The sequence below is a fragment of the Mesorhizobium sp. PUT5 genome (genome assembly GCF_052216645.1).
In the GTDB taxonomy this organism is placed as follows: Bacteria; Pseudomonadota; Alphaproteobacteria; order Rhizobiales; family Rhizobiaceae; genus Mesorhizobium.
This window is the reverse complement of record NZ_JBQOSO010000003.1, coordinates 1,906,932-2,015,339: the sequence shown is the minus strand read 5'-3', so window position 1 is coordinate 2,015,339 and position 108,408 is coordinate 1,906,932. Positions and strand designations below refer to the sequence as shown.

Below are 108,408 nucleotides of genomic sequence, written 5' to 3'. Positions count from 1 at the left end.
AGCGTGACATAGGCGGTTGCGCCGCGCGCCAGTTCGCCGGCCAGCCCCAGCGCTTCCGTTTCGGCATGCGGGCGGCCGCCGACAGCGGTGACGCCGGTGCCGACGATCATCGGCCCGCCGCCGTCGTTGCGCACGACGATGGTGCCGACGGACGGATTGGTGGCGGTGCGGCCGGCATTCCTGCGCGACAGGCGCAATGCGGCCGCCATGAACCGGCGGTCGAGCGCCTCCTGCGCGGCCCTGTCCCTTGCTGCCATCGTCAGGGCTGCTCCTCGTCGCCCTTCAGTTCTCCGAGCACGTCGTGGAAATCCTTGGCCTCGCGGAAATTGCGGTAGACCGAGGCGAAGCGCACATAGGCCACGTCATCGAGCGACTTCAGCGCCTCCATCACCAGCCGGCCGACCTCGGCGGAGGGGATCTCCGTCTCGCCGGAGCTTTCGAGTTGGCGCACGATGCCGGTGACGGCGCGATCGATGCGCTCGGGGTCGACGTTGCGCTTGCGCACAGCCGTCTCCATCGAACGCGCCAGCTTGTCGCGGTCGAAAGGCACCTTGCGCCCGGATTTCTTGACCACGACGAGATCGCGCAACTGCACCCGCTCGAAGGTGGTGAAGCGGCCGCCGCAATCGGGGCAAACCCGGCGCCTGCGGATCGCCGCGCCGTCCTCGGCGGGGCGCGAATCCTTCACCTGGGTGTCTTCGGACTGGCAATAAGGGCAGCGCATGGCCTAGTTCATCTTTGGAGTTATGAGTTCAACTGTGGGAAAATAGGTCCGGTAACGTCCGCCGTCCCGCGTCACGATGGGCAAACGCAGGACCGCCGCGTGAGCCCCGATGAAAAAATCGGGCAAGACGCCAGTCCTGACGCCTCCGGCACGCCGGTAGAGCGCATGAACCTTGGACGCCATGAAAAGTGCGGCACGCGGGATCGGCAGCATTTGCAGACCGGCATCCGTGACAAATCCATCGAGCGCCTCCACGGCTTCAAATCTCGTCGCCAATTCGGCGTAGACGATGTCATTGATGGCCAAGAAACCCGCCGCCTGAGCACCGGCGAGCGCTTGCACCGACCAATCCTCCCAAACAGGATCCCCGGTCAGCAGATCGAGCAGCACGTTCGAATCTACGAGCGCCAATCGTCACCGCGCGTAAGGGCCATGATCTCGTCCGTTGTCAGGCCCGGGCCGAGCATGCCCCGATATTTGTCAAACCGGCTGGTTATCTTCTTCCCGTCCACACGCTGTATAACCACCTCGTTGCGGTCGTTCAGCCGAAACTCGACTTCCCCGCCGGGTTCGACGCGCAACATCTCGCGCACCGTCTTGGGAATGGTGACCTGCCCTTTCGTCGTGACTTTCGTGCTCATGGCAGCCTCGGTAATACCTGTTTTCAGAAAGGTATTACCGAGGCCGGCTCAAATCAAGAGCAGCAAGATTCCCCCTCACCCCAGATAGGGATAGAGCGGGAAGCGGTCGGTCAGCGCCACCACCTTGGCCTTCACCGCCGCTTCCACGGCGGCGTTGCCCTCGTCGGAATTGGCAGCCTTCAGGCCGTCGAGCACCTCGGCGATGAGATGGCCGATCTCGCGGAACTCGGCCTGGCCGAAGCCGCGGGTGGTGCCGGCCGGCGTTCCCAGCCGCACGCCCGAGGTCACGAAGGGCTTTTCGGGGTCGAAGGGGATCCCGTTCTTGTTGCAGGTGATGTTGGCGCGACCGAGCGCGGCCTCCGCGCGCTTGCCGGTGGCGTTCTTCGGCCGCAGGTCGACCAGCATGAGATGATTGTCGGTGCCGCCCGAAACGATGTCCAGGCCGGTTTCCTTGAGGCTGGAGGCAAGCGCCTTGGCGTTGGCCACGACATTGGCCGCGTAGGTCTTGAACTCCGGCTTCAGCGCCTCGCCGAAGGCAACGGCCTTGGCGGCGATGACGTGCATCAGCGGGCCGCCCTGCAGCCCGGGGAACACGGCCGAATTGATCTTCTTGGCAATGTCCTCGTGATTGGTGAGGATCATGCCGCCGCGCGGGCCGCGCAGCGACTTGTGCGTGGTGGTGGTGACGACATGGGCGTGCGGCAGCGGCGACGGATGCTGGCCGCCGGCGACGAGGCCGGCGATGTGGGCCATGTCGACCATGAGGTAGGCGCCGATCGAATCGGCGATCTCGCGGAAACGCTTCCAGTCCCAGATGCGCGAATAGGCGGTGCCGCCGGCCAGGATCAGCTTCGGCCTGGTCTCGTGCGCCAGTTTCTCGACCGCGTCCATGTCGAGAAGGTGGTCGTCCTCGCGCACGCCGTAGGAAACGACCTTGAACCACTTGCCGCTCATGTTGACCGGCGAGCCGTGCGTCAGGTGGCCGCCCGAATTCAGATCGAGGCCCATGAAGGTGTCGCCGGGCTGCAGCAGCGCCAAGAACACGGCCTGGTTCATCTGGCTGCCCGAATTCGGCTGGACGTTGGCGAACTGGCAGTCGAAGAGCTTCTTGGCGCGCTCGATGGCCAGTTCCTCGGCCACGTCCACGAACTGGCAGCCGCCATAGTAGCGCTTGCCCGGATAGCCCTCGGCATATTTATTGGTCATGATCGAGCCCTGGGCCTCGAGCACCGCGCGGCTGACGATGTTTTCGGAGGCGATCAGTTCGATCTCGTGGCGCTGGCGGCCAAGCTCGTTGCGGATGGCGCCGAAGATTTCCGGATCGGCATCGGCAAGGGTGGTTTCGAAGAAGCTCTCGAACGAGTTCAAGGCGGCCGTTGCTGTTGCCATAGCGAGAAATCCCTGATGACCGGAGGAAACTGGTGGGGCCATTAACACAGATGCTCCCGCCCCGCCACGCTTGGGGCGCGAAATTTGCTGGCCCGAATGCGCCAGCCCTGCCCGACGAAAAAAGATCGGATGATTGGGGCGCCAGCCGCCTCCTTTGAAAGGGTGGCTGGTAGACCGTCTTCCGGGCAAGCTCCAACGGTTCAACCTGGAGGAGGCTTTTGCTATGGAATTGTTCGTTGGCCTTGATGTTTCGGTGCGCTCAACCAGCATCTGCGTGATGGATGCGCATGGCGATCTCATCCGTGAGTGCAAGGTCGAGACCGAGCCGACTGTGATCGGCACCGCACTTCACGCAGTTGGCGGTCCCTACAAGCGCGTCGGCCTAGAGGCCGGTCCACTCTCGCAATGGCTCTACAGCGGCCTCGCGGCCGCAGGCTATCCAGTGATCTGTGTTGAGACGCGGCACATGAAGGCCGCGCTCTCAGCTCAGATCAACAAGACCGATCGCAATGATGCCCGAGGCATCGCGCAGATGATGCGGGTCGGGCTCTACAAGCCGGTCCATGTCAAGACCGTTCGGAGCCAGGAGATTCGGATGCTGCTCACTGCGCGCAAGTTCGTGCAGGCGAAGATTGTCGATGCGGAGAACAACCTACGCGGCCTGCTGCGCAACTTCGGCCTCAAGGTTGGAGTCGTGACCAGGTTGCAGTTTGAGCGGCGCATTATCGAATTGCTCGAACAGTCCCCGCATCTTCACCTGGTGATCGATCCTCTCCTGGAAGTGCGCCGCGTGCTGAGAGAGCAGTTTCAGCGATTGCAAAAGGCGATGGAACGGCTGGCTGAGAACGACGACATCTGCAAACTCCTCATGACGGCACCGGGAGTTGGGCCGGTGGTTGCCCTAAGCTTTCGGGCTGGCGTCGACGAACCGGCGCGCTTCAGTCGATCTCGGTCCGTTCCAGCCCACTTCGGATTGACGCCTTCACGCTATCAATCCGGCGAGATCGACCGGGATAGAGGCATCTCCAAGTGCGGCGATGCAGGAATCCGCTGGGTAATGGTAGAAGCCGCCGGAATCTTGCTGCGGCTCACGAAGCGCAGCTCTCCGCTGAAGACGTGGGGACTATCCATTGCGCGTCGGCGAGGTATGGCAAAGGCTACCGTGGCGGTGGCTCGACGCCTGGCAGTCATCCTGCATCGGATGTGGATGGACAATACGCCATATCGCTGGGAGGCCAAGACCGCCTGAGTGATCGATCGAATAGAGAATTCCGCGACGCTGCGCGGATAGAGGTCCCGTTCAGGGACGAGTGGGTAGGCAATCTCGCGGGCGGGCTGGACGTCAGTTAAGACTGGCAGCTTCGGAAAAAAGAGTGGGATGCCTCTCCATCCGACCCGATCATGGAGCGGTCAAGCGCCGACTTCGAAGAGAAGCCAGACCCCTGGCGGGCAACCATCACGTCCTGCAGCTCAGATCCTTTGCGTGCCAGTGCTTCAGCACTACTTCGCCGGGCCTCACCTGGGGCCGGAGACAGTATCCTTTGCTTGACAAGCCCTGCCCCAAAAGAGAAGCCGCCCATGTGGGGCGGCCTTTTTTGGCGTCGAGGAAGAGACAGCCTACAGCGAAGAGGTGATCTGCAGGGAGTCCACGCCGTCCTCGCGGTAGATGTCGTCGCGGAACTGGACGACGCCCGGCCCGGTCGACCAAGCGGTGACGTAGAGGAAATGCACGGGCACCGGATTGGTGACGGCGACAGGACGGTTCTCGCCGGTCTTGATCGCGGCCTCGAAGCTCTGCCGGTCCCAGCCCGGCGTGTCGCGCAGGATCCAGGTGACGAGGTCGCGCACGTTCTGCACGCGCACGCAGCCCGACGAATCGAAGCGCATCAGCTTGTTGAACAGGCTCTGCTGCGGCGTGTCGTGCATGTAGACGCCGTCGGGGCTGGGAAAGTTGATCTTCACCGACGCCATGGCGTTGTTGCTGCCCGGATCCTGGCGGAAGCGATACTTCGTCGCCTCTTCCGTCGACCAGTTGACGTTGAGCGGGTCGACCTCGCTGCCGTCCGGCGCGAACAGGCGGATGTGGCTGTCCTTCAGGTAGTTGGGGTCCTTGCGCATCAAGGGGATGATGTCCTTGCGCACGATCGAGACCGGCGACGTCCAGTACGGATTGACGATGATCTCGTTGATCTTGGAATTGACGATCGGGGTCTGGCGGTCGATCTTCCCGACGATTGCCGTATGGCGCAGCACCACGCGCCCGTTCTCCACCGCCTCGATCTGGGCGGCGGGGATGTTGACCAGCACGTAGCGGTCGCCGAGCGTACCCACCTTTTCGTTCAGCCGGCCGAGATTGGTCTGCAACTGGCCGAGCCGAACCGGCGCCGGCACGTTCATGGCGGCGAAGGTGTATTTGCCGGTCGTGCCGTCGGCGGGCAGGCCGTGGCGAAGCTGGAAGCGCTTGAGCGCGGCATCGACATAGGAATCGAAGGCCTGCGAAATGCCGGCGCTCTGCGGCAGGTCGCCCGAAACCATCAGCCGCTGGCGCAACGGCATCACATCGGCATCGGAAACGCCGAGGCGCAGCTTCTTGGTATCCGGCACCTGCGGCCAGCCGCCGCGCGAAACGATATCCTGGTATTGCGCGATCGCCTGCTCGGTATAGTTCACCGTCTGCGGGCTGAAGATCGGCAGGGTGGAAGCCACCTTCGTGCTCTCGCCCCCGCGCGCGTCGAACGTGTCGTTCCAGTTGCCGGCCGTTTTGAAGATATCGCCCAGGACGTCCTGTGCGTTCGCCCGGCCGGCCACAAGGCTGGCGGCAAGCGCAGTCGCTCCGGAAAGAAAAAAGCGGCGGCTGGTGATCATCGGCTTTCCAGACATCTTAAGCAGTTCGACCCATCGGTTCGGCTCAGGGCGGCTCGCCTACCCTAGGCGGCCATCCTTAACAATCAGCCAACCATGTTTCACATCGCGGTGCGCCGGACGCGCGACCGCACGGACTTCCAACAGGAGGTTCATCCTCGCTTTCATCCGAATATGGCGGCAACGTGACGTTGCGGCGTCCCGGCGCCGCGTGGCGGGGCGGAAAGGGACGGACCGTGCCTTTTCGGCACCGGTCCACGGAGCAGACCCGCGACCGCGCCATGCGAACCTACATGCGGTAGGCGATGGTGTCGTTCCAGAAGCGGTCGAGGCGCTGCAGCGCACGGTTCATCTGCTTGAACTCGTCCTGGTTGATGCCGCCGACCTGTTCGATCGAGCCGATGTGACGCTCGTAGAGCCCGCCGACCATCTCGGCCACTTCCTGGCCCTTTTCCGTCAGGCTCACCCGCACGGAGCGGCGGTCGATGCGCGAGCGCTGGTGGTTGATGAAGCCCAGGTCGACCAGCTTCTTGAGATTGTAGGACACGTTCGAGCCCAGATAGTAGCCGCGGGAGCGCAGCTCACCGGCGGTCAGCTCGGCTTCGCCGATGTTGAACAGCAGCAGCGCCTGGATGGCGTTGATGTCGGAGCGGCCATTGCGGTCGAACTCGTCCTTGACGACGTCAAGCAGACGACGGTGCAATCTCTCGACGAGTTGGAGCGATTCCATGTAGAGCGAACGGATCGTCTCGCGACGGTCGTCGGATACATTGGTGGCCTTCGCGGCAGCGCGCTGGTTGATCATTGTCTTTGCCTCTCGTTTGTCGCCTGGTGATTTTTTGTTTTTCTCACCTTGGTCGCGACACTATCGAATGCATATAAAATTCGACTTAAACACCAAGGCTAACAAGAGCTTACCGGGAGGCTGCTTCCAAAGAGGCTTAACGAAGGGTCATCCGCTGGAGAAGAATTAACCTAAAACTTGAACGGCTTTCAGGCCGCTGTCTCGCGGCTCGCGCGCCGGTCGCGCAGATGGAGCACGACGCGAAACGCCAGATAGACCAGCGCCACCAGCACATGCGCGGTCACGATGGCGCGGCGCTCGCCGAAGAGCTGCGGGAAGCCCGCATACATGACCGTTTCGGTCGCCGCGCAGATGAACCAGATCACCGGCCCCCAGGACGTGAGCATCCACAGGCCGGCGGCGGCGAAGGGAAACAGCACCGCCAGCGTGGCCGACACCGTCCGCCAGTGCATGGGCATCAGGTCGAAGCGCCACAGAGCGCCGGGATAGATGCCGATCAGCCGCACCCAGTAGAACACGCCGAGCAGGAGGCAATAAGCGGCCATGAGGCGCTGGAACCAGGCGAAAGCGACGTCGAGGCGCGACGGTCCGAGCATGACGCGCTGCCGCACCATCTCGCTCACAGGGCCAGTTCCCCGCCGCCAAGCGGTGCGAAATACGCGTCGATGTCGGCCCTGGCGACGGCGTCGATCGTGGCGGGCCGCCACGCCGGTTTCCTGTCCTTGTCGATGACGGCGGCACGAATGCCTTCGTAGAAGTCGTGGCCGGCCAGCATGCGGTTGAGAATGCGGAATTCCATCTTCATGCATTCGTCCATCGAAAGTCCCTTTCCCGCCCGGATCTGGCGGAAGGCGACATGCAGGCTGGTGGGCGAGCGGCTCCCGAGTGTCGCCAGGGTGCCGGCGGCGAATTCGTCGGCCGGCGCGGCGCGTTCCAGCCCGGCCACCACCTCCTCCAGCGTACCGGCCGAGAAATACGCCTCGATCGCCTCCAGCATGGAGGCATCGGTCTCGCGCGGCACGTTCCGGCAAAGACGGCGCAACGCAGTGTCCGCATCGCCGCCGCGCACCAGTTCCTCGACAAGAGCCGCCTGGTCGGCCGCCCCGACGGCATGGGTGGCGAGCCCGCAGCCCACCGCGTCTCCGTAGCGGATACGCTCGCCGGTGAGGCCCAGATACATGCCGAAGCCGCCGAGCGCAGGCAACAGATGGCTGCCGCCGACATCCGGGAAGAAGCCGATGCCGACCTCCGGCATGGCGAACTGGGCGTTTTCCGTCATGACGCGGTGCGAACCATGAAACGACACGCCGACGCCGCCGCCCATGACGATGCCGTCGATCAGCGCCACGTAGGGCTTGGGAAAACGGGCGATACGGGCATTGAGCCTGTATTCGTCGGCGAAGAAGGCAAATGGCGGCTTGCCCGCCCTGCCCGCCTCATAGATGTGGGTTATGTCGCCGCCGGCCGAAAAGGCCCTGCCCTCGCCCCGGATCAGGACGACGGATACGCCTGGATCCGCCTCCCAGGCGTCGAGCGCCTTGGCCAGTGCGTCGACCATGCGGTGGGTGACGGCGTTGAGCGCCTGCGGCCGCGTCAGCGTGACGAGCCCTGCCCGTCCCGCGCGCTCGAAGCGGATCTCCTCGCCGCCGCCAAAATCCATCAACAAACCCGTCCAGAAAGCCTCGATATCCCGCTCCGTGCTAAGCGGCGGTGGCGACTACGTCAATGGCAAGCCATGCCCCGGCCTGCGCCGTCATACCAACCATGCCGCATTGGTCTGCGGCGCGCATCGTGCTAAAAGCCGCCCCATTCCGGAGAAGAGCCATGAACAAATTCACCCCCGCCAAGCCTGCCGGCGCGCGCAGCGTAAACGAGATCACCGGCTCCCGGCGCCTGAGGCGCATGCGCAAGGCCGACTGGTCGCGCCGCCTGGTGCAGGAAAACAGGCTGACCGTGGACGATTTGATCTGGCCGATCTTCATTGTCGAAGGCGAGAACCGGCGCGAGCCGGTGGACGCGATGCCGGGCGTTTTCCGCCTGTCGATAGACCTTGCGGTGAAGGAGGCCGAACGCGCGGCAAAGCTCGGCATTCCGGCGCTTGCCACTTTTCCCAACGTGGAGATGGGCCTGCGCGACCAGACCGGCTCGGCCATACTCGACCCGGAAAACGTCATCAACCGCGCCACGCGCGCCATCAAGCGGGCCGTGCCGGAGATCGGCCTCATCACCGATGCGGCGCTCGACCCCTTCACCAGCCACGGTCATGACGGCATCCTGCGCGACGGCGTCATCGTCAACGACGAGACTGTGGAGCAGGTGGCGGCCGCGGCCGTCATCCAGGCCGCCAGCGGCTCCGACATCATCGCTCCCTCCGACATGATGGACGGGCGCATCGGCGCGATTCGCGACGCGCTCGACGCCAGCGGCTTCCACGACGTGGCGATCATGTCCTATGCGACCAAGTTCGCCTCGGCTTTCTACGGTCCCTATCGCGACGCCATCGGAACCGCCGGCCTGCTCAAGGGCGACAAGAAGACCTACTACATCGACCACGCCAATTCGGACGAGGCCGTGCGGGAGGCCGAGCAGGACGTTCTGGAAGGCGCCGACATGCTGATGGTCAAGCCCGGCCTGCCCTATCTCGACATCATCCGCCGGCTGAAGGACGAGTTCGCGCTGCCCACCTTCGCCTACCAGGTGTCGGGCGAATATTCGATGATCCAGGCGGCAAGCGCCAATGGCTGGATCGACGGCGAGAAGGTGATGCTGGAATCGCTGCTCGCCTTCAAGCGCGCCGGCTGCGACGGCATCCTGACCTATTTCGCCCCGCGCGTCGCCGAAATGCTGAAGGGCTGAGCGCGCAACGATTGGAATTCCCATGCCTCGCGCTAAAATGGACCCATGAGCCGGAGCGAGATCATAGAGCGGTTGCAGGGGAATGCCGACGCCATTCGGAAGATGGGCGCCACCTCGCTCTATCTGTTCGGCTCCGCGGGGCGGGATGAGGCCCGCCAGGACAGCGACCTCGATCTTTTCATCGACTACGATCCTGCACGGCATTTTTCGCTGATCGACCTTGTCGGCATCAAGCAGTTTCTGGAAGAGCGGATGGCGACGGAGATCGATATCACCACGCGTGACAGCCTGCATCCGCTGCTCAAGGACGAGATCGAGCAATCCGCCACGCGCGTGTTTTGATGAGGCAGCGACGGATCGAGCCCGTTCTGGCGGAGATAAGCGAAGCGCTCGACGGCATCGCGCGGGCGACGCGCGGCAAGACGCTCGATGATTTTCACGACGACTGGCTTCTGCGCCACGGCGTCGAGCGTGGTATCGAGATCATTTCCGAAGCCGCGCGCCACATTCCCGACCCATTGCTCGAACTCGCGCCCGAGATCCCCTGGAAACAGGTGCGCGGCATCGGCAATGTCCTGCGCCACGAGTACCACAAGACTTCTGATCCACTCGTGTGGGCAGTCGTTACGGAAAGCCTGCCCCAACTGCGCCAAGCCATCGATCGGATAAGCAAATCACTGGGGTCAAGCCCCACAGGCGAAAGCAATGGCCTATGAACGGCGCATCTTCCCATCCGATCCGTTGAGCCGCCCATAGCTGCATGAAAATGATGAAATCCGAAGCGGCCGAGCCCGCCCACAACATCCACTGGCGGCGCAATCTCGCCGTGTGCCTGGCCGGCTCCTTCACCACGCTCATCGCCATGACGCTGCTGTTGCCGTTCCTGCCGCTCTATGTGGAGGAACTGGGCGCAGAGGGCCACGCCGCGGTCGTGCAATGGTCGGGCATCGCCTATGGCGCCACCTTTTTCGCCGCGGCGCTGGTGGCCCCGCTCTGGGGCCGTCTCGGCGACCGCTACGGGCGCAAGCTGATGCTCGTGCGCGCCTCGCTCGGCATGGCGGTGTGCATGTCGCTCATGGGAATGGTGCAGAGCGTGTGGCAACTCGTGGCGCTGCGCCTGCTGATTGGGCTGGCCGGCGGCTATTCCTCCGGTTCCACCATCCTGGTGGCCATGCAGACGCCGAAGGAGCGTTCCGGCTGGGCGCTCGGCACCCTGGCGGCCGGCATCATGGCCGGCAATCTGGTCGGGCCGCTGGTGGGCGGCGCCCTGCCGCCGCTGATCGGCATCCGCGCCACCTTCCTCCTGGCCGGCGCCATCATCTTCCTTGCCTTCCTGGCCACCACCTTCCTCATCAAGGAGGAGCCGCGAGCCGCGCCGCCCGCCAGGACCGCCAGCGGCAAGGAGAAAGGCGGCTGGGCACAGGTGGCGGACAAACGCCCGGTGGCCGCCATGCTGGCGACCGGCATGCTGCTGATGTTCGCCACGATGTCGATCGAGCCGATCATCACCGTCTACGTGGCGCAACTGGTCGGAAATGCGGGCCGCGTCACGCTGGTTTCGGGCATCGTCATGTCGGCTGCGGCGCTGGGCAGCATCCTTTCGGCATCGTATCTCGGCCGTCTGGCCGACAGCGTCGGACACTGGACCGTCATCATCGGCGCGCTGGCGGTCGCGGGCCTGCTGCTGGTTCCGCAGGCCTTCGTCACGCAGAGCTGGCAACTGATGGTGCTGCGCTTCCTGATGGGGCTGGCGCTGGGCGGGCTCCTGCCCTGCATCACCAGCGTCATCCGCCACAACGTTCCCGAACGCGTCGGCGGCAACGTGCTCGGGCTTTCGGTGTCGGCCCAGTATGTCGGCCAGGTGGCCGGCCCGGTGGCCGGGGGCTTCATCGGCGGCCATTTCGGCATGCGCGCCGTCTTCCTCGCCACGGCCGTGGTGATGGGCGTCGGCGCGGCCGCCAACTGGATCGTCCGGACCCGGCTTGAAGGCGCTGCCGCAAAGGCCGGCCAACCACGCGAAACGGAGACTTCGACACAATGAGCCTCGACATGCCGACCGACGCAACCGGCCGCGTCCTCGTCTTTGCCGCAGGCATTGCGGGCGCCGCCGGCGTGGCGCTGTCGGCGGCCGCCGCGCATCTGGGCGGCGCCTTCACCGGCACGGCCGCCTCCTTCCTGCTCGCCCACGCCCCGGCCCTGCTCGCCGCCGGCCTCGCAGGCGCAAGCCGCACCCTGCGCGCCGGCGCGCTCGTCCTGCTCCTCGGCCTGGTCCTTTTCAGCGGAGACCTGCTGGCCCGGGATTTCCTGGGAAGCAGGCTGTTTGCCTTCGCCGCCCCGGCGGGCGGCACGCTGCTCATAGCGGGCTGGGTGGCGATCGCCGTTTCGGCCTTTGCCGGCCCGCAGCGCAGGCCCTGACGCCGCGGGCTTGAATTCGCCCAGGCGAAAAACCATCTCACAGGCAAAGCGGCCGGCCTGCCCCGGCCCGAAGGAGCAAGATGGACAACACGGCCCGCATCATCGACGGCGAGATCATCCCATCCAGCCTGGACGATTACCGGCTGTATTCCGGGGTGCGCACGCGCCGCATCTTCGCCTGGCTGATCGACTATCTGATGATCGGCCTGCTCACCATTCCCTTCGCCATCCTGGTCTTCCTGCTGGGCGTGCTCACCCTCGGCCTCGGCTGGATGCTGTTTTCATTCCTCGTGCCGGCAGTCGCGGCCATCTATGTCTGGAACACGCTGGGCGGCCGCAACCAGGCGACCTGGGGCATGAGGATGATGGACATCCGCCTCGAGCGGCTCGACGGCACCCGCATCGACGGGCTGACGGCGGTGGTGCACACGGTGCTTTTCTGGGCCGCCAACGTCATCCTCACGCCGCTGGTGCTGCTGGTGACGCTGTTCACCGACCGCAAGCGCACGCTGCACGACCTGTTGCTGGGCACCGTGGTCGTCCGCGGCGACCGCTAGGGTCAGGCCCCCCGGCACGCCTTCCACCGCCTACCTCGAAATGTGAAGACCGGCGAATGGCCGGTCCTGCACAATCCTGTTGAATTTTTCGCGGCCCGCGCCAAGGTAGGGTGATTCCCGGGAGCGAATTCAGGCTCGATGACGCAGCATCCGAATCCGACCCAGTCGCCGCAGTTCTTCCTGACGGCGCCCTCGCCTTGCCCCTATCTGGAGGGCCAGTTCGAGCGAAAGGTCTTCACCCATCTGGTCGGCGAGAAGGCCACCGAGATGAACGACCTGCTCACCCAGGGCGGATTCCGCCGTTCGCAGAACATCGCCTACCGGCCCGCCTGCGAGACCTGCCGCGCCTGCGTTTCGGTGCGCATACTGGCAGACGAGTTCAAGCCCGGCCGCAACATGCGCCGGGTGATGCAGCACAATTCCGATCTCGTCGGCGTCATGCACGAAGCGGTGCCGTCGACCGAGCAATATTCGCTGTTCCGCGCCTATCTCGACGCCCGCCACCGCAAGGGCGGCATGTCCGACATGACCGTGCTCGACTACGCCATGATGGTGGAGGACACCCATGTCGACACCAAGGTGATCGAATACCGGAGGCGCGGACCGGACACCTTCATCACCGGCAAGGGCCAGGGCGACCTGATCGCCGTGGCGCTGACCGACAAGATGGCCGACGGCCTGTCCATGGTCTACTCCTATTTCGACCCGGACATGGAGGGGCGCTCGCTGGGCACCTTCATGATCCTCGACCACATCGCCCGCGCCCAGGCCATGGGCCTGCCCCATGTCTATCTCGGCTACTGGGTTAATGGCTCGCGCAAGATGAGCTATAAGATGCGTTTTCAACCGCAGGAGCATCTCCGCCCCAAGGGCTGGGAACGCTTCGGCGGCATATAGCTGAAACGCCGGCCCGTCTCCCAGCCAGAAAGGCTCCCAAACGCTGCCGTTGCACATTGACGGAGCTTTTGCGTGCCCGCCTCCCGCCACAGCCACGACCATGCCAAGGGACTGCTGATCACCGCCATAGGCGGCATGACGCTGACCGTGGACATTCCGCTGATCCGTCTTGCCGACGGCGAGCCCTGGTCCATCCTGATGCTGCGCACCGGCACGACCTTCCTGGCCGCGCTGGTGGTGTGGACGATCTGGCGCGCGGTCACGCCCAAGGCGCCGCCGCTCATCCCGGGCCGCACCGGCCTGGCGGTGGCCGCGCTCTACGGCGTCGGCTCGATCACCTTCGTCACCGCCGTGTTCCACACCACCACGGCCAACCTGGTGTTCATCCTCACCTTCAACACCATGTTCGCGGCGCTTCTGTCATGGCTGTTCCTGAAGGAGCGTCCGCGCGCGGCCACCTTCCTGGCGATGGCGGCGATGGTCGTGGGCGTCGGCATCATCGTCGGCGGCTCGATCGGTTCCGGCAACCTGTTGGGCGATGTGATGGCCATGTCGTCCGCCTTCTGCATCGCCTCGGCGCTGACCATTTCGCGCGCCAGCGGCAAGGACATGGGCTTCACCGCCCTGGTGGGCGTGGTGCTGCCTTTCATCGTCGCCGTCATCATGGTGCTGAATGTCGGCTATGCGGTGAAGGAGCCCTGGTGGATCATCTTCAACGGCGCCGTCATCATGCCGATCTCGTTCTTCTGCCTCGCCACCGGGCCGCGCTTCATCTCGGCTCCGGAAGTGGCGATGTTCTACCTGCTGGAGACGGTGCTGGCGCCGGTGTGGGTGTGGATGGTCTTCGCCGAGGTGCCCTCGCGCGACAGCCTGATCGGCGGCGCCATCCTGATCGTGACGCTGGTGGCCCATTCGCTGTGGCAGATCCGCCAAGGGCGAAGGCGGCGCGCCGCAGCGGTGGCGGTGCGTCACCCGGCCTGAGAGTGCTCCGGCGTCCTTTCGGGCGGCGCCGGCGGAAGCGCCTCGACGGAAGCGGCAGCGGCAGGAACCTCGGCCGCCCCCTCCGCCACGGCGGCGTCCGACACCTCGACCTCGTGCACCCATTCGCGCCAGATCGCCACCAGCAGGGCCATCAGCACCGGCCCGATGAACAGGCCGAGGAAGCCCATGGTCTTCACCCCGCCGATCAGGCCGAAGAAGGTGGGCAGGAAGGGCAGCTTGATCGGCCCGCCCACCAGCTTGGGCCGGATGGTCTTGTCGACGATGAAAAGCTCGACCGAGCCCCACAGGAACAGGCCGAGCCCGGCGAACAGCGAGCCGCTGGCGGCGAGGTAGATCGACACCAGCGTAAAGGAGACCGGCGCGCCGCCGGGGATGAGCGCCATCAGGCCGGTGAGCGCGCCGAGCGTGACCGGCGAAGGCACGCCCGCCAGCCAGTAGGCCGTGCCCAGCACCACGCCTTCGCCGATGGCGATCACGGTCATGCCGGTGACGGTGGAGGAGATGGTGGCCGGGACCACGCGCGAGATGCGCTCCCAGCGCATCGGCAGGATGCGCTCGCCCAGCCGGTCGACCTGCGCGGCGAAGCTTTCGCCGTCGCGATAGGCGAAGAACAGCGCGATCAGCATGAACAGGATGGTCAAGAGCAGCGAGAACGCGCTGCCGCCCGCGGCCAGCACGGTCTGATAGATCGAGCGGATGTTGGCGCCGCTGACCAGATAGATGATCTCGCCGATGCCGCCGGGATGGCCGAGGCGCTGCGTCCATTGCTCGTCCAGCCATTCGCCGACGCCCGGCAAGGCCGCGATCCAGTGCGGCGTGGCCGCGCCCAGCCGGTTGGTCTCGAACGCCCACGACACCCATTCGCGGATTTCGTTGATGGCGTAGCTGCCGGCCATGAAGATCGGCACGATGAGGAAGGCGAGGATGAGCAGGATGGCGATGGTGGCGGCCACGGTGCGGTTTCCGCCCAGGGCATCGAGCAGGCGGCGATAGAGCGGCCAGCTCGCAAAAGCGATGACCAGCGCGGCCAGCACCGGAAACAGGAAGCCGTGGAAGAAATAGACGCCGGCCGCCACGATCAGCACCAGCAGCCAGCGCGCCGCCGACAAGGGCGGGATGACGGCCGAGCGCACCGGCGCCGGCACGCCGAACAGACGCGGCTCCTTCGGCTGCTTCCTCACGTCAGGCTGTTTCAATAGGCATTCCTCGATCCTGGCAGGCCTCGGCTTCGCCGGCCTGCCTGCCGTCCTACCGCTTCATAGTGCAGCAATAATGACGAGAGTCCAAACGTTCCGCAGCCGCCCCGCGCTCGATATGCCGTTTCCGCATGCGAGCCGGTTCCGGCAAGGCTAACCGAACTTTCCGGTGCGCGGAAAGCCCTTCGGCACCATGCGGCCGGCGGAGGCGCGCGCGCCGATCCATTCCGCCAGTTCGGCCTGCGAGCGGGTGAAGGTGCGCTCGGCCGAATCCTGCCAGGAAAGCCCCGCCTCCAGCGCGAAGGTCTTCAGGTCGAGAACGCCGCCGTCCTTGTATTTCTGCAGCCGCACGCCCTTGCCGCGCGTCATTTCCGGCACTTCGGACATGGAAAACACCAGCATCTTGCGGTTCTCGCCGATGACGGCCACGTGGTCGCCCTCGGCCGGCACGCAGATCCTGGCCTCGTCGGGCGCCTTGACGTTCATGACCTGCCGGCCCTTGCGGGTGTTGGCCACGACCTCCGTCTCCGGCACCAGGAAACCGTTGCCCTGATGAGAGGCGAGCAGGAGCCTGCGGCTCGGGTCGTGGACGAAGGCGGTGACGATGTCCTGGTCGTTGTCCATGTCGACGATGATGCGGATGGGCTCGCCATGGCCGCGCCCGCCCGGCAGCCGGTCGGCGCCGATCGTGTAGAACTTGCCGCCCGTGGTGAAGACCAGGATCTTGTCGGTGGTCTGGGCGTGGAAGGCGATCTTGAGCCCGTCGCCCTCCTTGAAGGAAAGCTGCGAATAGTCCGACAGGTGGCCCTTCATGGCCCTGAGCCAGCCCTTTTGCGACACCACCACGGTGACCGGCTCGCGCTCGATCATGGCATGGGCGATGTCGGTCAGGTCGTGCTCGGGCGCGTCGGCGAACTGGGTGCGGCGCGGGCCCAGCTCAGTGTTCTCCTCGGGACCGAAATCGCGGCGGATCTTCTGGATCTCCCAGGAAATGGTCTTCCACTGCTTCTCCTGCGAGCCGAGCAGCGCCTCGATCTGCTTCTTCTCCGCCGAAAGACCGTCGAATTCCTTGCGGATCTCGAATTCCTCCAGCTTGCGCAAGGCGCGCAGGCGCATGTTGAGGATGGCTTCCGCCTGGGTGTCGGTCAGATCCCAGCGCGCCATCATCACCTGCTTGGGCTCGTCCTCCTCGCGGATGATGCGGATCACCTCGTCGATGTTGAGATAGGCGATCAGATAGCCGGCCAGAATCTCCAGCCGCCGCTCGATCTCGGCGAGCCTGTGGCGCGAGCGGCGGATGAGCACGTCGCGGCGATGGTCGAGCCACTCCCTGAGCACGTCCTTCAGCGAAAGGACGTTCGGCACCTTGCCCCGCGAAAGCACGTTCATGTTGAGCGGGAAGCGGCTTTCCAGCTCGGTCAGCTTGAACAGCGATTCCATCAGGAGGCCCGGATCGACGGTGCGGCTCTTGGGCGCCAGCACGATGCGGATGTCTTCCGCGCTCTCGTCGCGGATATCCTCCAGCAGCGGCAGCTTGCGGGCCAGCAGAAGCTCGGCGATCTTCTCGATCATGCGCGACTTCTGCACGCCGTAGGGGATTTCGGTGACCACGATCACCCAGGTGCCGCGGCCCTGGTCTTCCTGGTGCCACCTGGCCCGCACGCGGAAGGAGCCGCGGCCGGTCTCATAGGCTTCCAGGATGGAGGCGCGGCTGTCCACGACGATGCCCCCGGTGGGGAAATCCGGGCCCTGAACGAAATCCGTCAGCTTCGACACCGGCGCGTCGGGATGGTCGATCAGATGGAGCGCGGCGTCGCACAGTTCGGCGGCGTTGTGCGGCGGGATCGAGGTGGCCATGCCGACGGCGATGCCGGAAGAACCGTTGGCCAGAAGGTTCGGGAAGGCGCCGGGCAAAACCACCGGCTCCTCGTCCTCCTCGTTGTAGGTGGGGCGGTAGTCGACCGCATCCTCGGTGATGCCGGCCAGGATTTCGGTGGCCACATCGGTCATGCGCGCCTCGGTGTAGCGCATGGCGGCGGCGTTATCGCCGTCGATGTTGCCGAAATTGCCCTGGCCGTCGACCAGCGGGTAGCGCATGGAGAAACTCTGCGCCAGCCGCACCAGCGCGTCGTAGATCGACTGGTCGCCATGCGGATGGAACTTGCCCATGACCTCGCCGACGATGCGGGCGCATTTGGCGAAGCCCTGGTCGGGGTTGAGGCGCAGCAGCCGCATGGCATGCATGATGCGCCGGTGCACCGGCTTCAGCCCGTCGCGCACGTCCGGCAGGGCGCGGTGCATGATGGTCGACAGAGCGTAGGCGAGATAGCGCTCTTCAAGCGCCTTTTTCAAATCTACCGGCTCGATGTGGTCGTCGCCGCCATTTCCCGGCGGCAGGAGGCTTTTTCCCATGGTTTCCGACTAGCCGAGCCGCTGATTCGCGGCAAGGGGCGCGTTCGTCAAGGCCGCCCGCGGCACAAAGCCGTTACAGTCGCCCGGCATGCTGGCGCCGGCAATGCAGGCGCGGGAAGGCCGGTCATGACCTGTTCACCGAGTTGCATCAGGACCATGCGGCGCGATTGCCTTTTTGCGCGAATTTCGGCCAATGTGGTGCCGAACGTCTTCTTTCGGTCCCGGTTACCGGCAAGCTGGCGGCGACGTAATTTGATTCCATGCCGTACAGGCACCTCGTTTTTGGAGCATGCGATGACTTCTCACCGCTCGACCTTCGGCAAGCTTGCCCTTTCGACATTCCTGCTCGCCCTGCCGCTCAACGCCGCTTTCGCGCAGGACACGACCGCCGTGGCGAACCGGCTGAAGAGCCTGATGGCCGCCCAGGGCGTGGAGTTCGGCTGGACCGGCATTTCCGGCGACAGCTCCAGCATGGTGCTGCAAGGCGTCACGGTGAAGCCTGCCGCCGAGAATGATACGCTCGCCATCGGCGACGTGACGCTCCAGGGCATCGGCGAGGCCAATGGCGGCTACACGATCGAAACCGCCAGCACGCAGGGCTTCACGCACAGCCAGGACGGCGCAACCGTCGACATCAGCCCCTTCACCATGCACGGCATCACCGTTCCGCCGGAAGGCAGCGACGATCCGATGTCCACCATCATGATGTACCGCTCGGCCGAGCTGGCCAGCCTCGCGGTCAAGGTCGAAGACAGGACCGCGTTCTCGATGGAGAATTTCTCGGTGCAGGTCTCGCCGCCGGCGGACGGCCAGGCGATGACCTTCAGCGGCGGGGCGGAAAAGTTCACGGGCGATCTTTCGCTGGTCGAAGATCCCCAGTCGAAGGCGGTCATCGACGCGCTGGGCTACCAGACCATTTCCGGCCATCTGGCGATGGCGGGCTCGTGGCAGCCCTCCGACGGCAAGATGACGCTGTCGAAATACGACATCGCCGTCGACAATGCCGGCAAGTTCGGAATGACCTTCGACATCAGCGGCTACACGCTGGATTTTGTCAAGTCGCTGCAGGAGATGCAGAAGCGGATCGCCGCGCAGCCCGACGGCGACGACAAGTCGGCCGAGGGCATGGCCATCCTGGGGCTGCTCCAGCAGCTCACCTTCAACGGCGCCTCGATCCGTTTCGACGACGCCTCGCTGACCGGCAAGGTGCTCGACTATGTCGCCGGACAGCAGGGCATGAAGGCCAAGGACGTCGCCAACCAGGCCAAGGCCATCGTGCCCTTCGGCATGGCGCAGCTCAACAACCCCGAGCTGACCCAGCAGGTGGCGGCGGCGGTGAGCGCCTATCTGGACAATCCCAAGAGCATCGAGATCGCAGCGCATCCCGCCTCGCCGGTGCCGTTCGCGCTGATCATGGCCGGCGCCATGGCCAACCCGCAGGACCTGACCAAGACGCTCGGCGTCCAGGTCAAGGCCAACGCCGACTGACCGGGCCGTCGCGACGAGCCGACGGATGCCGGCTCAGGCCGGCATCAGCGGCGGCGGCGTCAGCCGCGCGCGAAACGGAAAAAGCGCCATGCCGTCGTCCGGGCCGGGGCCGAGGTCGATGGTGCCGACGGTCTCGCCGTCCTCGAAGCTGAGATTCGCGTCATAGCGGCGGGCCAGCGCCTTCATCGCCGCGTTGTTGGGGTGCGTGGTCACGCGCAGGCGCGCGTAGCCGAGCCCCCTCGCCTGCGCGATCAGGCGCGCGAACAGCCACCCGCCGATGCCCCGGTTCTGAAGATGCGGCTCGACGCTGAAGGCGATCTCGGCCGTCGGCTCGTCATCCTCCGGGCGCTCGTGCAGTTCGGCGGCGCCCAGCACCAGCCCGTTCTCGACATAGCCGACCACGGTCGTGCCATCGGCGAAGCAGCCATCGGCATAGGCCGAGACGAAGGCGTCGCCGGCCACGCCATTGAAGCGGTCACGGCGGCTGCGAGCGTCGAGCCGCAGCAGGTGATCGCGGAAACGGGGAAAATCGGATGGCCTGAGCTGGCGTATGGTCCCCATTGCCGGGGCAGCATGCGCAACGTCGTTTTCCATGTCGTGCTCCTCGTGGGTTCCTCCCCGAGTCGTCCTCCGACGCACGCAATATTGTGCAATGCAGCATGATTTGCAAGTTGCCGCAGGGTCACCTGCGACGCTCGGTCGCCGCTTTTCGGCCCGCTGCTTGCGCCCGCACGAAAAGTTGACAAAAATGTTCACCTATATTGCATTCCAGTCTGGAATTATTCCAAACTATGCGCCATATTCGCTAAGGCACTGCTTCGGAAGGAACCATCATGCGACTCACGCGCCAGACCAATTATGCCATACGCATACTGATGTACTGCGCGGCCAACGAGGGGCGGCTGAGCCGCATTCCCGAGATAGCGGCGGCCTATTCGGTGTCCGAGTTGTTCCTGTTCAAGATCCTGCAGCCGCTGGTGGAGAACGGGCTGGTGACGACAGTGCGTGGGCGCCATGGCGGCGTGAAGCTCGGCCGGCCGGCCGAGGACATCTCCCTGTTCGACGTGGTGCGCGTGACGGAGGAGAACTTCGCCATGGCCGAATGCTTCGAGGCGGACTCCACCTCCGAATGCCCGCTGATCGATGCCTGCTCGCTGAATGCGGCGTTGCGCCAGGCGCTCAACGCCTTCTTCGAGGTGCTGGCCGGCCATTCGATCGCCACCCTGGTGGCCGCCCGCCCCAACATGCAGCAGCTTCTGGGCATAGAGTTCCCGGCCGACCACGCCGCCTGACCTTCGGGCGGCGGCGCCGGCGCCCGGCGGTCTTTCCGCTTCAGTGGGAGACGATCGACTGCGGCAGCACGAAGGGCACGCCGCCGGCCGGCAGGGCGCCCACCTTGAGGCGACAGCCGAAAACCTTCTCGATCAGCGTATCGTTCAGCACCTCGCCCGGCGTGCCGGAGGCGACCAGCCGGCCATCGTGCATGGCGTGGATGCGGTCGGCATACATGGCGGCGAGGTTGAGATCGTGCAGGATGGCGACAACGCCGCCGCCCCGCTCCGCGAAATCGCGCGCCACGTCCATGACCATCAACTGGTGGCGGATGTCGAGGCTGGACACCGGCTCGTCGAGCAGCAGGTAGCGCGGCCTGCCCTCCAGCACCGGCGCCCAGACCTGGCAAAGCACCCGGGCAAGCTGCACGCGCTGCTGCTCGCCGCCGGAAAGCTCCTGGTAGTAGCGGCCCGCATAACCTTCCAGGTCGACCCGCGCCAGCGCCCGTTCCGGCAGGCGGCCGGCCTCGCCGGCGAGCACGCCCGAACGTCCGCCGACAAGCCCCAGCCGGACCACTTCATGCACGGTGAACGGAAAGGCCAGCGTCGCCGCCTGCGGCAGCACCGCGCGAATGCCGGCGGCTTCGGCCGGATTCATCGCCGCCACGTCGCGGCCGTTGATGGCGATGCGCCCGCCATGGGCAAGATCGCCGCACAGCGCCTTCAGCAGGGTGGACTTGCCGGAGCCGTTCGGCCCGACGATCGCCGCCACCTCCCCCGGCCGGGCTTCCAGATCGACGCCGGAAACGATGCGTTTGGCGCCGATCGCCACGGATACGTCGCACAGTTCGATCATGGCGCTGCCCTCACAGATCGACGATGCCGCGCCGGCGCAGCAGTATCCACAGGAAGAACGGACCGCCGATCGCCGCCGTGACGATGCCGATCGGCAGTTCGGCCGGCGCCACGACCGTGCGCGAGAAGGCGTCGGCGAGCAAAAGCAGCGCCGCGCCCAGCAGCGCCGAACCGGGCAGCAGGTAGCGGTTGTCGGGGCCGATAACCAGGCGCAGCAAATGCGGCACGACGATGCCGACGAAGCCGATGCCGCCGCTGACCGCCACGGCCGCGCCGACCGCGGCCGAGACGCTGACGATGGCCGCGTATTTCAGACGCTGAACCGGCACGCCGAGATGGGCGGCGGTGGCTTCGCCCAGCGCCAGCGCATTGAGGCCGCGCGCCAGGAAGGGCATGGCCGCCAGCGCCGGCACGATGACGGCCGCCGCCGCCGCGATCTTCTGCCAGGTGGCGCCGGCCAGCGAGCCGAGCTGCCAGAAGGTCAGGTCGCGCAATTGCCGGTCGTCGGCGATGAACACCAGCATGCCGGTCAGGGCCATGGCCAGCGCCGCGAGCGCGATGCCGGCCAGAAGCATGGTGGCGACCGAGGTGCGGCCCTGCCTTGTCGCAACGCGATAGAGGATCAAGGTGGCGGCGAGGCCGCCGCAGAAGGCGGCCAGCGGCAGCGCCGCCGGGCCGAGCAGGGCCGTGAACGGCGCGAGCGAGGTGGTGCCCAGCACGATGACGGACACCGCCCCGAGCCCCGCACCGGCCGAAACGCCGACAAGGCCGGGATCGGCCAGCGGATTGCGGAACAGGCCCTGCATGACCGCGCCCGACACGGCCAGCGCCGCGCCCACAAGTATGCCCATGACGACGCGCGGCAGGCGGATGTCGTGGATAATGATGCGGTCTCGCGCGCTCAGCGCATCGGCGGGCGCGCCGGACACCCAGTGCCGCAGCACGCCGAGCGCGGAAGCGTCGGAGGCGCCCGACGCCAGGCTGAACAGCGCAACCGCCACCAGCCCCGCCGCAAGAGCCGCGAGCGCCAGCACGGCGCGGCCGGAACGGTCGCCGGCCGGGCGCGCCATCATGCCGGCCGGGCCGGCGAGCGACTGGTCCACCATCCCGCCTGCCCGCTCAATGGGTGGACTGGCCGCCGTAGAGCGCGGCGGCAAGGTCGTTGACGGCATCGGCCGTGCGCGGGCCGAAGCCGAGCAGATAGCCGCCGTCCATGCGCACCAGTCGGCGGGCGGTGCCGGCGGGCGTCTGGGAGATGGCCGCATTGGCGAACAGGTCGGTCTCCGAAACACCGGGGCCCGCGCCGTCCATCACCAGCACGACGTCGGGCCGCGCAGTGACGATCGCCTCGTCGGAAAGCTGCTTGTAGCCCTCGTAGCCTTCGACGGCGTTGACGCCCCCGGCCAGCCGGATCATGCCGTCGGCGGCGGTGCCGGAGCCCGAGGCCAGCACCTTGCCGCCGGCCAGCGACAGCACGAACAGCACCCGCTTGCGTTCCTCGATGCCTGCGGTGCGGCTTTCGGCCGCCTTGAGCTTGGCGTCGACCTCCGCCGCCAGCTTCTCCGCCTTGGCCTCGACGCCCAGCGCCTTGCCGACGACGCGGATGCGCGTGAGGATGCCTTCATGGTCGAAGGTCTCGGGCACCTCGATATAGGGCACGCTCGCCGTCTTCAGCACCTCGATGGTCTGCGGCGGACCGCTGCCCTGCAGGGCCAGGATGCCGGTCGGATTGACCGAAAGCACGCCTTCGGGCGAAAGCTGGCGCATGTAGCCCAGGTCGGGCAGTTCGAGCGCGGCCTGCGGATAGAGACTGGTGGAATCGCGCGCGACGAGATGGCTCTCCTCGCCCAGCGCAAACACGATCTCGGTCACGGAGCCGCCGATCGAGGCGATGCGCGAGGTATCGGCGAACGATGCCGTTCCCTCGGCGGCTCGGGCGGCGCCCGCCAGGGCGGAAAGGCCGAAGGCGGCCGCCAGCGCCAGCCCACGCAGGGTCCTCATGGCAGTCTCCTATGCCGCCACGGGCGCGGCCAGGCGCGGCAGGCTCCCGGCCAGGGCGCGCCAGTCGGCACGCTCGACCTCGCCTTCGTGGCGCTTGCCGAAGAACTGGATGATCATGCGCCCATCGGCGTCATAGGCTTCCAACGAAGTGACGTGCCCGTCCTTGGTCGGCTTGCGCACGGCCCAGACCTCGGCGATGTGATCGGTGCGCAGGTGCAGGTGGAAGGTCTCGTCCATCACATTGAGCCACGGCCCCATCGGCTTGATATTCCTGACCGGGCCTGAATGGATCTGGATACAGCCGCGATTGCCGACGAAGCACATGATCGGCATTTCGTCCGCCACCGCCCGTTCGAACATGAGCGGCACGACGCCGGCTTCGAGCTGCCAGGCATAGTCGGCACCCACCATGCGCATCGCCTGCCGGCGGCCGAGCTTCAGCTTGCGCAGCATGCCGAAGAATTCGTGCACGTCGGTCAGCCTGCTCCAGCTTTCGCGCAGCGCCGCCGCATCGGTCGGCGTGCCGGAAACCTCGGCATCCATGTTGGCCGGCGCCGGCTCCACGGCGATCGCCGGAGACTGGTCGGCGGACTGCAGCCGGGCGACCAGCTTCTGGTAGGCATAGAGATTGGACGCGGGGCGCAGGTGCACCTTGTGCACGGCATCGCCCGCCGCGTCGAAGAATTGCAGGCTGTGGCGGATGTCGTCGCCGTCGCGCTTCTCCACCGCGAAGCCGTGTTTCCACACCTTGGGGAAGATGCGCAGGTCGATGTTCTCGCCGAGCGCCAGCGCGCTGTGGTCGCCGGTGACCACCTTGTCGTAGATGCCGATCTTCTCGTGCACGGCGCTGTCGTTGCGGGTCAGCGCCATGACCTCGCCGACGGCCTCCAGCCCGGTCAGCAGATCGTTGGCGCGCGCCTCCACGCGCAGGACGCCTTCACCGCAATGGGCCGCCACCAGCTCCGCCTCGGAAATGCCGAGCTGGGCGGCGAGATCGCGCTCGCGCATCTTCGGATTGTCCGAGCGTGCCCGCCTGATTTCGTGTGGGGCGGGTTTTACGCGCTGGTCCATGTCTGCACCTTACTTGTTGAGAATGAGTTTGCCCTGGCGGGTGATCTTGAGCCGGTAGAGCGCACCGTGGTGCTCGATGCCGATCTCGTGCTCGCCCTGGAACAGCGCGTTCGACGACAGCGTCCTGACCGAAAGCGGAATGCGCTCGGTGCGCACGGCCGCCTGCCCCTCGAATCGACGGAAACGGGGGCGGAAATCGTCTGGATCGTTTGTGTTCATCCGGATCGCTCCTGCTCGGAAGCGGGCCCAGGGAGAAGCCCGCGGAAAATCCGATTCATTTGTTGACTCGAATAATCATGTTTACTAGTCAGTGCAATACCGGACTAAACGAGTCAATATTTAAGATGCCGGGCACGATCAAAAATGCGAGCAAGCGTTTCGCCAGCCAGCATGCAACGCGAATTTTGGAGTTCGACTGCAATGGAGTTGGCGAATTGGGGACGGGCCGGCGCTTCCAGGCCGAGCCGTAGGGCGGCCGGCGGGCTGGCCGCGCTTCTGGCGGGGGCGGCGGCGACTGCATTGCTGGCAACATCGGCGCACGCGCAGCAGGCCGCACAGGCAGGCGACCAGCAGGCGGAACAGGCAAAGCAGGAAACCGACGCCAAGAAGGACGCCGCCGGCGCCACCCTTCTCGACAAGATCATGCTGCTCAGCCGCACCGGGGAGACGGCGATTCAGAGCCTTTCCTCTTCCAGCCACGTCGACCAGGAGCAGATCGACCGGCGCATGGCCGCCACCCCGAACGAGATGCTGTTCGGCGTCCCGGGCGTGGCAGTGCAGGCCGACTCCAGGCGCGTCGCCTCCTCCATCAACATCCGCGGCCTGCAGGACTTCGGCCGCGTCGCCGTGATCGTGGACGGCGCGCGCCAGGACTTTCAGCGCTCCGACCACGGCACCCAGTCGACCTTCTACATCGACCCCGAACTGGTGAAATCGGTGGACGTGATCCGCGGCCCGGTCGCCAACACCTACGGCTCCGGCGCTATCGGCGGCGTCGTCTTCTTCGACACCAAGGACGCGATCGACTTCCTCAAGCCGGACGAGACCTGGGCCGCTTCCGTGACCGGCGCCTACGAGACCAACGGCCACGGCTGGACCACCAGCGCCACCGGCGCCTACCGCTTCAACGACAATCTGGATGCGCTGGGCAACATCGTCTACCGCGACTACGGCGACTACAAGGACGGCGGCGGCAACAGGGTCGCGGGCAGCGGCTTCGAGGTGCTGGGCGGGCTGCTCAAGACCACCATCCGGCCTTCCGAGAACAGCGAACTGAAGCTCGGCTGGGTCGGCGCCGGCGACCAATGGAACGAGATCAGCGGCGGCAAGCCGGCCTATGATCTGGACCTGAAGCAGAACACTTTCACCGCCCGCTACAACATCACCGACGACGACAAGAGCTGGCTCGACCTGCACATCAACGGGTCGTTCAACAAGACCAGGCTCGACCAGACCAGCCTGGTGCCGGTCGGCGGCCGCTACGATCCCGTCACCGGGCTGCCGGTGGTCCTGCCGATCGGCTCCAAGGCCAATTACGACGTCGGCACGGGCGGCTTCGACATCTGGAACACGTCGCGCTTCGAGACCGGCCAGTTCGCGCACGAGCTGACCTATGGCGGCGACTGGGTGAGCGACGACGTCGACACCACCGGCACCTCGGGCGGGGATTCCTTCTACACGCCTTCGGGCAAGCGCCGCGTGTCCGGCGCCTACATCCAGGACAAGCTCTCCTGGGACTGGCTGGAGGTCATCGCCGGGCTCCGCTACGACAGCTACAGCCTCAAGGGCGACGACACCGAGACCTCGGGCGACCGGCTGTCGCCGCGCGTCACCGTGGGCGTCTCGCCCTTCCAGGGCCCCGGCCTGGAAGGTCTGCAATTCTACGGCACCTATGCCGAAGGCTACCGCTCGCCCTCGCTCAGCGAGACGCTGATCAGCGGCCTGCACCCGGCGGGCGTTGTGTTCCCCTTCCTGCCCAATCCCAATCTGCGGCCGGAAACCGGCAAGACCTGGGAATTCGGCGTGAACTACAAGGCCGACGGCGTGTTTCGGGGCGACGATGCGCTACGCCTCAAGGCGGCCTACTTCAACAACGACGTCGACGATTATATCGACGGCGCCTCGATCGACGCCGGCCAGCCGGGCTGTCCGTTCCTGACCAATGTCCCGCCGATCTTCGCGCCGGGCGGCTACTACATCCCCACCTGCTACCAGTACCAGAATTTCGCCAACGCCAAGATCCGCGGCTTCGAGTTCGAAAGCGTCTACGACGCGGCCTGGGGCTTTGCGGGACTGTCGGCATCGGTCATCGACGGCCACACCGTCTCCTATGCCGGCGAGCGCGCCGACCTCGCCACCATCCCCTCCTCGCAGGTCACCGCCCAGCTCGGCCTGCGCTTTTTCGAGGACAGGCTGACGGTGGGCGGCGAAGTGCAGTACAACGGAAAGCCGAAGGGCAATGCAACGGCCGAGGACTACACGCTGGTCAACGCCTTCGCCAGCTACAAGGCCACCGACAACCTGAAGCTCGATTTCCGCGTGGACAACCTCTTCGACGTCAAATACGCCAATCCGCTGAACGCCAGCACCACGAGCACGGTCTACGAGCCGGGCGTGACGCTGAAGCTGGCGGCGACCATGAGATTTGGAGGCTGATGCAATCATGAAGACGGCAACCCTCATTTTCTCGGCAGCCGTGGCGACAGCGTTTTCCTGGGGCGCGCTTGCGCAGGAGGCGGCCCGCCCCGCCCCCGCCGCCCTCAGCCTCGAGCTCAACGGCGCCCAGCCCTCCGACAAGGGCTGCCGCCTGACCTTCGTGGTGAAGAACGACCTCGGCGCCGACCTTTCCAAGGCGGCGTTCGAGATCGCGCTGTTCAACGAGGCCGGCGTGGTGGACAGGCTGACCGTGCTGGATTTCAAGGACCTGCCCGCCGGCAAGACCAAGGTGGTGCGCTTCGACCTGGCCGGCACGGATTGCGGCAAGATCAGCCGCGTGCTGGTCAACAGCGCCACGGAATGCGCCGGAACGGGCGTCGAGCCCGCCGCCTGCATGGGCAAGCTCAAGACCGACAGCAAGGCCGGCATCTCCTTCGGCGTCTGAGGAAAGCACCTTGCGACATCCCGAGCCGGCATTCTCGCATGGCGGTCCGACCTGGCCCTTGGCCGGGCTCGGCGCCATGCCTGCGGAACGGGACGATCCGGCGCTGGCCATTCCGCGCGGCGCGGTGCAACTGACGGCGCGTGACATCGCCCTGCGCAGCCATATGGCGCAGATCGGCCCTGTCCCGGCGGTGCCGACCGTCGCCGCCCCGATGGGCAACGCCGGCAAACGGGCAGAGCGGAAGCGCCGCTGGATGCCGGCGATCGTCATATCCTGCCTGCTCCACGCGGCTGCGGCCGCCGCGCTTCTGGCCTCGCCCTTCGGCGCGATCGAAGACCCCGTGCAGATCGAGGGTGGCGAGCAGTCGGGCATCCTCATGGCAGGCACCGCCGCCGAGGACAGCGCTTCCGCCGGCGCGATAGCCGACACCGACGTGACCCAGGTCACGCTGGTGCCGATGGTCGACGCCAAACCGGTGCAGACCGTGGATGCCGAGCAGGTCCAGACGGTGGAGGCCGAGCCGGTACAGACGGTGGAGGCCCAGCCGGTGACGGTCGCGGAAGCGGCCGAGCCGGTCAGCGAGGCCGACGCGGTTGCGCCCGCCACCGAGACCATGCGGCCCGTCGAGACCGAGACGCAGCCCGCTGCCGCCGTCCAGGACGAAGCCCAGCCGGCCGTCGAGGCGCCGCTGCCGCAGATCCTCGCCGCCGCGCCGCTATCGCCGCCGCAGGACGACATCGTGCAGCCGGCAGCCGAAGCCCCGGCACAGGCACAGGCCGATGACGTCGTCGCGGCCGAGGAGATGCCGCAACAGAAGCCCCGGGCAAAGCAGACGCCCCCGGCCAAGCCGAAGCCACAGGAAAAGCCGGCCAGGAAGGCCGAGCCGGTCAAGAAGCCGGAGCCTAGGCCGCGAAAGGCCAGGACGCAGGCGGGTTCGGGCGGCCAGGCCGAGAGCGACGCCAGGCGCGGCGTCTCGGACGGCCGCGACGACGGCGACACGACGCTGGCCAGCAGGGGCGCGCGCAGTTCTGCTGCCGGCAACGCGGCGGTTTCCAACTATCCCGGCAAGGTGGCCGCCAAGCTGCGGCGCGTGGCGCGCAACATCTCGCCTTCCGCGCGGGCCAAGGCCCGGAACAACGCCCAGGTGGCGTTCGTCGTCAATGGCGGAGGCGGCATCGGGGCGTTGCGCCTGGTCAAGAGCTCGGGGTCGCCCGAACTCGACAAGGCGGCGCTCGCCATCGTGGAAAGGGCAGCGCCCTTCCCTCCCATTCCGCCCGAAGCGGGACGTCCGAACTGGGCCTTCACCCTGCCGATCGGGCCATTCTGAGCTTCCACACCCATCACACAGACAGGAGAACAGCACATGTACATCGCCATGAATCGCTTCAAGGTGCAGAAGGGCTCGGAGGAAGACTTCGAGGCCGTCTGGAAGAACCGCGACTCCTCGCTTGCCGAAATGGCCGGGTTCAAGGAATTCCACCTGTTGCGCGGCAAGTTCCACGAAGAGGAAGGCTACACGCTGTTCGCCTCGCACACGGTCTGGGCCAGCGAAGCCGATTTCATCGCCTGGACCAAATCCGAGAATTTCCGCGCCGCCCACCGCAACAGCGGAACCACGAAGGTCCACTATATCGGCCATCCCCAGTTCGAGGGCTTTTCGGCCGTCGAAGGCGCGTAAGCCGCCCGTACAGGTTCTATCGATCAGGGGCGCGGCGGTCGAGAAACCGCCGCGCCTTTTGCGCGTCTCAGGCCGCCGCCAGCAGGCTGGCATTGCCGCCGGCCGCGGTGGTGTCGACGCAGACCGCGCGCTCATGCGCATAGGCGGCCGGATAGAGCACCTCGCCGACCAGAGGCACGATCGGCCCGCCGCGGCCGGCGAGCGCGCGCCGCAGCGCGCGCGCCTCGTTTGCAGATCCCGAAAACGCCACCACATCGACCGGCAATGAGGCAAGTGCTGCCGGATCGAGCCGCGCGTCCAGCGCCGCAACCGGCAGGCCCTTGCCGGTCAGCGTGGAAAGGGCTGCCGGCGCCGCCGGCGCCACGGCCAGCACGGCATTGCCGGCGGCAAGCGCCTGGATCGCCTGCGAAAGCAGCGTGTCGGCGTCGGGGCCCAGGCACAGAACCCGCCCGCGTGGGCCGAGCGACAGCGTGTTGGCCTCTCCCGTGGGACCGGGCAGGTCCACCTGGCCGAAATCGAGCCCGGCGGAAGCCGCGATCGCAGCAGCCCCCTTGCCGCGCAGGTGTTTTCTCAGGATCGCCACGCGGTCGGGCCGCGCCGACCAGCCGCCCAGCGCGGGGTCGGGCATGTTGTCGGCAAGCTCCTTGGCGGTCGCCGCGCGCGCCTGCGCCAGTTCCGTGCGCGCTTCGGCGCCTTTGCGGAAACGGCGCAGATAGTGCGGGCCGCCCGCCTTCGGCCCGGTGCCGGAAAGCCCCTCGCCGCCGAAGGGCTGCGAGCCGACCACCGCGCCGATCTGGTTGCGGTTGACGTAGATGTTGCCGGCATGGATGCCGTCGACGAAATGCTGGGCGCGGCCCTCGATGCGGGTATGCAGGCCGAAGGTCAGCCCAAAACCCTTGGCGTTGACGGCGCGGATGACGGAATCGATCCTGTCGGCTTCGAAGGTGGCGACATGCAGGACGGGGCCGAACACCTCGCGCTGCATCTCCTCTATGCCCTTCACGCTGAGCACGGTGGGGGCGACGAAGCGGCCGCCCCCCGGCACGTCCAGCCGGGCAACCAGCCTGCCGGCGCGCTCCATCTCCTGGCAATAGTCGCTGATCGACTTCTTCGCATCGTCGTCGATGACGGGGCCGACATCCGTTTCGATCTGCCACGGGTTGCCGACGGTGAGCGCGGCGAGCGCGCCCTTCAGCATCGCCAGCGTCTTTGCCTTCACGTCCTTCTGCACATAGAGCACGCGCAGCGCCGAGCAGCGCTGGCCGGCGCTCTGGAAGGCGGAAGCCAGGATGTCGCGCACCGCCTGCTCGGGCAGAGCGGTGGAATCCACCACCATGGCGTTCAGCCCGCCGGTCTCGGCGATCAGCATGGCGTCGGGCGCGGCGGTCTCGGCCAATTGCTTCTCGATCAGTTTTGCCACCTCGGTCGAGCCGGTGAAGCAGACACCGGCGATGCGCGGATCGGCCGTCAGCGGCGCGCCCACCGACGGGCCGTCGCCCGGCAGCAGTTGCAGCACGTCGGCCGGCACGCCGGCCTCATGCAGCATCTGGACGGCGCGGAAGGCGATCAGCGGCGTCTGCTCGGCCGGCTTGGCGATGACGCTGTTGCCGGTGACGAGCGCTGCCGCGATCTGGCCGGTGAAGATGGCGAGCGGGAAATTCCACGGCGAGATGCACACGACGGCGCCGCGCGCCTCGGTGCCCGCTTCCGCCCCGGCGGCTTCCGACGCGTAATAGCGCAGGAAATCCACCGCCTCGCGCACTTCCGCCACGCCGTCGGCCAGTGTCTTGCCGGCCTCGCGCGTGGCCAGCGCGAAGAACTCCACCGCGTTCTTCTCGTAGAGGTCGGCGGCGCGGCGCAGCAGATCGGCGCGCTCCGAAACGGGGCGCTTGGCCCATTCCGGCTGCGCTGCCACGGCAATGCCCATCGCCTCGGCGGCCTGCTCCCGGGTGGCCTCGACCACCGAGCCGACGATCTCGTCCGTCCTGGCCGGGTTGAGCACGGCGCGCTTTTCGCCCTTGCCGGCGGCGCGGCTCAATGGTTTGGCCTGCCAGCGGTCGGGGCCGGAAAACGCCGCCCTGCCCTTTTCGATCGCCGCCAGCGTCACCACGTCGGAAATGTCCCAGCCCTTGGCGTTGCCGCGTCCGTCGCCGAAGATGGCGGCGGGCCTGGCGATGTTCGGATTGGCCGCCGGCCCCTGCATTTCCACGGTCTCCAGCGGATCGCGGGCGATGGCTTCGGGCGGCACCGCCTCGTCGGTCAACTGGTGGACGAAGGAGGAGTTGGCGCCGTTCTCCAGAAGCCGCCGAACCAGATAGGCCAGCAGGTCGGAATGCGCGCCCACCGGCGCATAGATGCGGCAGCGCGTGCCCTCGGCCTTGCGCACCGTCTCGTGCAATTGCTCGCCCATGCCGTGCAGGCGCTGGAACTCGAAGGAATCGCGGTCCGGCGCCATGGAGAGGATCGCCGCCACGGTGTGGGCGTTGTGCGTGGCGAATTGCGGATAGATGCGGTCGGTCATCGACAGCAGCTTTTTCGCGCAGGCCATGTAGGACACGTCCGTGTTGGCCTTGCGCGTGAAGACCGGATAGCCGGCAAGGCCCAGCACCTGCGCGCGCTTGATCTCGGTGTCCCAGTAAGCGCCCTTGACCAGGCGCACCATGATCCTGCGGTCGAGCTTCTTCGCCAGCGCATAAAGCCAGTCGATGGCGTAGGCGCAACGCGGGCCGTAGGCCTGCACCACCACGCCGAAGCCGTTCCAGTCGGCAAGGCGCGGGTCGGCCAGCACCTTCTCGATGACGTCCAGCGACAGGTCGAGGCGGTCGGCCTCCTCGGCATCGACGTTGAGGCCCATGCGCGCCTTCTTGGCGGCGAGTGCCAGCGACAGCAGCCGCTCCACCATGACCGGCAGCATTTTCTCCCGCTGCGACACCTCGTAGCGCGGATGCAGCGCCGAAAGCTTCACCGAGATGCCCTGGTTGCGGCGGATGTCGGGGCCGTTGGCCGGCACATCAAGCGCGGAAATCGCGTCCGCATAGGCTTTCAGGTAGCGCAGCGCATCTTCTTCCGTGCGGGCGGCCTCGCCCAGCATGTCGAAGGAATAGAGATAGCCCTTGTCGGTCATCGAGCGGCCGCGCTTCATGGCTTCCGCAATGGTGCGGCCGAGCACGAACTGCTCGCCCATCTCGCGCATGGCCGCCGCCACCGCCTTGCGGATGACGGGCTCGCCCAGGCGCCGCACCATCGCGCGCAAGGTGCCCTCTATGCCGCCCTCGCCCTCGTCCAGCACGCGCCCCGTCAGCATCAGCGCCCAGGTCGAGGCGTTGACGAAAATGGAGGACGACGAGCCCGAATGCGCCGACCAGTCATGCGGGGCGATCTTGTCGGCGATCAGATCGTCCATCGTCTCGGCGTCGGGCACCCGCAGCAGCGCCTCGGCCAGGCACATCAGCGCCACGCCCTCCTTGGTGGAGAGGCCATAGGCGGAGAGGAAAACCTCCATCAGGCGCGGGTCGGACGAGCCGCGCACGGCCTTGACCAGATCCACGGCCCGCGCCGCGATTCGCTTGCGGTCCTCGGGCGACAGGCCCGTGGCCTCGGCCAGCCGCTTCACGGCGACATCCTCGTCGGCAAGATAGTTGGCGCGGATCTTCTCGCGGATGGCGTCTGGTTCTGGCATGGCGGACCTGTGCGGCACGGGTTGGAGTGACTGAAGCCAAACTAGCATAACGCAGTGCAAAGGCCGGTCCAAACAAGTCGACAGCCCAGTCCGTATGGACTAGGTAATGGCTTACGTTTCGCATTGATCGGATGATTTTTCCCATGTCAGAAGACCAACTGGACCGCATGGACAGAAGCATCCTGTCGGCGCTGGCCAAGAACGGGCGGCTTTCCATGGCCGAGCTGGCCGAGAAGGTCGGACTTTCCAAGACGCCGGTGCAGGCGCGCGTCAAGCGGCTGGAGCGCGACGGCTTCATCCGCGGCTATGCGGCCGTCATCGATCGCGAGCGCATGGGCGAAGGCCATCTCGCTTTCGTCCAGGTCAAGCTTTCCGACACGCGCTCGGCCGCGCTGGATGCCTTCAACCGCGCCGTGCAGGGGGTGCCTGAAATCGAGCAGTGCCACATGATGGCGGCGAGCTTCGACTATCTCTTGAAGGTGCGCACGCGCGACATCGCCGCCTACCGCCGCGTGCTCGGCGAGCGCATCTCGGCCCTGCCGCACGTGGCCCAGACTTCCACCTTCGTGGCGATGGAGACGGTGAAGGACCGCTGAGCCGGGCCGGTTAAGGTTAAAACTTGGTTATCGTGGCGCCGGCGCCGACGATCGGGCACAAGCCTTGCGGGGGCGCCGGGACATTCAGTCGGCGTGAGGCGTGGGGTTGAGGGGCGTTGCGCCCGCCGGCCGTCCTGCGCCCCCGCCCGGGCGGGCTTTCCATGATTGTGGCGGATACGCCATTGACGAAACGCCTCGCGCACCCGAAAGGAAAGCGGATGCGGGCGTGGCGGAACCGGTAGACGCAAGGGACTTAAAATCCCTCGATCCTCGATCGTGCGGGTTCGATCCCCGCCGCCCGCACCACCCTTTATCCCCCTGGATCGTCGCCAAACCCTTGCGGACGCGGCGTCGCGCGATGCAAGCCGGTGGCCGAACAGGCTTGAGTAGCGTCACCGTCCATGGCCAGATCGCCGAGGCTTCCTCACTGATACATCCGCGGAATGCGGTCCGCCCATGTCCTTTCCCTGATCAGCTCGCCGTTCCTGCGCAAAGTCTTGGTGAAAGTGACGTGGAAATCCAAGGCATCCGACTCGATCCGCGCCTTGGTCGTGAGGTCTATTTCATTGCCCTTGACGGTAAAGACATTCCTGCGTTCGCCCTGGTAGCGGGCGTTGGCAGGCGCGGCGTCATTGACGTCCCATCGGTACGATTCGCTGGATCGGTATTGGTTGTCATGAATGGTCCAGGCAACGTCGCTGGCGGTCGTGAATGTCGAATCGCCGGTCTGCTCATTGCGGACACTGTTGAAGACAGGGCCGTTATTTTCCAGCTCCTTGCCGAAAGGCGCCGCATCGCTTTGCTCCGGCGGCGGCAGGATACAGGCCTGGTTCGTTTCGTTCTGCACCGGCACCACCGGCAGTTCGAGCCATGTGTCATTGCCCAGCAAAAGACTGGTACTGCCCGCCGTAGGGCTGGGCCAGATCATGGGAAACTGCGCGTTGGCGACGGCCAGGCGGATGCGATGGCCGGGCTTGAAGCGCCATGTGGTGAAGTGAATTGATGTGCTCAGCGCAGTCGGTTCACCCGGTATAAGCGCCGCAGGCTCAAGCCGCGAAATGCGCTGGGACGGATTGATGATCGCGCCGCTGACCAGGGACACCTGGCCATCCGGAGCGACATCTTCCAACCGCACCGTCCACTGGTAGAAAGGGGCATCGGCGGCCACGCGCAAGCGCACTTGCGGCATGCCCATGATTTCCAGGGCCTCGGTCAAGGGGGCGGAATCGTAGACCAGACTGTGGGCGTCGTCCGCCGCCATGTCGCCCGTTTGCTCGCCCCACCAGCCGCCGGCCGCCAGCCCGGCGCCGGCGCGGTAGAGCAGGTCTTGGGCGGTTTCCTGCTCCGCGGGGTCGTTGCCAAGCAGTTGCGCGGTTTGAGGATAGAGGCGTTGGGTGGCGCCGTCCGATGGCCACTCCTGACCGCAGCGCCAATAGCCGGGGACAGTCGCCAGATCGGTGGCAGGCGCGTGGCCGGTGCGCATGAATGCCATCCAGCGGGGCTCGTCCAGAATTCCATTGTCCATTCCCTTGAGCCAGTGGTCCCACCAGCGCAGGGCCTTTTGCCGCCATTCGTAGTTGGGGCCGGGCACGCCGTATTCAGGCCATGCGTGGTTCCACGGCCCGATTTCCGCAATGACCGGCGCCTTGGCGGTCCGCCCCACATCCATGACGAAATCCCTGTAGCCGTCGAGCAATCCCCCGATCAGATAGGCCGGGACCTCCAGAGGGGCCTTGAACGTGACGGACTCCTTGCGCCAAAAATCGCCGTCCTTCTGCTGGCGCAGCCAGGTGAATATCCAGGGTTCCCTGTCGAAACGATTTTGGAAATAATCTTCATCGATGCGGTAGTCCGGGCTTTGCGGCATCGAATTGTCGGTATCGATTTGATGCGCATAGGAATCTATGTGCAAAGCGCCGTCGATATAGTGCACATCATTGTAGAAGAGGTCCGTCGACCCATGCGCGGCAATGATGGCCTTGAGCGCAGGCGGTTTTCTGTGGGCCGTCATCAGTGAGTTGAAGGCGCTCCACGAAAGGCCGTACATGCCCACATTGCCATTGGACCAGCTCTTTTTGGACAGTTGGGCGATCAACTCCTGCGCGTCGGAAATCTCCGCTTCGGAATACTCGCTTTCGGGGATGCCGCCCTCACTGCCTCCCGTACCGCGCACATCCACGCGGGCAACGACATAGCCGCGCCTGGCGAAATATGAGCCATATTCATAATCGCCAAGCGTGAAAAAATCGTCCTTGCGATAAGGCAGCATTTCCATGATCACCGGGAATGTTTCCCCCGGCTCTTTGGCCACGGGCCGGTAGTAGGTCACGGCCAGGCGCACGCCATCTTTCATTTCGAGCGTGCCGTTCTCCAGAAAAAATTCGTAGTGCGTGGCGTCCGCTGACGGCGCGGCATGCCCGGAGCTGCCGAATAAACCGCCTATGAGGAACAGACAAATCGCCAGTTTCCCCAAGGCGTTCTCCCTCAAAGTTATCATTTGTCCCCATGGAGTTTTGTGTTGTTTGCAGCTTCCAGTGGCACGTGTCAGCGTGATGGTTGATTCACGGCCGCGGCGTTCATGGCAGTGGCCGTAGTTCTGCGCAAGCCGGCGGATGACGGCAGCTACCATCGGCCCGGCAATGTCAGGCCGCATCAAGTTCCGCGCCTTCTTGGCGAGGGCTTGCGGGGCTGGCATTGACGGCGGGCGCTGCCTAAATAGCGCGGGTCCCCGGTCTATGCCGAATCCGGCCTTTCGGGGCAGACCGCCGCAAGATCGGCCCGGCAGACGACTGGCCGCCGCAAAACTTTCGAAGCCCGCACGGAGTTCGCATGACCGCCCCCCTCTTCCAGCCCATCACGCTCGACGGCCTCGCATTCCCCAACCGCATCGCGGTGGCGCCGATGTGCCAATATTCCGCCGACGACGGCTCGGCCAGCGACTGGCACCTCTACCACTGGATGAACCTGGCCATGTCGGGCGCCGGCATGATCACCGTCGAGATGACGAATGTGGAGCGGCGCGGCCGCATCAGCCATGGCTGCATGGGCCTCTACGGCGACCACAACGAGGCGGCGGCGCGGCGCGCGCTGGACGCCGCCCGCCGGGTGGCCCTGCCCGGCGCGAAATTCGGCGTGCAGCTCGCCCATGCCGGTCGCAAGGCCTCCAACCAGCGGCCCTGGGAAGGCGGCGGCCCCCTGAAGCCGCATCAGGACCCGTGGCCGGTCGTGTCGGCCTCGGCGATCGCCTATGATGACGGCTGGCAGGTGCCGCATGCGCTGGACGAGGAAGAGATCGGGCAGGTCATCCGCCATTTCGCCGAAGCCGCCCGGCGTGCCGAGCGCGCCGGCTTCGACTTCATCGAGCTGCATGGCGCGCACGGCTATCTGATCTTCCAGTTCCTGTCGCCGCTCTCCAACCATCGCACCGACCGCTGGGGCGGCTCGCTGGAAAACCGCATGCGCTTCGCCGTCGAGGTCGCGCGCGCAGTCAGGCAGGCGGCGCCCGGGCTGATGCTGGGCGCCCGCCTTTCGGTGAAGGACTGGGTCGACGGCGGTTTCGACGTGGCCGAGGCGATCGAGGTGGCGAAGGCGCTGAAGGCCGAGGGCATTGCCTATATCTGCTGCTCCAGCGGCGGCAACTCGCCGCTGCAGAAGCTGCCCTCCGGCCCCGGCTACCAGGTGGACCTGGCCGAAGCGGTGAAAAAGGGCGCCGGCATCCCCACCCGCGCGGTCGGCCTCATCACCGAGCCGGCGCAGGCCAACGCCATCGTGGCCGAGGGCCGGGCCGACATGGTGGCGCTGGGCCGCGCCTTCCTGGCCGATCCGCGCTGGGGCTGGCGTGCGGCAGCGGCGCTGGGCGAGAAGATCCATCCGGCTCCGCAGCTTGCCCGCTCGGTCACCACGATGGAGCATTGGGCCAGGCCTGCGTGAACGCCTTCCCGGACCGGCGCTTCGGCAGGGTGGTTGAAACCTTCCGCGAAGTGCTGGAAAATCCGCAGGCAGTCAGCGGATTTGTAGCGGACGGCGCGCGGGAACCGCATGATCCTGTCGCCGTTCTTGAACCGGAGGACTTCATGGCGAAGCTGACCTACAAGATCGTGGAGCATGATGGCGGCTGGGCCTACAAGGTCGGCGCCACCTATTCGGAAACCTTCCCCACTCACCAGGACGCGTTGCGCGCCGCGCAGATCGCCTCGTCGGAGCAGCAGATTTCCGGCGCCACCGACGGCATCGAATATGAGGATGCCGCGGGCAAATGGCATGAGGAACTGGCCGACGGACGCGACCGGCCGCAAACCGAGGTCTCGGACGAGGACGGCAAGACGCGTTAGGCGCCGCCCGACAAAAAGGGGCGACCCTCCCGCTCGGGAGAGCCGCCCCTGCCGCACGACCAGGAGACGTATCAGCCGTGCAGCTTGATGGCGATCTCGGCCACGCGCTTGCCCTGGAACTGCGCTCCTTCCAGCTCCTGCGCCGAAGGCTGGCGCGAACCGTCGCTGTCGCTCGTGGTGGTCATGCCGTAGGGCGCGCCGCCGCGCACCACGTCGTTGCCCATCTGGCCCTGATAGGCATAGGACAGCGGCACGATGACCATGCCGTGGTGCTGGAGCATCGCCTGCGTCGACAGCAGCGCCAGTTCCGCGCCGCCGTGCTGGGTGGCGGTCGAGACCATGACGGAGCCGACCTTGTTGACCAGCGCGCCCCTGGCCCAGAGCGGCCCGGTCTGGTCGAAGAAGTTCTTCAGTTGCGAGGCCATGGCGCCGTAGCGGGTCGAGGCGCCGACAATGATGGCGTCGTAGTTCTCCAGTTCCAGCGGCTCGGCGATCGGCGCTTCCTGATCGAGCTTGTAATAGGCGGCCTTGGCCACTTCCTCCGGCACCAATTCGCGAACACGCTTGACCGTCACCTCCGCGCCGGCCTCGCGGGCGCCTTGCGCCGCCGCACGGGCCATCTGCTCCATATGGCCCCAGCTCGAATAATAAAGAACAAGTACCTTTGCCATGCTTCGTCTCCTGATGTTCGATTTCGTGGGCGGATAGCCGCCGCGCCCGACGTATCTAGGAGCTAGACCGTTCACCGGAAACATCCTTGTCGGAGACAGATTGTTCACCGCGACAGCACGATTGCAGGGACCGGCACCGAGGTCTATGTGATTGGCATCGTCCGCAGCCGGAGCCCGCCATGCCCGAGATCGTCACTGCCGCCATGCTCGTCATCGGCGACGAAATCCTGTCCGGCCGCACCAAGGACAGGAACATCGGCCATCTCGCCGAGATCATGACCGCGATCGGCATCGACCTGAAGGAGGTACGCATCGTCCCCGACGAGGAGGATGAGATCGTGGCGGCGGTGAATGCGGTGCGCGCCCGCTACACCTATGTCTTCACCACCGGCGGCATCGGCCCCACGCATGACGACATCACCGCCGATTCCATGGCCAGGGCGTTCGGCGTGCCTTGCGAATACGACGCCAGGGCCTATGCGATGCTGGAGGAAAGCTACGCCAGGCGCGGCCTCGAATTCACCGAGGCGCGGAGGCGCATGGCGCGCATGCCGCGCGGCGCGGTCCATATCAACAATCCGGTGTCCACCGCGCCCGGCTTCCGCATCGGCAACGTGCATGTCATGGCCGGCGTGCCGGCCATCTTCCAGGCCATGCTGGACAATGTCGTGCCCACGCTCCAGGGCGGCGCCAGGATGCTGTCGGCCACGGTGCAGTGCCCTTTCGGCGAGGGGATCATCGGCGGGCCGCTGGCGGAGATCCAGAAGCGGCATCCCGACACGATCATCGGCTCCTATCCCAAATATGGCGACGGCAAGTTCTGGACGGAGCTTGTGGTGCGCTCGCGTTCCGAGGAAGCCCTTGAAGCCGCGCGCGCAGAGGTCCAGTCTATGGTCGACGGCTTGGCCGCGGCCGGCTGAGGTCCATGGCGGAACCCGGCCTGCCGCAGGGACGTTTCGTCCAGGCAAGACGATCGCAGGCAAACATGAGGGGCCCGACATGACGTTCAAGACCATCGTCGCGATCCTGCAGAACGAGCAGGACGCCGAACGCGTTCTGGACTGTGCCGTGCCGCTGGCCGGGCGGTTCGGCGCCCATCTGATCGGCATCCACGCCGAGGCCATGCCGGTGCCCTACACCTCGGCGGCCGGCTTTCCCGACACGGAATTCCTCCAGGTGTCGTCCGAACTCAACAAGGAGCGTTCCGACAGGCTCCAGGCCGCATTCCTGCGGCGCATAGAGGGTGCCGGCCTGGCGTTCGAATGGCGCAGCCTGGAAACCTTCTCCGGCGACAGCGCGCTTTCCGGCATTGCCAGCGTGCGCGCCGCCGACCTCGTGGTGGCCGCGCAGCGCGAATCCGGCGGCGAACCCGGCGCCGATGTCGACACGCTGGTCTACGATGCCGGCCGGCCGGTGCTGGTGGTGCCGCATTCCGGCCCGGTCATCACCACGTTCAAGCGCGTGCTGCTGGCATGGAACGGTTCGCGGGAAGCGGCGCGCGCAGCCTTCGACGCGCTGCCCTTCCTGATCGGCGCCGAAAGGACGGAGGTGCTCGTCATCGACCCGCCGGACGTTCTGGACGGCAACCCCGAGGCAGCCGGCGCCGACATCGCCGCCGCCCTCGCCCGCCACGGCGTCGCCGTCTCGGTTTCGGTGGGCGACACCGACGGCGTGGCCGTCGAAGACATGATCCAGAACCGGCTGGTGGAAACGGGCGCGGATCTGATCGTGCTCGGCGCCTACAGCCATTCCTGGCTGCGGCGGCTGCTGTTCGGCGGGGTAACGCGCTCGGTGCTGCGCACGGCACCGGTGGCGGCATTCCTGTCGCGATAGGGGAATGCCCTGCCCGGCCCTCTTTGTCACGTGACGAAAGTCCCGCGGCCCTCCCGGCGCGACGGTCCACAGCCTGGGTGTTTCAACACCCTTGCCAAGGCCGCGTCTTTCCGGCTAATTCCGCCCGCATTCCCTTGTTTCACGCGCGCGCCGGGCGCGCGCCTCCGCGGAGTGCGCCATGTCCCTTCCCGAAAAGGCATTTCCGGTCTCCTGGGACCAGTTCCACCGCGATGCGCGGGCGCTCGCCTGGCGGCTTGCCGGGGTCAACGGGCAATGGAAGGCGATCGTGTGCATAACGCGCGGCGGGCTGGTGCCGGCGGCCATCATCTCGCGCGAACTCGGCATTCGCGTCATCGAGACGGTGTGCGTGGCCTCCTACCATGACTACACCTCGCAGGGGCAACTCAAGGTGCTGAAGGAGATCACCCCCTCGCTCCTGAGTGACGACGGCGCCGGCGTGCTGATCGTCGACGACCTGACCGACACCGGCAAGACCGCCGGCGTGGTGCGGGCGATGATGCCCAAGGCGCATTTCGCCACGGTCTACGCCAAGCCGAAGGGCCGGCCGCTGGTCGATACCTTCGTGACCGAGGTGAGCCAGGACACGTGGATCTACTTCCCGTGGGACATGGGCTTCACCTACCAGAAGCCGATCGCCGACGACCATACCGGCTGACCAAAGCCTCCTCGCGCAAAATGCACTGATATCGCGCCCCGGGGCGGCCGTTTCGGCTGCCCCGGCGGAAGTTTTTACTTTTACTCCATATGATCGGCCGTAGAATTATTGAGACGGCAAACGATTCTCCCTTTGCCCGAACGGATTTTCGCATGCTGAGCGGGCCCCTGACCGACAATGCCGATCTGACCGAACGGATGCGCAAGCTGTTCGGTACCGTGCCGCGCCGCCTGCAGGTGGCCGCCCTGCCCTGGCGAAGGCACGCCGGCGCGGTCGAGGTCATGCTGATCACCAGCCGCGACACGGGTCGCTGGGTGGTGCCGAAGGGCTGGCCGGAGGCGCGGGAGCCGCTGTGCGAGGCGGCCGCGCGCGAAGCCCGCGAGGAGGCCGGCCTGACGGGCGCGATCTCGCCTTTCGAAGCCGGGCGCTATTTCTATGCCAAGGCGCTTTCCAGCGGGCAGGAAGTGCCCTGCGAGGTACTGGTGTTTCCCTTGCGGGTCGACTCGGTGGCCGACCGCTGGAAGGAGCAGAATCAGCGCGAGCGCCGCTGGGTCTTTCCGGCCGATGCGGCCCGCATGGTCAAGGAACCCGACCTCGGCCGGATTATCGCTGGTTTCGGTGCCGATCCGGAGAAATTCGCGGCTTGAGGCCTTGCGCGGCCCGGCGGGGCCTGCCCGCCTGCGTCGAAGCCGCCGAACCCTGCCCTCAGCCGCCGACGCCGCTTTTGCCGTGCGGAGCCGGTTTCTTCGCTGCCGGCCTCTTTTCCAGCGCACGCAGGAGACGCAGCGCCGCCGGCTTCAGCGAGCGCCATTCGAGCCGGTCGTCGGCGTCGCGCAGATCGTCCTCCCACTGCTGGGAAAGAACGGCGGCCTCCAGGCCCGTCTGATCGGCATCATCCGCTGCGAACGGCCACCGGGCGCGGGTCATGGCCGCAACCATCAGCCCGCCCATCGGGGCCAGGGCATAGTCGCAGATCGACGGATCGCAGCACTCATCGACGACCGCCGCCAGCAACGCGGCCGACGACGCGACGAACAGGCCGACCACCTCGTGATTGGTGGCCTTGCGGACAAAATAGGCGTTCAAGTGTCACCCCAATGGAGCGACCACCGTCGCTCCCAGCACTATTTCCCCCACCTCCTTTTTACAAATGCACGCGAAACAGGCAAGCCGGCTGTCGCCGGACAGTGATGTGCCACGACCCCTGCCCGCCGTTTTTCTCCCCGTTATCCACATTCGTGGCACACAAGATGTTGGGGTCACAAAATCCACAAAAACGAACTCTTGACGCGTCCCGCCGAGTCGCCTTTTATGGGTCATGCGCTGCCGTTGCGGCGCGGCCGGAGAGTTTCGAGCCCGGTCATCCTTCCCGGATTTCATGCGTGTCCAGCCGCATCCCGGCCGTTTACGAGGCGGAGGGGACGCACTGGCGCCGCCACGGGTCTGCGGACGAAAAAGGAGGCTTCGCGGGCTGGATAAATTCATTGTTAACACTACATTTAGTGTTTGCGGGCATGATGCACGCTAGATAGTGTTAGTTTCCCTCCCGGCGAGGGAATCGGAAAAGTTTCAGTTTCGATGGACCCGTGCGGGGTCGCCGACAGGCCGGAAAGAAGCTTCCCCAGGAAAGCTTCCGGTCCCGAGGCGAAGGGCGCGGACAGGAGAGCCGGCCATGTTTCCATGGCCGGGCAAGGCGGACCTGCGCTTGCGCGACGGAGCACGAAATCTCCGCCGAAAAGCGCTATATATAGACAGGCAAAAAGGACAGGCACGATGCGCATCGAGCGGCGTTTCACCAGGCAGGGACAATCGGCGTACGCGACGGTCGAGTTCCGCAAGGCTCTGTCGGAGATCAAGAATCCGGACGGTTCCGTGGTGTTCCGTCTGGACGGCATCGACGTTCCGGCGCAGTTCAGCCAGGTCGCCGCCGACATCCTGGCGCAAAAATATTTCCGCAAGGCCGGCGTGCCGGCCCGACTCAGGAAGGTCGAGGAGAACGACGTCCCCTCCTTCCTGTGGCGCTCGGTGGCCGACGAGGCGGCCCTTGCCGGACTGCCCGAGAACGAGCGCTACGGCTCGGAAACCGACGCGCGCCAGGTGTTCGACCGCCTGGCCGGCACCTGGACCTATTGGGGCTGGAAGGGCGGCTATTTCGATTCGGAAGAAGATGCCGCCGCCTTCCGCGACGAGCTGGCCTATATGCTGGCCACCCAGCGCGTGGCGCCCAACTCGCCGCAATGGTTCAACACCGGCCTCTTCTGGGCCTACGGCATCGACGGTCCCGGCCAGGGCCATTTCTATGTCGACCCCTTCACCGGCAAGATGACCAAGTCCAAGTCGGCCTACGAACATCCGCAGCCGCATGCCTGCTTCATCCAGGGCGTCGAGGACGACCTCGTCAACGAGGGCGGCATCATGGACCTGTGGGTGCGCGAGGCGCGCCTGTTCAAATACGGCTCCGGCACCGGCTCCAACTTCTCGAACCTGCGCGGCGAGGGCGAGAAGCTTTCGGGCGGCGGCAAGTCGTCCGGCCTGATGAGCTTCCTCAAGATCGGCGACCGCGCCGCCGGCGCCATCAAGTCCGGCGGCACCACGCGCCGCGCCGCCAAGATGGTGATCGTCGACGCCGACCATCCCGACATCGAGGCCTTCATCGACTGGAAGGTGAAGGAGGAGCAGAAGGTCGCCGCCCTCGTCACCGGCTCCAAGATCGTCAGAAAGCACCTGGAAGCCATCATGCGCGCCTGCGTCAATTGCGAGGGCGCCGACGACGGCTGCTTCGACCCGACGCTGAACACCGCGCTCAAGCGCGAGATCAAGGCGGCCAAGAAGAACGCCGTGCCGGAAAACTACATCGGCCGCGTCATCCAGTTCGCGCGCCAGGGCTATACGTCGATCGAATTCCCGACCTACGACACCGACTGGGATTCGGAAGCCTATCTCACCGTTTCCGGCCAGAACTCGAACAACTCCGTCTCGCTGAAGGACGATTTCCTGCGCGCGGTGGAGCAGGACGCGGAGTGGAACCTGATCCGCCGCATCGACGGCAAGGTCCACAAGACGCTGAAGGCCCGCGACCTGTGGGAGAAGATCGGCTATGCCGCCTGGGCGTCCGCCGATCCGGGCCTGCACTTCAACACCACCATGAACGACTGGCACACCTGCGCCTCGGCCGGCGCGATCCGCGCCTCCAACCCGTGCTCGGAATACATGTTCCTGGACGACACGGCCTGCAACCTGGCCTCCATCAACCTGCTGCCCTACCGCAATGGCGACGGCACTATCGACATCGCGGCCTACGAGCACACGGTCAGGCTGTGGACCATCGTGCTGGAAGTCTCCGTCATGATGGCGCAGTTCCCGTCCAGGGAGATCGCCAGGCTTTCCTACGAGTACCGCACGCTCGGCCTCGGCTACGCCAATATCGGCGGCCTGCTGATGACGGCCGGCATTCCTTACGATTCCGACGAGGGCCGGGCGCTGTGCGGCGTGCTCACCGCGCTGATGACGGGCGTTGCCTACGCCACCTCGGCCGAGATGGCGGGCCAGCTCGGCGCCTTCCCCGACTACGAGCGCAACGCGGACAACATGCTGCGCGTGATGCGCAACCACCGCCGCGCCGCCTATGGCGTCGGCGCGGAAGATACATCACTGGAACTCGGCGGCTACGAGAAGCTGTCGGTCGACCCGGTGCCGCTGGAAGCGGCGCATGTGTGGCAGAAGGAACTGGTCGAGCACGCCCGCGCCGCCTGGGACCGCGCCATCGAGCTGGGCGAGGCACACGGCTATCGCAACGCGCAGGCCACCGTCATCGCGCCCACCGGCACGATCGGTCTGGTCATGGACTGCGACACCACCGGCATCGAGCCCGACTTCGCGCTGGTGAAGTTCAAGAAGCTGGCCGGCGGCGGCTACTTCAAGATCATCAACCGCGCGGTGCCCGAGGCGTTGCGCACGCTCGGCTATTCCGAAAGCCAGATCGCCGAGATCGAGGCCTATGCGGTGGGCCATGGCAATCTCGGCCAGGCGCCGGGCGTGAACCCGGCCACGCTCAAGGCCAAGGGTTTCACCGACGAGAAGATCGCGGCGCTGAACGCCGCGCTGAAAAGCGCCTTCGACATCAAGTTCGTGTTCAACAAGTGGACGCTGGGCGAAGATTTCTGCCGCGGCGTGCTCGGCTTCACCGACGAGCAGCTCAACGACTTCTCCTTCGAGATGCTGCCGGCGCTGGGCTTCACCCGCAAGGAGATCGAGGCCGCCAACATCCATGTCTGCGGCGCGATGACGCTGGAGGGCGCGCCCTTCCTGAAGGAAGAGCACTATCCGGTGTTCGACTGCGCCAATCCCTGCGGCAAGATCGGCAAGCGCTACCTTTCGGTGGACAGCCACATCCGCATGATGGCGGCGGCCCAGCCCTTCATCTCGGGCGCCATCTCCAAGACCATCAACATGCCCAACGACGCCACCGTCGAGGACGCCAAGAGCGCCTATATGCTGTCGTGGAAGCTGGCGCTGAAGGCCAACGCGCTCTATCGCGACGGCTCCAAGCTTTCCCAGCCGCTCAACGCCTCGCTGATCGCCGACGAGGATGAGGACGAGGACGACGCCGTCGAGGCGCTGGTCGCAGCCCCGGCCGCTGCCAAGGCGGTCGCGGTCACCGAAAAGATCATCGAGCGCGTGATCGAAAAGGTGGTGCGCGACCGCGAGAAGCTGCCGAACCGCCGCAAGGGCTACACCCAGAAGGCGGTCGTGGGCGGGCACAAGGTCTATCTGCGCACCGGCGAGTTCGACGACGGCCGCCTCGGCGAGATCTTCATCGACATGCACAAGGAAGGTGCGGCCTTCCGCGCCATGATGAACAACTTCGCCATCGCCATCTCGCTCGGCCTGCAATATGGCGTGCCGCTGGAGGAATATGTCGAGGCCTTCACCTTCGTGAAGTTCGAGCCGGCCGGCATGGTGCAGGGCAACGACGCCATCAAGAGCGCCACCTCCATCATCGACTACGTGTTCCGCGAGCTGGCGATCTCCTATCTCGGCCGCAACGACCTTGCCCATGTCGACACCGACTTCTCCAACACCTCGCTCGGCAAGGGCATCACCGAAGGCAAGGCGCTGGCCTTCTCCAAGGGCCTGACCCGCGGCGCCTCGCCGGTGAAGCTGGTGACGGGCACGGGCGGCGGCGAGCCCAAGGGTTCGGCAGCGGGCAACCCGGCCCCTGCCCGCACCGCGCCCTATGCCTCCAACGTGCATCCCATCTCGGCCGGCGCCACGGCGCTGAAGCCGGCGGTGGCGGGCCTTGCGGAGGAAGCGACCGCCTTCAAGCGCGACTACGAGGAGCGTGCGAAGGAATTGGCGCAGGAGGCCGAGCAGGAGGCGATGCCGGCCGAGACGGCGGCCGAGCTGTTCACCGACGCCGCGGCCAGGGAGGCTTCCGAGGCCAAGGCGCTGACCGCCGCCCGCCGCCAGCAATCGCTGATGCAGGGCTACACCGGCAACGAATGCTCCGAGTGCCACAACTTCACCATGGTGCGAAACGGCACCTGCGAGAAGTGCGACACCTGCGGCGCAACCAGCGGGTGCTCGTGATAAGGAATAAAAATCAATAGCTTATCCTTCGGCCCGATCGCAAGATCGGGCCGAAATAGCAAATGCATCACCCTTTCGTCATCCCAGGGCGAAGCCGCGCGCAACGCGGCGCAGACCCTGGGATCCATGCCTGAGCGCTGCGGCCGCATGAGGCGGTGCAGACGGAAACCCCATCCTGCGCCGCCCTGCGCTTCGTGGCCGTTCCGGAATGGATCCCCCGGTCGCGCTCGGCTCCGCCCTCGCTGCCCGGGGATGACGAAGTGGCGGGGCCTCCGGCGCCATTTGTCCGGGGATACGAAGCGCTTTTATCCACACCTTGCCGGGCCGTCTTATGCTTCCGCCCAGTTCCTCCTGCGGGAAAGCCGATCATGACGGTGGTTGCGCGGGGAGGAACCGGCTTCCGTCGGTGCGGCTAACGTGGCCGTACGGGCGGACCGGATGGATCCGTATGGGTGGTGGCTGGGTCAAGGTCGTCGGGCGCCAATGCCTGCCGGCTCAAGTCAGCGGGCGAAAGCAGCGCTGGGGCTGCCATCTGGAGCGGTTTTTTGTCCCCTTTTGGGGCGAAGGGCCGGTCCCGGTCATGGGCGATCCCAACGGGGGTTCCGGAGACGCCGGACGGGCGGCCGCAAGGCCGCATAAGAATTACTCAGATGCGCGACCCTGCGGCCGCCCGTCTTCCCGGCTTCCTTGAGAAGCCAGCTCTTTGACAATGGCCAGGCGGGATGAAACCCGGGCGTGGCGGCGGCGGGGCGCGCAAATTCGCTGACGCCCCGACCTCCGCAGGGCCGCCGTAAAGATGCGGGGCAGCGGCCCGGCGGCCGGTCAGGCGGCGTTGCCGAGATAGGCGCTGATGACGGCCTCGTCGTTGGCAAGCTGGCTGCCCGGCCCTTCGAGCACGATGCGGCCGGCCTCCAGCACATAGCCGTAGTCCGCGAATTTCAACGCGACCTTGCTGTTCTGCTCCACCAGCAGGATGGTGACGCCCTCGCGGTTCAGCCGCTGCACGATGTTCATGACCTCGCGGATCATCTGCGGCGCCAACCCCATCGAGGGCTCGTCGAGCAGCAGCACCTTCGGCCCGGCCATCAGCGCCCGGCCGATGGCCAGCATCTGCTGCTCGCCGCCCGACAGGTTGCGCGCGTCGCCATGCTGGCGGCGCGCCAGGATCGGGAACAGCTCGAAGACATGTTCCATGCGCCGCCGCCGTTCGGCGTCGTCTTGCAGCGTGAAGGAGCCCAGGTCGAGGTTTTCCCGGATCGTCATCTCGCCGAAGATGCGCCGCCCTTCCGGCACGTGGACAAGCCCCTTGTGCGGCAGGCGGTGCGCCGCAACCCGGGTGATGTCCTCGCCGAGGAAGCGGACGGTGCCCGAGGCGGCGGGGATGAGACCGGAGAGCGTGCGCAAGGTGGTGCTCTTGCCGGCGCCGTTCGCGCCCAGCAGCGCCACGACCTGCCCGCGCCGGACCGAAAGGCTGATGCCGTGCAGCGCCTCGACGCTGCCGTAGCGCGCCACGAGGCGCTCGGCCGAAAGGACGATTTCGGGGTCCATCTCAGTCCTCCGTGCCCAGATAGGCCTCGATGACCTTCGGGTCCGCGCGCACGGCCTCGGGCGTGCCGTCGGCGATCTTCTGGCCGTGATCGAACACCACGATCTTCTCCGAAACCTGCATGACGAGGCCCATGTCGTGCTCGATCAGCAGCACGGTGACGCCGGTCTCGTCGCGGATGCGGCGGATGAGATGCACGAGATCGAGCTTCTCGCGCTCGTTGAGGCCCGCCGCGGGCTCGTCCAGCAGGATGAGTTCAGGCGTGGAGGCCAGCGCCCGGGCCAGTTCCAGCCGCCTTTGGTCGCCATAGGAAAGCCCTCCGGCCAGGCGCGGCGCATGCTCGCTTATGCCGACGAAATCGAGCCAGCGCAGGCTGACGGCCCGGATTTCCTCCTCCTCGCGGCGCTGCGCCGGCAGATGCAGGATCGCGGAGACGAGACCGTAGCGGGTGCGGCAATGCTGGCCCGACATGACATTCTCGAGCACCGTCATTTCCTTGAACAGGCGGATGTTCTGGAACGTGCGGGCAAGGCCGCGCTCGGTGATGCGATGCGGCGGCAGGCCGGTGATCCGATGCCCGGCCAGGCTGATCGAGCCGCCCTTGGGCTTGTAGAAGCCGGTCAGGCAGTTGAACAGCGACGTCTTGCCGGCGCCGTTCGGCCCGATCAGACTGTTGATGGCGCCTTTCTCGACAGAGAAGGAGACGTCGTGGAGCACGTTCAGCCCCCCGAAGCTCAGGCGCAGATCCTTGACTTCCAGCAGCGCCATGGTCAGACTCGCTTGTCAGGCCACAGGCCGTTCGGCCTGAACAGCATGATCGCCAGCAGCGCCACGGCCGTGACCAGCGGGCGATAGGTTCCCACCCCGCGCAGCACCTCCGGAAGCAGGGCGACGAGGATGGCGCCCAGTATGACCCCGGGTATGCGGCCCATGCCGCCCAGCACCACGCCGAGCAGGATGATGAGCGACTGGCTGAAGGTGAAGCTCTCCGGCGAGATGGCGGTCATCTTGGCGGCGTAGAGGCAGCCGGCCAGCGAGGCGATCACCGCGCCCATCATATAGGCCTGCAGCTTGATCCAGACCCGGTTGATGCCGATGCCGGCGGCGGCGTCCTCGTCGTAGCGGACGTAGAAGCAGGCCCGGCCGATGCGCGAGCGCTCCACGCTCAGGCAAACGAAGACGGCGATCAGCGCCAGCACCAGGAAGGCGTAGTAGAAGTGCTGCACCTGCACCAGCTTGAAGCCGAAGATGGCGGGCCGCTCGATGCCGACCAGGCCGCTGGCGCCGCCGGTGATCTCGAGGTTGCGGGCGATGATGCGCACGATCTCGCCGAAGCCCAGCGTCACGATGGCAAGGTAGTCGCTGCGCAGCCTCAGCGTCGGCGTGCCGATGATGACGCCGGCGATGCAGGCCGCGATCATGGCGACGGGGATGGTGAGCCAGAAATTGAACCCGAACTCCGCGGTCAGGATGCCGGTGGTGTAGGCGCCCACCGCGAAGAAGGCCGCATAGCCGAGGTCGAGCAGGCCGGCATAGCCGACGACGATGTTGAGGCCGAGGCACAGCACGATGTAGAGCAGCGCCGTCGTCGCCACCTCGGTCACATAGGCGTTGGCGAATTGCGGCAGGGCCACCGCGCACACCAGGGCCACAACCCCCAGCAGGGCCACGGAACGGCCCATGGATTGCATCGGCGCGGCGGCGGGTGCGGCTTTTGCTTCGTCCGACATCAGACCCGCTCCACCACCGAGCGACCGAGAATTCCGGTCGGCTTGAACACCAGGAACAGGATGAGAGCACCGAACACGAAGACGTCGCGCCACTCCGATCCGACGAAGGGCAGCGAAGACCCGAACGCTTCCAGCAGGCCGAGCAGCAGGCCGCCGAGCATGGCCCCGGGCACGCTGCCGATGCCGCCGATGACGGCGGCGGTGAAGGCCTTCAGACCCATGATGAAACCCATGAAGAAATGGACGCTGCCATAATAGGCGCCGGCCATCACGCCGCCGCCGGCGGCGAGCGCCGAGCCCATGAAGAATGTCAGCGCGATCACCTTGTCGACATCGATGCCCATGAGGCGGCTCGCCCCCATGTCGATGGAGACGGCGCGCATGGCCTTGCCGTACATGGTGCGCGAGATGAAGGTCTGCATGCCTGCCATCAGCACCAGGGAGGTGCCGACCAGCACCATTTGCGTGTAGGTGATGTGGACGGCGGAAATGTCGATGCCGGCATAGCCGAGGTCGGTGTTGAACGCCGAATGCCGCCCGCCCGTCAGGGCCAGGGCCGAACCGTTCAGCACCATCGAGGCGCCGAGCGCGGTAATCAGGATGGAAAGGCGCGGGGCGTTGCGCATGGGGCGATAGGCGAAGCGTTCGATGATGACGCCCAGCAGGCCGACGGCCAGCATCGACACCAGCACCGCGCACATGACGCCCAGCCAGCCGTTGCCGACCCAAACGCCCACCACCGACAGCACGATAAGCCCGGCGAAGGCACCCGTCATGTAGATGTCGCCATGGGCGAAGTTCAGCAGCTTGATGACGCCGAAGACCATGCTGTAGCCGAGCGCGATCAGGGCGTAGAACGATCCCACGATAAGACCGTTGACGAGTTGCTGGATGACGAGATCAAACGTCATGAGGGTTTCCCAGGCAACGAGGTTGAATTGACGCTGCGCGCCGGCAGCACCCTGTCGGCACAGCCGGACACGGAAGCCGTGAGGGGCAAGGCGACCGCCCGCCCCTCACGGGAACCGGAGCTGCTATTCGGCGGCGACCCACTTGCCGCCCTTGGCCACCACCGGGCGGAAGTTGGACGTCTGGAGCGTGTGCTTGTCGGTGAACTTGATCTCGCCGGCCAGGCCGCTGTAGTCGCTCGCCGCCAGCGCCTCGATGATCGCCTTGTGGTCTCCCGACTTCGCCCGCCCGATCGCATCGACGATGAGGTTGCCCGCATCGTTGGACAGGGCCGCATAGGCACCGGCCTCGCGGCCGTAGGCCTCCTTGTAGTTGGCCTTGAAGTCGGCTGCCCCCGACAGCAGATCAACGGTGGGCGGCGACAGGAGATAGACGCCCTCGCCGGCCGAACCCGCGATCTCCAGATATTCGGGGGAGTTGTTGCCGTCGCCCAGCACCATGCCGCCCTGGAAGCCGGCCTGGCGCAACTGCTTGGTCAAAAGGGCACCGCCGGCGTGGTATGCTGTCCAGAACACGGCATCGGCACCGCTGGACTTGATCTTGGTCACCACCGCCGAATAGTCCTGCTCTCCGGCCGTCGTGGTTTCCCGGGCGACGACCTCGCCGCCCTCCTTGGCGTAGGCTTCGGCGGTCAGCTTGGCGAGATCGGACGAATAGGCGTCGCCCTCGTCGATGATGGCGATCTTGGCGTAGCCGTTCTTCTTGAACAATTCGACGGCGGTGGTCGCCTGCATGTCGCCCGTCGAGTTGACGAGGAAGGCATTGCCCGGATTTGCGGCGACCAGCTTGGTCGAGTTGGCGCTGATGATGACGAACGGAATATCGGCGTCGCCATAGATCTTGAGCGTGGGCAGAACGGCACCGGAACAATAGCCGCCGAGGATCGCCGTCACGCCCTCCGACACCAGCTTGCTGGCAGCCGTCACGCCCTGCTGCGGGTCGCAGGCATCGTCGGCAGTCACGGTCGTGACCTTGTCGCCATTGATGCCGCCCTTGGCGTTGACGGCGTCGATCGCCATCTTCACCGCATTTTCCATGTCCTGGCCTTCGCTTGCGAGTTGGCCGGTCATGGGCGCAACGATGCCGAGCTTGACGTCGGCGGCCGCGGCCACGGACGTCAAGCCAAGGCCGGCAAGAGCCGTGGCGCAAGCAAGCTTCCTGAATGATGCAATCATCGAAATCTCCATTCTTCCCCTGTTGCACAGCCGATCACACCCGGCTGCGGTTCTCGCCTTGCTCTCGGGACGGCCATAGGCCCTGTTGAGGTTCTTCTCGCCTCCGAGCTTGATACAAGATCCTCGTATTTAATACGTTCCATATTAGAATTTATACAATCGGTCAACGCGCCCCGCACGACGGCACCGATCATGGGCGCCATTTGAGGCTCACCTGGCATAGGCGCCCTGGTAACGGTTCTCGCGAATGCTGAGCATGATCTCGGCCTCGCGCGCTTCCTGCGCCTTCACCGCGGCAAGCAACTCGGCCGCACCGGCGACCGGGAACGCGACGACGCCGTCCTCATCGCCGACCACGATGTCACCCGGATGGACCACCATGCCGCCGACACATACCGGCACGTTGATGGCGCCCGGGCCGTCCTTGTAGGGGCCCAGATGAATGGCCGAGCGTGCGAAACATGGAAACGTGCCCTTGCCGAGCGCGCCGGAGTCACGAACGGCGCCGTCGACGACGAAACCGGCCGCACCGCGCGAAGCCGCCACGCTGGTCATGATCTCGCCGATCAGGGCGCGCCCTTCATAGCCGCCGCCATCGACCACGATGACGTCGCCCGGGCGCACGAGGTCGAGCGCGCGGTGGATGAACTGGTTGTCGCCTTCGCGCGTCCTGACGGTGAGCGCCCTGCCGGCCATGGCGCCGCTGAAGCGATGGAACGGGCGCAGCCCGACCGCACCGGGCACGCGCGCAAGATTGTCGCTGATCAAGGGCGTGCCGAAGGCGCGAAAGGCCTGGATCAGTTCGCTCACCTGCACCGCGTCGGCCATTCCCTCACTCCCCTTCATTCCGGCTGCCCGCAATTTATGAATATAATATCCAATCTGACAAGCGGAAAATTTGACGGAGGCGTTTTTCGCCGGGGATACTTCGAGAAACTCCCCAAAAAATAGCTTTGTCACGCCCATTTCGTTGAGGACAGGTACTGGACCGTCTTGCGCAATCGTCAAAGCTCACGCTATTTTGGATAACATATCCACACAAACTGAAAAACAGGAAGGACCTCCGACGTGAAGCACGAAGGGAAAGTCGTTATCGTCACCGGGGCAGCGCAGGGGCTCGGGCTCGCCTGCGTCGAACGCTTTCACGCCGAAGGCGCGAAGGTCTTGCTGGTGGACGTGAAGGAGGACCGCATCCGCGAGCATGTCGAGCGCCTGGGCAAGCGCGCCGACTGGATGGCGGCGGACCTGTCGGAGATCACCCGGGACATGGCGGCTGACGTCGTCGGCAAGGCCAAAAGCAGCTTCGGCGGCGTGGACGTCCTCATCAACAATGCCGGCATCATCCACCTGGACGATTTCGTCGACTTTCCGGAAGACGCCTTCGACCGCGTGCAGCGCGTCAACCTGAAGGCGCCGTTCCTTCTCGGACAGGCGGCGGCGCGCACCATGATCGCACAGGGGCACGGCGGGTCGATCGTCAACATGTCGTCGATCAACGCCATCCTGGCCATTCCGAATTCCGTGGCCTATGCGGTCTCCAAGGGCGGCATCAAGCAGTTGACGGCCGTGATGGCGGTGGGGCTCATCCCGCACAACATCCGCGTCAACGCCATCGGCCCCGGCACCATCCTCACCGACATGGTGAAAAGCTCCGTCATGGCCAACGACACGCAGCGCCAGACCATCCTGTCGCGCACGCCCAGCGGCCGCTGCGGCGAGCCTTCGGAGATCGCCAGCGTGGCCTCCTTCCTGGCCAGCGACGATTCCTCCTACATCGTCGGCCAGACGATCTACCCGGACGGCGGGCGCCTCATCCTGAACTACACGGTCCCGGTCGAGGAGTAACCGGCCATGGCCGTCGATGCGCCGCGCATCAGCCTTGCGGGATCGGGCGCATTGCTGCTCGACGGCGCGCAGGGCGCGTTCAGCGACGCCGTCCAGCAACGTGTCTGGGCGGTCGCGAACGCAGCCCTTGCGCTCGCAGGCGTGCGCGAGACGGTTCCCGGCATGAACAACCTGCTCGTGCTGTTCGACCCCCTCGCCACCGATGCGACCGACATCGGCGCGCGGCTGGGCTCGCTGTGGGTCGAGGCGAACGTCACGCAGGTTGCCGGCAGGCAGCATGCGATTTCCGTCTTCTACGGCGGCGCGCGCGGCGAGGACCTCCCCGGCTGGGCTGCCCATTGCGGCATGCCTGTCGAGGAAGCCGTCCGGCGCCATGCGGCGGCCACCTATACGGTCGCCGCCGTCGGCGCCATGCCGGGGTTCCCCTATCTGTCCGGCCTGGACCCGAAGCTTGCCTGGGCCCGGCGCAGCACGCCGCGCTTCAAGGTGGCCGAAGGCGCCGTCATCATCGGCGGCGCGCAGGCCGGCATCATGCCCATGACCGCGCCCTCCGGCTGGCACATCATCGGCCACACGGACGCCAAGCTCTTCGACGCCAACGCCGAATCGCCCGTGCTGCTCATGCCCGGAGACACGATCCGGTTCACCGTAGCGGATATCGTCACATGATGGAGATCCTGACCACCGGCCTGCCGAACACCGTGCAGGACCTTGGGCGGCCCGGCCGGCTGGCGCTGGGAATCAGCCATGGCGGCGCCATGGACAAGCAGGCGCTGGCCATCGCCAATCTCATGCTGGGCAATGATGCGGCCGCCGCAGGCATCGAGGTCGCGCTTCATCCGTTCCGGCTGCGCGCCCATGTCGATACGGCGGTCGCCGTCACCGGTGCGGATTGCGAGGTCACCATCGGCGACAGGCCCTGCCCGCCCTGGTGGGCGATGCCGATCCGCGCCGGCGAGACCCTGACCATCGAAAGACCCCGCGTCGGCGCCCGCTCCTACGTCGCCTTCGCCGGAGGGCTCGACCTGCCGCTGGTCGTGGGCGCGCGCGCAACCGACGTGAAAGGCGCTTTCGGCGGCCTTGCCGGGCGCGGCCTGTCGCGCGGCGACCGGCTGGCGCTCAATCCCGCACGTTGCCCCCTGCCCGCCAGCGGCTTCGGCACCGCGGTGGAGGAACGGCGGAACGCGGCCGACGGCGCGACCGCCGCCATCGCACTGAGGGTTCTGCCCGCCGCCGAGTTCGACGCCTTCACGCCGCAAGCCCGCGCGGCCTTTGCCGAAAGCGACTGGACCGTCACCAACGATGCCAACCGCATGGGTTACCGCCTGTCCGGGGCAACGCTGTCGCTGCTCTCGCCGCTGGAACTCCTGTCGCACGGCATCGTGCCCGGCACCGTCCAGGTGCCGCCGTCCGGCCAGCCCATCATCCAGCTTGCCGACGCCAACACCTGCGGCGGCTATCCCAAGATCGCCACGGTGATCGAGGCCGACCTGTGGCGGCTGGCACAGGCGCCGGTCGGCGCGCGCCTGCGTTTTTCGCCGACATCGACACAAGAGGCGACGGCGGCGCTCCGCGCCCAGCAGGAATGGAGCAGGCGCTTCATGGCGGCGCACGCCCGCGCCCTTGCCCAGGGCGCCGGCTAGCCGGAACCGCCGACCGCTTTACGAACCGATCATCCGGGAGGAAAATCAATGCACTGGACCAGGACATTCACGGTCGTCGGCTGCCATGCCGAAGGTGAAGTGGGCAATGTGATTACCGGCGGCGTCATGGACGTTCCCGGCAACACCATGTTCGAGAAGAAGGAATATCTCGAGCAGCATATGGACGACATACGCGGGCTGGTGCTGTTCGAGCCGCGCGGCGCGCCTTACGTCAACGCCAACATCATCCTGCCGCCCTGCGACCGCTCGGCCGACCTCGGCTATGTGATCCTGGAAAGCACCGAATATCCGCCGATGTCGGGCTCGAACACCATCTGCGTGGCGACCGTGGCACTGGAGACCGGCATGGTGCCGATGCGGGAACCGGAGACGCGGCTGCGCATGGAGGCACCGCCGGCATGATCGAGGTGCGCTGCACCTGCGAAAACGGCAAGGTGAAGCAGGTCGAGTTCACCAACGTGCCGGGCTTTGCCCTGCATCTCGACACGCCGGTCGAGGTCGAGGGGCTGGGCACCGTCACCGTCGACACCTCCTATGGCGGCATGACCTTCGCCCATGTCGACGCCCGCGCGCTCGGCTTTGCCGTCACGCCCGACGAGGCCCACCAGATGTCGCTGATGGGCCAGCGCATCAAGAAGGCGGTCAACGAGCAACTCGTGGTGGTTCATCCGGAGAACCCGAAGATCCGCGACGTCTCCAACGTCATCTTCGAAGGCCCCGTCGAGCGCATCGGCGGCCGCCTCGAAAGCACCAACGGGACGGTGTGCCTGCATGGCAGGCTCGACCGCTCCCCCACCGGCACCGGCACCACGGGGCGGCTTGCGGTGATGTCGGCAAAGGGACAGATCGCCAGGGGCGAGTTGTTCCGCAACAAGTCCATCGTCGGCACCCATTTCGACTCCCGCGTGATCGCCAACACGCGCGTCGGCGATCTGGATGCGGTGGTGGCCACCATTGCGGGACAGGCGTGGATCACTAGTATCGGCCAGTACGGCCTCGACCCGACCGACCCCTACCCGCGCGGCCACAGGCTGGCCGACGTCTGGTTCTGAGGAAGGCCCCGCCCGCGGCCGGCCGCTTACGAAGGACAAGCAAATGCGAAGCACCAAGTCCGTTCACATCGTCGGCTGCCACGCCGAAGGGGAAGTCGGCGACGTGATCGTCGGCGGAGTGGCGCCGCCGCCCGGAAAGACGATCTGGGAACAGTCGCGCTTCATCGCGACGGACCAGGTGCTGCGGAACTTCGTGCTGAACGAACCGCGTGGCGGCATCTTCCGCCACGTGAACCTGCTGGTTCCCCCGGTCGACCCGAAGGCCGACATGGGCTGGATCATCATGGAGCCCGCCGACACGCCGCCCATGTCCGGCTCGAACTCGATCTGCGTGGCCACCGTCCTGCTCGACACCGGCATCATTGCGATGCAGGAACCCGAGACGCGCTTCGTCCTCGAAGCGCCCGGCGGGCTGATCGAGGTCACGGCCGAGTGCAGGAACGGCAAGGCCGAGAAGATCCGCGTCCGCAATATCCCGTCCTTCGCCGACAGGCTGGACGTAAAGCTGGAGGTGGCGGGGCTCGGCACGCTGACGGTGGACACCGCCTTCGGCGGCGACAGCTTCGTGGTCGTAGACGCCAGGTCGCTGGGCTTCGCCCTCGAACCGCACGAGGCGCGCCACATCGCCGAAACGGCGATGAAGATCACCGCCGCGGCCAATGAGCAGATCGGCTTCAAGCATCCGACGAACGCGTGGGATCACATCTCCTTTTGCCAGTTCACGAACCCTGTCGAGGTCGAGAACGGCATCCTGACCGGGAAAAACACCGTGGTGGTCAATCCCGGCAAGCTGGACCGCTCGCCCACCGGCACCGGCTGTTCGGCCCGGATGGCCCTTCTTCATGCCAGAGGCCAGATGAAGGCCGGCGACCGCTTCATCGGCCGCTCGATCATCGGAACGGAATTCGACTGCGCCATCGAGGCGGAATGCAGCGTGGGCGAGCGTGCCGGGATCGTGCCGACCATAGCGGGCCGGGCTTGGATCACCGGGACGCAGCACCACATGCTGGACCCGGCAGACCCGTTCCCGGGCGGCTACCGGCTTTCGGATACGTGGCCCATGCTGACGCCCGGCGCGACCGGCGCCTGAGGCCGCCGCCGGCGGTCAATCCGCGTCGACGAACGCCTTGACCGTCACGCCGCTCTCTTCCAGCCGGGCGCGCACGCGCGCGGCGATCGCCACGGCAGCCGGCGTGTCGCTGTGGACGCAGATGGAATCGATCGGCGTCTTCAGCGCCTTGCCGGAAACCGTCTCGATGGCGCCCTGCCTCACCATGCGCACGACGCGTTCGGCCGCCTGCTCGGCATCATGGATGACGGCCCCTTCCAGCTTGCGCGAGACCAGGAGCCCTTCTTCGGTATAGGCGCGGTCGGCGAAGATCTCGGACTTGACCCTGAGGCCCGCGTCGCGCGCGCTCCTGTCCTGGAAGCCCAGCGCGATGACGAGGCATATGAGGCGGGGATCGACCGCCTTGACGGCGCGCGTCACCGCTTCGGCGACGGTCCGGTCCGTCTGGGTCAGGTTGCCCAGCGCGCCATGCGCCTTCACATAGCGGATCGGGTGCCCGGCATAGGTGGAAAGCGCCTGCGCCGCGCCGATCTGGTAGGCCACCAGCCGTTCGATCTCGCCGGCCGAATGCGGGATTGTCCGGCGCCCGAACCCCCACAGGTCCGCGAAGCTCGGATGCGCACCGACGGCAACGCCCTTCTCGCGCGCCATGGCAAAGGTGGCGGCCATGATCTCGGGGTCGCCGGCATGGAAACCGCAGGCGACATTGGCGGAGCTGACGATGTCGAGGATCGCTGCATCGTCGCCGAGCCGGTAGGCGCCGAAGCCCTCGCCCATGTCCGAATTGATATCGACGTGCAATGCGCTATCCGTCATGGCGTTTTCCCAAGATTTTGAAGGATCGGTTGTGGTCTTCACAGCAAGGCGTAAAGCGGCGTGCCGTAGCCGACGACCGCACCGTCCTCGGCCAGCGCCGCGCCCAGAACGCCATCGGCCGGCGCGACGACAGCCTTCAGGCATGGCCCGACCTGCAGCACGCCGACGGTCTGGCCCTTGCGGACATTCCGGCCAGGCTCGGCGACCGGGCGGCCGGTCGTCGGATGATCGAGGCGGAACACGCCGACGCCCGGCGCGCGCACGCCCTTGAAGACCGCTTCGACCTTCGGCGCCTCGACCACGGGTGTTTCGCCCGCGACCGGCCCCATGCGCAGCCGCAGCGAAAAACCGGCCTGCGCCAGTTCGATCTCGCCGATGCCGGCGGCCGCGCACGAAGCGGCCAGCCTTTCGATCTCCTCAAGCGTCATTGCTGCCTCGCCTGTCGAGCAGACCGCCTTCGATCAGGCGTTCGAGATGATGGATGTCGAAGCCACCGGCCGCGAAGCCGGGCTCCTCCATCAGCACGCGATGGAGCGGGGCGTTGGTGGCGATGCCGACGGCTTCCATTTCGGCGAGCGCGCCGCCCATGCGCCGGATCGCCTCGGCCCGCGTCGCGCCATGCGACAGGAGCTTGGCCACCAGCGAATCGTAGTGCGGCGGCACCGTGTAGCCGGAATAGAGATGCGATTCGACGCGGATTCCCGGCCCGCCCGGCGGCGTCCAGCGCTCGACCCGGCCCGGATGCGGCCGGAAGCTGAACGGGTCCTCGGCGTTGATGCGGCACTCGACGGCATGGCCGCGGATGCGGATGTCGTCCTGCCCGAACGACAGTTTTTCGCCCTGGGCGATCCGGATCTGCTCGCGCACGATGTCGATGCCGGTGACGAGTTCGGTGACGGGATGCTCCACCTGCACGCGGGTGTTCATCTCGATGAAGTAGAATTCCCCGTCCTCATAGAGAAACTCGAACGTGCCCGCGCCGGTATAGCCGATCGACCGGCAGGCGTTCGCGCACAGGGCACCGATCCCGGCGATCGCCTCGCGGGCAATGCCGGGCGCGGGCGCTTCCTCGATGATCTTCTGGTGGCGGCGCTGCATGGAACAATCGCGCTCGCCGAGCCAGACGGCGGCGCCGTGCCGATCGGCCAAAACCTGGATCTCGATATGGCGCGGATGTTCGAGGAATTTTTCCAGATAGACCTGCGGGTTGCCGAAGGCCCGGCCCGCCTCCTCCCGCGCCAGCGACACGGCCTCGGCAAGTTCGCGCTCCTCGCGCACGACGCGCATGCCGCGCCCGCCGCCGCCGCCCGCCGCCTTGACGATGACCGGATAGCCGACGGCCGCGGCGGTGGCACGCACTGCCTGTTCGTCCAGCGGCAGCGCGCCCTCCGAGCCCGGCACGCAGGGCACGCCTGCGGCGATCATCGCCCGCTTGGCGGCAACCTTGTCGCCCATGGTGCGGATCGCCTCGGCGGACGGTCCGATGAAGACAAGGCCGGCATCCTCGACGGCCTCGGCGAAAGCCGCGCTTTCTGCCAGGAAGCCGTAGCCCGGATGGATGGCGCCCGCGCCGGTCAGCTGCGCCGCAGAGACGATCTCGGCAATGTTGAGATAGCTTTGGGCAGAGGCCGCCGGGCCGATGCAGATCGCCTTGTCGGCCAGCGCGACATGGCGAAGGGCAGCGTCCGGCTCCGAATGAGCGGCCACCGTCTGCAAGCCGAGTTCGCGGCAGGCGCGCAGGATGCGCAGGGCGATTTCGCCGCGATTGGCGATGAGGACGGTGTCGAACATCGCCCTAAAACCTTTCATCCAGGACGAAAAGCACGTCGCCGGATTGGATGGCGGCCCGGTCCTCGAATGCGATCTCGACGATCCTTCCGGCGCGGTCGGCTTCCACGACGTTGAAGGTCTTCATGGCTTCGAGCACCCCGATCTTCTGGCCTTCCTCCACCACGTCGCCGACCGAGACCAGCGGCGGCGCGCCCTCTGAAGCGGCGCGGTAGAACACGCCCGTCAGCGGCGCACGGATCGAGTGGCGGCCCGAGGCCGGGCCTGCCGGAGCCGGGGAAGCGGGAGCAACCGTGGCGGCGGATGCCGACGGCGGCGACACTCCGGCTTGAGTTGCCGCACCCGGCGCGTGCCTGCAGATGCGCACCCGGGTTCCATCGCGTTCGATTTCCAGCTCCGCGATGGGCGAGCGCGAGACGGCCCCGATCAGCTTTTCGACGAAATCCAGATCCATGGCCCGCTACCCGAGCGCCTCGACGGCCTCGGCGATGCGGCCGATCGCCTTTTCGATCTGGTCCATCGAGGCGGCTATGGAAATTCGGAAATGCGGCGACAGGTCGTAGGCGGAGCCTTGCACCACCGCCACGCGCGCCCGGTCGAGCAGGTAAAGCGAAAAGTCGTCGTCGCTGCGGATCGTGACGCCATCCGGACGGCGGCGGCCGATCAGCGCCGAGCAGTTGGGATAGAGATAGAACGCGCCCTGCGGCGTCCGGCAGGTCAGGCCCGGGATCGCCCGCAGCAGTTCCAGCGCACGGTCGCGCCGGGCCTGGAATTCGAGTGCCCGCGGGCGAAGAAAATCCTGCGGGCCTTCAAGCGCGGCTATGGTCGCGGCCTGCGATATGGAAGACGGGTTCGACGTGCTCTGGCTCTGCACGGTCGCCATGGCGCGGATCAACGGTTCCGGCCCGCCGGCATAGCCGATGCGCCAGCCGGTCATGGCGTAGGCTTTCGAAACGCCGTTGACGGTCAGCGTGCGCTCCTTCAGGCGCGGCTCGACGGCGGCAATGGTGTGGAACGTGCGCCCGTCGAACAGGATATGTTCGTAGATGTCGTCGGTCAGCACGTGGACGCGGGGATGCTCGAGCAGAACCTCGGCCAGGCCGGCAAGCTCCTCGCGGCTGTAGACGGCGCCCGTGGGGTTGGAGGGCGTGTTCAGGATCAGCCACTTGGTGCGCTCGGTGATGGCACTGCGCAAGGCGTGCGGCGTCAGCTTGAAACCTTCCGCTTCCGGACAGGGAACGATGACCGGCGTGCCTTCGCCCAGGCGCACGATGTCGGTGTAGGAAACCCAGCAGGGCGCGGGAACGACCACCTCGTCGCCGGGCGCGAGCGTGGCCAAAAGCGCGTTGTAGATGATCTGTTTTGCGCCGCCGGCAACGGTGATTTCGGAGGGTGCGTAGTCGAGGCCGTTCTCGCGCCTGAACTTGCCCGCCACCGCCTTCTTCAGCGCAGCGGTGCCGTCCACCGCCGTGTAACGCGTCTCGCCGTTGCGCATGGCCTCGTAGGCAGCCGCAACAATGTGCGGGGGCGTCGGGAAATCCGGCTCACCCGCACTCAGCGAGATGACGTCGATGCCGGCCGTGCGCATTTCCATGGCCTGGGCGGTTATGGCCATGCTGGGGCTTGGCTTGATGACATCGAGACGGGGAGCGATGAGACCCACGGCACATTCCTCGCTTGGCTGCTCCGGACGGACCGGGCAAACGGGCTTCAGGCACAAATTGGATAATGTATTCCAATTTTTTCGTCAAACCCCTTTTTCTGACCCTCGGACCGGGCTATGCATAGGGGAAAGCGGCGCCATTCGTCGCCAATAGTATCCAATTACACCGCCTCATGGCGTTGAAGGCAGGGATTCGATCGGGAATGGGCACAAGCTATGATGTCGTGATCGTCGGCGGAGGGGTCGTCGGAAGCTCGATTGCCTATTTTCTGTCGACCAATGCCGATTTCAGCGGCCGTATCGCCGTCATCGAGCGCGATCCCTATTACACCGCCTCTTCTTCCTCGCTGTCGACCAGCGCCATCCGCCAGCAATTCGGCACGCCGCCCAACATCGCCATGTCGAAGTTCAGCATCGACTTCCTGCGCGAAGTGCCCACGCGGCTCGCCATCGGCGACGAACTGGCCGACATCGGGCTGCACGAGCCCGGCTATCTCGTGCTGGCCACGCCGGAGCGGGCCGAGGCGCAGCGCGCCAAGAACCGCGTCCAGCGCGACATGGGCGTCGAGGTCGAGTTGATGGAACAGGCCGAACTGGCGCGGCGCTTCCCGTGGCTCAACACCGAAGACCTCGCCCTCGGCTCGCTCGGCCTGCGAAACGAGGGCTGGTTCGACGGCCCTGGCCTGCTCCAGGCATTCCGTCGCAAGGCGCGCGCCCAGGGCGTCGACTATCGCGCGGCCACGGTGACGGACCTGGCCATGGCCTCACCCGGCAAGGTCGGGGAGGTCGTTCTCGACAATGGCGAGCGGCTGTCCGCCGGCACGGTCGTCAACGCCGCCGGTCCCTGGAGCGCCCAGATCGCCCGTATGGTGGGTGCAGAGCTGCCGGTGGTGCCGAGCAAGCGCTGCGTTTTCGTGTTCGAGACGCCGGAAAGGATCGAGAACTGCCCCTTCGTGTTCGATACGAGCGGGTTCTGGCTGCGGCCGGAAGGCCAGCTCTTCCTGTGCGGCGTGCCGCCCCTGCGCGAGAACGATCCCGACGACTTCGGCCTCGAGGTGGACTACGACCTGTTCGACGAGGTGATCTGGCCCGCTCTCGCCCATCGCGTGCCGGGCTTCGAGCGGCTTCGCATGCTGCGCGCCTGGGCGGGGCTCTACGAGTACAACACCTTCGACCACAGCGGCATCATCGGGCGGCATCCGGAAATCTCGAACTTCGTCCTGGCCACGGGCTTCAGCGGCCATGGCATGATGCACGCGGCGGCGACCGGCTCGGGCGTCTGCGACCTGATCGCCTACGACCAATACCGGTCCATCGACCTGTCGGCCTTCCGCTACGAGCGCATCGCCGGCAACCAGCCGATCAAAGAACATGTCTATTGAGAATATCTTGGCAGGCACGCCCGCATCGCGCAGCGGAGTGACAATCCCCGGGCGGCGATGCTATGGGTCTGCTTCTTCAAACCAAGCGGCGTCGCATCAAATCTTGGCGCGGCGATCGCTTCCAGGCTGATATATGCTCGTACAGAAGAAGACCATCTCGGCCCAGGTGACCGATGCCATCAGGCAGAAGATTTTGTCCGGCGAATACGAAGCCGGCAGCCAGTTGCGTCAGGAGCACCTGGCCACGGAGTTCGGCGTCAGCCGCATTCCGGTGCGCGAAGCGCTGCACCAGCTTCACTCGGAGGGCTTCGTCACCCTCGTCTCCCACAAGGGAGCCATCGTCTCCTCCATCTCCCTGGACGAGATTCTCGAACTTTACGAATTGCGGGCCCGCATCGAGACCTGGCTGCTGGCGCTCGCCATTCCCCGGATGAGCGAGGAAGACCTCGCGCTTACCCGCGAGCATGCCAAGCGGCACCAGGAACAGGGCCGGGCCGGCGAATATTCCAACGTGCTGAACTGGAATTTTCATGCGGCGCTCTATGCGCCGTCCGGCCGCAAGACGACGATCGAGCTGGTGGGTCGCATCTATCAGCAGCTCGAACGCTACACCCGCATGATGGTGTCGCTCACCGAAATCCAAGCGCAGTCGGACCGCGACCACTGGCAGCTCATCGAATTGTGCGAGGCCAAGGACACGCTACGCGCCGTCAGCCTGCTGGAAATGCACATCATCACCAGCGGCAGGTTTCTGGTCGAGCGGCTGCAGGAGCTGCGCGGCAACTGAACTGACCTTTCACGGCGAAAGGACCCCGCCGAGCAGCCATTCGCGCAGCAGCGCCGTGGTTTCTTGCGGAACCTCCAGCGGCGGGAGATGGCCGCAACCGGCAAAGACGTGGAGGCGGGAGCCCACGATGCCTTCGTGGATGAGGCGCGCCTCGGCGGGCGGAGTGAGCACGTCCTGCGCGCCCACCGCGACAAGGGCCGGAACCCGCACATCCGCCAGCATCGGGCGCGAATCAGGCCGGCCGAGGATGGCCTGCTGCTGGCGCACATAGGCCTCGCCGCCCACCCTTTGCGCCATCGCCCGCACTTCATCGCCCACGGGACCGGCCACCCTTTCGGGATGGACGAGCTTCGGCAGCAACCGCGAGGTCACCCCCGCAAAGCGTCCTGCCGCAAGGCTGGCGATGCCCGCCCTGCGCTCGGCAGCCCGCTCGGCTGTGTCAGGCGTGGCCGCGGTATCGATCAGCGCCACGCCTGCGATCCGTTCCGGCACCGTCCGCAGCAATTCGAAGGCGACATAGCCGCCCATCGACAGCGCCACGACAACGAATGGACCGTCGGCAATCGCGGCAGCGCGGCGCGCCATGGCGGCGATGCTGTCGTCTCGGGTGAGGTCTGCGACCGCCGTCCCGGCCAGGTCGCGCACTCCTTCGACCTGATGCGCCCAGAGCGCCGCATCGCACAGTAGTCCGGGCAGGAACAATATGGTGGGAGGCTGCGCCATCGGCCTGGAAAGCTATTTCGCCGGGGGCGTGGCGCGGGTGAGCAGCACCACGCCGCCTTGGCCGGCGGTGTCGTAGTAGTCGAAGCCGGTGCCGTCGTCGCGCCGTCCCCGCGCCTGGACCGGCAGCCCCGCAGCCTTCGCGGCATCTTCGGCCGCATCGGCGTCCGGGACCTCGAAGCCGATATGGAACACGCCCTCGCCCTTGCTGTCGAGGAACTCCCGCTGCGGGCTGGGGTCCTGGCTGGGCTCGCAAAGCTGGATCTGGATATTGGGCAGATTGCAGACGCGGTATTTCAGCTTCAGGAAGGCCTCGCGATTCGGCACGGAAATATCGGTGTATTGCGTCATCGGCGGATAACTCTGCCATGGACCGATGCCGATGGATTCGTACCAGGCCTGCGTCTTGTCTATGTCGGCGACCACGACGCAGATATGATGCAGCTTGTCGAAATTGCCCATCACATCACTCCTTGACCGGCACCGTGTAGTTCAGCACGCGCCGCCCGCCATCCGGATAGATCGTCTCGCCGGTGATGTAGGAGGCGTCGTCGCTGGCCAGGAAGGCGACGACGGAAGCAACCTCCTTGGCGGCACCGAGGCGCCCGAGCGGCGTGCGCGACAGGATGGCCCGCCGCATTTCCTCCGAATCGATGAAGGTCCCGTCCATCACCATCTCTGTGGCGATGGTGCCCGGACCGACCCCGACCACCCGGATATCGTAGGGCGCGAAGGCGACGGCTGCGGTGCCGGTGATCTGGTTCATGCCGCCCTTGGAGATCGCATAGGTCGCCACGCGCGGGTTGGCGAGCCCCGAATTGATCGACGACATGTTGATGATGACGCCGCCCCTGCCCTGCGCGATCATCTGACGCGCGGCGGCCTGGGTGCCCATGAAGGCGCCTTTCAGGTTCACGCCGAGAACCCTGTCGTAGTCGGCCTCGCTGATGTCCAGGAAATCCTGGACCGGGGCGATGCCCGCATTGTTCACCATGATGTCGATCCGGCCGAACTTCGCCACCGCAGCGGCAACGAGGGCATCGACCTGATCCTTCCTGCTGACATCGGTGACGAGAGCCAGAACCGTGTCGGGTGTGCCGATCTCGGCGGCGCATTTTTCCAGCGCGGCGGCGTCGATGTCGCCCAGCACCACCTTGGCGCCTTCGGCGAGAAAACGTTCCGCACAGGCGCGCCCGATTCCGCGCGCCGCCCCGGTGACGACCGCCACCTTGCCCGCCTGTCTCATGTCCAACTCCTTGTTCCTTCCCTCTTAGACCACCGGCTCGCGAGGCGGCCTGCAGGACGCGGCCGCGCGCCGGAGGCGAAGGGTCGATTGTTTCTTACTGTGCGGCGGCAATCAATCTAGCGGATGACGAAGGGATTGGCGGTCTTGCCGACGGTGTCGATCCAAACCGTCTTGGTCTGGAGATAGTCGGCAATCGCCTCCTGTCCGCTCTCCCGGCCGATGCCGCTCCTCTTGTAGCCGCCGAAGGGCGCCATATAGGAAACGGCGCGGTAGGTGTTGATCCAGACCGTGCCCGCCTCCATGGCCGCGGCACCCCGCAGCGCCCGGCCCATGTCGGCGGTCCACAGGCCGGCGGCCAGCCCGTAGGGACTGTCGTTGGCGATGGCGAAGGCCTCCTCCTCGTCGTCGAAAGGGATCACGGACAGGATCGGCCCGAAGACCTCCTCGCGGGCGATGCGCATGGAATTGCTGACGCCGGTGAAGATGGACGGTTCCACGAACCAGCCCTGCGCCAGTTCCGCCGCGGCCGGCCTGCCGCCGCCGAGCACGCATTCGGCGCCTTCGCCACGGGCGATATCCAGATAGGACAGGACCTTCTCGCGCTGTGCCTCGGTGGTGATCGGCCCCACCTGGGTGTCGGAAAGGGCCGGATTGCCGATGCGGGCGCTGGCCGCGAGCTTCACCACGCCGTCCACGACCCGGTCGTGGACCTTGCGGTGCACCAGAAGGCGCGAGCCGGCAATGCAGGTCTGGCCGCTGGCCGCGAAGATGCCCGAGATGGCACCGTTGACCGCGCTGTCGATATTGGCGTCGTCGAAGACGATGTTGGCCGACTTGCCGCCCAGTTCAAGCGTGACCGTCTTCAGTCCCTCGGCGGCGGCGCGATAGACGGCGATGCCGCCCGGTTCGCCGCCGGTAAAGGCGATCTTCGCGACGTCCGGATGCGCCACCAGGGGCACGCCCACCTCCATCGGCATGCCGGTGACGGTGTTGACCACGCCGGGCGGGAAGCCGGCCTGCTCGAACAGCTTGACGAATTCCAGCGTCGAGGCCGAGGCGTGCTCCGATGGCTTGATGACCACCGTGTTGCCGGCGGCAAGCAGCGGCGCCAGCTTCCAGGTCAGAAGCAGCAGCGGCGAATTCCACGGCACGATCGCCGCGATCACGCCCAGGGGCTCGTGGCGGGTGAAGGCGAACATGCCGGCCTTGTCGATGGGCAGCACCGCGCCTTCGACCTTGTCGGCAAGGCCGCCGAAATAGCGGAACCATTCCGGAATGTAGCGCAACTGCGCCGTCATCTCGGTGATGAGCTTGCCGTTGTCGCGCGTCTCTATCGCTGCGATACGCTCGGCATTTTCCGCGATCAGCTCGGCCACGCGCGCCAGCAGCCTGCCGCGCGCCGAGGGCGTGATGCCGCCCCATTCCCTCGACCGGAAGGCGGCCCTGGCCGCCGCCACGGCGGCATCCACCTCCGCCTTGCCGTCGCGCGGGATCAGCGCCCAGGACTGGCCGGTGAACGGATCGTAGGTCTCGAAAGTGTCGGCGACGGGCTGCAGCCGCCCGCCGACCGTGTTCTGGAAGCTGACCGGCGTCATGGCGAACCTCAACAGGTGGAAAAGCCGAGATGGGCGCGGAAGCGGTTCTTGACGTGAACGGCATCGCGCGGCGGCAAGGAACGCGGCAGGTTCTCCGCCGTGATCTTGAGCACGAACAGGCGCGGCCCTTCGCCGGGCCGGAGCAGGCGCCGGGTGAGCGTGTCGACCTCTTCCAGCGAGCGCAGTTCGGCAGTCTCGGCGAAGCCGCAAGCGGCGGCGATCTTGTCGAAGGCGATGCCGCGGCCGGTATGGCTGGCCTGCATGCCAGTCTCGCCGAAATGCTGGTTGTCGAGCACGATGATGTCCAGGTTCTTCGGTTTCGCCACCGCAATCGTGGCCAGCGACCCGAACGCCATCAGTTGCTCGCCGTCGCCGGTGATGACCATCACCCGCTTTTCGGGTTGCGCCTGGGCAAGGCCGAGGCCGACCAGGGCCGCGCCGCCCATGGCGCCCCACAGATAATAGTTGTCGTCGCGGTCGCCGGCGGCGTGGACATCATAGCTCGGCGAGCCGAGGCCGGTGACGACCAGCGCGCCGTCGCGCGCGTCGAGAAGCTTCTCCACCGCCTCGCGGCGATCCATCGTCTCAAGGGTCATGGCGCTCACCACTTCTTCTTGCCGAGCAGGCGCTGCCCGATCAGTACGGCAATCTGCTGGTCGGCGTCGAAAGCCATCGAGGCGGCTTGCGCCACCGTCTCCACAAGGTCCGCGCCGGTCTCGGCGCGCAGCACGGTGATGCCGATCGCCTTCAGCGACGCCTCCGTCGCCTGCCCCATCGGCACCTGCCAGGGATTGAACTCGGCCCATTCGCCGCGCATCGTCACCAGCATCAGCAGGGGAAAGCGCGCCTGCACCGGCAGCGACAGCATGTTGATGCAGTTGCCCACGCCGGAGGACTGCATGAGGAGGACGCTGCGTTTCCCACCGAGCCAGGAGCCGGCGGCGATGGCGATGCCCTCTTCCTCGGTCGTCAGCACATTGGTGGCCACCTCGGCATCGGTGCTGAAACGCTGGATCAGCGTGGTGTGGCCGGCATCAGGCACATAGGACATCTGGCTGATGCCGGCTGCCTTCAGCGCGTCATAGACCTGTTCCGGCCACTGCTTTTCAGATTCGGCCGGAACGGCGGCAGAGGCGCCACCTTCCGCGAATTTTGCCTGGATGCTCACCGCCACCTAAAACCTCCGAGGATTTCTATCGGCTTCAGTGTAGACGCGGCAAACGATGCAATCCGCTTCTCTTTCTTGTGACCAGATATAATGATATTCGATAGCTCATGGAACTATCGCAGCTACGCACCCTGATCCATGTCGCCGAGTTGGGCAGCCTCAGCAAAGCCGCCGACCGCCTGCACATCGCGCAGCCCGCGCTCAGCCGGCAGGTGCGGATGCTGGAGGAGGAACTGGGCTTTGCGCTGTTCGTGCGCCACGGGCGCGGCATGGTGCTGTCCGAGCAGGGGCAGGACGTGCTGAAGCATGCGGTTCGCGTGATGGCCGAGATCGACGAGATCCGCGCCACCGCAAAGCCCGCGGATGCACCGCTCACCGGCGAGGTCGCCATCGGCCTGCCGCCCACGGTTGCCGACATCATCTCCGTGCCGCTGGCGGCCACCTTCGGCAAGGCCCATCCGCAGGCGAAGCTGCGGCTGGTCAGCGCCTATACCGGCTACCTGCTCGACTGGCTGCACCGGGGCGAGGTGAACCTTGCCGTGCTCTACGACCCGCGCACGGCGCGCTCCCTGCGCTCGCGCCCGCTGCTGCTGGAAAACCTGTTCCTCATCGGCCCCCAGGATGCCGGCTTCTCGCCAGTGCGGGCGGCGCCCTTCGCCTCCTTGGCCGGCAGGCGGCTGCTGCTGCCCAGCGTCAAGCACGGATTGAGGATCATCGTGGAGCGTTGCGCGGCGGAGGCCGGCATTGCGCTCGATGTCGGCATCGAGGCGGATTCCTATGCAGCGCTGAAGGATCTGGTGCGCCACGGCCATGGCTGGACCATCCTGCCGCTTGCCCCCATCCATGCCGATATCGGCGAGGGCGACCTCACGGCCGCGCCGCTGATCGACCCGGTGCCGATGCGCCGCCTCGTGCTGGCCTATCCCTCGGACCGGCCTGCCTCGCGGCTGGCGCGCTTCGCCGACCAGGCCATACAGGACATCGTCAGAGATCGCGTCGAGCGCGGGGTGTGGGCCGGACAGTTGCTCGGGCCCGCATCCTAAGCAATCGAATTTGGCTATATCTACCTGCGCGAGCCTCGCGCCTACCCTCGTCAGGAAGCCGCGACTGCGCGGTGATACGGCGCGGCAGACGGCGGCAGCGCCGGCTTGCCGAGGATACGGTCGGTGATCTTCTCGGCCATCATCATGATCGCGGCGCTCAGATTGGCCGTGACGATCCTCGGCATGATCGAGCCGTCGACGACGCGCATGCGCCGCACGGCCTTGACCCGCCCTTCCCCGTCGACCACCGCCTCGTCGTCCACGCCCATGCGGCATGTGCCCGAGGGATGAAAGGACGTGCCCAGATTGGCCCGCACGAACCGCTCCAGTTCGGCGTCGGTTCCGGCATCCGCGCCGGGGGCCAGTTCCTCGCCGCGGAACTTGTCCCAGGCCGGCTGGCGGATCATGTCGCGCGCCATTTTCACGCCGTCGACGAGATCCTGGAGGTCCTGCCGGGATTCCAGGTGGTTGAAGACGATGGAGGGCGCTGCCGAGGGATCGGCCGAGCGCAGCGTGACGGCGCCCCGGCTTTCCGGCCGCGACAGGTCCATCCAGAACTGGAAGCCGGGAATGGCGACCAGCCTGCCATTCCTGAGCTGGCGCGTCAGCGGCAGGAACTCGAACTGCATGTTGGGGAATCCGACATCGGGGCGCGTGCGCAGGAAGGCGCCCGCCTCGAAGAAATTGCTGGTGCCCAGCCCCTTTCTCCGCAAGGCCCAGTCGGCCGCCAGCCGCACCTGCCCGAGCATGTTCAATTCCGAAACCAGCGAATCTTCGTAATTGGTCGCATATTGAAGATTCACGCCGGGATGGTTTTCCAGATTGCGGCCGACCCCCGGCGCATGGGCCTTCAATTCGATGCCGTGCGCGCGCAGGTCGTCGGCGTTGCCCACGCCGGATAGCATCAGAAGTTGCGGGCTGTTGAAGGCGCCCGCGCACAGGATGACCTCGCGCTCGCAGGCAACCGTGCGCCGCTCGCCCTTATGCCGCATCTCGATGCCGACAGCGGCACCGTTTTCGATGACCACCCTGTCGACCCGCGCATGGGTGAGAACCTCGAGGTTCTCCCTGCGCGCCGCCGGATGAAGATAGCCCCGCGCCGAACTCCAGCGCAGGCCGTCATGCACGAAGGCCTGCGCGATGTGCAGACCTTCCTGCCTGTAGCCGTTGTGATCGGGCGCGACCTCGAAGCCGGCCTGCTCGCCGCCGCGCAGGAAGGTGTCGTAGAGCTTGTGCGCGGCGCGGCAACGGCTGATGAACATCGGCCCCTCGCCGCCGCGCCACTCGTCCGCGCCTTCGGCGAAGGTTTCCATCCGGCGGAAATAGGGCAGGCATTGCGCATAGCCCCACTCGGTCAGGCCCTGCTCGGCCCAGCCGTCGAAATCCAGCGCATTGCCGCGGTTGAAGATCATCGCATTGATGGAGGAGGTGCCGCCGACGACGCGGCCGCGCTTCTCGTCGATCGTGCGGCCGCCCAGATGGGGCTCGGGGCCGGATTCGTAGCCCCAGCCCAGCTTCCTGCTCTGATAGGTGAAGGGCAGCGCCGCCGGCATGGCGATGACCGGGCTGCGGTCGGAGCCGCCCGCCTCGACCAGCAGTACCCGGATCGACGGGTCTTCGCTGAGCCTTGTCGCGACGATGCATCCCGCCGATCCGGCCCCGACGACGATGTAGTCAAAACGCATCTTCGCAGACTCCCCGGGGAAGGCACCGACAATCGCGACGCAGGCATCGCGTATTGGATACTATTTTATTTTATCGTATAAAGTCATGTCAAACTCAAACTGGCGCCTGCAAGCCTGGCGCCCATACTCCGGGTCAACCGAAGGGAAGGAGAAAAAATGCCTTGGATCAGAGTGGACCTTTCCGAGGGTCGCAGCGTGGAGCAGAAGCAGAAGACGGCCCAGGCCATCACCGACGCGCTGGTGGAATTCTGCAACTGCTCGCCCGAATCGGTGAGCATCATCTTCAACGACGTCAGTTCGGATGATTGGGCCTTCGGCGGCACCCTGCTTTCGCAGCGGGCGAAGAAGGGCTAAGCACGCAATGGCGGCCGACGGGACCGGACTCTTGACAATCATATACGATATTTCACAATTGCATAATCGTTAGCCGCATTCATGATCGCGGGGTCGTCCATGGCACCCAAGCAAGCTGAAGTCCGCAAACCCGCGCCCGAACTCGTGAGGGACGGGCTACGCGCGTCCATCCTGGCCGGCGAGTTCGAGGCCGGCCATCAGTTGCGGCAGGACGAGGTGGCCGAGCAGTTCGGCACCAGCCGCATCCCGGTTCGCGAGGCATTGCGCCAGTTGGAAAGCGAGGGGCTCGTCGTCTTCCACGCCAACAAGGGCGCCGTGGTCAAGGGCCTGTCTCTGGAAGACGTCCTCGAAATGCTGGACATCCGCATCGCGCTCGAGACCAGGGCGCTGAAGCTGGCCATCCCCAACATGGCGATAGAGGACCTCGACGCCGCGCAGGAAATCCTCGACCGCTATGACGCGGCCTCCGAGCCGGACGCCTGGGGAGAGATGAACTGGAACTTCCACTGGACGCTCTATGCGCCCTGCAACAGGCAGAAGCTTCTCGCCATGATCGAGGCGAATTACGGCCACGTCAACCGCTTCACGCGCCGGCAGGTCTCGCGCGCGGCCGGCAAGGCCAGGCCGCAGAAAGAGCACCACGAACTGCTCGAACTGTGCCGGCAAGGCAAGATCGAGCAGGCCGTCGAGCTGCTGGAGCGGCATATCGAGCAGACCCAGAAATCCTTGCAGGCCAGCGGCCGCCACGTCGAAGCAGCACGGTAGACATGCCACCGCCACGGCCTTCGGGGACCGTGGCGGCGCCATGCTTTCCTGCCGAAGCTCTCAGATGATGCCCTGTTCCGGCAACGGCACGCCGTCGACAAGGCGCTGCCAGCCGAATCGCGTCAGGTCGATGGTCTCGTAGCGGCCCTTCAGCATCAGTTCGGCCATGGCGCGCCCGCATCCCGGCGCATGCATGAGCCCATGGCCGGAGAACCCGGCCAGCATATGGAAGTTGCCGAGCCCATCGGCTCCCGGCCCGATGATGACGTTGCCGTCAAAGTCGTTCTGGTCGTAGAGGCCGGGTAGCGTGTTCTTGCATTTCGTCTTCTCGAATTGCGGGAAGCGATGCGCCAGCGCCGGCCACACGACATTTTCGAAATAGTCGTGGTCCACGTCGAAATTGTAGCCGCGCGGCTCCTCCAGCGTCGGCACGCCGCCGGAATAGCCCTGGCCCTCCGGCCGGAAGGCCAGCCGTTCCGGGTCCTTGAGGTAGGGCAGCGGCTCGATCGGTTCCTCCGCTTCGAAATAGTGCTCGAAACGGCGCAGCGGCTCGATCGGCACCCTTATGCCGAGCATGGCGCAAATGTCCTTTGCCCAGGCGCCGGCGGCATTGACGAAATGCTCGGCCTCGACCCGCGCGCCGGATTTCAGCGTGGCGGCGGTGACGGCGCTGCCGCGGCGCTCCAGCCCGGAAACCTCGTCGACCAGATAATCCACGCCCATCGACCGCGCCTTCTTGCGGAAGCCCATCAGCACGCTGTGCGGGTCCAGCCAGCCGTCGTCGGGAGAGTGGACGGCGGCGCCGAGATCCTGCACGTTCATGGAGGGGAACTTGTGCTTCAGTTCGTCGGGTTCCAGCCAGGCGACGTTGCATCCCAGCCTCTGCTCGGTCTCGAAATTGCGTTTCAGCATGTCGCGGGCGGACGGCGGCACGATGAACAGATAGCCGTTCTTCCTGAACCCGATCTCGGCCCTGGCGCCGTCGACGGCCATCGTTTCGGGAAAGGTTTCGAAAAACGGGATGCTGAAGTTCGACAATTCGATGTTCTCTGGCAGCGAGAACAGCCGCCGAACGCCGCCGGAAGCCCTCGGCGTGGAGGCCCGGCCATAGGTCGGGTCGCGCTCCACGACGGTCACCTGAGTGCCGGGCGATTGCAGCTTCACGAAATAGGCAACTGCCGAACCGATCGCGCCGCCGCCGATGATCAAAATGTCGGTCTTCACGTCATCTCCTGTAGATTCACTGCAATTTTCGGGCGCAACACACGGGTTTCATTCGCGCTTCACTTTCGTACGCGCTTTGTCGATGCGCTCGGCCACGGCATCCAGCGCGGCAGTCAGCGCCCGCAGGCCGCCGTCCTGCCGGAAGCGTTCGTAAAGCTGGTCGTTCAGGCCGCCGACGGTGGTGTGGCCGATGCGCAGATCCTCGAAGCTCTTGTCCGAAGCCGCCACCGCGCTGCCCGCCAGGCCATGGAAGAAGGGCGCGAGATAAGCCTTTGCCTTGTCATAGGGCACGCCGGCCGTGCCGAGCCATTGCGCGCATGTCTCAGCAAAGCCGAAATAGGCGCCCATCAGCCCCCCGGCGACGGCGAAGGCGTCGAACTCGTCGATCGTCTCGCAATCGATCACGGTGCCCAGGGCCGCGAAAATCCGGTCCAGCACATCCGATCGGGGGTAGACGACGGTCACGCCGGCAAGATCGGCCACGAAGGGCAAGGGAACCGCCCTGGCAATTTCGACTTCCGCGCCGATCCATTCTCTCAGCGTCGGGATCGGGACGGTCGCGATCAGGCTTGCCACGACGGTGCCGGGCGCGAAATCCAGGGCACGCACGACCTCTTCCGCCACTTGCGGACGCACGGCCAGGAAGACGACGTCGCAGCCGCCGACGACCTCCTGGTTGTTGCTGGCCACATCTACCAGCGGCGACAGCGCGGCAAGCCTGCCGGCCGTGGCCTCCGAACGCGGCGAAACGACGATGCCGTCCACCGGGATGCCGGCTTGCAGCAGGCCGGTGACGATCGCTTCGGTGATGACGCCGGTGCCGACGAATCCGATTTTCATGGCCGCGCCTCCTGCCGGCTGCGCCGCATCACAGCACGCCGCGGCTCTGCAGGCCGGCCAGTTCCGCCATGAGCGCCGGATCGCGATAGCGGTCCAGGCTCAACATCCTTGCGTAGGAAACCGGCTGGCCACCCATGATCCAATCCGCGCAGATCGACCCCGTGGCACAGGCGGCCATGGTGCCAAAGCCGGACAGCGCGCCCGCCACGAACACGCCCGGCGTCGCCATCGGCCCGATCAGCGGCCAGTTCTCCCCGGTCATGGTGTAGTAGCCGCCATAGTGATGAGCGCCGCGCGGCAGGCGGCCGAGATAGGCCCGCAGCGCGGGTTGCAGGCGGCCGGCGGCGCGCAGCACGATGTCGGGGAAATGGTCGTCCGCCGGTTCCGGGCCATGCGGGTCGCCGGCGCACTCGTTGAAGGCCCAGCCGAGTTTGACCCATTTGCCGCCTTCCGCACCGTCCGGGCGGCAGTGGATACCGCCGGCGATGAATTGCGTCAGCCGCGCGGTGGCAGGGTCCTCGGCAAGGATGGCGCGCTCCTCGTCGGTCCAGTCCAGTTCCTGGCCGTCGAGGTCGATCGTGAAGGGCAGGTTCCGGGGCACCGCGCCCTCATGATCCTCGAAGGCGACCTTCTGTTGGTAGACGCAGGAAACCGGAAGGTCCTCGCCCAGCAGCCTGGCCACATCCTTGAGAAACGGGCCTGCGGCATTCACCACGCGTTCGGCGCGGAGCCGGACGGTTTCGTCCCCGCTCGCGATGGAGAGCGCGAACGGCCCTGCCCTCTCGGCGCCGACGACCTCGCCGCGGATCAGCCGGCCGCCGGCCGATCGGACGGCCTCGAGCATGAACTGGCCGAGTTGCTGGCCGCTGATGGAGCCGGCGCGGCGAATGTGGAGCACGGTCGCCACGTCCCGGGCATAGGCCGGGAAAGTCTTGCGGATCAGTTCCTGGCTGCACAGCACGTCCACCCCTTCGGGTGCATCTTCCCAGGCGGCCGACACGGCCGGCCGGTAGGCAGCGTGCGAGCTGCCGCTGTCGTGAATGCGAATGAACCTTTCCCCCTGCCCGGCATAGCCACGGTAAAGATCCTCGACGAGATCGGCAGGGTCGCTCCTGCGCGTCACCAGCGCATAGCCGCGGCGCGTCATGTTGATGCGGTTGCCGCTCTCGCGCGCGATCTCCTCCATGAGCCGGATGCTGTCGTCGGTATAGGCCGTCATCACCGGATGCGGCCACCAGTTGCGGTAGTTCTCACCCGATTGCGCCGAGGTGAGGCTCATGGGATCGCGCGGATCGATCAGCGCGATGCGCGAGACGTCGTATTTCCTGACGAGATAGTAGGCGACGGCGAGGCCGATATTGCCGGCACCGATCACCGCGACCTCGACATGATCCCCACTCGCGCTCATCTCGTCCTCCTTGCCGGCACGGCCGCCACCGAGCCGCTGCCAGCCTATCATATGCGAAATCTTTTGATTGCATATTATCTATCATCAGATTTATACAACATACCGTAGACTCCACAATCCGGAAAATGCCGCCCTGCCCAGGCACGAACGCAGCCGGCAGGACGGGTCGCGCAATAGTGGGACGGCAGCCGATGTACAGCGAAAAGCTCGAGCTTCTGATCGACGGAGCATGGACCGCGGGCAGCGCCGGCGACAGCCTGCCGCTGATCAATCCGGCCACGGAAGAGCAGATCGGCACCGTGCCCTGCGCCTCCGTACGGGACCTCGACCGCGCGCTCGATGCGGCGGGGCGCACGTTCCGAAGCTGGAAGAAGACGACCGCCGCCTTTCGCTGGGAGGTGCTGAGCCGGGCGGCCGGCCTCATCGAAGCTCGCAAGCCTGAAATCGCACGCACGCTGACGCTGGAAAACGGCAAGTCGCTGCGGGAAGCCGAAGGCGAACTGCAATTCTGCGCCGACGCCACGCGCTGGTATGCCGAGGAAGGCAAGCGGGCCTATGGCCGCGTGATTCCCGCCCGCAGTCCCGATATACGGCAGATGGCGCTGAAGGAGCCGGTCGGGCCGGCGCTCGGCTTCGCCGCCTGGAACTTCCCGGCCGGCAACGTCACGCTGAAAATCGCCGCCGCGCTGGCGGCCGGCTGCACCATCATCGTCAAGCCGAGCGACGAAACGCCCGGCACGGCGGTGGCCATCGGCCGCTGCTTCCAGGATGCGGGCGTGCCGCCCGGCGCGCTGGCCATCGTGTTCGGGCCCCCGGCGCCGATCTCGGAACACCTGATCGCCTCGAAGATACCGAAGAAAGTCTCCCTGACCGGATCGACCCCGGTCGGCAAGCTGCTTCAAAGGCTTGCCTCTGAAACGCTCAAGCGATGCACGATGGAACTGGGCGGGCATGCGCCGGCAATCGTGTTCGAAGACGCCGATCTCGACCGCACGATGGATGTGCTGGCGGCGGCTAAATATCGCAATGCCGGGCAGGTGTGCACCTCTCCGACCCGCTTCTACGTGCACGAGGCTGTCTACGAGGCCTTCATCGCCGGCTTCGTCGAGCGCAGCAGGAAGGTCGTAGTCGGCAACGGCCTCGACGAGGGCGTGCAGATGGGGCCGCTCATCACCGAGCGGCGGCTCGGCATCATGGACGGCTTCGTGCAGGACGCCGTCGCCAAGGGCGCATCCGTGGTTCTCGGCGGCGAGCGGCTGGACAGGACGGGCTATTTCTATGCGCCCACCGTGCTGCGCGACGTTCCCGACGACGCGCGCGCCATGAACGAGGAGCCTTTCGGCCCGATCACGCAGATCACGCCGTTCCGGTCGTTCGACGAGGTGATCGAGCGGGCGAATTCCCTGCCCTACGGCCTGGCGTCCTACATTTTCACCCGCAGCGGGTCGGTTGCAGCCACGGCAAGCGACGCCATCGAATCCGGCGTGGTCGGCATCAACCATACGGCCGTGCACGAAGCCGAAACCCCGTTCGGCGGCGTCAATGAGTCCGGCTACGGCGCAGAAAGCGGCATCGAAGGGCTGGATGCCTATCTGCGGACCAAGATGGTCACCGACAAGCGGATCTGATCGCCAACGGCGTCGAAAGCAAGCAACCGCCCCGGTCGGGGCGGTTGTACGTCAGATGACGATTGCGATTGGGTTTGGGAAAGTGACGGCCCGATCAGCCGCAGAACCAACTGGCGCAGCAGCTTTCGCCGATCATGTGGACCGGCGGCGGCATCGGACCGATTTCCGGCGGACCGATCTCCAGGCTGCGGTCGCGGGCACGCTCCAGCAGCACGCGCACCTCGTCCGGTTGCACGCCGTCGCTGGCCATCACGAGCCTGATCACCGGGTCGCTCAGCAGTTCGTCCAGTTTTGGCGTGTTCTCGATCATATCTCGCCTCCTCGCAGCGAACCTACCCGCCCGGGTAGGCTCTAGATAGGACGCCAATCATGGCCCGCCAATGATGCTTCGGCGGCTATCTTGCGGCATTTGTCGTTTTTTTTAATCGCCTCTGCCGCCAGCATGCACCCGACAGGCCGGCGCTGGCCCGATCGTTTCCGGTTGACGCTGGCCGGGCGGCCCGGTGAAATGCCTCGCAGGTCGAATGGAAAAATTCATGTCCCAGCAAGCCATAGCCGCCCCGCCCGCCGAGCCCGAGCGCCCGGCCTCGCACCTGTTCTACGTCACGCGCCTGCGCCGCCCGCTGGTGGACCGCGCGGACGGAATCTATTTCTGGACAAGGGACGGCCGCCGCTTCATCGACGGCTCCAGCGGGCCGATGGTTTCCAATATCGGCCACGGCAACCGCAACGTCATCGAGGCGATGCGGCGGCAGATGGACAAGACCACTTTCGCCTACCGCCTGCATTTCGAGAACGAGCCGGCAGAGGAACTGGCGCGGCGGCTGGCGGGCAAGATGCCGGGCGACGTGGACGGCATCTTCTTCGTCTCCGGCGGGTCCGAGGCGGTGGAATCGGCCATCAAGCTGGCGCGGCAATGGGCCGTGGCCATCGGCCAGCCGAAACGCTGGAAGGTCATCTGCCGCTTTCCGTCCTATCACGGCGGCACCATCGGCGCGCTCGGCGTGACCGGCGACCTGGCGCTGACGGAGACCTTCGCGCCGCAGACAACGGCCATGCCTGCCGTGCCCGCGCCGACCGCCTATCGCGACCGCGACAACCTGACGATGGAGCAGCGCGGCATCCGCTATGCCGACATGCTCGAGGAAAAAATCCTCGCCGAAGGACCGGACAGCGTCGTCGCCTTCATCATGGAGCCGATCGGCGGCGCTGCCACCGCCGCGCTGGTGCCGCCCGACAGCTATTTTGCCCGTATCCGCGAGATCTGCGACAAATACGGCATCCTGCTCATCCACGACGAGGTGATGAGCGGGGCGGCACGCACCGGAAAATATCTCGGCGGCGACCATTGGAACTGCCGGCCCGACATCATCACCATGTCCAAGGGCATCGGCTCCGGCTATGCCCCGCTCGGCGCCATGGCGGCCTCGCGCCGCGTCATCCGGCCGGTGCTCGACATGGGCGGCTTCCAGCACGGCTACACCTATGCCGGCAACCCGCTGGCCTGCGCGGCCGGCCTTGCGGTGCTGGATGAAATGGAGCGGTTGGGCTGCGAGGAAAATGCGGCTGCCATGGGCGAGTTGCTGATCCGCGAACTGGCCGGGTTGGCGAAACGCTTTCCCTTTATCGCCGGCGTGCGCGGCAAGGGCCTGCTGATCGGCGCCGACATGGTGGCCGATCCGGGGACTTTCCAGCCGCTGCCCAAGGATAAAAACGCCAACCAGCGCCTGCTCGACCTTGCCTACGAGCGCGGGCTGATCATCTATTCGCGCCGCATCCGCGGCGACGGCATGGAACTGGACAATTTCATCCTCGCCCCGCCGCTGATCATCACGCGCGAACAGATCGGCGAGATGGTGGGCATTCTCGGCGATTCGCTGGAGGCGCTGGCCGCCGAACTCGACCTGCCGGTCGACCGCTGAAAGGGGCAAGGGATGGCAGCACGCAAGGTCATCATCACCTGCGCGGTCACCGGCTCGGTGCATACGCCGTCCATGTCGCCGCACCTGCCGGTGACGCCGGACCAGATCGCGGCCGAAGCGGTCGCCGCGGCCGAAGCCGGGGCTTCGATCCTGCATCTGCACGCGCGTGACCCGGCCAACGGACGCCCCACCGCCGACGCCGAGGTGTTCATGCGCTTCCTGCCGCGCATAAAGCAGGCGACCGACGCGGTGGTCAACATCACCACCGGCGGCTCCTCGCTGATGACGCTGGACGAGCGGCTGGCCGCACCGCTGAAGGCGCAGCCGGAAATGTGCTCGCTCAACATGGGCTCGATGAACTTTGGACTGTTTCCCATTCTCGATCGCCCGCGCGAATGGCGGCACGAATGGGAACCGCAGCTCCTGGAGGCAACGCGCCACACCATTTTCAAGAATACTTTCGCGGACATGGAGTTCATTCTTGACAAGCTGGGCAAGGGTTGCGGCACTCGCTTCGAGTTCGAATGCTACGATGTCGGCCATCTCTACTCGCTGGCGCATTTCCGCGACCGCGGGCTTGTCGAGGGGCCGTTCTTCATCCAGTTCGTTCTGGGCATATTGGGCGGTATCGGCGCCGACCCGGAAAACCTGGTCCACATGAAGCGCATCGCCGACAAGCTGTTCGGCGACGACTACCGCTTCTCGGTGCTGGCCGCCGGCCGCCACCAGATGCCGCTGGTCTCCATTGCCGCCGCCATGGGCGGCAATGTGCGGGTGGGGCTGGAAGACAGCCTCTATGACGGCCGGACTTTGGCGAAATCCAATGCCGATCAGGTGCGGCGCATCCGGAGCATTCTCGAAGGGCTGTCGCTGGAGGCGGCGAGCCCGGCCAAGGCGCGCGAGATGCTGGCGCTGAAGGGCGCCGACAAGGTGGCGTTTTGACGGTTCCGAAACTCGCCATCCGCCCCGGCAGGATCGAGGATGCCGATGACATCCACGCCGCCCTGCTGGGCATAGGCGAGGCCGTGGGCGAGACCCACAAGATCGCTTCCACAGCCGACGACATCCGCCGCTTCGGCTTCGGCGAGCGGCCCGCCTTTGCCACGCTGGTCGCGGAAATCAATTCCGAATTCGCCGGCATGTGCCTGTATTTCCCGATCTTTTCGAGCTGGATGGGCCGTCCCGGCGTCTATATCCAGGATCTGTTCGTCGCTGAGCGTTTTCGCGGGCTGAAAGTGGGCGAGAAGCTGCTGCGCGAGGTGGCGCGGCTTACCCGGGACGCGGGCGGCGTCTATCTGCGGCTGGCCGTGGACACGGACAATGTGAAGGCGCAGGCCTTCTACGAGCGGCTCGGCATCGCCCGCTCGCGCAACGAGCAGGTCCACAAGATCCTCGGCGATGCGTTTTTCGCGTTCGCCGAAAACGACGATCATCCGGAGGACAGATGAAAGCCTTCTACGCCGACGAGCAGAAACGCCACGACCCCAAAGCCTTCCTGTCCAGCGGCGCGCAGAAACCCAACCCGGAGCAGCCGGAGCGCGCGGAGCGGTTGCTGGCCGGCGCAAGGGCGGCAGGCTGCACTATCGCACGGCCGAAAAATCATGGGCTTGGCCCGGTGGCAGCGGTGCATACGCCGGAATATCTCGATTTCCTCGAGCACATTTTTGTCCGCTGGCAGCGCATCGATGGTGCCTCCGAAGAAGTGATCCCCAACATTCACCCCATCGCGCGCGACGGCGCCTATCCGGCCTCCGCCGTCGGCCAGGCGGGCTACCACATGGCAGACACAGCCTGCCCCATTTCGGCGGAAACCTGGGACAGCGCGCTGTGGAGCGCCTGGAGCGCGGTGGAAGCTGCCGAAACCGTGCTGTCCGGCGCCCCCGCCGCCTATGCGCTGTGCCGTCCGCCCGGCCACCACGCCTTCGCCGATGTGGCCGGCGGCTTCTGTTTCATCAACAATTCGGCGGTGGCCGCGCAGGTGCTGCGCAGATCGGCGGCGCGGGTGGCGATCCTGGATGTCGACCTGCACCACGGCAACGGCACGCAAGGAATTTTCTACGCGCGGCCGGACGTGCTGACCGTCTCGCTGCATGCTGATCCGGTGCGGTTCTATCCGTTCTTCTGGGGCCATGCCGACGAGCGAGGCGAAGGGCCCGGCCTCGGCTACAATCTCAACCTGCCCTTGCCGCGCAAGTCCGGCGACGAGGCATTCATGGGGGCGCTGGAGGCCGCGTTCCGGCGCATCCGCTCCTTCGCGCCCGACGCGCTGGTGGTGGCGCTGGGGCTGGATGCCTTCGAAGGCGACCCGTTCGGAGGGCTTTCGGTGACGACGCCCGGCTTCTCGCGCATCGGCGAGGCGATCGCGGGGCTGAATCTGCCCACGACCATCGTGCAGGAAGGCGGCTATCTGTGCGACGCGCTCGGCGACAATCTCACCGCTTTCCTGACCGGGTTCGGCGGGGCGGCGGCCTGACCGCGCGGGATCAGCGCCGCGCTGCGGCCAGCGCCTTTCGGCGCGCGTCGTCGATCAGCATGTTGGCCACCTGCATGCGGATCATGGCGCGCTGCCGCAGGTGCGGCGCGACGCGGTCGGGATGGTTGGAGAAGGCGAAGCTGCGGCGCAGCCTGCCGAAATCCGCCGCCTTCTCGACCTTGTTCAGGCCAAGCTCGGCAGCGATCGATTCGGGATCGATGGGCGGCAGCTTCTCTTCCGGCGCGGGCTGCTCCTGCTGAAGCGTCGCCTTGGCGTCGGCAAACAGGGCCGCGAATTCGTCGGCAAGATCGCTGCCGACGGCGCGATATTCGGCGTTGAAGACTTCACCCGAGACCTTGATGCGCCCCGAATGCAGTTCGTCGGCCACCGACAGATAGTCGAAGGGAATGGATGGCCGTGCCGCGCTTTCCACCGGCCCCTCCGGCATGCCGGAGGCGGTGAAAAGATCGTCGAGCAGCGAAGCAAAATCCTGCTTGGCCCCGATACCGATGTTCGCCTCCCTGGCTCGACTATCCCGGCCGACGATAGGTTTCGCCTCGTTAAAAATGCATGTGCACCTTTCGGCGCAATTTAGAGGCCCGGGCAATTTAGCGGCTGACGCCATCGAGGCCAAGAGCATCGATTCGTTTTTCCATGAACCAACGCCGCGCCTGCCGCTGCCCGAAATGACCGACAAAATGCCGCATGCCGGTCATGTCGATGTTGCACTGCACAATCGTCATATTCTGTCTATATAAACGGCGCAGGGAGGACCAACAGGAGCCTGGCCCCATGGGGTTCTTCACCGAGCTTTTCTCCCGCCCGCGTCCGACCGAGCAGGCGCGCTACCGCGCGGCTCTCGCGCTGCTTCATTCCATGAGCAACGCCGACCGTTCCGACATCGGCGTCAAGCCGGCCGATTTCCCGCGCATCGCCCGGGAAATGTCGCAGCGCTGAGCCTGTAAGCCGGCGCCACCGCAGCGCCGCATTCTGCGGTAGGCTTTACGGGCCGAACGGAGATTCGCGATGAAAAGCCTGCCTGCCGCCGCGATCGCCTCGCTTGTCGTCGCCGCCGCGCTTTCGCAGGCGGCGGCCGCCGAGGCGCCCTATGTCGACGACCGCTCCGACGCGGCTTCCGTGATCCGCTCGCTCTACAGCGCCATCAATCGCCACGAATATGCCCGCGCCTGGGACTATTACGGCGAAGCCAAGCCCGCCAAGGACTTCGACGCCTTCGTCAAGGGATATGAGGACACCGAAAAGGTCGAGGTCGAGACCGGCCAGGCTTCTGAAGAAGGGGCCGCGGGCAGCGTCTATTTCAGCCTTCCCGTTGCGATCCGCGCCACCGCCAGGGACGGCTCGGCAAAGGTCTTTGCCGGTTGCTATACGCTGCGGCAGGTGAACGCGCAGGTCCAGGAACCGCCCTTCAACCCGATCCATATCGAAAAGGGCGAGTTGAAGCCTTCCAGTGCCGATCTGGCCGATGCGCCGCCCGAAAGCTGCGGCGATGGCCCGGCGCCGCCGCGCCGGGATGCCGCTCTGGAGCAGGCCAAGGCGGCCTTTGCAGCTACCTACGCCTCGCGATGCGACGAGCAGACGCCGGACGGAGCTCCCGTCGGGACGCCCGAGACCCGCATCCTGCGCTATCACACGGCCGATGCCGCCGAGAACGAGCCGGAACGCGAGGTCAGGCTGTTCCGCTTCTTCTGTGCGATGTCCACCTATAACGAGACCGCGGCCTACTACGTCCATGACGACGAGGGCATGCGCCAACTGCAATTTGCCGTGCCCGAACTGGACATCCACTACGAGAACGGCGACAGTCAGGGCAAGGTCGAAGCGATCAGCATCATCGGCTTCCAGACCACGGACCTGCTGGTCAATTCCGGCTATGACGAGGCTGCCCACAGCATCGTCACGCACGACAAGTGGCGCGGCGCCGGCGATGCGTCGTCGTCGGGCATCTACCTGTTCCGCAACGGGAAATTCAGCCTTGTGCAATATGATGTCGACGCCTCCTACGACGGCGAGGTCAATCCGCAGACGGTGCTGGACTACAACACGGCGCCCTGAACGCGGCCCGCTTGTTCAGCGCGCAAGCGACAGCATCCAGTTCAGCGTCTCGCGCCAGTCGGCCATGCGGATGGGCGTGCCGTGGGTGCCGGTCTCGAAGCGCGCGAAGCGTGCAGGATAGCCGGGCGACTTCGACAGGATCGAGCGGAAGAAGGCTTCCTGGTTCTGCACCGGAAACACCGGGTCCTTGCTGCCCTGGGCAAAGAAGATGGGGACCTTGCGCCTGAAGGCGGGGCTGGTGAAAAAGCTCTCGTCCCAGAGCGAACCGAGCAGCAGCAGCCCGTCCATGCGGGCGCCGGTGTCCTTGCGGGCCGCCAGCTTCCAGCACAGCGCGCCGCCCATCGAACCGCAGGCGACGAAGATTTTCGCGCCGGGCGAAGCCTCGGCGTAGTGGTCGATCAGGGCGGCCACCTGGGCGGCGCCGCGGTCGCCGAAATCGGGAAAATCCGGAGAGAGATAAAGCCCGCCATTATCCGCCATCAGGTTCTTGATGCGGTTGAAGTTGCCGCCGAAGGTGAAATCGTCGACGCCCTGCCGGCGCGAGCCGCCCTGCCCGTGCAGGTAGAGCGTGATGACGGATGCGCCTTTGGTGTTGCCCACGGCAATGTAGCGCACCGCGCCGGCCTCGCTCTCCAGCGTAAGGTCCTGCTGCGCCTTGCGCACGCCGAGCGCGGTGTACTGGCTGCGCACCCGGCGCTCCGGCACCTCGTCGCGCTGGTTGATGTCGCGAAGCTCGCGATAGTCGAACACACGGTAGAGGTCGCCCTTTTCGGAAGACAGCAGTGCCGGATAGGCGAAGAGATCGTCCTTGAAGGGCTTCAGCGTCAGCGGCTGGGCGGCAGCCATGCCGGCGGCCAGAAGTGCGGCCAGAGCCGGCGGCACGGCGCGGGTGAAGAATCTGGAAAGGCGCAACGGCAAACCCCGCAGCATGGACATGGCTGTCCTTGCCGCCCCGACATGCCGCTTGTCAACGTGTCAGTCCTGCAGCACGCCGCCGGCCGCCGCCAGTGCCTTGGGGGTGTCGACGTCCACCGCCGCACCGGCGCCGATCTCCACGTCGATGACGTCGAGCCCGCCGGTCTCGATCAGATGGCGGGCGCCGGTGTCGCCCTCCAGATGCGAGATGGCGGGAAAGAGCGCGCGCGGCAGCAGCACCGGGTTGCCGCGCTTGCCCTGGTGAGAAGCGCGCACGACCGCGGCGCCGCCGGCCTTGCGGAAGGCGTCCATCAGGCGGTCGAGGTCTTCGCCGGAAACGCCCGGCATGTCGCCCAGCACGATCAGCGCGCCGGCGGCATCGTGCGGCAGCGCCGCCACGCCCACCTTGAGCGAGGTGGAGAGGCCGTCGGCGAAATCGGGATTTTCCACAAACCGCAGGGCAAGCCCCGAAAGGGCCTCACGCACCCGCTCCTGCTGGTGGCCGGTCACGACCACCGTGCCGGCAACCTTCGAGGCCAGCACGCGCTCGGTCGCGCGCCGCACCAGCGGCTTGCCGTCGAACAGCGCCATCAGCTTGTTCGGCCCGCCCATGCGGCTCGACCGGCCGGCTGCCAGCAGCACCGCATGCACCTTGAGTTCCTGTTCCTTTGCTTCCGGCGGGGCATTGGCGCCTGCCTTGACGGCGGGTGCCTCGCGCGGCTGCGGCCGGGTGGGGATTTCCATCAGGAGCCCGCCGACCCCCATGCCGGCGATGTCCTCCCGGGTCACCGCAATGCCGGCCATCAGCCGGTCCAGCACCCAGTCGAAGCCGTTGAGCCTGGGACTGCGGGCGCAGCCGGGCGCGCCGAGGACCGGCTTGCCCTGCCGCTCGCCCAGCACGAACAGATTGCCCGGATCGACCGGCATGCCGGAGCGATAGACGACGCCGCCAGAAGCGTGGATCGCGGCCGGAATGACGTCCTCGTCCGGGTCGCTCATGGCGGACGCGCCGAACACAAGCACCATGTCGCTCTCGCCCGCCAGATCGACGATGGCCTGCGCCACCTCCGGCGCGGCATGCGGGGTGCGGATCTCGCCCGAGATCGTGCTGCCGGTGCGGCCGATGCGCTCCTCGGTGACGCGCAGCGTCTTGTCGAGGACGCTGGTCTTGATGGAGGGCAGCACGGTCTGCACCACGCCCACCTTCAGCGGGGTGTAGGGGTTCATGCGGAACGCCTCACGTCCGCGGGCGAGCGCGATCGCCCTCTGCAGCATGTCCTCCGGCACGGCAAAGGGAATGATCTTGATGGTGGCCACCATCTGGCCTTCCACCATCGGTGCGAAGGCCGGCATGGTGGCAATGGTGATGTCGGGGTCCACAAGATTGATGGAATCGATCAGTTGCTTGTCGACGGTGAAGATGCCGGAGACGGTCGCATGAAGATTGACCCGGCCGGTGGCGGGCGGGCGCGCCTCGATGCCGGCGAAGCCGAGGGCGCCCGCAAGGCGTCCGGCGGCCTCGTTCTCATCCACATCGTCGGTAGCGAGCACCGCCACCACCACCTCGGCAAGGCCGGCGGCGCGGAAGGCGGCGATGTCGTCGGCGCCCAGGCGGGTTGCCTTGCGCAGGCGCCGGTCGCCGACCACGGTGGAATGGGCGAGGATGGCGCCCTCGGCCTCGTCGAGCGGAACCGGGCCGAATCTCATGCCACCTTCTCCTTCGCCTCCAGCCCGCGCGAGCGGAAGGCGCCGATCACCTGCCCCAGCACAGCGACCGCGATCTCGGCCGGGCTCGCCGCGCCGATCTCCAGCCCGATCGGCGCATGGATGCGCGCGATCTGCTCCGGCCGGGCGCCAAGCGCCAGCAGGCGCTCCACGCGCTTTGCATGTGTCTTGCGGCTGCCGAGCGCGCCGACATAGAAGCAATCCGCGTCGAGCGCCGCCTTCAGCGCGAAATCATCCACCTTGGGGTCATGCGTCACGGCGGCAAGCGCCGTGTAGCCGTCCAGCGGCTGGCGCTTCAGCACGTCCTCAGGCCATTCCGCATGGAGCGGCGCGTCGGGAAAACGGTCCTTCGTGGCGAAGGCCGTGCGCGGGTCGATGATCTCCACCGGATAGCCGGCGATCCTGGCCATCGGCGCCAGCGCCTGGCTGATATGGACGGCGCCTATCACCACGAGGCGCGGATGCGGCAGATGCGCGTTGAGGAAATAGGTCCGGCCTTCCGCCTCGACCGAGCCGGAGCGCCCGGTACGGAAGGCGCCGGCGATCGCGCCGCCCAACTCGCCGGCAATCGCCTCGCCTTCGTGCACGAGGCGGGCGCTGCCGTCGCCCAGATCCGTCACCAGCACCGCCGCGCGGCGGTCGCGGCGGTCGGCGTTCAATTCCTTGAGAAGCTGCAGGTCCATGATCGCCCCTTTAAAACTGCGTCAGGGCGCGGCGATTTGCAGTTCGCCCTCGCGCAATTCGGTCACCCCAGACGTTCGACGTAGACCTTGATGCGCCCGCCGCAGGAAAGTCCCACGCGCCAGGCGGTCTCGTCGGCGACGCCGAATTCCAGCATCCTCGCCTTGCCGCCTTCGATCACCTCCAACGCTTCGGTGACGACGGCGCCTTCCACGCAACCGCCGGAGACGGAGCCGTGGAAATTGCCTTCCGCATCGATGACCAGATGGCTGCCCGCCGGGCGCGGCGCCGAGCCCCAGGTCTCGACCACCGTGGCGATGGCGACGTCCCGCCCCTTCTCCTTCCATCCTTCGGCGATGATGAGAGGGTCGCGAACCTCGTCCAGATCGGTGTTGTGTTCCATGATCTTTCCTCCACCCACCCGATAGATAGCTATGCCGCGGCCCGGATGCCACCCTGCATCCAGCGGCGGGGGTCCACTTCGCGGCCGGCGCGCCCGTCCAGCGAAGCGCACAGATCGGCAAGCGCTTCCAGATTGTGCACCGGGCGGAATTCGTCGACATGCGGCAGCATGGCCCTGACGCCGCGCGCACGCGCCTCGAAGCCGTCGAAACGCAGCAGCGGGTTGAGCCAGATCAGCCGCCGGCAGGACTTGCGCAGGCGCTCCATCTCCCGCGCAAGCTCGCCCGCGTCGTCGCGCTCAAGCCCGTCGGTGATGAGCAGCACCACGGCCCCCTGCCCCAGAACGCGGCGCGACCACAGCCGGTTGAACTCGGCCAGCGCATCGCCGATGCGCGTGCCGCCCGACCAGTCCCGCACCGCCGACGAGCAGTCGGCCAGCGCCTGGTCCGGATCGCGGTTGCGCAACTGGCGGGTGAGGTTGGTCAGCCGCGTGCCGAAGACGAAGGCGTGGGTGCGCCGGCGCTTTTCGCTGAGCGCATGCAGGAAGTGGAGGAAGATGCGGCTGTACTGGCTCATCGAGCCGGAAATGTCGGCCAGAACCACCAGCGGCGGATGCAGCTGGCGCGGCGAACGGAATTTCGGCAGGATCAGCCCGCCGCCGGCACGCGCGGCATGCCGCATCATGGCGCGCGGATCGATGCGGGCACCGCGCGGGTCTGGCCGGAAACGGCGCGTGGCCACCAGATCGAAGGGCAGGCGCAGGTCGGAGATCGCCCGGCGCGCCTCGGCAAGCTCGGCCGCGCTCATCTGCGCGAAATCCTTGGCGCGCAGCACCTCGTCGCCGGAAACGGTGAAGCGGGCGTCGACCTCGACCTCGGGAATCTCGCGTGGCGGCCGATCCTTCTGCCGGCCCTCCAGCAGCGCCTCGCCCACGCGGCTTTCGGCGGCACGCGGCTTCTGCTTTTCGCGCCTGTCGGGCGCCACCGGCGAGAACATGGCCAGCATCTTCTCGATCAGCTCGCGCGATTTCCAGAACAGGCGGAACGCCTCGTCGAAAGTGGCGTGGTCCTCGTGGCGCGTGACCAGCACGCAATGCAGCGTCCAGTAGAAATCGTCCCTGCTGCCGATGCCGGCGGCCAGCACCGCCTCGATGGCGTCCTTCACCGAAGCCGGCCCCACCCGCATGCCGGCCTTGCGCAGCGCGCGCGCGAAATAGACGATGTTGTCGGCGATGCGGCCGTCCTGCTCGTTTCTACTATGTGCTGTCCGTTTCATCGCAGCCAGACATCGCTTGTCAGGCAGAGAGCGGCATCAGCTTGAACACGCGGGCTTCGCGCGCGGCCGCCGAAATGTCGCCCCGCTTGAGCGCGGAGCGGACGCGATCGAGTTTCATCGCGTCGTCCTTGGAAATGTAGGGGCCCCAGGCGTCATCGTCGGGGATGAGTTCGATTTCGACCTCTGCGGCATATTCATTCGCGTGAACGAAGCGAACGGCTTTGCGGTTCATCTCGGCTTCCTCTTCAGGAAATCCTCGTTCCAGCGATCCGGATCCGGCCGGTATGCGGTTATGAGGGTTGCGATGTCGGGAGCGTTGCGCGCGATGCCCCACAAGACATGAACAGGGCTTCCATCAATTGCCGCCTGGAGCACAAGTATACACGGTCCTTTGTGATAATCTCCATACTCCTCGACGCCAATCGCAAAGGGCAGGCCTTCCAGCAATTCCGTGAACGTGATGTCGTCGTTTGCAAGCTCCTCCAGGCCATGTGCGGAAACACGAACCTTCCCGGCCTCGGCCAGTTCGAGAATCCGCGCCAGTAGCGCTCCCATCACTCCGCCGCAGCCGCAAGCTCGGCCTTGACCTCGCCGAGGATGCGGCCGCCCTCGCCCTCGCCGATGCGGGCGATGTCGTCCTGGTATTTCAAAAGCACGCCGATCGTGTCCGAAATGGTCTCGGGATCGAGCGCCAGCTTGTCCAGTTCGGTCAGGGCGCCTGCCCAGTCGATGGTCTCGGCCACGCCCGGCGCCTTGAACAGGTCGATCTGGCGCAGCTTCTGGATGAAGGCGACCACCTCGGCCGAAAGCCGGCTGTTGGCCTGCGGCACCTTGCGCCGCACGATCTCCAGTTCGCGCGCGGCGTCGGGATAGTCCACCCAATGGTAGAGGCAGCGGCGCTTCAGCGCGTCGTGGATCTCTCGCGTGCGGTTAGTGGTTATGATGACGATGGGCGGCTCCTCCGCCTTGATGGTGCCGAGTTCCGGCACCGTCACCTGGAAGTCGGACAAAATTTCCAGCAGAAACGCCTCGAACGCCTCGTCGGTGCGGTCGAGTTCGTCGATCAGGAACACCGGGGCCGCGCCCGGCTTGCCGGTCAGCGCGTCCAGCACCGGGCGGCGGATCAGGTATTTCTCGGAAAAGACGTTGCGCTCCATGGCGGAGCGGTCGACCTTGCCGGCCGCCTCCTCCATGCGGATCTCGATCATCTGGGCTGCGTAGTTCCACTCGTAGACGGCGGAGGAGACGTCCAGCCCCTCGTAGCATTGCAGGCGGATCAGGCGACGGCCGAGTGCTGCGGCCAGCACCTTGGCGATCTCGGTCTTGCCGACGCCGGCCTCGCCTTCAAGGAAAAGCGGGCGCTGCATGCGCAGCGACAAAAACAGCACCGTGGCCAGCGAGCGATCCGCCACATAGTCCGCCCCCGTCAGCAGTTCGAGCGTTTCGTCGATGCTGCGCGGAGCGGGGCGCGGTTTCAGCCCGGTCATTGCGTCTCCTGGGTCCCGCGGGCCCGCTCACAGGACGTGGTAGGCACGGTCATGATAGATCAGCGGTTTCAGGTTATCGCCGATGCGCAGGCCTGTCACCTTGCCAAAAAGCACACGATGGGTGGCCAGATCCTTGGTGTCGATCAGCTCGCAATCGAACACGGCCAGCGCGTTGGCAAGGGTCGGGGCGCCGGTCGAGATGGTGTCCCAGCGACCGAGCGCGAAGCGCTCGTCGGACGAAAGGCCGGTCTGGCCGGAAAAGCCGGCCGCGAGCGCCTGCTGGTGGGAGGAAAGCGTATTGAGCGCAAAATTGCCGTTCTTCAGAAAAGGCTCGTTCTTGGGATTTTGCCGGTTGAGGCAGACCAGGATCGTCGGCGGCGTGTCGGATACCGAGCATGCCGCGATAACCGTGGCGCCACGCCGGCCGGCCGGACCGTCGGTGGTCACAACATGCACATGGCCGGCGAAATGCGCCATTGCATCGCGATAGGCCTGGGGCTCGACGTCGTTCTTCTTCAGCACAATGAACTTCCCAATGGATCCACCGCTATATATGGCCGCATATCCTGCCCCACAATAAGGCCACACGGAACCGGACCGTTGGCGAAGTGCCTGAAAGGCACGCAAGAATTCGGCTGTTGCGCCGGAAACGACCACGCTTTAGGTCTTGGACGGCAACCGCGCCGCAGGAGGATCTTTTCGCGCAGATGCGAATCACCGCCGCATTCCTCGCCGCCCTTGCGGCGCTGCATCTTCCAGCCGGGGGCGCGGCCGCGCAGGCGTTCGCCGTGGGCGTCGCCGCGCCGCTGTCGGGCCCCTCGGCGCCGCTCGGACGGCAGGTCGCGGCGGGCGCCAGGGTGGCGGCGGATGCCGCAGGCATACGGCTGGTGACGGCGGACGACACTTGCAGCGCGGACGGCGGCGCGCAGGCGGCCCGGCAGTTCGCCGCTCAGAAGGTCGATATGGTCGTCGGCTTCCTGTGCACCGAGGCGATCGAGGCGGCGCTGCCTGTGCTGAAGGACGCCGGCATACCAACGATAACGGTCGGCGTGCGCACCGACAGCCTGACCGACCGGCGCGAAAAGACCGGCTGGCCGGTCTTCCGGCTGGCGCCGCGCGAGGACAGCGAGCGCAGCGCCATCGCGGCGATGCTGGTCAAGGCCTGGCGCGGCAACCTGTTCGCCATCATCGACGACGGGACCATCTACGGCCGCGAACTGGCCGAAAGCTTCCGCGCGGCGGCCGAGCAGGCGGCGCTGAAGCCGGTGTTCACCGACACCTACCGCCCCGAGCTGGACAACCAGATTGGCCTGATCGGCCGCCTGAAGAAGGCGGGCGCCACGCATGTCTTCGTGGGTGGCGACGGGCAGGACCTCGCCATCATGGAGCGCGACGCGCAAAAGCTCGATGCGGGCATGGTCTTTGCCGGCGGCGAGGCCCTGCGTACACCGCCCGGCACGGTGCCCTATGCCGCCGGCACATTGATGATCGCACCGCCGGAATGGGCCGACGGGGCCGACCCGCGGGCGCTGGATGCCTTCGCCACGGCACGGGTGCGGCCGGAAGGCTATGCGCTGCCCGCCTATGCCGCCGTGGAAATCGCACGGGCAGCCTTGTCTGCCGCCGAAACATCCGGCAAGCCGCTGGCACTGGTGCTGGCCGGCCAGGATTTCATGACGGCGATCGGCCCGATCCGCTTCGACGCCAAGGGCGACCTTGCGCACAATCCCTACCGCATGTTCCGCTATGACGGGGCGCGGTTCATTCCGATGGAAGGCGAATGATGTTCCGCACCGGCCCCAAAAACCTCATCACCGACGTTGCAGGCCTGAAGGTCGGCAATGCCGACGACGCCAAGCTGAAGTCAGGCGTTACGGTGGTTGTCTGCGAAGAGCCGGCAGTGGCGTCCGTGCAGGTCCTCGGCGGTGCGCCGGGCACACGCGAAACCGACCTTCTGGAGCCGCATAATTCGGTCGAAGGCATCAATGCCGTGGTGCTGGGCGGCGGCTCGGCCTTCGGCCTCGACGCGGCGTCCGGCGTACAGGCGGCCCTGCGCGAGCGCGGCGTCGGCTTCGAGGTGCGCGGCCAGTATATTCCGATCGTTCCGGCCGCCATCCTGTTCGACCTCCTCAATGGCGGGGACAAGGACTGGGGCCGCTATCCGCCCTACCGCGAACTCGGCTATGCGGCGGTCGAGGCGGCTGCCGCCGATTTCGCCCTGGGCACGGCCGGCGCCGGCGCCGGCGCCACCACCGCGGTGTGGAAGGGCGGGCTCGGTTCGGCCTCCACACGCCTGCCCAGCGGCATCACGCTCGGCGCGCTGGTCGCCGTCAACCCGGTCGGATCGGCAACGGTCGCCGACACGCGCCACTTCTGGGCGGCGCCCTTCGAGATCGGCGACGAGTTCGGCGGCCTCGGCCTGCCCAACCCGATGCCCGCCGAGGCAAGCGGGCTGCGGCTCAAGTTCCGCGAGGCCAAGGCCGGCGCCAACACCACCATTGCCGTGATCGCCACCGACGCGGTGCTGACCAAGGCCGCGGCCAAGCGGCTGGCCATCTCCGCCCATGACGGCTTCGCCCGCGCCATCTGGCCGGCGCACACGCCGATGGACGGGGATCTCGTCTTCGCGCTGGCGACGGGAAGGAGCGGAATCGCTCCTTCGCCCGACGAGGCGATCGACCTCTTTGCCGCGGCCGGCGCCACCATGGCGCGCGCCATCAGCCGCGGCGTCTTCGCCGCGACGCCCGCCCCGGGCGACCTCGTGCCGACCTGGGCGTCGCAAAAGGGGTGAACGGCGTCAGGTTCGGTCGGATTTTTCCTCCTCGAACATCTCCGCGGCCACGTCCGAATTGGCCGAGAGGCGAACCTTGTCGCCTTCCACCTCGGCCACGAGGCTCAGGGGAATATAGTGGTGATGCCCCCTGTGTGAGCCTTGGCCGCTATCGGCTTTGGTAAGCTTGATGCGGTCGCCTTCCACGCCATCGACGGTGCCGACATGCACCCCGTCCGCACCGATTATTTCCATGTGCTCGCGAATCCTGGCCGCATGGTTCATTGCAAGTCCTCCGTTTCGACCCGCTAGAAACGGATGAGGGCGCATTTGGCTGCATGGGATGCGCAAAATGGGACGCTTTGGCCGGCAGCAACCGGTTCACGCGGCTTGCGCGTTGAGCATTGCGGCCCGCTCTGGTAGGACGCGGCGAATTCTCCTTCACGTCAGGACCGTTCGATGATCCCACGCTATTCACGCCCGGAAATGGTCGCCATCTGGTCGGCCGAGACCCGCTTCCGCATCTGGTTCGAGATCGAGGCGCATGCCTGCGATGCGCTGGCCGAACTCGGCATCATTCCGAAGGAGGCGGCAAGGACCATCTGGGAAAAGGGCGGTGCGGCCGAGTTCGACGTCGAGCGCATCGACGAGATCGAGCGTGTGACCAAGCACGACGTCATCGCCTTCCTCACCCACCTCGCCGAATTCGTCGGCCCGGACGCCCGCTTCATCCACCAGGGCATGACTTCGTCCGACGTCCTGGACACCTGCCTCGCCGTCCAGCTCACGCGCGCCGCCGACATCCTTTTGGCCGACATCGACGCGCTTCTGGCTGCGCTCAAGCGGCGCGCCTTCGAGCACAAGGACACCGTCACCATCGGCCGCAGCCACGGCATCCATGCAGAGCCGACCACCTTCGGCGTCAAGCTGGCCGAAGCCTATGCCGAGTTCAGCCGCGCCCGCGAGCGGCTGGTGCATGCGCGCGAGGATATCGCCACCTGCGCCATTTCCGGCGCGGTCGGCACCTTCGCCAACATCGACCCCTATGTGGAGGAGCATGTCGCGAAAAAACTCGGCCTGAAGCCGGAGCCGGTCTCCACGCAGGTCATCCCGCGCGACCGCCACGCGATGTTCTTCGCCACGCTGGGCGTCATTGCTTCGTCCATCGAACGGCTGGCCATCGAGATCCGTCATCTCCAGCGCACCGAGGTGCTGGAGGCCGAGGAATATTTCTCGCCCGGCCAGAAGGGCTCGTCGGCCATGCCGCACAAGCGCAACCCGGTGCTGACCGAGAACCTAACCGGTCTGGCGCGCATGGTGCGCTCCTACGCCTTCCCGGCGATGGAGAACGTGGCGCTGTGGCACGAGCGCGACATCTCGCACTCCTCCGTGGAGCGCATGATCGGGCCCGACGCCACCGTGACGCTGGATTTCGCCCTGGCGCGGCTGACGGGCGTGATCGACAAGCTGCTTGTCTATCCCGACAACATGCTCAAGAACATGAACAAGTTCCGGGGGCTGGTGCACTCGCAGCGCGTGCTGCTGGCGCTGACGCAGGCAGGCGTCAGCCGCGAGGACGCCTACCGGCTGGTGCAGAGAAACGCCATGAAGGTGTGGGAGGAAGGCAAGGATTTCCTTGAGGAATTGCTAGCCGACAAGGAGGTCACCGCCGCCCTTTCCGAAGCCGATATCCGCGAAAAATTCGACCTTGGCTACCACACCAAGCATGTCGACACGATTTTCAGGCGGGTGTTCGGCGAAAGCTGAGCCGCACTGCGGCCGTGCCGCGGCTCACGCCGCGGCGGCCGCCTTGTCGGGCACGATGCGGACGGCAGTGCCCCACGGATCCTCGTATGCCGCGGGCGCCGGAGCCAGCGACGACCTCAGTTCCACCCAGGCAAGACCGGACAGGCCGGGATCGCGGCGGCTGGCACCGGCGCTCTGCCAAGTGTTGGCGCCGATGTGGTGGTGGTAGCCGCCCGTGGACAGGAACACCGCCTGCGAGCCGTATCTGGCCACCGTGTCGAAGCCCAGTTGCCGATGCCACCAGTCCTCGGCCTGGCGCGGATCGCCGACGCGCAGATGCACATGGCCGACCACGGTGTTTTCCGGCGCGCCCTGCCAGCCGGCATCGCCTTCCGGAACGGAGCCCACGACCTCGGGAATGTTCATGCGCTCGGTAGCCATGGCCACCTGGCCGTCGCTCCATTTCCAGCTTTCATGCGGCCGGTCGGCATAAATCTCGATGCCGTTGCCTTCCGGGTCCGTCAGGTAGGCAGCCTCGCTGACGATGTGGTCGGAGGCGCCGTCCATCCGGATCTTCCGCTCGACCGCATGGTTGATCCAGCGGCCGAGATCGGCGCGCCCAGGAAGCAGGAAGGCGGTGTGGAACAGGCCGGCGCTGCGCGGATCGTCCGGCCGGGCGGCGGGATCGTTCTCGATCACCAGCAACGGGCGGTCCTTCGCGCCGAGCGTGATCGTCTCGCCGTCGCGGGAAAGTTGTTCCAGTCCCACCACGGCTCCGTAGAAATCGGCGAGCGCGGCAGCGTTCCTCGCCTTCAGGCCGACGCGTGCCACGCTGACCGGCGTGGTTGCGGCAAAGGGCAGTTCGGTCATCATCGTCTCCATCCGGCGTGCAAGCCCGGCTTTCCGCCGCCCGGAGAACCGTTCCAGCGGGCGGCAATTCATTCTCCCCACCAAAATCGTACCTGCCGATCGTTCACACAAGCCGGCAAAAACGGAACACGCCGTTCATCATCCAGAAACGGAATCTTGCCGTTGCACGTGCCCCGCCCGCTCGCTACATGCGCGCCATGAAGGTCAAAGACGCAGACATCCTCATCGTACCCGGCTACACCAATTCGGGGCCGGACCATTGGCAGAGCCGCTGGCAGGCACGGCTTTCCACGGCACGCCGTGTGGAACAGGCCGAATGGGCCAAGCCCGTGCGCGAAGACTGGACGGAGAGGATGATCCAGGCCGTCAACGAGGCCGAGCGGCCGGTGGTCATCATCGCGCATTCGCTCGGCGTGCCGACCGCGATCCAGTCCATTCCGCATTTCCGCAAGAAGGTGGCCGGCGCCTTCCTGGTGGCCGCGCCCGACGTCGCCAATCCCAAGATCCGGCCACGACACCTGATGACTTTCGGGCCCTACCCGCGCGATCCGCTGCCCTTCCCGTCGATCACCATCGCCAGCCGCAACGATCCCTATTGCGCGTTCGAGGTGGCCGAAGACATTGCCGCCGCCTGGGGTTCCCTGTTCATCGACGCCGGCGAGATCGGGCACATCAACGCGGAATCCGGGCATGGGCCGTGGCCGGAAGGCTCGTTCACCTTCGCGCAGTTCATGTCGCGGCTATAGAAGCGCCAGCCTATTTCCCGATCGACTTCTTCACGTCGGCCAGCAGCGTCCTGGCGCCGAGCGCGATCAGCGAATGCTCGGTGCCCATGGCCAGCAGCCGGTAGCCCATCGCCACCACGCGGCCGGCGATCGCCGGATCGACGACATAGGTCGCGGCCGGCTTGCCGGCTTCCCGGGCCCGGGAGGCGACCCAGGCGACCGTCTCCATCATGTCCTCCAGCGTGGAACTGACGGCACGGCCTTCGGTCCATGCGATGGAGAAGTCGGACGGGCCAAGGAACACGCCGTCGATGCCGGGCGTGTCCAGGATGTCGTCCAGCGCGTCGAGCGCCGCGCGTGTCTCGATCATGGCGAATGCCATGGTGCGCGCATTGCTTTCGGCGAGCCATTCGGCGTGGCTGCCCTTGCCGTGGCGCGGGAACCCGTAGGTGGGGCCCCAGGAGCGCTCGCCGAGCGGCGGATATTTCATCGACGCGGCGAACGCCCGGGCATCGTCCACCGAATTGACCATCGGCGCGATCACGGCTTCCGCGCCGAAGTCGAGCGCGCGGCTGGCCATGTCGAAACGGCCGACCGGAATGCGCACCAGCGCCGGCTTGCCGGCGGCGATCACCGGGGCGAGGCCGCGCAGCACGCTATCCTCGTTGTGGCCGCCATGCTGCATGTCCAGCGTCACCGCATCGAAGCCCTGGGCGGCGACGATCTCGACCGTCAGCGCGTCCGGCACGCCCGACCAGGCGGTGCAAAGGGTCTCGCCGGCCTCCAGCCGCGATTTCAGGGACATGGCCGTTCTCCTTTTCCTGCCGCGCCTCCGGTTTCGGCCGGAAGCGGCTGCAAATGCGAGGGAACCCGCCCGAAGGCCGGGCGGTCACTGACGCAGAGGGCCAAGATCAGGTGTTGTTGATCTCCTCGATCGCCTGCGCCATCAATTCGTCCATGGTGCGGCGGATCTGGTGGTCGGACTGGGCGACGCCCGCCGCGTCGAAATCCTTGCGGATCTTGCGGAAGACGTCGTGGTCGCCCGCCTCCTCGATGTCGGCAACCACCACCTCTTTGGCATAGGCTTCGGCATCTGCGCCGCTCTTGCCGAGCTTTTCGGCCGCCCACAGGCCGAGCGCCTTGTTGCGGCGCGCAGCAGCCTTGAAGCGCAGCTCCTCGTCATGCGCGAACTTGCGCTCGAAGCCTTCCTGGCGGTCCTTCATTTCGTTCATGGGCATTCCTCCGGCTGGAATTGCGATTCGGGTAGCGCAGAATATGTGGTGGCCGAGCACAAACCAAAAGCCCCCGCCCGGGTCAATATGGCAGGCACTGCGGCGGCTGCGGCATTTCCCCTGCTCAAAGCAGCCTGGAAAGCAGGTATTGCCCGGATTTGTCGATTGAGGAAAGCGTGCGATTGCGCTAGAGACCCGAGTTGAAACCCATTGCGGCCGTGCCGAGGCCGCCACAGAAAGGGACCGGTGCAGCCACCTGCCCTTCCAACCCTGAGAAAAATCAGATGAAATCACGCCGCCGCATCTACGAAGGCAAGGCCAAGATCCTTTACGAGGGGCCTGAGCCGGGAACCCTGATCCAGTTCTTCAAGGACGACGCCACCGCCTTCAACAAGAAGAAGCACGAGGTGGTGGACGGCAAGGGCGTGCTCAACAACCGCATCTCCGAGCACATCTTCAACCACCTGAACCGCATGGGCATCCCCACGCATTTCATCCGCCGCCTCAACATGCGCGAGCAGCTGATCAAGGAAGTGGAGATCATCCCGCTCGAGGTCGTGGTCCGCAACGTCGCCGCCGGCTCGCTCGCCAAACGCCTCGGCATCGAGGAGGGCACCGTGCTGCCGCGCTCGATCATCGAGTTCTACTACAAGGCCGACGCGCTCGACGATCCGATGGTGTCGGAAGAACACATCACCGCCTTCGGCTGGGCGAGCCCGCAGGAGATCGACGACATCATGGCGCTGGCCATCCGCGTCAACGATTTCCTCTCCGGCCTGTTCCTCGGCGTCGGCATCCAGCTCGTCGACTTCAAGATGGAGTGCGGCCGCCTCTACGAGGGCGACATGATGCGCATCGTCGTGGCCGACGAGATCTCGCCCGATTCCTGCCGGCTCTGGGACGTCGCCACCCAGGACAAGCTGGACAAGGACCGCTTCCGCCGCGACATGGGCGGGCTGGTGGAGGCCTATCAGGAGGTCGCCCGACGCCTCGGCATCATGAACGAGAACGAGCCGCCGCGGCCGACCGGCCCCGTGCTGGTCGCTTCCGGCAACCCCAAGGGCCGGCCGCACTGAGCGGCCCGCCCCTTTTTCTGTTTCTGCAAGACTGGAGCTGCAAGGCGTGATCAAGGCCCGCGTCACCGTCACTCTCAAGAACGGCGTTCTGGACCCCCAGGGCAAGGCAATCGAGCACGCGCTGGCCGGCCTCGGCTTCGACGGCATAGGTTCGGTGCGCCAGGGCAAGGTGTTCGACCTCGAACTCGCCGGCCCCGACAAGGCCAAGGCCGAGGCCGAGCTGAAAGCCATGTGCGACCGGCTGCTGGCAAACACGGTGATCGAGAACTATAGTATAGCCATCACCTGAGGTTGTGCTGGAGGAGCCCGGTGGCGGAAGTCAGCAACGAATTGATGTACGAGCTCATGAAGCGGATGCATCATGACATGTCCGAACTTCGCATGGATGTCTCCGAGGTCAAGAAGGAACTGAACGTCATTCGCGGCCATATGATCGGAATACAGACCGATATCCATAACATCTACGGCATCCTCGCGCGCCATGACGAACGCCTAGACCGCATCGAGCGCCGCCTCGAACTGCGTGAACTGGCCGAGAAACCCCAAGCCCCCTACGAGCCGCAATGAAATCCGCCGTCGTCCTCCTCCCCGGCCTCAACCGCGACCGCGACATGATTGCGGCGCTGACCAGGATTTCCGGCAAGCCGCCGGTGACGGTGTGGCAGACCGACACCGAAATTCCGGACGTCGACCTCATCGCCATTCCCGGCGGCTTCTCCTTCGGCGACTACCTGCGCTGCGGTGCGATCGCCGCACGCTCGCCGGTGATCCGCGCCGTGGCTGAGAAGGCCGCCAAGGGCGTGCAGGTGATCGGCGTCTGCAACGGCTTCCAGATTCTGACGGAAGCGGGCCTGCTGCCCGGCGCGCTGATGCGCAACGCCTCGCTGCGCTTCGTCTGCCGCGAGGTGAAGCTGGAAGTGGCCAACGCCAATACGGCCTTCACCCGCAATTACCGCCCGGGCCAGGTCATCCGCTGCCCGGTGGCGCATCACGACGGCAACTATTTCGCCGACACCGAGACCCTGGCGCGCATCGAAGGTCAGGGTCAGGTGGTTTTCCGCTATGCGCAGGGCACCAATCCGAACGGCTCGGTCAACGACATCGCCGGCATCGTCAACGACAAGGGCAACGTGCTGGGCCTGATGCCGCATCCGGAAAACCTGATCGAGACGGCGCATGGCGGCACCGATGGGCGCGCCCTGTTCGAAGGCGCGCTTGGCCTGGCTGCCTGACCCCATCGCACCCATCCTCCCGGCAGGAACGCAGACGCATGACGAAGAGCCTTTCCCTCGCCGGCGCCGCCGCCCTCAGCTTTGCCGCACTGGCACTTGCCGCCTGCCAGTCCAAATCGAACACGACCGTGACCCCTTCCGGGAAGAGCGCATCGCTCAGGGCCATGGAGCAGGTGGCGATCGCCGCCCACAAGTGCTGGATCGCCAGCAAAGACCCGGCCTTCAAGCCGTACCAGATGGCGAACGAACTGAACAATTTCGGCGGCACGCCGCGCTTCCTGCTGGTGCCGGCCAAACATTACGGCGGCAAGCCGCTGCTCGTGGTGCAGGCCACCGGCAATTCCAGCCGCGTCGAGGTGTTCGGCCCGCTGATGGCCGAGCCGCTCGGCGCCCGTATCGGTGCCGACATCGCCCGTTGGCAGGCCGGCAGCGCTGAATGCGGCACGGCCGCGTAAACAGACCGCGCAAACAGGCCGCGCAACGAGCTTTTGTTGTACCGTGAGGACGGCCGTCCTTGCGGAACAAGGTATTTCAGGCTTTAGGAAGAGCCCAAAGCCGAACCGACCGGAAAGTGCGATGACCGTTTCCAACACCCGCCCGATCACCCCGGATCTCGTGGCCGCCCACGGGCTGAAGCCGGACGAATACCAGCGCATCCTCGACCTGATCGGACGCGAGCCGACCTTCACCGAGCTCGGCATTTTCTCGGCCATGTGGAACGAGCATTGCTCGTACAAGTCCTCGAAGAAGTGGCTGCGCACGCTGCCGACCGAGGGCGAGGTTGTGATCCAGGGGCCTGGTGAGAACGCCGGCGTGGTCGACATCGGCGACGGGGACTGCGTGGTCTTCAAGATGGAGAGCCACAACCACCCCTCCTACATCGAGCCGTACCAGGGCGCTGCCACCGGCGTCGGCGGCATATTGCGCGACGTCTTCACCATGGGCGCGCGCCCGATCGCCGCCATGAATGCCCTGCGCTTCGGCGAACCGGCCCACCCCAAGACAAGGCATCTGGTTTCGGGCGTGGTCGCCGGGGTCGGCGGCTACGGCAATTCCTTCGGCGTGCCGACCGTGGGCGGCGAGGTGAATTTCGATGCCCGCTACAACGGCAACATCCTGGTCAACGCCTTTGCCGCCGGGCTCGCCAGGACGGACGGCATCTTCTATTCCAAGGCTTCCGGCGTCGGCCTGCCGGTGGTCTATCTCGGCGCCAAGACGGGCCGCGACGGTGTCGGCGGCGCCACTATGGCCTCGGCCGAATTCGGCGACGACATCGAGGAGAAGCGCCCCACCGTGCAGGTGGGCGACCCGTTCACCGAAAAGTGCCTGCTGGAGGCCTGCCTCGAACTGATGGCGTCCGGCGCCGTGATCGCCATTCAGGACATGGGTGCCGCCGGCCTGACCTGCTCGGCTGTCGAGATGGGCGCCAAGGGCGACCTCGGCATCGAACTGGACCTCGACAAGGTGCCGGTGCGCGAAGAGCGGATGAGCGCCTACGACATGATGCTCTCGGAAAGCCAGGAGCGCATGCTCATGGTGCTCAAGCCCGAAAAGGAGGCCGAGGCCGAGGCGATCTTCCGCAAGTGGGATCTGGACTTCGCGGTGGTCGGCCACACCACCGACGATTTGCGCTTCCGCGTCCTGCATCAGGGCGAGGAGGTCGCCAACCTGCCGATCAAGGACCTCGGCGACCAGGCGCCGGAGTACGACCGCCCCTGGGTGGCGCCGGCCAAGCCCGCGCCGCTGGCAGCCGGCGACGTGCCGCAGGCCGATGTGGCTGATGCGCTGCTGAAGATGCTCGACGGGCCGGACCTTTCCTCGCGCCGCTGGGTGTGGGAGCAATACGACACCCTCATCCAGGGCAACTCGCTGCAGCGGCCGGGCGGCGATGCCGGCGTGGTGCGCGTAGAAGGCCACCCGACCAAGGCGCTGGCCTTCTCCTCCGACGTGACGCCGCGCTATTGCGAGGCCGATCCCTATGAAGGCGGCAAGCAGGCGGTCGCCGAATGCTGGCGCAACCTGACCGCCACAGGCGCCCTTCCGCTCGCGGCCACCGACAATCTCAATTTCGGCAATCCGGAGCGGCCCGAGATCATGGGCCAGTTCGTCCACGCCATCAAAGGTATCGGCGAGGCCTGCCGGGCACTCGGCTTCCCGATCGTTTCGGGCAATGTGTCGCTCTACAACGAGACCAATGGCCGGGGCATCCTGCCCACGCCGACCATCGGCGGCGTCGGCCTGATCGCCGACTGGGCGAGCATGGCGCGCATCGGCTTTGCCGCGGAAGGCCAAACGATCCTGCTCGTCGGCGCACCGGCCGGCTGGGGCTCGCATCTCGGGCAATCCGTCTACATGCGCGATATCCACGGCCGCACGGACGGGCCGCCGCCGCCGGTCGACCTCGGCCACGAAAAGCGCGTCGGCGATCAGGTGCGCGCGATGATCGCGTCACGCATCGTCACCGCCTGTCACGACCTGTCCGACGGTGGGCTGGCGGTGGCGCTGGCCGAGATGGCGATGGCATCCGGCATCGGCGCCTCCGTCGACGCCCCCGCCGGCGCCGACCCGGTGGCCGCCTTCTTCGGCGAGGATCAGGGGCGCTACCTGCTGACCCTTTCGCTCGACCCGAGCGGCAAGGAGTGGCAGGCTGTCGAGGCCGAGTTGAACAAGCTCGGCATTGCCGTCGAACGGATCGGCACCACCGGCGGCAGCGATTTGAAACTCGGGCAGGCGCGTGCCATACCTCTGGAGCAGCTCAAGACTGCTCACGAATCGTGGTTCCCGCGATTCATGGAAGGCTGAACGAGGAATACAGTATGGCAATGGACGCGCGCGACATCGAACGGATGATCAAGGAAGGCATTCCCGATGCCAAGGTGACCATCCGCGACCTTGCCGGCGACGGGGAGCACTATGCCGCAGAGGTGGTGGCAGAAAGCTTCCGCGGCAAGACCCGCGTGCAGCAGCACCAGATGGTCTACGAGGCGCTGAAGGGCAATATGGGCGGCGTGCTGCACGCATTGGCGCTGCAGACCAGCGCGCCGGAGTAAATTCCTCTGCCTCTTTAGAGCGCCGGGCGTCCCTTCGGACGCGCAAAGGACGCTCCAACACTTTGATCGAGCATCGGAATAACCCGAAAACCGAACATTTTTCGGTCCGATGCTCCAGCAGGGGTAGAAGCGGCTCTACCCCTTGGCCCTTACCGCCAGGATCGGCCCCGCCGGATAGTCGCCGCCGACAATCACGCGGCTGCCGTTGGAGAACGTGGACACCGCGCCGTCGAAAAACAGCGCATTCGGACAGCCGAGTGCGTCGCGGAACAGGCGGCCGAAGCTGCCCAGGCTCACCACCGTGCGCGAGACGGCCAGCACCACCGTGCCGTCGGCCCGCACGCCCACGCCGTTGCGGATGTAGCGCGAGGTGCCGTCCTCCAGGAAGCGCGGGTGCAGCTTGCCGTCGATCACCAGCATGGGGCCTGACTGCGTGGCATAGGCGACATCGGGATTTTCCGCCGCGAAGGCGCCGCTTTCCAGCACCCCTGCCCTGCCGTTCCTTGCGACGAAGAACACACCGTTGGGCTTCAGGAAGAAATTGCCGAAGCCGTCGGCGAGATTGAGCGGCGCCTCCTGCCGACCGTTCTCGACGAACAGGCCGACCGGCGACAGATCCTTGTGGTACATACCGGCGTTCATGGCCAGCAGCACCGGCTCGCCCAGTGCCGTCACGGCCCGGGTGAAAGCCTTCACCGACCCGTATGGACGCCCTTGCGCATCCAGGCGGGCCAGCGTCACCTCATAGGCGGCAAGGTCGATCTCGCACACGACATAGCCGACCGATTCGAAATCGACGTCACGGCAGGTTTGCGGCAGGGACGCCTCCGGCTCCGACGGCAGGGGCGAGCGCGGAGAGCGCCACCAGATCATCGCCGCCGCGACCGCCAGCGCGCCGGCGAAGATCGTCGCGAAGTGCCGCTTTTTCATCATCTGTCCGAGGAGTGGAAGCTCGCGTCTCATTTCAGTGCGGATGCCGTCATGCCGGCAAAAGGACAAGCGGCTTGTTTCGAAGCGACTTGGGGGCTATTTGAATGTCATAGTTTGCCGCCTGGCTCCCGCAGGCGTGAAAGGATCGTCCATGAGCGGAATCAACGATTACATCGACAACGAGGTGAAGGGCAACGACGTCGTCCTGTTCATGAAGGGCACGCCCGGTTTCCCGCAATGCGGCTTCTCCGGCCAGGTCGTGCAGATTCTCGACTATGTCGGCGTCGACTACAAGGGCGTCAACGTGCTCGACTCCAGTGAGCTGCGCCAGGGCATCAAGGAATATTCCAACTGGCCGACCATTCCGCAGCTCTACGTGAAGGGCGAGTTCGTCGGCGGCTGCGACATCGTTCGTGAGATGTTCCAGGCTGGGGAACTGCAATCCTTCTTCCAGGAAAAGGGCGTCGCCGTCAAAGGCGCAGCCTGACCGCCAAGCCGACGCGGCGCTGCCGCTCTGCCCGGAAACGGGGTCATGACAGACCGATGCGCCGGCATGCCGGCGCATTTCGTTTGAGATCGGAAAAACCCCATGGATCAGCCACAGGCGGCCCGGCTGTCGATTCCGCGCTGGGAGTTCATCGCGCTGTGCGCGGCGCTGATGGCGCTCAACTCGCTGGCCATCGACATCATGCTGCCGGCGCTGCAGCAGATCGGCGCCAGCCTCGGCGTGGACAATGAGAACCACCGCCAATACGTCATCACCGCCTATATACTCGGCTTCGGCGTCGCCCAGCTTGCCTTCGGTCCCCTCTCGGACCGCTTCGGCCGCCGCCCGCCGCTCATCATCGGCCTCGTCATCTATGTTCTCGCCGCGGCCGCTGCGGCGATCGCGCCAAGCTTCGCCACGCTGCTGCTCTGCCGCCTGGTGCAGGGCATAGGCGCGGCGGCAACGCGCGTCATCTCCGTCTCGATCGTGCGCGATACCTTCGAGGGACGCCGCATGGCCGAGGTGATGTCGCTGATCTTCATGGTGTTCATGGCCGTGCCCGTGGTGGCGCCGGGCATCGGCCAGGTCGTCATGCTGTTCGCGAGCTGGCATTTCATCTTCGTGGCCATGGCCATCGGCGCGCTGGTGATTTCCGCGTGGGGCGTGCTGCGTCTGCCGGAGACGCTGCATCCCGAATATCGCCGTCCGTTGACGGCAAAGGCGGTGCTTGGCGGGTTCCGCATCGTGCTCACCAACCGCATCGCGCTCTGCTACACGCTGGCCAGCACCTTCACCTTCGCGGCCATGTTCGGCTTCATCAACTCCTCGCAGCAGATCTATGTCGGCATCTACGGGGTGGGCGAGATGTTCCCGGTGATCTTCGCCGGCGTGGCCGGGATGATCGCGGTGGCCAACTTCGCCAATGCGAGGCTGGTGGGACGCATTGGCATGCGCCGCCTTTCACAAAGCGCGCTGCTCGCCTTTCTCGGCATCAGCGCGCTTTGGCTCGCCCTGTCGCTGACCGGCCAAATCCCGCTGCTGCTGTTCATCGCCGTCTTCGCCTCGGCGATGATCCCCTTCGCCATGCTGGGTTCCAACTTCAACGCGCTGGCCATGGAACCGCTGGGCGCGCTGGCCGGCACAGCTTCCTCCGTACTCGGCTTCATGCAGACCTTCTTCGGAGGGCTGCTCGGCACGATGATGGGCCAGGCGTTCGACGGCACGGTGACGCCGCTGGCGGCAGGCTTCTGCCTGGTCTCGGTGGGCGCGCTGGCCGCGGTTCTCGTGGCCGAGCGCGGCCGGATGTTCGAGCCGCACAATCCGCCTGTGACGTAGGCGGCTTCGGCTCTCAGCCGGCGGGCGCGAGCCCGGCGAAGTCGAACAGCTTGCGGTCGAGCAGATGCGAGGGGCGCGCGTTGGACAGCGCGCGGATCATCGTGTCCTTGCGGCCGGGCATGCGCTTTTCCATATCCTCCAGCATCGCCTTCATGGCGTTGCGCTGCAGGCCGTCCTGACTGCCGCACAGGTCGCAGGGGATGACGGGAAAGGCCATCGCCGCAGCGAACTTCTCAAGGTCGGCTTCGGCGCAATAGGCAAGCGGCCGCAGCACCATCACGTCGCCCTCGTCGTTGAGCAGCTTGGGCGGCATCGCCGCCAGCCGACCCCCGTGGAACAGGTTCATGAAGAAGGTTTCGAGGATGTCCTCGCGGTGGTGGCCGAGCACCAGCGCCGAGCAGCCCTCCTCGCGCGCGATGCGGTAGAGATGCCCGCGCCGCAGCCGTGAGCACAGCGAGCAATAGGTGCTGGTTTCGGGCAGCTTGCCGGTGACGATCGAATAGGTGTCCTGATATTCGATGCGATGCGCGATGCCGTTGGCATCCAGGTAGTCCGGCAGGATGTGCTTCGGAAAATTCGGCTGGCCCTGATCGAGATTGCAGGCCAGCAGGTCCACCGGCAGCAGGCCGCGCCATTTCAGGTCGAGCAGCAATGCCAGCAGTCCGTAGGAATCCTTGCCGCCCGAAAGCGCCACCAGCCAGCGGCCGCCGGGCTTCAGCATCGAAAAATCGTCGATGGCCTGCCGCGCCTGCCGCAACAAGCGCTTGCGCAGCTTGTTGAACTCCACCGAGGGCGGCGCAGCGCGGAACAGCGGGTGACAGCCGGATTCGGCGTCGTCGGGCTCGATCTGTGCCGGCAGCATGTTCATGGCGCATCGCCTTCAGGTTTCGCAGGCGTCCGCATTAGACCACGATGCCGAAAAGTGTGAAGCGGTTTTCGGACGATATCATGGTCTATCTAATTGATTTTGCCGCATGTATGCGACGCCGAGTGATTCCACTTGGCTGCAACATGCTCTAGCCGACATGCCGGCCAAAGAAAAGGCCGCCCCGAGGGACGGCCTTGCAGGTCCGGAATGGAAACCGATCAGCGCGAATAGAATTCGACGACCAGGTTGGGCTCCATCTGCACCGCGAAAGGCACGTCGGCGAGGCCGGGCACGCGGGCGTAGGTGGCGACCATCTTGTTGTGGTCGACTTCGATGTAGTCCGGCACGTCGCGCTCGGCCAGGCCCACGGCCTCCAGCACCATGACGAGCTGCTTCGACTTCTCGCGCACCTCGATCACGTCGCCCGGCTTGCAGCGGTACGAGCCGATGTTGACGCGGCGGCCGTTGACGTTGACATGGCCGTGGTTGACGAACTGGCGCGCGGCGAAGATCGTCGGCACGAACTTGGAACGATAGACGATGGCGTCGAGGCGCGACTCCAGCAGGCCGATCAGGTTCTCGGAAGCGTCGCCCTTGCGGCGGTTGGCCTCCTCGTAGGTCTTGCGGAACTGCTTTTCAGAAATGTCGCCGTAGTGGCCCTTCAGCTTCTGCTTGGCGCGGAGCTGCAGGCCGAAGTCGGACAGCTTGCCCTTGCGGCGCTGGCCGTGCTGGCCGGGACCGTATTCGCGCTTGTTGACCGGCGACTTCGGGCGGCCCCAGATGTTCTCGCCAAGGCGGCGGTCGAGTTTGTACTTTGCGGATTCGCGCTTGCTCATCGCATTCCCTTTCAAACAAGATACCCACGGCCCCATGACCGCGGGGAAGGAAACGCGCCCTCCTCTGGCCTCCATTTTCGAGACCTGACAGGATTATCCGCGCACAGCGACGGACCATCCACGGGACACGTCAAACGAAACAACCGGGCTTTGCGGCCCGGTGCTTCGCGGGTTTCACTAGAGGGGTTGGAGCCGGCTGTCAAGCAGATCGGCCGCAAACGGCGGCTCGGTCAGTGCTCGGACTTCTTGTTCGGCAAACCTTTGCGCTTGGTCTCGGCGAATTCCTCGAGCTGCTTCTCGCTCATGGATTCATACATCTGCTTGGACGCGCCGCGAAGCTCGCTTTTCTTCGTCTCGCCGCGTTTGGCCGACAGGGCCGCGCCGGCGGCCTTTTGCTGGGCCTTGGAAGTGGCAGGCATGGCATTTCTCCCTTTTAAGAAGGGAGAAAAACGCATCCCGAAGGCCAACGTTCCCGATTTTCGTTCAAATCGCTCCCGGCTCAAGCGACCGCGAGGCCGAATCCCTGCATCAGCCTGCGCGT

115 protein-coding genes, 1 tRNA gene and 1 pseudogene (2 of these 117 running past the window's edge) are annotated in these 108,408 nt (G+C 66.1%); 55 read left to right on the top strand and 62 right to left on the bottom strand.

The annotated features are described in order from the left end of the window. The 5 genes from ribD to glyA form a co-directional block, all read right to left on the bottom strand. On the bottom strand, positions 1 to 257 hold the 5' end (the start) of the coding sequence (gene ribD / locus ACTDI4_RS11320) for a bifunctional diaminohydroxyphosphoribosylaminopyrimidine deaminase/5-amino-6-(5-phosphoribosylamino)uracil reductase RibD (RefSeq protein WP_442841235.1). Its footprint begins 868 nt before the window's first position; the window shows 257 of its 1,125 coding nt (coding positions 1–257); it begins with the start codon at positions 255 to 257; its stop codon lies beyond the left edge, outside the window. A 2-nt stretch (positions 258 to 259) separates the two neighbouring features. After that, positions 260 to 724: a transcriptional regulator NrdR gene (gene nrdR / locus ACTDI4_RS11315; protein ID WP_442841234.1), complete on the bottom strand. Its 465-nt coding sequence runs from the start codon at positions 722 to 724 to the stop codon at positions 260 to 262. 3 nt (positions 725 to 727) lie between these two features. Further along, positions 728 to 1,135, bottom strand: coding sequence for a type II toxin-antitoxin system VapC family toxin (locus ACTDI4_RS11310; RefSeq protein ID WP_442841233.1), 408 nt, complete (start codon positions 1,133 to 1,135; stop codon positions 728 to 730). Then, the gene (locus ACTDI4_RS11305) at positions 1,123 to 1,365 is read right to left on the bottom strand and encodes an AbrB/MazE/SpoVT family DNA-binding domain-containing protein (protein ID WP_442841232.1); all 243 of its coding nucleotides are present in this window, start codon (positions 1,363 to 1,365) and stop codon (positions 1,123 to 1,125) included. Before ACTDI4_RS11305 ends, ACTDI4_RS11310 begins: the two co-directional genes overlap by 13 nt. A gap of 75 nt (positions 1,366 to 1,440) precedes the next feature. Continuing rightward, on the bottom strand, positions 1,441 to 2,754 hold the full coding sequence (glyA, locus tag ACTDI4_RS11300; protein WP_442841231.1) for a serine hydroxymethyltransferase: 1,314 nt from the start codon (positions 2,752 to 2,754) through the stop codon (positions 1,441 to 1,443). Between the two features lie 223 nt (positions 2,755 to 2,977). On the opposite strand from glyA, the gene ACTDI4_RS11295 reads away from it, so the two are divergent. Then, the gene (locus tag ACTDI4_RS11295) at positions 2,978 to 4,003 is read left to right on the top strand and encodes an IS110 family transposase (RefSeq protein WP_442841230.1); all 1,026 of its coding nucleotides are present in this window, start codon (positions 2,978 to 2,980) and stop codon (positions 4,001 to 4,003) included. A gap of 368 nt (positions 4,004 to 4,371) precedes the next feature. Here ACTDI4_RS11295 and ACTDI4_RS11290 read toward each other — a convergent pair whose 3' ends face one another. The 4 genes from ACTDI4_RS11290 to ACTDI4_RS11275 form a co-directional block, all read right to left on the bottom strand. Then, on the bottom strand, positions 4,372 to 5,619 hold the full coding sequence (locus ACTDI4_RS11290) for a L,D-transpeptidase family protein (protein ID WP_442841229.1): 1,248 nt from the start codon (positions 5,617 to 5,619) through the stop codon (positions 4,372 to 4,374). Positions 5,620 to 5,905: 286 nt separating this feature from the next. After that, a complete protein-coding gene (gene ldtR / locus ACTDI4_RS11285) occupies positions 5,906 to 6,421 on the bottom strand; it encodes a transcriptional regulator LdtR (protein ID WP_442841228.1) in 516 nt (171 codons plus the stop codon). Between the two features lie 188 nt (positions 6,422 to 6,609). Beyond that, entirely contained in the window at positions 6,610 to 7,044 is a 435-nt protein-coding gene (locus tag ACTDI4_RS11280) for a DUF6163 family protein (protein WP_442841227.1), read from the bottom strand. Next, a complete protein-coding gene (locus ACTDI4_RS11275; protein WP_442843334.1) occupies positions 7,041 to 8,081 on the bottom strand; it encodes an enoyl-CoA hydratase/isomerase family protein in 1,041 nt (346 codons plus the stop codon). The genes ACTDI4_RS11280 and ACTDI4_RS11275 overlap by 4 nt, the downstream gene beginning before the upstream one ends. A 164-nt stretch (positions 8,082 to 8,245) precedes the next feature. On the opposite strand from ACTDI4_RS11275, the gene hemB reads away from it, so the two are divergent. From hemB to ACTDI4_RS11235, 8 genes are all read left to right on the top strand, one after another. Next, positions 8,246 to 9,277 carry a porphobilinogen synthase gene (gene hemB, locus ACTDI4_RS11270; protein WP_442841226.1) on the top strand — a complete coding sequence of 344 codons (1,032 nt, stop codon included), beginning with the start codon at positions 8,246 to 8,248 and terminating at the stop codon, positions 9,275 to 9,277. A 45-nt stretch (positions 9,278 to 9,322) separates the two neighbouring features. Further along, entirely contained in the window at positions 9,323 to 9,619 is a 297-nt protein-coding gene (locus tag ACTDI4_RS11265) for a nucleotidyltransferase family protein (RefSeq protein WP_442841225.1), read from the top strand. After that, positions 9,619 to 9,993: a HepT-like ribonuclease domain-containing protein gene (locus tag ACTDI4_RS11260; protein WP_442841224.1), complete on the top strand. Its 375-nt coding sequence runs from the start codon at positions 9,619 to 9,621 to the stop codon at positions 9,991 to 9,993. Before ACTDI4_RS11265 ends, ACTDI4_RS11260 begins: the two co-directional genes overlap by 1 nt. A 50-nt stretch (positions 9,994 to 10,043) precedes the next feature. Next, positions 10,044 to 11,318 carry a multidrug efflux MFS transporter gene (locus tag ACTDI4_RS11255; protein WP_442841223.1) on the top strand — a complete coding sequence of 425 codons (1,275 nt, stop codon included), beginning with the start codon at positions 10,044 to 10,046 and terminating at the stop codon, positions 11,316 to 11,318. After that, on the top strand, positions 11,315 to 11,692 hold the full coding sequence (locus ACTDI4_RS11250; RefSeq protein WP_442841222.1) for a DUF423 domain-containing protein: 378 nt from the start codon (positions 11,315 to 11,317) through the stop codon (positions 11,690 to 11,692). Before ACTDI4_RS11255 ends, ACTDI4_RS11250 begins: the two co-directional genes overlap by 4 nt. An 80-nt stretch (positions 11,693 to 11,772) precedes the next feature. Then, positions 11,773 to 12,249: an RDD family protein gene (locus ACTDI4_RS11245; protein WP_442841221.1), complete on the top strand. Its 477-nt coding sequence runs from the start codon at positions 11,773 to 11,775 to the stop codon at positions 12,247 to 12,249. Between the two features lie 138 nt (positions 12,250 to 12,387). Further along, a complete protein-coding gene (locus ACTDI4_RS11240) occupies positions 12,388 to 13,146 on the top strand; it encodes an arginyltransferase (RefSeq protein WP_442841220.1) in 759 nt (252 codons plus the stop codon). Positions 13,147 to 13,218: 72 nt separating this feature from the next. Next, positions 13,219 to 14,127 (top strand): DMT family transporter, encoded by a 909-nt coding sequence (locus ACTDI4_RS11235; protein ID WP_442841219.1) that lies wholly within the window; start codon positions 13,219 to 13,221, stop codon positions 14,125 to 14,127. Here the strand turns inward: ACTDI4_RS11235 and ACTDI4_RS11230 are convergent. Continuing rightward, complete coding sequence (locus tag ACTDI4_RS11230; RefSeq protein WP_442841218.1) at positions 14,115 to 15,344, bottom strand: AI-2E family transporter; 1,230 nt, start codon at positions 15,342 to 15,344, stop codon at positions 14,115 to 14,117. The two genes, ACTDI4_RS11235 and ACTDI4_RS11230, sit on opposite strands and share 13 nt — an antisense overlap. A 153-nt stretch (positions 15,345 to 15,497) precedes the next feature. After that, positions 15,498 to 17,756 (bottom strand): DNA topoisomerase IV subunit A, encoded by a 2,259-nt coding sequence (gene parC / locus ACTDI4_RS11225; RefSeq protein ID WP_442841217.1) that lies wholly within the window; start codon positions 17,754 to 17,756, stop codon positions 15,498 to 15,500. Positions 17,757 to 18,050: 294 nt separating this feature from the next. On the opposite strand from parC, the gene ACTDI4_RS11220 reads away from it, so the two are divergent. Continuing rightward, positions 18,051 to 19,244, top strand: a complete 1,194-nt coding sequence (locus ACTDI4_RS11220) for a hypothetical protein (RefSeq protein ID WP_442841216.1) — start codon at positions 18,051 to 18,053, stop codon at positions 19,242 to 19,244. A gap of 33 nt (positions 19,245 to 19,277) precedes the next feature. On the opposite strand, the gene ACTDI4_RS11215 is transcribed toward ACTDI4_RS11220, so the two are convergent. Beyond that, positions 19,278 to 19,838: a GNAT family N-acetyltransferase gene (locus tag ACTDI4_RS11215; protein WP_442841215.1), complete on the bottom strand. Its 561-nt coding sequence runs from the start codon at positions 19,836 to 19,838 to the stop codon at positions 19,278 to 19,280. Between the two features lie 239 nt (positions 19,839 to 20,077). On the opposite strand from ACTDI4_RS11215, the gene rirA reads away from it, so the two are divergent. Next, a complete protein-coding gene (gene rirA / locus ACTDI4_RS11210) occupies positions 20,078 to 20,536 on the top strand; it encodes an iron-responsive transcriptional regulator RirA (protein WP_442841214.1) in 459 nt (152 codons plus the stop codon). Between the two features lie 40 nt (positions 20,537 to 20,576). On the opposite strand, the gene ACTDI4_RS11205 is transcribed toward rirA, so the two are convergent. Genes ACTDI4_RS11205 through hemP form a run of 5 tightly spaced genes read right to left on the bottom strand, consistent with a single transcriptional unit; the run spans position 20,577 to position 24,661 of the window. Continuing rightward, positions 20,577 to 21,371, bottom strand: a complete 795-nt coding sequence (locus ACTDI4_RS11205) for a heme ABC transporter ATP-binding protein (RefSeq protein WP_442841213.1) — start codon at positions 21,369 to 21,371, stop codon at positions 20,577 to 20,579. A gap of 10 nt (positions 21,372 to 21,381) precedes the next feature. Then, the gene (locus ACTDI4_RS11200) at positions 21,382 to 22,476 is read right to left on the bottom strand and encodes a FecCD family ABC transporter permease (RefSeq protein WP_442841212.1); all 1,095 of its coding nucleotides are present in this window, start codon (positions 22,474 to 22,476) and stop codon (positions 21,382 to 21,384) included. A 13-nt stretch (positions 22,477 to 22,489) separates the two neighbouring features. Continuing rightward, positions 22,490 to 23,371 carry a heme/hemin ABC transporter substrate-binding protein gene (locus ACTDI4_RS11195; RefSeq protein ID WP_442841211.1) on the bottom strand — a complete coding sequence of 294 codons (882 nt, stop codon included), beginning with the start codon at positions 23,369 to 23,371 and terminating at the stop codon, positions 22,490 to 22,492. Positions 23,372 to 23,380: 9 nt separating this feature from the next. Continuing rightward, entirely contained in the window at positions 23,381 to 24,442 is a 1,062-nt protein-coding gene (locus tag ACTDI4_RS11190) for a hemin-degrading factor (RefSeq protein ID WP_442841210.1), read from the bottom strand. Between the two features lie 9 nt (positions 24,443 to 24,451). After that, positions 24,452 to 24,661 (bottom strand): hemin uptake protein HemP, encoded by a 210-nt coding sequence (gene hemP / locus ACTDI4_RS11185; protein ID WP_442841209.1) that lies wholly within the window; start codon positions 24,659 to 24,661, stop codon positions 24,452 to 24,454. A 201-nt stretch (positions 24,662 to 24,862) separates the two neighbouring features. On the opposite strand from hemP, the gene ACTDI4_RS11180 reads away from it, so the two are divergent. From ACTDI4_RS11180 to ACTDI4_RS11165, 4 genes are read left to right on the top strand one after another with little or no spacing between them, the layout of a single operon-like run. After that, positions 24,863 to 27,097 carry a TonB-dependent hemoglobin/transferrin/lactoferrin family receptor gene (locus ACTDI4_RS11180; RefSeq protein WP_442841208.1) on the top strand — a complete coding sequence of 745 codons (2,235 nt, stop codon included), beginning with the start codon at positions 24,863 to 24,865 and terminating at the stop codon, positions 27,095 to 27,097. Positions 27,098 to 27,104: 7 nt separating this feature from the next. Beyond that, complete coding sequence (locus ACTDI4_RS11175; RefSeq protein WP_442841207.1) at positions 27,105 to 27,542, top strand: hypothetical protein; 438 nt, start codon at positions 27,105 to 27,107, stop codon at positions 27,540 to 27,542. Positions 27,543 to 27,552: 10 nt separating this feature from the next. Beyond that, positions 27,553 to 28,869, top strand: a complete 1,317-nt coding sequence (locus tag ACTDI4_RS11170; protein WP_442841206.1) for a TonB family protein — start codon at positions 27,553 to 27,555, stop codon at positions 28,867 to 28,869. 36 nt (positions 28,870 to 28,905) lie between these two features. After that, positions 28,906 to 29,220, top strand: a complete 315-nt coding sequence (locus ACTDI4_RS11165; RefSeq protein WP_442841205.1) for an antibiotic biosynthesis monooxygenase family protein — start codon at positions 28,906 to 28,908, stop codon at positions 29,218 to 29,220. Positions 29,221 to 29,287: 67 nt separating this feature from the next. On the opposite strand, the gene putA is transcribed toward ACTDI4_RS11165, so the two are convergent. Then, positions 29,288 to 32,899 (bottom strand): bifunctional proline dehydrogenase/L-glutamate gamma-semialdehyde dehydrogenase PutA, encoded by a 3,612-nt coding sequence (putA, locus tag ACTDI4_RS11160; protein ID WP_442841204.1) that lies wholly within the window; start codon positions 32,897 to 32,899, stop codon positions 29,288 to 29,290. A gap of 143 nt (positions 32,900 to 33,042) precedes the next feature. On the opposite strand from putA, the gene ACTDI4_RS11155 reads away from it, so the two are divergent. Both ACTDI4_RS11155 and ACTDI4_RS11150 read left to right on the top strand, forming a co-directional pair. Further along, positions 33,043 to 33,495, top strand: a complete 453-nt coding sequence (locus tag ACTDI4_RS11155) for an Lrp/AsnC family transcriptional regulator (protein WP_442841203.1) — start codon at positions 33,043 to 33,045, stop codon at positions 33,493 to 33,495. A gap of 220 nt (positions 33,496 to 33,715) precedes the next feature. Then, a tRNA-Leu gene (locus ACTDI4_RS11150) sits at positions 33,716 to 33,801 on the top strand. A 118-nt stretch (positions 33,802 to 33,919) separates the two neighbouring features. Here the strand turns inward: ACTDI4_RS11150 and ACTDI4_RS11145 are convergent. Further along, positions 33,920 to 35,968, bottom strand: coding sequence for a CocE/NonD family hydrolase (locus ACTDI4_RS11145; protein WP_442841202.1), 2,049 nt, complete (start codon positions 35,966 to 35,968; stop codon positions 33,920 to 33,922). A gap of 356 nt (positions 35,969 to 36,324) precedes the next feature. On the opposite strand from ACTDI4_RS11145, the gene ACTDI4_RS11140 reads away from it, so the two are divergent. Continuing rightward, on the top strand, positions 36,325 to 37,425 hold the full coding sequence (locus tag ACTDI4_RS11140) for an NADH:flavin oxidoreductase/NADH oxidase (RefSeq protein WP_442841201.1): 1,101 nt from the start codon (positions 36,325 to 36,327) through the stop codon (positions 37,423 to 37,425). A 143-nt stretch (positions 37,426 to 37,568) separates the two neighbouring features. Continuing rightward, entirely contained in the window at positions 37,569 to 37,826 is a 258-nt protein-coding gene (locus ACTDI4_RS11135) for a DUF2188 domain-containing protein (RefSeq protein WP_442841200.1), read from the top strand. Positions 37,827 to 37,897: 71 nt separating this feature from the next. On the opposite strand, the gene wrbA is transcribed toward ACTDI4_RS11135, so the two are convergent. Continuing rightward, positions 37,898 to 38,497: an NAD(P)H:quinone oxidoreductase type IV gene (gene wrbA / locus ACTDI4_RS11130; protein WP_442841199.1), complete on the bottom strand. Its 600-nt coding sequence runs from the start codon at positions 38,495 to 38,497 to the stop codon at positions 37,898 to 37,900. A 179-nt stretch (positions 38,498 to 38,676) separates the two neighbouring features. Here wrbA and ACTDI4_RS11125 point away from each other — a divergent pair, with 179 nt between their 5' ends. The 4 genes from ACTDI4_RS11125 to ACTDI4_RS11110 all read left to right on the top strand — a co-directional run bounded on the left by ACTDI4_RS11125 (position 38,677) and on the right by ACTDI4_RS11110 (position 41,653). Further along, the gene (locus tag ACTDI4_RS11125) at positions 38,677 to 39,417 is read left to right on the top strand and encodes a competence/damage-inducible protein A (RefSeq protein ID WP_442841198.1); all 741 of its coding nucleotides are present in this window, start codon (positions 38,677 to 38,679) and stop codon (positions 39,415 to 39,417) included. Between the two features lie 79 nt (positions 39,418 to 39,496). Beyond that, positions 39,497 to 40,330: a universal stress protein gene (locus ACTDI4_RS11120; protein WP_442841197.1), complete on the top strand. Its 834-nt coding sequence runs from the start codon at positions 39,497 to 39,499 to the stop codon at positions 40,328 to 40,330. Positions 40,331 to 40,508: 178 nt separating this feature from the next. After that, positions 40,509 to 41,006 carry a xanthine phosphoribosyltransferase gene (gpt, locus tag ACTDI4_RS11115; protein WP_442841196.1) on the top strand — a complete coding sequence of 166 codons (498 nt, stop codon included), beginning with the start codon at positions 40,509 to 40,511 and terminating at the stop codon, positions 41,004 to 41,006. Between the two features lie 152 nt (positions 41,007 to 41,158). After that, positions 41,159 to 41,653 carry an NUDIX hydrolase gene (locus ACTDI4_RS11110; protein ID WP_442841195.1) on the top strand — a complete coding sequence of 165 codons (495 nt, stop codon included), beginning with the start codon at positions 41,159 to 41,161 and terminating at the stop codon, positions 41,651 to 41,653. A gap of 58 nt (positions 41,654 to 41,711) precedes the next feature. On the opposite strand, the gene ACTDI4_RS11105 is transcribed toward ACTDI4_RS11110, so the two are convergent. Next, on the bottom strand, positions 41,712 to 42,092 hold the full coding sequence (locus ACTDI4_RS11105) for a hypothetical protein (protein ID WP_442841194.1): 381 nt from the start codon (positions 42,090 to 42,092) through the stop codon (positions 41,712 to 41,714). Positions 42,093 to 42,779: 687 nt separating this feature from the next. Here ACTDI4_RS11105 and ACTDI4_RS11100 point away from each other — a divergent pair. Beyond that, positions 42,780 to 46,595, top strand: a complete 3,816-nt coding sequence (locus ACTDI4_RS11100) for a vitamin B12-dependent ribonucleotide reductase (RefSeq protein ID WP_442841193.1) — start codon at positions 42,780 to 42,782, stop codon at positions 46,593 to 46,595. Between the two features lie 822 nt (positions 46,596 to 47,417). Here ACTDI4_RS11100 and ACTDI4_RS11095 read toward each other — a convergent pair. The 6 genes from ACTDI4_RS11095 to ACTDI4_RS11070 form a co-directional block, all read right to left on the bottom strand. Then, positions 47,418 to 48,143 (bottom strand): ABC transporter ATP-binding protein, encoded by a 726-nt coding sequence (locus ACTDI4_RS11095; protein ID WP_442841192.1) that lies wholly within the window; start codon positions 48,141 to 48,143, stop codon positions 47,418 to 47,420. A 1-nt stretch (position 48,144) separates the two neighbouring features. Continuing rightward, complete coding sequence (locus ACTDI4_RS11090) at positions 48,145 to 48,909, bottom strand: ABC transporter ATP-binding protein (protein WP_442841191.1); 765 nt, start codon at positions 48,907 to 48,909, stop codon at positions 48,145 to 48,147. Positions 48,910 to 48,911: 2 nt separating this feature from the next. Further along, positions 48,912 to 49,871, bottom strand: coding sequence for a branched-chain amino acid ABC transporter permease (locus ACTDI4_RS11085; RefSeq protein WP_442841190.1), 960 nt, complete (start codon positions 49,869 to 49,871; stop codon positions 48,912 to 48,914). Then, on the bottom strand, positions 49,871 to 50,782 hold the full coding sequence (locus tag ACTDI4_RS11080) for a branched-chain amino acid ABC transporter permease (protein ID WP_442841189.1): 912 nt from the start codon (positions 50,780 to 50,782) through the stop codon (positions 49,871 to 49,873). The genes ACTDI4_RS11085 and ACTDI4_RS11080 overlap by 1 nt, the downstream gene beginning before the upstream one ends. 123 nt (positions 50,783 to 50,905) lie before the next feature. Beyond that, positions 50,906 to 52,015, bottom strand: a complete 1,110-nt coding sequence (locus tag ACTDI4_RS11075) for a branched-chain amino acid ABC transporter substrate-binding protein (protein ID WP_442841188.1) — start codon at positions 52,013 to 52,015, stop codon at positions 50,906 to 50,908. Between the two features lie 210 nt (positions 52,016 to 52,225). After that, on the bottom strand, positions 52,226 to 52,843 hold the full coding sequence (locus ACTDI4_RS11070; RefSeq protein WP_442841187.1) for an RraA family protein: 618 nt from the start codon (positions 52,841 to 52,843) through the stop codon (positions 52,226 to 52,228). A gap of 240 nt (positions 52,844 to 53,083) precedes the next feature. Here ACTDI4_RS11070 and ACTDI4_RS11065 point away from each other — a divergent pair, with 240 nt between their 5' ends. The 5 genes and pseudogenes from ACTDI4_RS11065 to ACTDI4_RS11045 all read left to right on the top strand — a co-directional run bounded on the left by ACTDI4_RS11065 (position 53,084) and on the right by ACTDI4_RS11045 (position 57,666). Further along, the gene (locus ACTDI4_RS11065; protein ID WP_442841186.1) at positions 53,084 to 53,860 is read left to right on the top strand and encodes an SDR family NAD(P)-dependent oxidoreductase; all 777 of its coding nucleotides are present in this window, start codon (positions 53,084 to 53,086) and stop codon (positions 53,858 to 53,860) included. A gap of 6 nt (positions 53,861 to 53,866) precedes the next feature. Further along, complete coding sequence (gene pxpB / locus ACTDI4_RS11060; protein WP_442841185.1) at positions 53,867 to 54,529, top strand: 5-oxoprolinase subunit PxpB; 663 nt, start codon at positions 53,867 to 53,869, stop codon at positions 54,527 to 54,529. Further along, complete coding sequence (locus ACTDI4_RS11055; protein WP_442841184.1) at positions 54,526 to 55,503, top strand: biotin-dependent carboxyltransferase family protein; 978 nt, start codon at positions 54,526 to 54,528, stop codon at positions 55,501 to 55,503. The genes pxpB and ACTDI4_RS11055 overlap by 4 nt, the downstream gene beginning before the upstream one ends. Positions 55,504 to 55,551: 48 nt before the next feature. Then, positions 55,552 to 56,576 (top strand): annotated as a pseudogene (locus ACTDI4_RS11050) (proline racemase family protein). 43 nt (positions 56,577 to 56,619) lie between these two features. Further along, the gene (locus tag ACTDI4_RS11045) at positions 56,620 to 57,666 is read left to right on the top strand and encodes a trans-3-hydroxy-L-proline dehydratase (RefSeq protein WP_442841183.1); all 1,047 of its coding nucleotides are present in this window, start codon (positions 56,620 to 56,622) and stop codon (positions 57,664 to 57,666) included. A 15-nt stretch (positions 57,667 to 57,681) separates the two neighbouring features. Here ACTDI4_RS11045 and ACTDI4_RS11040 read toward each other — a convergent pair whose 3' ends face one another. Genes ACTDI4_RS11040 through ACTDI4_RS11020 form a run of 5 tightly spaced genes read right to left on the bottom strand, consistent with a single transcriptional unit; the run spans position 57,682 to position 61,912 of the window. Continuing rightward, positions 57,682 to 58,461: a LamB/YcsF family protein gene (locus ACTDI4_RS11040; RefSeq protein WP_442841182.1), complete on the bottom strand. Its 780-nt coding sequence runs from the start codon at positions 58,459 to 58,461 to the stop codon at positions 57,682 to 57,684. 38 nt (positions 58,462 to 58,499) lie between these two features. Continuing rightward, on the bottom strand, positions 58,500 to 58,889 hold the full coding sequence (locus ACTDI4_RS11035; protein ID WP_442841181.1) for an acetyl-CoA carboxylase biotin carboxyl carrier protein: 390 nt from the start codon (positions 58,887 to 58,889) through the stop codon (positions 58,500 to 58,502). Next, on the bottom strand, positions 58,879 to 60,252 hold the full coding sequence (gene accC / locus ACTDI4_RS11030; RefSeq protein WP_442841180.1) for an acetyl-CoA carboxylase biotin carboxylase subunit: 1,374 nt from the start codon (positions 60,250 to 60,252) through the stop codon (positions 58,879 to 58,881). Before accC ends, ACTDI4_RS11035 begins: the two co-directional genes overlap by 11 nt. A gap of 4 nt (positions 60,253 to 60,256) precedes the next feature. Beyond that, positions 60,257 to 60,703 (bottom strand): acetyl-CoA carboxylase biotin carboxyl carrier protein, encoded by a 447-nt coding sequence (locus ACTDI4_RS11025; RefSeq protein WP_442841179.1) that lies wholly within the window; start codon positions 60,701 to 60,703, stop codon positions 60,257 to 60,259. A gap of 6 nt (positions 60,704 to 60,709) precedes the next feature. Then, positions 60,710 to 61,912: a pyridoxal phosphate-dependent aminotransferase gene (locus ACTDI4_RS11020; RefSeq protein ID WP_442841178.1), complete on the bottom strand. Its 1,203-nt coding sequence runs from the start codon at positions 61,910 to 61,912 to the stop codon at positions 60,710 to 60,712. Positions 61,913 to 62,115: 203 nt separating this feature from the next. Between ACTDI4_RS11020 and ACTDI4_RS11015 the strand changes: the two genes are divergently transcribed. Both ACTDI4_RS11015 and ACTDI4_RS11010 read left to right on the top strand, forming a co-directional pair. Then, the gene (locus tag ACTDI4_RS11015) at positions 62,116 to 63,294 is read left to right on the top strand and encodes an NAD(P)/FAD-dependent oxidoreductase (protein ID WP_442841177.1); all 1,179 of its coding nucleotides are present in this window, start codon (positions 62,116 to 62,118) and stop codon (positions 63,292 to 63,294) included. Between the two features lie 133 nt (positions 63,295 to 63,427). Next, complete coding sequence (locus ACTDI4_RS11010; protein WP_442841176.1) at positions 63,428 to 64,081, top strand: GntR family transcriptional regulator; 654 nt, start codon at positions 63,428 to 63,430, stop codon at positions 64,079 to 64,081. 9 nt (positions 64,082 to 64,090) lie between these two features. Here the strand turns inward: ACTDI4_RS11010 and ACTDI4_RS11005 are convergent, their stop codons facing one another. From ACTDI4_RS11005 to ACTDI4_RS10980, 6 genes are all read right to left on the bottom strand, one after another. Then, positions 64,091 to 64,804: an alpha/beta fold hydrolase gene (locus tag ACTDI4_RS11005; protein WP_442841175.1), complete on the bottom strand. Its 714-nt coding sequence runs from the start codon at positions 64,802 to 64,804 to the stop codon at positions 64,091 to 64,093. Positions 64,805 to 64,816: 12 nt separating this feature from the next. Next, positions 64,817 to 65,263: a VOC family protein gene (locus ACTDI4_RS11000; protein WP_442841174.1), complete on the bottom strand. Its 447-nt coding sequence runs from the start codon at positions 65,261 to 65,263 to the stop codon at positions 64,817 to 64,819. 4 nt (positions 65,264 to 65,267) lie between these two features. Beyond that, positions 65,268 to 66,047 (bottom strand): SDR family NAD(P)-dependent oxidoreductase, encoded by a 780-nt coding sequence (locus ACTDI4_RS10995; protein WP_442841173.1) that lies wholly within the window; start codon positions 66,045 to 66,047, stop codon positions 65,268 to 65,270. Between the two features lie 116 nt (positions 66,048 to 66,163). Then, a complete protein-coding gene (locus tag ACTDI4_RS10990) occupies positions 66,164 to 67,642 on the bottom strand; it encodes an aldehyde dehydrogenase (RefSeq protein WP_442841172.1) in 1,479 nt (492 codons plus the stop codon). An 8-nt stretch (positions 67,643 to 67,650) separates the two neighbouring features. Further along, entirely contained in the window at positions 67,651 to 68,238 is a 588-nt protein-coding gene (locus tag ACTDI4_RS10985; protein WP_442841171.1) for a thiamine pyrophosphate-dependent enzyme, read from the bottom strand. Positions 68,239 to 68,243: 5 nt separating this feature from the next. Beyond that, entirely contained in the window at positions 68,244 to 68,717 is a 474-nt protein-coding gene (locus ACTDI4_RS10980) for a phosphonopyruvate decarboxylase (RefSeq protein WP_442843333.1), read from the bottom strand. A gap of 200 nt (positions 68,718 to 68,917) precedes the next feature. Here ACTDI4_RS10980 and ACTDI4_RS10975 point away from each other — a divergent pair, with 200 nt between their 5' ends. Further along, the gene (locus ACTDI4_RS10975; RefSeq protein ID WP_442841170.1) at positions 68,918 to 69,853 is read left to right on the top strand and encodes a LysR family transcriptional regulator; all 936 of its coding nucleotides are present in this window, start codon (positions 68,918 to 68,920) and stop codon (positions 69,851 to 69,853) included. Between the two features lie 50 nt (positions 69,854 to 69,903). Here the strand turns inward: ACTDI4_RS10975 and ACTDI4_RS10970 are convergent, their stop codons facing one another. Next, complete coding sequence (locus ACTDI4_RS10970) at positions 69,904 to 71,538, bottom strand: choline dehydrogenase (RefSeq protein ID WP_442841169.1); 1,635 nt, start codon at positions 71,536 to 71,538, stop codon at positions 69,904 to 69,906. A gap of 156 nt (positions 71,539 to 71,694) precedes the next feature. Here ACTDI4_RS10970 and ACTDI4_RS10965 point away from each other — a divergent pair, with 156 nt between their 5' ends. Both ACTDI4_RS10965 and ACTDI4_RS10960 read left to right on the top strand, forming a co-directional pair. Further along, positions 71,695 to 71,892: a tautomerase family protein gene (locus tag ACTDI4_RS10965; protein WP_442841168.1), complete on the top strand. Its 198-nt coding sequence runs from the start codon at positions 71,695 to 71,697 to the stop codon at positions 71,890 to 71,892. A 99-nt stretch (positions 71,893 to 71,991) separates the two neighbouring features. Then, positions 71,992 to 72,657: a GntR family transcriptional regulator gene (locus tag ACTDI4_RS10960; RefSeq protein WP_442841167.1), complete on the top strand. Its 666-nt coding sequence runs from the start codon at positions 71,992 to 71,994 to the stop codon at positions 72,655 to 72,657. A 60-nt stretch (positions 72,658 to 72,717) separates the two neighbouring features. On the opposite strand, the gene ACTDI4_RS10955 is transcribed toward ACTDI4_RS10960, so the two are convergent. From ACTDI4_RS10955 to ACTDI4_RS10945, 3 genes are read right to left on the bottom strand one after another with little or no spacing between them, the layout of a single operon-like run. After that, positions 72,718 to 73,881 (bottom strand): NAD(P)/FAD-dependent oxidoreductase, encoded by a 1,164-nt coding sequence (locus tag ACTDI4_RS10955; protein WP_442841166.1) that lies wholly within the window; start codon positions 73,879 to 73,881, stop codon positions 72,718 to 72,720. A gap of 48 nt (positions 73,882 to 73,929) precedes the next feature. Next, a complete protein-coding gene (locus tag ACTDI4_RS10950; protein ID WP_442841165.1) occupies positions 73,930 to 74,721 on the bottom strand; it encodes a pyrroline-5-carboxylate reductase in 792 nt (263 codons plus the stop codon). Positions 74,722 to 74,749: 28 nt separating this feature from the next. Further along, positions 74,750 to 76,180, bottom strand: coding sequence for an NAD(P)/FAD-dependent oxidoreductase (locus ACTDI4_RS10945; protein WP_442841164.1), 1,431 nt, complete (start codon positions 76,178 to 76,180; stop codon positions 74,750 to 74,752). 140 nt (positions 76,181 to 76,320) lie between these two features. On the opposite strand from ACTDI4_RS10945, the gene ACTDI4_RS10940 reads away from it, so the two are divergent. Continuing rightward, positions 76,321 to 77,757: an NAD-dependent succinate-semialdehyde dehydrogenase gene (locus tag ACTDI4_RS10940; protein ID WP_442841163.1), complete on the top strand. Its 1,437-nt coding sequence runs from the start codon at positions 76,321 to 76,323 to the stop codon at positions 77,755 to 77,757. Between the two features lie 94 nt (positions 77,758 to 77,851). On the opposite strand, the gene ACTDI4_RS10935 is transcribed toward ACTDI4_RS10940, so the two are convergent. Beyond that, on the bottom strand, positions 77,852 to 78,067 hold the full coding sequence (locus tag ACTDI4_RS10935; RefSeq protein WP_442841162.1) for a hypothetical protein: 216 nt from the start codon (positions 78,065 to 78,067) through the stop codon (positions 77,852 to 77,854). A gap of 226 nt (positions 78,068 to 78,293) precedes the next feature. Here ACTDI4_RS10935 and ACTDI4_RS10930 point away from each other — a divergent pair, with 226 nt between their 5' ends. Genes ACTDI4_RS10930 through ACTDI4_RS10915 form a run of 4 tightly spaced genes read left to right on the top strand, consistent with a single transcriptional unit; the run spans position 78,294 to position 82,152 of the window. Continuing rightward, the gene (locus ACTDI4_RS10930; protein ID WP_442841161.1) at positions 78,294 to 79,679 is read left to right on the top strand and encodes an aminotransferase family protein; all 1,386 of its coding nucleotides are present in this window, start codon (positions 78,294 to 78,296) and stop codon (positions 79,677 to 79,679) included. Positions 79,680 to 79,691: 12 nt separating this feature from the next. Further along, entirely contained in the window at positions 79,692 to 80,621 is a 930-nt protein-coding gene (locus ACTDI4_RS10925; protein ID WP_442841160.1) for a 3-keto-5-aminohexanoate cleavage protein, read from the top strand. Next, positions 80,618 to 81,127 (top strand): GNAT family N-acetyltransferase, encoded by a 510-nt coding sequence (locus tag ACTDI4_RS10920; RefSeq protein ID WP_442841159.1) that lies wholly within the window; start codon positions 80,618 to 80,620, stop codon positions 81,125 to 81,127. The genes ACTDI4_RS10925 and ACTDI4_RS10920 overlap by 4 nt, the downstream gene beginning before the upstream one ends. Further along, a complete protein-coding gene (locus ACTDI4_RS10915; RefSeq protein WP_442841158.1) occupies positions 81,124 to 82,152 on the top strand; it encodes a histone deacetylase family protein in 1,029 nt (342 codons plus the stop codon). The genes ACTDI4_RS10920 and ACTDI4_RS10915 overlap by 4 nt, the downstream gene beginning before the upstream one ends. 10 nt (positions 82,153 to 82,162) lie before the next feature. Here the strand turns inward: ACTDI4_RS10915 and ACTDI4_RS10910 are convergent, their stop codons facing one another. Further along, the gene (locus ACTDI4_RS10910; protein WP_442843332.1) at positions 82,163 to 82,630 is read right to left on the bottom strand and encodes a hypothetical protein; all 468 of its coding nucleotides are present in this window, start codon (positions 82,628 to 82,630) and stop codon (positions 82,163 to 82,165) included. On the opposite strand from ACTDI4_RS10910, the gene ACTDI4_RS10905 reads away from it, so the two are divergent. The 3 genes from ACTDI4_RS10905 to ACTDI4_RS10895 all read left to right on the top strand — a co-directional run bounded on the left by ACTDI4_RS10905 (position 82,560) and on the right by ACTDI4_RS10895 (position 84,225). Next, entirely contained in the window at positions 82,560 to 82,910 is a 351-nt protein-coding gene (locus tag ACTDI4_RS10905; RefSeq protein ID WP_442843443.1) for a hypothetical protein, read from the top strand. The genes ACTDI4_RS10910 and ACTDI4_RS10905 overlap by 71 nt on opposite strands. Before the next feature lie 34 nt (positions 82,911 to 82,944). After that, positions 82,945 to 83,109 carry a hypothetical protein gene (locus ACTDI4_RS10900; protein WP_442841157.1) on the top strand — a complete coding sequence of 55 codons (165 nt, stop codon included), beginning with the start codon at positions 82,945 to 82,947 and terminating at the stop codon, positions 83,107 to 83,109. A 69-nt stretch (positions 83,110 to 83,178) separates the two neighbouring features. After that, entirely contained in the window at positions 83,179 to 84,225 is a 1,047-nt protein-coding gene (locus tag ACTDI4_RS10895) for a DUF1176 domain-containing protein (protein WP_442841156.1), read from the top strand. Positions 84,226 to 84,240: 15 nt separating this feature from the next. Here the strand turns inward: ACTDI4_RS10895 and ACTDI4_RS10890 are convergent, their stop codons facing one another. From ACTDI4_RS10890 to ACTDI4_RS10850, 9 genes are all read right to left on the bottom strand, one after another. After that, positions 84,241 to 85,071, bottom strand: a complete 831-nt coding sequence (locus tag ACTDI4_RS10890) for an alpha/beta hydrolase (protein ID WP_442843331.1) — start codon at positions 85,069 to 85,071, stop codon at positions 84,241 to 84,243. Between the two features lie 129 nt (positions 85,072 to 85,200). Further along, positions 85,201 to 86,847 (bottom strand): NTP transferase domain-containing protein, encoded by a 1,647-nt coding sequence (locus tag ACTDI4_RS10885; RefSeq protein WP_442841155.1) that lies wholly within the window; start codon positions 86,845 to 86,847, stop codon positions 85,201 to 85,203. Further along, on the bottom strand, positions 86,844 to 87,548 hold the full coding sequence (locus ACTDI4_RS10880) for an XdhC family protein (protein ID WP_442841154.1): 705 nt from the start codon (positions 87,546 to 87,548) through the stop codon (positions 86,844 to 86,846). Before ACTDI4_RS10880 ends, ACTDI4_RS10885 begins: the two co-directional genes overlap by 4 nt. A gap of 62 nt (positions 87,549 to 87,610) precedes the next feature. After that, positions 87,611 to 87,949 (bottom strand): XdhC family protein, encoded by a 339-nt coding sequence (locus ACTDI4_RS10875; protein WP_442841153.1) that lies wholly within the window; start codon positions 87,947 to 87,949, stop codon positions 87,611 to 87,613. A gap of 29 nt (positions 87,950 to 87,978) precedes the next feature. Further along, the gene (locus ACTDI4_RS10870) at positions 87,979 to 89,223 is read right to left on the bottom strand and encodes a vWA domain-containing protein (protein ID WP_442841152.1); all 1,245 of its coding nucleotides are present in this window, start codon (positions 89,221 to 89,223) and stop codon (positions 87,979 to 87,981) included. A 19-nt stretch (positions 89,224 to 89,242) separates the two neighbouring features. Beyond that, on the bottom strand, positions 89,243 to 89,455 hold the full coding sequence (locus tag ACTDI4_RS10865) for a hypothetical protein (protein WP_442841151.1): 213 nt from the start codon (positions 89,453 to 89,455) through the stop codon (positions 89,243 to 89,245). Next, complete coding sequence (locus ACTDI4_RS10860; RefSeq protein ID WP_442841150.1) at positions 89,452 to 89,778, bottom strand: DUF4258 domain-containing protein; 327 nt, start codon at positions 89,776 to 89,778, stop codon at positions 89,452 to 89,454. Before ACTDI4_RS10860 ends, ACTDI4_RS10865 begins: the two co-directional genes overlap by 4 nt. Then, positions 89,778 to 90,710 carry an AAA family ATPase gene (locus ACTDI4_RS10855; RefSeq protein ID WP_442841149.1) on the bottom strand — a complete coding sequence of 311 codons (933 nt, stop codon included), beginning with the start codon at positions 90,708 to 90,710 and terminating at the stop codon, positions 89,778 to 89,780. Before ACTDI4_RS10855 ends, ACTDI4_RS10860 begins: the two co-directional genes overlap by 1 nt. Positions 90,711 to 90,737: 27 nt before the next feature. Beyond that, positions 90,738 to 91,232 carry a flavin reductase gene (locus ACTDI4_RS10850; protein ID WP_442841148.1) on the bottom strand — a complete coding sequence of 165 codons (495 nt, stop codon included), beginning with the start codon at positions 91,230 to 91,232 and terminating at the stop codon, positions 90,738 to 90,740. Positions 91,233 to 91,417: 185 nt separating this feature from the next. On the opposite strand from ACTDI4_RS10850, the gene ACTDI4_RS10845 reads away from it, so the two are divergent. Both ACTDI4_RS10845 and ACTDI4_RS10840 read left to right on the top strand, forming a co-directional pair. Beyond that, the gene (locus ACTDI4_RS10845) at positions 91,418 to 92,494 is read left to right on the top strand and encodes a branched-chain amino acid ABC transporter substrate-binding protein (protein ID WP_442841147.1); all 1,077 of its coding nucleotides are present in this window, start codon (positions 91,418 to 91,420) and stop codon (positions 92,492 to 92,494) included. Then, positions 92,494 to 93,501 (top strand): P1 family peptidase, encoded by a 1,008-nt coding sequence (locus tag ACTDI4_RS10840; protein WP_442843330.1) that lies wholly within the window; start codon positions 92,494 to 92,496, stop codon positions 93,499 to 93,501. The genes ACTDI4_RS10845 and ACTDI4_RS10840 overlap by 1 nt, the downstream gene beginning before the upstream one ends. A 6-nt stretch (positions 93,502 to 93,507) precedes the next feature. Here ACTDI4_RS10840 and ACTDI4_RS10835 read toward each other — a convergent pair whose 3' ends face one another. After that, on the bottom strand, positions 93,508 to 93,765 hold the full coding sequence (locus ACTDI4_RS10835) for a DUF2171 domain-containing protein (RefSeq protein WP_442841146.1): 258 nt from the start codon (positions 93,763 to 93,765) through the stop codon (positions 93,508 to 93,510). 174 nt (positions 93,766 to 93,939) lie between these two features. Between ACTDI4_RS10835 and purB the strand changes: the two genes are divergently transcribed. Further along, complete coding sequence (gene purB, locus ACTDI4_RS10830; RefSeq protein ID WP_442841145.1) at positions 93,940 to 95,247, top strand: adenylosuccinate lyase; 1,308 nt, start codon at positions 93,940 to 93,942, stop codon at positions 95,245 to 95,247. A 24-nt stretch (positions 95,248 to 95,271) separates the two neighbouring features. On the opposite strand, the gene ACTDI4_RS10825 is transcribed toward purB, so the two are convergent. Continuing rightward, positions 95,272 to 96,096: a VOC family protein gene (locus ACTDI4_RS10825; RefSeq protein WP_442841144.1), complete on the bottom strand. Its 825-nt coding sequence runs from the start codon at positions 96,094 to 96,096 to the stop codon at positions 95,272 to 95,274. A 197-nt stretch (positions 96,097 to 96,293) separates the two neighbouring features. On the opposite strand from ACTDI4_RS10825, the gene ACTDI4_RS10820 reads away from it, so the two are divergent. Then, the gene (locus ACTDI4_RS10820) at positions 96,294 to 96,842 is read left to right on the top strand and encodes an RBBP9/YdeN family alpha/beta hydrolase (protein ID WP_442841143.1); all 549 of its coding nucleotides are present in this window, start codon (positions 96,294 to 96,296) and stop codon (positions 96,840 to 96,842) included. A 10-nt stretch (positions 96,843 to 96,852) separates the two neighbouring features. Here ACTDI4_RS10820 and ACTDI4_RS10815 read toward each other — a convergent pair whose 3' ends face one another. After that, positions 96,853 to 97,626: an HpcH/HpaI aldolase family protein gene (locus tag ACTDI4_RS10815; protein ID WP_442841142.1), complete on the bottom strand. Its 774-nt coding sequence runs from the start codon at positions 97,624 to 97,626 to the stop codon at positions 96,853 to 96,855. Between the two features lie 106 nt (positions 97,627 to 97,732). Then, on the bottom strand, positions 97,733 to 98,053 hold the full coding sequence (locus ACTDI4_RS10810) for a DUF1476 domain-containing protein (protein WP_442841141.1): 321 nt from the start codon (positions 98,051 to 98,053) through the stop codon (positions 97,733 to 97,735). Positions 98,054 to 98,337: 284 nt separating this feature from the next. On the opposite strand from ACTDI4_RS10810, the gene purC reads away from it, so the two are divergent. From purC to ACTDI4_RS10775, 7 genes are all read left to right on the top strand, one after another. Continuing rightward, on the top strand, positions 98,338 to 99,129 hold the full coding sequence (gene purC, locus ACTDI4_RS10805; RefSeq protein ID WP_442841140.1) for a phosphoribosylaminoimidazolesuccinocarboxamide synthase: 792 nt from the start codon (positions 98,338 to 98,340) through the stop codon (positions 99,127 to 99,129). A gap of 46 nt (positions 99,130 to 99,175) precedes the next feature. Then, positions 99,176 to 99,418 carry a phosphoribosylformylglycinamidine synthase subunit PurS gene (gene purS / locus ACTDI4_RS10800; RefSeq protein ID WP_442841139.1) on the top strand — a complete coding sequence of 81 codons (243 nt, stop codon included), beginning with the start codon at positions 99,176 to 99,178 and terminating at the stop codon, positions 99,416 to 99,418. 20 nt (positions 99,419 to 99,438) lie between these two features. Next, the gene (locus ACTDI4_RS10795; protein ID WP_442841138.1) at positions 99,439 to 99,696 is read left to right on the top strand and encodes a hypothetical protein; all 258 of its coding nucleotides are present in this window, start codon (positions 99,439 to 99,441) and stop codon (positions 99,694 to 99,696) included. Then, entirely contained in the window at positions 99,693 to 100,361 is a 669-nt protein-coding gene (gene purQ / locus ACTDI4_RS10790) for a phosphoribosylformylglycinamidine synthase subunit PurQ (RefSeq protein ID WP_442841137.1), read from the top strand. Before ACTDI4_RS10795 ends, purQ begins: the two co-directional genes overlap by 4 nt. Positions 100,362 to 100,399: 38 nt before the next feature. Beyond that, positions 100,400 to 100,816 carry a hypothetical protein gene (locus ACTDI4_RS10785; protein ID WP_442841136.1) on the top strand — a complete coding sequence of 139 codons (417 nt, stop codon included), beginning with the start codon at positions 100,400 to 100,402 and terminating at the stop codon, positions 100,814 to 100,816. A gap of 121 nt (positions 100,817 to 100,937) precedes the next feature. Further along, positions 100,938 to 103,163 (top strand): phosphoribosylformylglycinamidine synthase subunit PurL, encoded by a 2,226-nt coding sequence (gene purL / locus ACTDI4_RS10780; RefSeq protein ID WP_442841135.1) that lies wholly within the window; start codon positions 100,938 to 100,940, stop codon positions 103,161 to 103,163. 14 nt (positions 103,164 to 103,177) lie between these two features. Next, positions 103,178 to 103,411 (top strand): BolA/IbaG family iron-sulfur metabolism protein, encoded by a 234-nt coding sequence (locus ACTDI4_RS10775; RefSeq protein WP_442841134.1) that lies wholly within the window; start codon positions 103,178 to 103,180, stop codon positions 103,409 to 103,411. Between the two features lie 135 nt (positions 103,412 to 103,546). Here ACTDI4_RS10775 and ACTDI4_RS10770 read toward each other — a convergent pair whose 3' ends face one another. Then, on the bottom strand, positions 103,547 to 104,341 hold the full coding sequence (locus ACTDI4_RS10770; RefSeq protein WP_442841133.1) for a phosphodiester glycosidase family protein: 795 nt from the start codon (positions 104,339 to 104,341) through the stop codon (positions 103,547 to 103,549). A gap of 151 nt (positions 104,342 to 104,492) precedes the next feature. Between ACTDI4_RS10770 and grxD the strand changes: the two genes are divergently transcribed. After that, positions 104,493 to 104,828, top strand: a complete 336-nt coding sequence (gene grxD, locus ACTDI4_RS10765; RefSeq protein ID WP_442841132.1) for a Grx4 family monothiol glutaredoxin — start codon at positions 104,493 to 104,495, stop codon at positions 104,826 to 104,828. A gap of 102 nt (positions 104,829 to 104,930) precedes the next feature. Further along, a complete protein-coding gene (locus tag ACTDI4_RS10760; protein WP_442841131.1) occupies positions 104,931 to 106,163 on the top strand; it encodes a multidrug effflux MFS transporter in 1,233 nt (410 codons plus the stop codon). Between the two features lie 13 nt (positions 106,164 to 106,176). Here ACTDI4_RS10760 and ttcA read toward each other — a convergent pair whose 3' ends face one another. The 4 genes from ttcA to murI all read right to left on the bottom strand — a co-directional run. After that, a complete protein-coding gene (gene ttcA, locus ACTDI4_RS10755; protein WP_442841130.1) occupies positions 106,177 to 107,031 on the bottom strand; it encodes a tRNA 2-thiocytidine(32) synthetase TtcA in 855 nt (284 codons plus the stop codon). A 218-nt stretch (positions 107,032 to 107,249) separates the two neighbouring features. After that, positions 107,250 to 107,867, bottom strand: a complete 618-nt coding sequence (gene rpsD, locus ACTDI4_RS10750) for a 30S ribosomal protein S4 (protein ID WP_442841129.1) — start codon at positions 107,865 to 107,867, stop codon at positions 107,250 to 107,252. Positions 107,868 to 108,097: 230 nt separating this feature from the next. After that, complete coding sequence (locus ACTDI4_RS10745) at positions 108,098 to 108,286, bottom strand: DUF3008 family protein (protein ID WP_442841128.1); 189 nt, start codon at positions 108,284 to 108,286, stop codon at positions 108,098 to 108,100. A gap of 80 nt (positions 108,287 to 108,366) precedes the next feature. After that, on the bottom strand, positions 108,367 to 108,408 hold the final stretch of the coding sequence (gene murI, locus ACTDI4_RS10740) for a glutamate racemase (RefSeq protein WP_442841127.1). The gene runs 759 nt beyond the window's last position; only the last 42 of its 801 coding nucleotides appear in the window; the start codon falls outside the window, past its right edge — the gene reads right to left on this strand; the stop codon is at positions 108,367 to 108,369.

Excerpts from the sequence above, each read along its gene's own strand:
- nrdR (WP_442841234.1), bottom strand. The coding sequence starts at position 724 with ATGCGCTGCCCTTATTGCCAGTCCGAAGACACCCAGGTGAAGGATTCG.
- ACTDI4_RS11305 (WP_442841232.1), bottom strand. The coding sequence starts at position 1,365 with ATGAGCACGAAAGTCACGACGAAAGGGCAGGTCACCATTCCCAAGACG.
- glyA (WP_442841231.1), bottom strand. The coding sequence starts at position 2,754 with ATGGCAACAGCAACGGCCGCCTTGAACTCGTTCGAGAGCTTCTTCGAA.
- ACTDI4_RS11295 (WP_442841230.1), top strand. The coding sequence starts at position 2,978 with ATGGAATTGTTCGTTGGCCTTGATGTTTCGGTGCGCTCAACCAGCATC.
- ACTDI4_RS11290 (WP_442841229.1), bottom strand. The coding sequence starts at position 5,619 with ATGATCACCAGCCGCCGCTTTTTTCTTTCCGGAGCGACTGCGCTTGCC.
- ldtR (WP_442841228.1), bottom strand. The coding sequence starts at position 6,421 with ATGATCAACCAGCGCGCTGCCGCGAAGGCCACCAATGTATCCGACGAC.
- ACTDI4_RS11275 (WP_442843334.1), bottom strand. The coding sequence starts at position 8,081 with ATGGATTTTGGCGGCGGCGAGGAGATCCGCTTCGAGCGCGCGGGACGG.
- hemB (WP_442841226.1), top strand. The coding sequence starts at position 8,246 with ATGAACAAATTCACCCCCGCCAAGCCTGCCGGCGCGCGCAGCGTAAAC.
- ACTDI4_RS11265 (WP_442841225.1), top strand. The coding sequence starts at position 9,323 with ATGAGCCGGAGCGAGATCATAGAGCGGTTGCAGGGGAATGCCGACGCC.
- ACTDI4_RS11260 (WP_442841224.1), top strand. The coding sequence starts at position 9,619 with ATGAGGCAGCGACGGATCGAGCCCGTTCTGGCGGAGATAAGCGAAGCG.
- ACTDI4_RS11255 (WP_442841223.1), top strand. The coding sequence starts at position 10,044 with ATGATGAAATCCGAAGCGGCCGAGCCCGCCCACAACATCCACTGGCGG.
- ACTDI4_RS11250 (WP_442841222.1), top strand. The coding sequence starts at position 11,315 with ATGAGCCTCGACATGCCGACCGACGCAACCGGCCGCGTCCTCGTCTTT.
- ACTDI4_RS11245 (WP_442841221.1), top strand. The coding sequence starts at position 11,773 with ATGGACAACACGGCCCGCATCATCGACGGCGAGATCATCCCATCCAGC.
- ACTDI4_RS11240 (WP_442841220.1), top strand. The coding sequence starts at position 12,388 with ATGACGCAGCATCCGAATCCGACCCAGTCGCCGCAGTTCTTCCTGACG.
- parC (WP_442841217.1), bottom strand. The coding sequence starts at position 17,756 with ATGGGAAAAAGCCTCCTGCCGCCGGGAAATGGCGGCGACGACCACATC.
- ACTDI4_RS11220 (WP_442841216.1), top strand. The coding sequence starts at position 18,051 with ATGACTTCTCACCGCTCGACCTTCGGCAAGCTTGCCCTTTCGACATTC.
- ACTDI4_RS11215 (WP_442841215.1), bottom strand. The coding sequence starts at position 19,838 with ATGGAAAACGACGTTGCGCATGCTGCCCCGGCAATGGGGACCATACGC.
- rirA (WP_442841214.1), top strand. The coding sequence starts at position 20,078 with ATGCGACTCACGCGCCAGACCAATTATGCCATACGCATACTGATGTAC.
- ACTDI4_RS11205 (WP_442841213.1), bottom strand. The coding sequence starts at position 21,371 with ATGATCGAACTGTGCGACGTATCCGTGGCGATCGGCGCCAAACGCATC.
- ACTDI4_RS11200 (WP_442841212.1), bottom strand. The coding sequence starts at position 22,476 with ATGGTGGACCAGTCGCTCGCCGGCCCGGCCGGCATGATGGCGCGCCCG.
- ACTDI4_RS11195 (WP_442841211.1), bottom strand. The coding sequence starts at position 23,371 with ATGAGGACCCTGCGTGGGCTGGCGCTGGCGGCCGCCTTCGGCCTTTCC.
- ACTDI4_RS11190 (WP_442841210.1), bottom strand. The coding sequence starts at position 24,442 with ATGGACCAGCGCGTAAAACCCGCCCCACACGAAATCAGGCGGGCACGC.
- hemP (WP_442841209.1), bottom strand. The coding sequence starts at position 24,661 with ATGAACACAAACGATCCAGACGATTTCCGCCCCCGTTTCCGTCGATTC.
- ACTDI4_RS11180 (WP_442841208.1), top strand. The coding sequence starts at position 24,863 with ATGGAGTTGGCGAATTGGGGACGGGCCGGCGCTTCCAGGCCGAGCCGT.
- ACTDI4_RS11175 (WP_442841207.1), top strand. The coding sequence starts at position 27,105 with ATGAAGACGGCAACCCTCATTTTCTCGGCAGCCGTGGCGACAGCGTTT.
- ACTDI4_RS11165 (WP_442841205.1), top strand. The coding sequence starts at position 28,906 with ATGTACATCGCCATGAATCGCTTCAAGGTGCAGAAGGGCTCGGAGGAA.
- putA (WP_442841204.1), bottom strand. The coding sequence starts at position 32,899 with ATGCCAGAACCAGACGCCATCCGCGAGAAGATCCGCGCCAACTATCTT.
- ACTDI4_RS11155 (WP_442841203.1), top strand. The coding sequence starts at position 33,043 with ATGTCAGAAGACCAACTGGACCGCATGGACAGAAGCATCCTGTCGGCG.
- ACTDI4_RS11140 (WP_442841201.1), top strand. The coding sequence starts at position 36,325 with ATGACCGCCCCCCTCTTCCAGCCCATCACGCTCGACGGCCTCGCATTC.
- ACTDI4_RS11135 (WP_442841200.1), top strand. The coding sequence starts at position 37,569 with ATGGCGAAGCTGACCTACAAGATCGTGGAGCATGATGGCGGCTGGGCC.
- wrbA (WP_442841199.1), bottom strand. The coding sequence starts at position 38,497 with ATGGCAAAGGTACTTGTTCTTTATTATTCGAGCTGGGGCCATATGGAG.
- ACTDI4_RS11125 (WP_442841198.1), top strand. The coding sequence starts at position 38,677 with ATGCCCGAGATCGTCACTGCCGCCATGCTCGTCATCGGCGACGAAATC.
- ACTDI4_RS11120 (WP_442841197.1), top strand. The coding sequence starts at position 39,497 with ATGACGTTCAAGACCATCGTCGCGATCCTGCAGAACGAGCAGGACGCC.
- gpt (WP_442841196.1), top strand. The coding sequence starts at position 40,509 with ATGTCCCTTCCCGAAAAGGCATTTCCGGTCTCCTGGGACCAGTTCCAC.
- ACTDI4_RS11110 (WP_442841195.1), top strand. The coding sequence starts at position 41,159 with ATGCTGAGCGGGCCCCTGACCGACAATGCCGATCTGACCGAACGGATG.
- ACTDI4_RS11100 (WP_442841193.1), top strand. The coding sequence starts at position 42,780 with ATGCGCATCGAGCGGCGTTTCACCAGGCAGGGACAATCGGCGTACGCG.
- ACTDI4_RS11095 (WP_442841192.1), bottom strand. The coding sequence starts at position 48,143 with ATGGACCCCGAAATCGTCCTTTCGGCCGAGCGCCTCGTGGCGCGCTAC.
- ACTDI4_RS11090 (WP_442841191.1), bottom strand. The coding sequence starts at position 48,909 with ATGGCGCTGCTGGAAGTCAAGGATCTGCGCCTGAGCTTCGGGGGGCTG.
- ACTDI4_RS11085 (WP_442841190.1), bottom strand. The coding sequence starts at position 49,871 with ATGTCGGACGAAGCAAAAGCCGCACCCGCCGCCGCGCCGATGCAATCC.
- ACTDI4_RS11080 (WP_442841189.1), bottom strand. The coding sequence starts at position 50,782 with ATGACGTTTGATCTCGTCATCCAGCAACTCGTCAACGGTCTTATCGTG.
- ACTDI4_RS11075 (WP_442841188.1), bottom strand. The coding sequence starts at position 52,015 with ATGATTGCATCATTCAGGAAGCTTGCTTGCGCCACGGCTCTTGCCGGC.
- ACTDI4_RS11070 (WP_442841187.1), bottom strand. The coding sequence starts at position 52,843 with ATGGCCGACGCGGTGCAGGTGAGCGAACTGATCCAGGCCTTTCGCGCC.
- pxpB (WP_442841185.1), top strand. The coding sequence starts at position 53,867 with ATGGCCGTCGATGCGCCGCGCATCAGCCTTGCGGGATCGGGCGCATTG.
- ACTDI4_RS11055 (WP_442841184.1), top strand. The coding sequence starts at position 54,526 with ATGATGGAGATCCTGACCACCGGCCTGCCGAACACCGTGCAGGACCTT.
- ACTDI4_RS11045 (WP_442841183.1), top strand. The coding sequence starts at position 56,620 with ATGCGAAGCACCAAGTCCGTTCACATCGTCGGCTGCCACGCCGAAGGG.
- ACTDI4_RS11040 (WP_442841182.1), bottom strand. The coding sequence starts at position 58,461 with ATGACGGATAGCGCATTGCACGTCGATATCAATTCGGACATGGGCGAG.
- ACTDI4_RS11035 (WP_442841181.1), bottom strand. The coding sequence starts at position 58,889 with ATGACGCTTGAGGAGATCGAAAGGCTGGCCGCTTCGTGCGCGGCCGCC.
- accC (WP_442841180.1), bottom strand. The coding sequence starts at position 60,252 with ATGTTCGACACCGTCCTCATCGCCAATCGCGGCGAAATCGCCCTGCGC.
- ACTDI4_RS11025 (WP_442841179.1), bottom strand. The coding sequence starts at position 60,703 with ATGGATCTGGATTTCGTCGAAAAGCTGATCGGGGCCGTCTCGCGCTCG.
- ACTDI4_RS11015 (WP_442841177.1), top strand. The coding sequence starts at position 62,116 with ATGGGCACAAGCTATGATGTCGTGATCGTCGGCGGAGGGGTCGTCGGA.
- ACTDI4_RS11010 (WP_442841176.1), top strand. The coding sequence starts at position 63,428 with ATGCTCGTACAGAAGAAGACCATCTCGGCCCAGGTGACCGATGCCATC.
- ACTDI4_RS11005 (WP_442841175.1), bottom strand. The coding sequence starts at position 64,804 with ATGGCGCAGCCTCCCACCATATTGTTCCTGCCCGGACTACTGTGCGAT.
- ACTDI4_RS11000 (WP_442841174.1), bottom strand. The coding sequence starts at position 65,263 with ATGGGCAATTTCGACAAGCTGCATCATATCTGCGTCGTGGTCGCCGAC.
- ACTDI4_RS10995 (WP_442841173.1), bottom strand. The coding sequence starts at position 66,047 with ATGAGACAGGCGGGCAAGGTGGCGGTCGTCACCGGGGCGGCGCGCGGA.
- ACTDI4_RS10990 (WP_442841172.1), bottom strand. The coding sequence starts at position 67,642 with ATGACGCCGGTCAGCTTCCAGAACACGGTCGGCGGGCGGCTGCAGCCC.
- ACTDI4_RS10985 (WP_442841171.1), bottom strand. The coding sequence starts at position 68,238 with ATGACCCTTGAGACGATGGATCGCCGCGAGGCGGTGGAGAAGCTTCTC.
- ACTDI4_RS10975 (WP_442841170.1), top strand. The coding sequence starts at position 68,918 with ATGGAACTATCGCAGCTACGCACCCTGATCCATGTCGCCGAGTTGGGC.
- ACTDI4_RS10970 (WP_442841169.1), bottom strand. The coding sequence starts at position 71,538 with ATGCGTTTTGACTACATCGTCGTCGGGGCCGGATCGGCGGGATGCATC.
- ACTDI4_RS10965 (WP_442841168.1), top strand. The coding sequence starts at position 71,695 with ATGCCTTGGATCAGAGTGGACCTTTCCGAGGGTCGCAGCGTGGAGCAG.
- ACTDI4_RS10960 (WP_442841167.1), top strand. The coding sequence starts at position 71,992 with ATGGCACCCAAGCAAGCTGAAGTCCGCAAACCCGCGCCCGAACTCGTG.
- ACTDI4_RS10950 (WP_442841165.1), bottom strand. The coding sequence starts at position 74,721 with ATGAAAATCGGATTCGTCGGCACCGGCGTCATCACCGAAGCGATCGTC.
- ACTDI4_RS10945 (WP_442841164.1), bottom strand. The coding sequence starts at position 76,180 with ATGATAGGCTGGCAGCGGCTCGGTGGCGGCCGTGCCGGCAAGGAGGAC.
- ACTDI4_RS10940 (WP_442841163.1), top strand. The coding sequence starts at position 76,321 with ATGTACAGCGAAAAGCTCGAGCTTCTGATCGACGGAGCATGGACCGCG.
- ACTDI4_RS10935 (WP_442841162.1), bottom strand. The coding sequence starts at position 78,067 with ATGATCGAGAACACGCCAAAACTGGACGAACTGCTGAGCGACCCGGTG.
- ACTDI4_RS10930 (WP_442841161.1), top strand. The coding sequence starts at position 78,294 with ATGTCCCAGCAAGCCATAGCCGCCCCGCCCGCCGAGCCCGAGCGCCCG.
- ACTDI4_RS10925 (WP_442841160.1), top strand. The coding sequence starts at position 79,692 with ATGGCAGCACGCAAGGTCATCATCACCTGCGCGGTCACCGGCTCGGTG.
- ACTDI4_RS10915 (WP_442841158.1), top strand. The coding sequence starts at position 81,124 with ATGAAAGCCTTCTACGCCGACGAGCAGAAACGCCACGACCCCAAAGCC.
- ACTDI4_RS10905 (WP_442843443.1), top strand. The coding sequence starts at position 82,560 with ATGGATGGCCGTGCCGCGCTTTCCACCGGCCCCTCCGGCATGCCGGAG.
- ACTDI4_RS10900 (WP_442841157.1), top strand. The coding sequence starts at position 82,945 with ATGGGGTTCTTCACCGAGCTTTTCTCCCGCCCGCGTCCGACCGAGCAG.
- ACTDI4_RS10895 (WP_442841156.1), top strand. The coding sequence starts at position 83,179 with ATGAAAAGCCTGCCTGCCGCCGCGATCGCCTCGCTTGTCGTCGCCGCC.
- ACTDI4_RS10890 (WP_442843331.1), bottom strand. The coding sequence starts at position 85,071 with ATGGCTGCCGCCCAGCCGCTGACGCTGAAGCCCTTCAAGGACGATCTC.
- ACTDI4_RS10885 (WP_442841155.1), bottom strand. The coding sequence starts at position 86,847 with ATGAGATTCGGCCCGGTTCCGCTCGACGAGGCCGAGGGCGCCATCCTC.
- ACTDI4_RS10880 (WP_442841154.1), bottom strand. The coding sequence starts at position 87,548 with ATGGACCTGCAGCTTCTCAAGGAATTGAACGCCGACCGCCGCGACCGC.
- ACTDI4_RS10875 (WP_442841153.1), bottom strand. The coding sequence starts at position 87,949 with ATGGAACACAACACCGATCTGGACGAGGTTCGCGACCCTCTCATCATC.
- ACTDI4_RS10870 (WP_442841152.1), bottom strand. The coding sequence starts at position 89,223 with ATGAAACGGACAGCACATAGTAGAAACGAGCAGGACGGCCGCATCGCC.
- ACTDI4_RS10865 (WP_442841151.1), bottom strand. The coding sequence starts at position 89,455 with ATGAACCGCAAAGCCGTTCGCTTCGTTCACGCGAATGAATATGCCGCA.
- ACTDI4_RS10860 (WP_442841150.1), bottom strand. The coding sequence starts at position 89,778 with ATGGGAGCGCTACTGGCGCGGATTCTCGAACTGGCCGAGGCCGGGAAG.
- ACTDI4_RS10855 (WP_442841149.1), bottom strand. The coding sequence starts at position 90,710 with ATGACCGGGCTGAAACCGCGCCCCGCTCCGCGCAGCATCGACGAAACG.
- ACTDI4_RS10845 (WP_442841147.1), top strand. The coding sequence starts at position 91,418 with ATGCGAATCACCGCCGCATTCCTCGCCGCCCTTGCGGCGCTGCATCTT.
- ACTDI4_RS10840 (WP_442843330.1), top strand. The coding sequence starts at position 92,494 with ATGTTCCGCACCGGCCCCAAAAACCTCATCACCGACGTTGCAGGCCTG.
- ACTDI4_RS10835 (WP_442841146.1), bottom strand. The coding sequence starts at position 93,765 with ATGAACCATGCGGCCAGGATTCGCGAGCACATGGAAATAATCGGTGCG.
- purB (WP_442841145.1), top strand. The coding sequence starts at position 93,940 with ATGATCCCACGCTATTCACGCCCGGAAATGGTCGCCATCTGGTCGGCC.
- ACTDI4_RS10825 (WP_442841144.1), bottom strand. The coding sequence starts at position 96,096 with ATGACCGAACTGCCCTTTGCCGCAACCACGCCGGTCAGCGTGGCACGC.
- ACTDI4_RS10820 (WP_442841143.1), top strand. The coding sequence starts at position 96,294 with ATGAAGGTCAAAGACGCAGACATCCTCATCGTACCCGGCTACACCAAT.
- ACTDI4_RS10815 (WP_442841142.1), bottom strand. The coding sequence starts at position 97,626 with ATGTCCCTGAAATCGCGGCTGGAGGCCGGCGAGACCCTTTGCACCGCC.
- ACTDI4_RS10810 (WP_442841141.1), bottom strand. The coding sequence starts at position 98,053 with ATGAACGAAATGAAGGACCGCCAGGAAGGCTTCGAGCGCAAGTTCGCG.
- purC (WP_442841140.1), top strand. The coding sequence starts at position 98,338 with ATGAAATCACGCCGCCGCATCTACGAAGGCAAGGCCAAGATCCTTTAC.
- purQ (WP_442841137.1), top strand. The coding sequence starts at position 99,693 with ATGAAATCCGCCGTCGTCCTCCTCCCCGGCCTCAACCGCGACCGCGAC.
- ACTDI4_RS10785 (WP_442841136.1), top strand. The coding sequence starts at position 100,400 with ATGACGAAGAGCCTTTCCCTCGCCGGCGCCGCCGCCCTCAGCTTTGCC.
- purL (WP_442841135.1), top strand. The coding sequence starts at position 100,938 with ATGACCGTTTCCAACACCCGCCCGATCACCCCGGATCTCGTGGCCGCC.
- ACTDI4_RS10775 (WP_442841134.1), top strand. The coding sequence starts at position 103,178 with ATGGCAATGGACGCGCGCGACATCGAACGGATGATCAAGGAAGGCATT.
- ACTDI4_RS10770 (WP_442841133.1), bottom strand. The coding sequence starts at position 104,341 with ATGAAAAAGCGGCACTTCGCGACGATCTTCGCCGGCGCGCTGGCGGTC.
- grxD (WP_442841132.1), top strand. The coding sequence starts at position 104,493 with ATGAGCGGAATCAACGATTACATCGACAACGAGGTGAAGGGCAACGAC.
- ACTDI4_RS10760 (WP_442841131.1), top strand. The coding sequence starts at position 104,931 with ATGGATCAGCCACAGGCGGCCCGGCTGTCGATTCCGCGCTGGGAGTTC.
- ttcA (WP_442841130.1), bottom strand. The coding sequence starts at position 107,031 with ATGAACATGCTGCCGGCACAGATCGAGCCCGACGACGCCGAATCCGGC.
- rpsD (WP_442841129.1), bottom strand. The coding sequence starts at position 107,867 with ATGAGCAAGCGCGAATCCGCAAAGTACAAACTCGACCGCCGCCTTGGC.
- ACTDI4_RS10745 (WP_442841128.1), bottom strand. The coding sequence starts at position 108,286 with ATGCCTGCCACTTCCAAGGCCCAGCAAAAGGCCGCCGGCGCGGCCCTG.